Source organism: Actinomadura opuntiae (genome assembly GCF_030283205.1).
Lineage (GTDB): Bacteria > Actinomycetota > Actinomycetes > Streptosporangiales > Streptosporangiaceae > Spirillospora.
In genome coordinates, this window is sequence record NZ_JASNWF010000008.1 from 55,839 (window position 1) to 166,188 (window position 110,350).

At 72.9% G+C, this 110,350-nt stretch carries 111 protein-coding genes and 3 pseudogenes (2 of these 114 only partly in view); 49 read left to right on the forward strand and 65 right to left on the reverse strand.

Annotated features, from left to right (window positions below):
* From QP089_RS18395 to QP089_RS18405, 3 genes are all read right to left on the reverse strand, one after another.
* Positions 1–565, reverse strand: the 5' portion of a protein-coding gene (locus QP089_RS18395) for a bifunctional glycosyltransferase/CDP-glycerol:glycerophosphate glycerophosphotransferase (protein WP_285913252.1). It extends 2,189 nt beyond the left edge of the window; the window shows 565 of its 2,754 coding nt (coding positions 1–565); its start codon is at positions 563–565; the stop codon falls past the left edge of the window.
* A gap of 162 nt (positions 566–727) precedes the next feature.
* Positions 728–1,102: a BlaI/MecI/CopY family transcriptional regulator gene (locus QP089_RS18400; protein WP_285912876.1), complete on the reverse strand. Its 375-nt coding sequence runs from the start codon at positions 1,100–1,102 to the stop codon at positions 728–730.
* Positions 1,103–1,176: 74 nt separating this feature from the next.
* Entirely contained in the window at positions 1,177–2,091 is a 915-nt protein-coding gene (locus QP089_RS18405) for a LysR family transcriptional regulator (protein ID WP_285912877.1), read from the reverse strand.
* Between the two features lie 104 nt (positions 2,092–2,195).
* On the opposite strand from QP089_RS18405, the gene QP089_RS18410 reads away from it, so the two are divergent.
* Genes QP089_RS18410 through QP089_RS18440 form a run of 7 tightly spaced genes read left to right on the forward strand, consistent with a single transcriptional unit; the run spans position 2,196 to position 8,928 of the window.
* Positions 2,196–3,197, forward strand: coding sequence for a fumarylacetoacetate hydrolase family protein (locus QP089_RS18410; protein WP_285912879.1), 1,002 nt, complete (start codon positions 2,196–2,198; stop codon positions 3,195–3,197).
* Positions 3,197–4,156, forward strand: a complete 960-nt coding sequence (locus QP089_RS18415) for a cyclase family protein (RefSeq protein ID WP_285912880.1) — start codon at positions 3,197–3,199, stop codon at positions 4,154–4,156. The genes QP089_RS18410 and QP089_RS18415 overlap by 1 nt, the downstream gene beginning before the upstream one ends.
* 7 nt (positions 4,157–4,163) lie before the next feature.
* Positions 4,164–5,291, forward strand: a complete 1,128-nt coding sequence (locus QP089_RS18420; RefSeq protein ID WP_285912881.1) for an FAD-dependent oxidoreductase — start codon at positions 4,164–4,166, stop codon at positions 5,289–5,291.
* Complete coding sequence (locus tag QP089_RS18425) at positions 5,288–6,289, forward strand: amidohydrolase family protein (RefSeq protein WP_285912882.1); 1,002 nt, start codon at positions 5,288–5,290, stop codon at positions 6,287–6,289. Before QP089_RS18420 ends, QP089_RS18425 begins: the two co-directional genes overlap by 4 nt.
* A complete protein-coding gene (locus QP089_RS18430; RefSeq protein WP_285912883.1) occupies positions 6,289–7,227 on the forward strand; it encodes a VOC family protein in 939 nt (312 codons plus the stop codon). Before QP089_RS18425 ends, QP089_RS18430 begins: the two co-directional genes overlap by 1 nt.
* A gap of 16 nt (positions 7,228–7,243) precedes the next feature.
* Positions 7,244–8,182: a fumarylacetoacetate hydrolase family protein gene (locus QP089_RS18435; RefSeq protein WP_285912884.1), complete on the forward strand. Its 939-nt coding sequence runs from the start codon at positions 7,244–7,246 to the stop codon at positions 8,180–8,182.
* The gene (locus tag QP089_RS18440) at positions 8,179–8,928 is read left to right on the forward strand and encodes an SDR family NAD(P)-dependent oxidoreductase (RefSeq protein ID WP_285912885.1); all 750 of its coding nucleotides are present in this window, start codon (positions 8,179–8,181) and stop codon (positions 8,926–8,928) included. The genes QP089_RS18435 and QP089_RS18440 overlap by 4 nt, the downstream gene beginning before the upstream one ends.
* Before the next feature lie 52 nt (positions 8,929–8,980).
* On the opposite strand, the gene QP089_RS18445 is transcribed toward QP089_RS18440, so the two are convergent.
* The 4 genes from QP089_RS18445 to QP089_RS18460 form a co-directional block, all read right to left on the reverse strand.
* A complete protein-coding gene (locus QP089_RS18445; protein WP_285912886.1) occupies positions 8,981–10,507 on the reverse strand; it encodes an acyl-CoA synthetase in 1,527 nt (508 codons plus the stop codon).
* A gap of 75 nt (positions 10,508–10,582) precedes the next feature.
* Positions 10,583–11,038, reverse strand: a complete 456-nt coding sequence (locus tag QP089_RS18450) for a MaoC family dehydratase (RefSeq protein WP_285912887.1) — start codon at positions 11,036–11,038, stop codon at positions 10,583–10,585.
* Positions 11,035–11,931 (reverse strand): amidohydrolase family protein, encoded by an 897-nt coding sequence (locus QP089_RS18455; protein ID WP_285912888.1) that lies wholly within the window; start codon positions 11,929–11,931, stop codon positions 11,035–11,037. The genes QP089_RS18450 and QP089_RS18455 overlap by 4 nt, the downstream gene beginning before the upstream one ends.
* A gap of 1 nt (position 11,932) precedes the next feature.
* Entirely contained in the window at positions 11,933–12,844 is a 912-nt protein-coding gene (locus QP089_RS18460) for an SDR family oxidoreductase (protein ID WP_285912889.1), read from the reverse strand.
* 83 nt (positions 12,845–12,927) lie between these two features.
* Here QP089_RS18460 and QP089_RS18465 point away from each other — a divergent pair, with 83 nt between their 5' ends.
* Positions 12,928–13,401: a MarR family winged helix-turn-helix transcriptional regulator gene (locus QP089_RS18465; RefSeq protein ID WP_285912890.1), complete on the forward strand. Its 474-nt coding sequence runs from the start codon at positions 12,928–12,930 to the stop codon at positions 13,399–13,401.
* 119 nt (positions 13,402–13,520) lie between these two features.
* Positions 13,521–14,117, forward strand: coding sequence for a hypothetical protein (locus QP089_RS18470; RefSeq protein ID WP_285912891.1), 597 nt, complete (start codon positions 13,521–13,523; stop codon positions 14,115–14,117).
* A 19-nt stretch (positions 14,118–14,136) separates the two neighbouring features.
* Here QP089_RS18470 and QP089_RS18475 read toward each other — a convergent pair whose 3' ends face one another.
* From QP089_RS18475 to QP089_RS18495, 5 genes are all read right to left on the reverse strand, one after another.
* Positions 14,137–14,700, reverse strand: a complete 564-nt coding sequence (locus tag QP089_RS18475) for a Uma2 family endonuclease (protein ID WP_285912892.1) — start codon at positions 14,698–14,700, stop codon at positions 14,137–14,139.
* 73 nt (positions 14,701–14,773) lie between these two features.
* A complete protein-coding gene (locus QP089_RS18480; RefSeq protein ID WP_285912893.1) occupies positions 14,774–15,952 on the reverse strand; it encodes a ferritin-like domain-containing protein in 1,179 nt (392 codons plus the stop codon).
* Positions 15,949–16,785, reverse strand: coding sequence for a phosphate/phosphite/phosphonate ABC transporter substrate-binding protein (locus QP089_RS18485; protein WP_285912894.1), 837 nt, complete (start codon positions 16,783–16,785; stop codon positions 15,949–15,951). Before QP089_RS18485 ends, QP089_RS18480 begins: the two co-directional genes overlap by 4 nt.
* Positions 16,786–16,795: 10 nt before the next feature.
* On the reverse strand, positions 16,796–17,920 hold the full coding sequence (locus tag QP089_RS18490) for an acyl-CoA dehydrogenase family protein (RefSeq protein ID WP_285912895.1): 1,125 nt from the start codon (positions 17,918–17,920) through the stop codon (positions 16,796–16,798).
* Positions 17,921–17,994: 74 nt separating this feature from the next.
* Positions 17,995–18,183 carry a hypothetical protein gene (locus QP089_RS18495; protein ID WP_285912896.1) on the reverse strand — a complete coding sequence of 63 codons (189 nt, stop codon included), beginning with the start codon at positions 18,181–18,183 and terminating at the stop codon, positions 17,995–17,997.
* A 138-nt stretch (positions 18,184–18,321) separates the two neighbouring features.
* Here QP089_RS18495 and QP089_RS18500 point away from each other — a divergent pair, with 138 nt between their 5' ends.
* Positions 18,322–18,609, forward strand: coding sequence for a Fe-S cluster assembly protein HesB (locus QP089_RS18500; protein ID WP_285912897.1), 288 nt, complete (start codon positions 18,322–18,324; stop codon positions 18,607–18,609).
* A gap of 9 nt (positions 18,610–18,618) precedes the next feature.
* On the opposite strand, the gene nadE is transcribed toward QP089_RS18500, so the two are convergent.
* On the reverse strand, positions 18,619–19,458 hold the full coding sequence (gene nadE / locus QP089_RS18505) for an NAD(+) synthase (protein WP_285912898.1): 840 nt from the start codon (positions 19,456–19,458) through the stop codon (positions 18,619–18,621).
* Positions 19,459–19,592: 134 nt separating this feature from the next.
* Here nadE and QP089_RS18510 point away from each other — a divergent pair, with 134 nt between their 5' ends.
* Positions 19,593–20,003: an effector-associated constant component EACC1 gene (locus tag QP089_RS18510; protein ID WP_285912899.1), complete on the forward strand. Its 411-nt coding sequence runs from the start codon at positions 19,593–19,595 to the stop codon at positions 20,001–20,003.
* Positions 19,958–21,511, forward strand: a complete 1,554-nt coding sequence (locus QP089_RS18515) for a caspase, EACC1-associated type (RefSeq protein WP_285912900.1) — start codon at positions 19,958–19,960, stop codon at positions 21,509–21,511. The genes QP089_RS18510 and QP089_RS18515 overlap by 46 nt, the downstream gene beginning before the upstream one ends.
* A 159-nt stretch (positions 21,512–21,670) precedes the next feature.
* Here QP089_RS18515 and QP089_RS48810 read toward each other — a convergent pair.
* A pseudogene (locus QP089_RS48810) lies at positions 21,671–21,826 on the reverse strand (hypothetical protein); the annotation flags it as partial.
* Positions 21,827–21,869: 43 nt separating this feature from the next.
* A complete protein-coding gene (locus tag QP089_RS18525) occupies positions 21,870–22,739 on the reverse strand; it encodes a PhzF family protein (RefSeq protein WP_285912902.1) in 870 nt (289 codons plus the stop codon).
* Between the two features lie 147 nt (positions 22,740–22,886).
* Here QP089_RS18525 and QP089_RS18530 point away from each other — a divergent pair, with 147 nt between their 5' ends.
* Together QP089_RS18530 and QP089_RS18535 are read left to right on the forward strand one after the other, a co-directional pair.
* On the forward strand, positions 22,887–23,432 hold the full coding sequence (locus QP089_RS18530) for a hypothetical protein (protein WP_285912903.1): 546 nt from the start codon (positions 22,887–22,889) through the stop codon (positions 23,430–23,432).
* A gap of 71 nt (positions 23,433–23,503) precedes the next feature.
* Complete coding sequence (locus QP089_RS18535) at positions 23,504–24,583, forward strand: hypothetical protein (RefSeq protein WP_285912904.1); 1,080 nt, start codon at positions 23,504–23,506, stop codon at positions 24,581–24,583.
* Between the two features lie 12 nt (positions 24,584–24,595).
* Here the strand turns inward: QP089_RS18535 and QP089_RS18540 are convergent, their stop codons facing one another.
* Positions 24,596–24,955 carry a DUF397 domain-containing protein gene (locus tag QP089_RS18540; RefSeq protein ID WP_285912905.1) on the reverse strand — a complete coding sequence of 120 codons (360 nt, stop codon included), beginning with the start codon at positions 24,953–24,955 and terminating at the stop codon, positions 24,596–24,598.
* The gene (locus QP089_RS18545; RefSeq protein WP_285912906.1) at positions 24,952–25,776 is read right to left on the reverse strand and encodes a helix-turn-helix domain-containing protein; all 825 of its coding nucleotides are present in this window, start codon (positions 25,774–25,776) and stop codon (positions 24,952–24,954) included. The genes QP089_RS18540 and QP089_RS18545 overlap by 4 nt, the downstream gene beginning before the upstream one ends.
* A gap of 152 nt (positions 25,777–25,928) precedes the next feature.
* On the opposite strand from QP089_RS18545, the gene QP089_RS18550 reads away from it, so the two are divergent.
* Both QP089_RS18550 and QP089_RS18555 read left to right on the forward strand, forming a co-directional pair.
* Positions 25,929–26,186: a hypothetical protein gene (locus tag QP089_RS18550; RefSeq protein WP_285912907.1), complete on the forward strand. Its 258-nt coding sequence runs from the start codon at positions 25,929–25,931 to the stop codon at positions 26,184–26,186.
* Complete coding sequence (locus tag QP089_RS18555; RefSeq protein WP_285912908.1) at positions 26,186–26,749, forward strand: hypothetical protein; 564 nt, start codon at positions 26,186–26,188, stop codon at positions 26,747–26,749. Before QP089_RS18550 ends, QP089_RS18555 begins: the two co-directional genes overlap by 1 nt.
* Before the next feature lie 74 nt (positions 26,750–26,823).
* On the opposite strand, the gene QP089_RS18560 is transcribed toward QP089_RS18555, so the two are convergent.
* Positions 26,824–27,009, reverse strand: a complete 186-nt coding sequence (locus QP089_RS18560; RefSeq protein WP_285912909.1) for a hypothetical protein — start codon at positions 27,007–27,009, stop codon at positions 26,824–26,826.
* 93 nt (positions 27,010–27,102) lie between these two features.
* Positions 27,103–28,551 carry an MFS transporter gene (locus QP089_RS18565; RefSeq protein WP_285912910.1) on the reverse strand — a complete coding sequence of 483 codons (1,449 nt, stop codon included), beginning with the start codon at positions 28,549–28,551 and terminating at the stop codon, positions 27,103–27,105.
* Positions 28,552–28,657: 106 nt separating this feature from the next.
* Between QP089_RS18565 and QP089_RS18570 the strand changes: the two genes are divergently transcribed.
* From QP089_RS18570 to QP089_RS18595, 6 genes are all read left to right on the forward strand, one after another.
* On the forward strand, positions 28,658–29,152 hold the full coding sequence (locus tag QP089_RS18570; RefSeq protein ID WP_285912911.1) for a winged helix-turn-helix transcriptional regulator: 495 nt from the start codon (positions 28,658–28,660) through the stop codon (positions 29,150–29,152).
* 113 nt (positions 29,153–29,265) lie between these two features.
* Positions 29,266–29,775, forward strand: a complete 510-nt coding sequence (locus QP089_RS18575) for a hypothetical protein (protein ID WP_285912912.1) — start codon at positions 29,266–29,268, stop codon at positions 29,773–29,775.
* Positions 29,772–30,908 (forward strand): sensor histidine kinase, encoded by a 1,137-nt coding sequence (locus QP089_RS18580; protein ID WP_285912913.1) that lies wholly within the window; start codon positions 29,772–29,774, stop codon positions 30,906–30,908. Before QP089_RS18575 ends, QP089_RS18580 begins: the two co-directional genes overlap by 4 nt.
* Positions 30,905–31,561, forward strand: a complete 657-nt coding sequence (locus QP089_RS18585) for a response regulator (RefSeq protein ID WP_285912914.1) — start codon at positions 30,905–30,907, stop codon at positions 31,559–31,561. The genes QP089_RS18580 and QP089_RS18585 overlap by 4 nt, the downstream gene beginning before the upstream one ends.
* 100 nt (positions 31,562–31,661) lie before the next feature.
* Positions 31,662–32,552: an ABC transporter ATP-binding protein gene (locus QP089_RS18590; RefSeq protein ID WP_285912915.1), complete on the forward strand. Its 891-nt coding sequence runs from the start codon at positions 31,662–31,664 to the stop codon at positions 32,550–32,552.
* On the forward strand, positions 32,549–33,577 hold the full coding sequence (locus tag QP089_RS18595) for an ABC-2 membrane transporter-related protein (protein WP_285912916.1): 1,029 nt from the start codon (positions 32,549–32,551) through the stop codon (positions 33,575–33,577). The genes QP089_RS18590 and QP089_RS18595 overlap by 4 nt, the downstream gene beginning before the upstream one ends.
* Positions 33,578–33,580: 3 nt before the next feature.
* Here QP089_RS18595 and QP089_RS18600 read toward each other — a convergent pair whose 3' ends face one another.
* Positions 33,581–35,071, reverse strand: a complete 1,491-nt coding sequence (locus tag QP089_RS18600; protein ID WP_285912917.1) for an FAD-dependent oxidoreductase — start codon at positions 35,069–35,071, stop codon at positions 33,581–33,583.
* A gap of 36 nt (positions 35,072–35,107) precedes the next feature.
* The gene (locus tag QP089_RS18605; RefSeq protein WP_285912918.1) at positions 35,108–36,070 is read right to left on the reverse strand and encodes an AurF N-oxygenase family protein; all 963 of its coding nucleotides are present in this window, start codon (positions 36,068–36,070) and stop codon (positions 35,108–35,110) included.
* Between the two features lie 104 nt (positions 36,071–36,174).
* Between QP089_RS18605 and QP089_RS18610 the strand changes: the two genes are divergently transcribed.
* The gene (locus QP089_RS18610; RefSeq protein WP_285912919.1) at positions 36,175–36,801 is read left to right on the forward strand and encodes a TetR/AcrR family transcriptional regulator; all 627 of its coding nucleotides are present in this window, start codon (positions 36,175–36,177) and stop codon (positions 36,799–36,801) included.
* Here QP089_RS18610 and QP089_RS18615 read toward each other — a convergent pair.
* Complete coding sequence (locus QP089_RS18615; protein WP_285912920.1) at positions 36,720–37,775, reverse strand: LysR family transcriptional regulator; 1,056 nt, start codon at positions 37,773–37,775, stop codon at positions 36,720–36,722. The genes QP089_RS18610 and QP089_RS18615 overlap by 82 nt on opposite strands.
* Positions 37,776–37,892: 117 nt before the next feature.
* Between QP089_RS18615 and QP089_RS18620 the strand changes: the two genes are divergently transcribed.
* Positions 37,893–38,771, forward strand: coding sequence for an NmrA family NAD(P)-binding protein (locus QP089_RS18620; RefSeq protein WP_285912921.1), 879 nt, complete (start codon positions 37,893–37,895; stop codon positions 38,769–38,771).
* Positions 38,772–38,806: 35 nt separating this feature from the next.
* Here QP089_RS18620 and QP089_RS18625 read toward each other — a convergent pair whose 3' ends face one another.
* Entirely contained in the window at positions 38,807–39,751 is a 945-nt protein-coding gene (locus tag QP089_RS18625; protein WP_285912922.1) for a Rieske (2Fe-2S) protein, read from the reverse strand.
* A gap of 143 nt (positions 39,752–39,894) precedes the next feature.
* Positions 39,895–41,544, reverse strand: a complete 1,650-nt coding sequence (locus tag QP089_RS18630; protein ID WP_285912923.1) for a hypothetical protein — start codon at positions 41,542–41,544, stop codon at positions 39,895–39,897.
* A gap of 237 nt (positions 41,545–41,781) precedes the next feature.
* Between QP089_RS18630 and QP089_RS18635 the strand changes: the two genes are divergently transcribed.
* The 3 genes from QP089_RS18635 to QP089_RS18645 are packed head-to-tail and all read left to right on the forward strand — an operon-like array spanning position 41,782 to position 44,839.
* The gene (locus QP089_RS18635) at positions 41,782–43,053 is read left to right on the forward strand and encodes an ABC transporter substrate-binding protein (protein WP_285912924.1); all 1,272 of its coding nucleotides are present in this window, start codon (positions 41,782–41,784) and stop codon (positions 43,051–43,053) included.
* Positions 43,053–43,991, forward strand: coding sequence for a carbohydrate ABC transporter permease (locus QP089_RS18640; RefSeq protein ID WP_285912925.1), 939 nt, complete (start codon positions 43,053–43,055; stop codon positions 43,989–43,991). Before QP089_RS18635 ends, QP089_RS18640 begins: the two co-directional genes overlap by 1 nt.
* Positions 43,988–44,839: a carbohydrate ABC transporter permease gene (locus tag QP089_RS18645; RefSeq protein WP_285912926.1), complete on the forward strand. Its 852-nt coding sequence runs from the start codon at positions 43,988–43,990 to the stop codon at positions 44,837–44,839. Before QP089_RS18640 ends, QP089_RS18645 begins: the two co-directional genes overlap by 4 nt.
* 32 nt (positions 44,840–44,871) lie before the next feature.
* Here the strand turns inward: QP089_RS18645 and QP089_RS18650 are convergent, their stop codons facing one another.
* Genes QP089_RS18650 through QP089_RS18675 form a run of 6 tightly spaced genes read right to left on the reverse strand, consistent with a single transcriptional unit; the run spans position 44,872 to position 50,485 of the window.
* A complete protein-coding gene (locus tag QP089_RS18650) occupies positions 44,872–45,633 on the reverse strand; it encodes a DeoR/GlpR family DNA-binding transcription regulator (RefSeq protein WP_285912927.1) in 762 nt (253 codons plus the stop codon).
* Positions 45,634–45,689: 56 nt separating this feature from the next.
* Complete coding sequence (locus QP089_RS18655; RefSeq protein ID WP_285912928.1) at positions 45,690–46,598, reverse strand: carbohydrate kinase family protein; 909 nt, start codon at positions 46,596–46,598, stop codon at positions 45,690–45,692.
* Positions 46,598–47,902 (reverse strand): alpha-glucosidase/alpha-galactosidase, encoded by a 1,305-nt coding sequence (locus tag QP089_RS18660; RefSeq protein WP_285912929.1) that lies wholly within the window; start codon positions 47,900–47,902, stop codon positions 46,598–46,600. Before QP089_RS18660 ends, QP089_RS18655 begins: the two co-directional genes overlap by 1 nt.
* Positions 47,896–48,744, reverse strand: coding sequence for a class II fructose-bisphosphate aldolase (locus QP089_RS18665; RefSeq protein WP_285912930.1), 849 nt, complete (start codon positions 48,742–48,744; stop codon positions 47,896–47,898). Before QP089_RS18665 ends, QP089_RS18660 begins: the two co-directional genes overlap by 7 nt.
* Positions 48,732–49,616, reverse strand: coding sequence for a 1-phosphofructokinase family hexose kinase (locus QP089_RS18670; RefSeq protein WP_285912931.1), 885 nt, complete (start codon positions 49,614–49,616; stop codon positions 48,732–48,734). Before QP089_RS18670 ends, QP089_RS18665 begins: the two co-directional genes overlap by 13 nt.
* The gene (locus tag QP089_RS18675; protein WP_285912932.1) at positions 49,616–50,485 is read right to left on the reverse strand and encodes an SIS domain-containing protein; all 870 of its coding nucleotides are present in this window, start codon (positions 50,483–50,485) and stop codon (positions 49,616–49,618) included. The genes QP089_RS18670 and QP089_RS18675 overlap by 1 nt, the downstream gene beginning before the upstream one ends.
* A 194-nt stretch (positions 50,486–50,679) precedes the next feature.
* Between QP089_RS18675 and QP089_RS18680 the strand changes: the two genes are divergently transcribed.
* Positions 50,680–51,078, forward strand: a complete 399-nt coding sequence (locus QP089_RS18680; RefSeq protein ID WP_285912933.1) for a VOC family protein — start codon at positions 50,680–50,682, stop codon at positions 51,076–51,078.
* 55 nt (positions 51,079–51,133) lie between these two features.
* On the opposite strand, the gene QP089_RS18685 is transcribed toward QP089_RS18680, so the two are convergent.
* Positions 51,134–53,218 (reverse strand): phosphocholine-specific phospholipase C, encoded by a 2,085-nt coding sequence (locus QP089_RS18685; RefSeq protein ID WP_285912934.1) that lies wholly within the window; start codon positions 53,216–53,218, stop codon positions 51,134–51,136.
* Between the two features lie 186 nt (positions 53,219–53,404).
* Between QP089_RS18685 and QP089_RS18690 the strand changes: the two genes are divergently transcribed.
* Complete coding sequence (locus tag QP089_RS18690; RefSeq protein ID WP_285912935.1) at positions 53,405–54,829, forward strand: aldehyde dehydrogenase family protein; 1,425 nt, start codon at positions 53,405–53,407, stop codon at positions 54,827–54,829.
* A gap of 48 nt (positions 54,830–54,877) precedes the next feature.
* Here the strand turns inward: QP089_RS18690 and QP089_RS18695 are convergent, their stop codons facing one another.
* The 8 genes from QP089_RS18695 to QP089_RS18730 form a co-directional block, all read right to left on the reverse strand.
* Positions 54,878–55,498 carry a TetR/AcrR family transcriptional regulator gene (locus tag QP089_RS18695; RefSeq protein ID WP_285912936.1) on the reverse strand — a complete coding sequence of 207 codons (621 nt, stop codon included), beginning with the start codon at positions 55,496–55,498 and terminating at the stop codon, positions 54,878–54,880.
* Positions 55,499–55,508: 10 nt separating this feature from the next.
* Positions 55,509–56,381, reverse strand: a complete 873-nt coding sequence (locus QP089_RS18700; RefSeq protein ID WP_285912937.1) for an oxygenase MpaB family protein — start codon at positions 56,379–56,381, stop codon at positions 55,509–55,511.
* Positions 56,382–56,472: 91 nt separating this feature from the next.
* Positions 56,473–58,626, reverse strand: a complete 2,154-nt coding sequence (locus QP089_RS18705; protein ID WP_285912938.1) for an MMPL family transporter — start codon at positions 58,624–58,626, stop codon at positions 56,473–56,475.
* 67 nt (positions 58,627–58,693) lie between these two features.
* On the reverse strand, positions 58,694–59,254 hold the full coding sequence (locus QP089_RS18710; RefSeq protein WP_285912939.1) for a TetR/AcrR family transcriptional regulator: 561 nt from the start codon (positions 59,252–59,254) through the stop codon (positions 58,694–58,696).
* A gap of 26 nt (positions 59,255–59,280) precedes the next feature.
* On the reverse strand, positions 59,281–60,663 hold the full coding sequence (locus QP089_RS18715) for a flavin monoamine oxidase family protein (protein WP_285912940.1): 1,383 nt from the start codon (positions 60,661–60,663) through the stop codon (positions 59,281–59,283).
* 98 nt (positions 60,664–60,761) lie between these two features.
* Positions 60,762–60,983 carry a ferredoxin gene (locus QP089_RS18720; protein WP_285912941.1) on the reverse strand — a complete coding sequence of 74 codons (222 nt, stop codon included), beginning with the start codon at positions 60,981–60,983 and terminating at the stop codon, positions 60,762–60,764.
* The gene (locus tag QP089_RS18725; protein ID WP_285912942.1) at positions 60,980–62,206 is read right to left on the reverse strand and encodes a cytochrome P450; all 1,227 of its coding nucleotides are present in this window, start codon (positions 62,204–62,206) and stop codon (positions 60,980–60,982) included. The genes QP089_RS18720 and QP089_RS18725 overlap by 4 nt, the downstream gene beginning before the upstream one ends.
* Before the next feature lie 248 nt (positions 62,207–62,454).
* Positions 62,455–63,105: a TetR/AcrR family transcriptional regulator gene (locus QP089_RS18730; RefSeq protein ID WP_285912943.1), complete on the reverse strand. Its 651-nt coding sequence runs from the start codon at positions 63,103–63,105 to the stop codon at positions 62,455–62,457.
* Between the two features lie 153 nt (positions 63,106–63,258).
* On the opposite strand from QP089_RS18730, the gene QP089_RS18735 reads away from it, so the two are divergent.
* Positions 63,259–64,440, forward strand: a complete 1,182-nt coding sequence (locus tag QP089_RS18735; RefSeq protein WP_285912944.1) for an MFS transporter — start codon at positions 63,259–63,261, stop codon at positions 64,438–64,440.
* 403 nt (positions 64,441–64,843) lie between these two features.
* Here the strand turns inward: QP089_RS18735 and QP089_RS18740 are convergent, their stop codons facing one another.
* A complete protein-coding gene (locus QP089_RS18740) occupies positions 64,844–68,422 on the reverse strand; it encodes an alpha-N-acetylglucosaminidase TIM-barrel domain-containing protein (protein WP_285912945.1) in 3,579 nt (1,192 codons plus the stop codon).
* Positions 68,423–68,539: 117 nt separating this feature from the next.
* Here QP089_RS18740 and QP089_RS18745 point away from each other — a divergent pair, with 117 nt between their 5' ends.
* Entirely contained in the window at positions 68,540–69,727 is a 1,188-nt protein-coding gene (locus QP089_RS18745) for an ROK family transcriptional regulator (RefSeq protein ID WP_285912946.1), read from the forward strand.
* Positions 69,728–69,753: 26 nt separating this feature from the next.
* Here QP089_RS18745 and QP089_RS18750 read toward each other — a convergent pair whose 3' ends face one another.
* A complete protein-coding gene (locus QP089_RS18750) occupies positions 69,754–71,508 on the reverse strand; it encodes a GMC oxidoreductase (RefSeq protein WP_285912947.1) in 1,755 nt (584 codons plus the stop codon).
* Positions 71,505–72,287: a hypothetical protein gene (locus QP089_RS18755; RefSeq protein WP_285912948.1), complete on the reverse strand. Its 783-nt coding sequence runs from the start codon at positions 72,285–72,287 to the stop codon at positions 71,505–71,507. Before QP089_RS18755 ends, QP089_RS18750 begins: the two co-directional genes overlap by 4 nt.
* A gap of 277 nt (positions 72,288–72,564) precedes the next feature.
* On the opposite strand from QP089_RS18755, the gene QP089_RS18760 reads away from it, so the two are divergent.
* Together QP089_RS18760 and QP089_RS18765 are read left to right on the forward strand one after the other, a co-directional pair.
* Positions 72,565–72,966 carry a hypothetical protein gene (locus QP089_RS18760; RefSeq protein WP_285912949.1) on the forward strand — a complete coding sequence of 134 codons (402 nt, stop codon included), beginning with the start codon at positions 72,565–72,567 and terminating at the stop codon, positions 72,964–72,966.
* A 41-nt stretch (positions 72,967–73,007) separates the two neighbouring features.
* Positions 73,008–73,643, forward strand: a complete 636-nt coding sequence (locus QP089_RS18765; RefSeq protein WP_285912950.1) for a pyridoxamine 5'-phosphate oxidase family protein — start codon at positions 73,008–73,010, stop codon at positions 73,641–73,643.
* 63 nt (positions 73,644–73,706) lie between these two features.
* On the opposite strand, the gene QP089_RS18770 is transcribed toward QP089_RS18765, so the two are convergent.
* From QP089_RS18770 to QP089_RS18780, 3 genes are read right to left on the reverse strand one after another with little or no spacing between them, the layout of a single operon-like run.
* Entirely contained in the window at positions 73,707–74,333 is a 627-nt protein-coding gene (locus QP089_RS18770; RefSeq protein ID WP_285912951.1) for a TetR/AcrR family transcriptional regulator, read from the reverse strand.
* Between the two features lie 4 nt (positions 74,334–74,337).
* On the reverse strand, positions 74,338–75,498 hold the full coding sequence (locus tag QP089_RS18775) for a hypothetical protein (RefSeq protein WP_285912952.1): 1,161 nt from the start codon (positions 75,496–75,498) through the stop codon (positions 74,338–74,340).
* A gap of 15 nt (positions 75,499–75,513) precedes the next feature.
* Complete coding sequence (locus QP089_RS18780; RefSeq protein WP_285912953.1) at positions 75,514–77,028, reverse strand: FAD-dependent oxidoreductase; 1,515 nt, start codon at positions 77,026–77,028, stop codon at positions 75,514–75,516.
* A gap of 149 nt (positions 77,029–77,177) precedes the next feature.
* On the opposite strand from QP089_RS18780, the gene QP089_RS18785 reads away from it, so the two are divergent.
* On the forward strand, positions 77,178–77,609 hold the full coding sequence (locus QP089_RS18785) for an SMI1/KNR4 family protein (RefSeq protein WP_285912954.1): 432 nt from the start codon (positions 77,178–77,180) through the stop codon (positions 77,607–77,609).
* Between the two features lie 2 nt (positions 77,610–77,611).
* Here the strand turns inward: QP089_RS18785 and QP089_RS18790 are convergent, their stop codons facing one another.
* The 5 genes and pseudogenes from QP089_RS18790 to QP089_RS18805 form a co-directional block, all read right to left on the reverse strand.
* The gene (locus QP089_RS18790) at positions 77,612–78,529 is read right to left on the reverse strand and encodes a TIGR03564 family F420-dependent LLM class oxidoreductase (protein ID WP_285912955.1); all 918 of its coding nucleotides are present in this window, start codon (positions 78,527–78,529) and stop codon (positions 77,612–77,614) included.
* Positions 78,530–78,563: 34 nt separating this feature from the next.
* Entirely contained in the window at positions 78,564–78,728 is a 165-nt protein-coding gene (locus QP089_RS18795; RefSeq protein ID WP_285912956.1) for a hypothetical protein, read from the reverse strand.
* A gap of 75 nt (positions 78,729–78,803) precedes the next feature.
* Positions 78,804–78,989 (reverse strand): annotated as a pseudogene (locus QP089_RS48815) (nuclear transport factor 2 family protein); the annotation flags it as partial.
* 11 nt (positions 78,990–79,000) lie between these two features.
* Positions 79,001–79,552: pseudogene (locus QP089_RS48820) on the reverse strand (CoA transferase); the annotation flags it as partial.
* A gap of 37 nt (positions 79,553–79,589) precedes the next feature.
* Positions 79,590–80,549 (reverse strand): TIGR03621 family F420-dependent LLM class oxidoreductase, encoded by a 960-nt coding sequence (locus QP089_RS18805; protein ID WP_285912958.1) that lies wholly within the window; start codon positions 80,547–80,549, stop codon positions 79,590–79,592.
* Positions 80,550–80,606: 57 nt separating this feature from the next.
* Here QP089_RS18805 and QP089_RS18810 point away from each other — a divergent pair, with 57 nt between their 5' ends.
* The 9 genes from QP089_RS18810 to QP089_RS18850 all read left to right on the forward strand — a co-directional run bounded on the left by QP089_RS18810 (position 80,607) and on the right by QP089_RS18850 (position 89,975).
* Entirely contained in the window at positions 80,607–81,461 is an 855-nt protein-coding gene (locus tag QP089_RS18810; protein ID WP_285912959.1) for an enoyl-CoA hydratase/isomerase family protein, read from the forward strand.
* Between the two features lie 79 nt (positions 81,462–81,540).
* On the forward strand, positions 81,541–82,842 hold the full coding sequence (locus QP089_RS18815; protein ID WP_285912960.1) for an aromatic ring-hydroxylating oxygenase subunit alpha: 1,302 nt from the start codon (positions 81,541–81,543) through the stop codon (positions 82,840–82,842).
* A complete protein-coding gene (locus tag QP089_RS18820; protein ID WP_285912961.1) occupies positions 82,842–83,183 on the forward strand; it encodes a hypothetical protein in 342 nt (113 codons plus the stop codon). The genes QP089_RS18815 and QP089_RS18820 overlap by 1 nt, the downstream gene beginning before the upstream one ends.
* A gap of 58 nt (positions 83,184–83,241) precedes the next feature.
* Entirely contained in the window at positions 83,242–84,159 is a 918-nt protein-coding gene (locus QP089_RS18825) for a PaaX family transcriptional regulator (RefSeq protein WP_285913254.1), read from the forward strand.
* An 11-nt stretch (positions 84,160–84,170) separates the two neighbouring features.
* On the forward strand, positions 84,171–84,929 hold the full coding sequence (locus QP089_RS18830; protein ID WP_285912962.1) for an SDR family NAD(P)-dependent oxidoreductase: 759 nt from the start codon (positions 84,171–84,173) through the stop codon (positions 84,927–84,929).
* A gap of 23 nt (positions 84,930–84,952) precedes the next feature.
* Entirely contained in the window at positions 84,953–85,573 is a 621-nt protein-coding gene (locus QP089_RS18835) for a TetR/AcrR family transcriptional regulator (protein WP_285912963.1), read from the forward strand.
* A 136-nt stretch (positions 85,574–85,709) separates the two neighbouring features.
* Positions 85,710–87,335 (forward strand): glycoside hydrolase family protein, encoded by a 1,626-nt coding sequence (locus QP089_RS18840; RefSeq protein ID WP_285912964.1) that lies wholly within the window; start codon positions 85,710–85,712, stop codon positions 87,333–87,335.
* A gap of 10 nt (positions 87,336–87,345) precedes the next feature.
* Positions 87,346–88,572: a CoA transferase gene (locus tag QP089_RS18845; RefSeq protein WP_285912965.1), complete on the forward strand. Its 1,227-nt coding sequence runs from the start codon at positions 87,346–87,348 to the stop codon at positions 88,570–88,572.
* Positions 88,569–89,975: an amidohydrolase family protein gene (locus QP089_RS18850; protein WP_285912966.1), complete on the forward strand. Its 1,407-nt coding sequence runs from the start codon at positions 88,569–88,571 to the stop codon at positions 89,973–89,975. Before QP089_RS18845 ends, QP089_RS18850 begins: the two co-directional genes overlap by 4 nt.
* Here the strand turns inward: QP089_RS18850 and QP089_RS18855 are convergent.
* The 3 genes from QP089_RS18855 to QP089_RS18865 all read right to left on the reverse strand — a co-directional run bounded on the left by QP089_RS18855 (position 89,951) and on the right by QP089_RS18865 (position 92,784).
* Positions 89,951–90,661, reverse strand: coding sequence for an SDR family oxidoreductase (locus QP089_RS18855; protein ID WP_285912967.1), 711 nt, complete (start codon positions 90,659–90,661; stop codon positions 89,951–89,953). The genes QP089_RS18850 and QP089_RS18855 overlap by 25 nt on opposite strands.
* Before the next feature lie 31 nt (positions 90,662–90,692).
* Positions 90,693–91,226 (reverse strand): DoxX family protein, encoded by a 534-nt coding sequence (locus tag QP089_RS18860; protein WP_285912968.1) that lies wholly within the window; start codon positions 91,224–91,226, stop codon positions 90,693–90,695.
* A 70-nt stretch (positions 91,227–91,296) separates the two neighbouring features.
* A complete protein-coding gene (locus QP089_RS18865; protein ID WP_285912969.1) occupies positions 91,297–92,784 on the reverse strand; it encodes an aldehyde dehydrogenase family protein in 1,488 nt (495 codons plus the stop codon).
* Positions 92,785–92,950: 166 nt separating this feature from the next.
* On the opposite strand from QP089_RS18865, the gene QP089_RS18870 reads away from it, so the two are divergent.
* On the forward strand, positions 92,951–94,309 hold the full coding sequence (locus QP089_RS18870) for a cytochrome P450 (protein ID WP_285912970.1): 1,359 nt from the start codon (positions 92,951–92,953) through the stop codon (positions 94,307–94,309).
* Between the two features lie 70 nt (positions 94,310–94,379).
* Here QP089_RS18870 and QP089_RS18875 read toward each other — a convergent pair whose 3' ends face one another.
* Positions 94,380–95,864, reverse strand: a complete 1,485-nt coding sequence (locus QP089_RS18875) for an aldehyde dehydrogenase family protein (protein WP_285912971.1) — start codon at positions 95,862–95,864, stop codon at positions 94,380–94,382.
* A gap of 147 nt (positions 95,865–96,011) precedes the next feature.
* Here QP089_RS18875 and QP089_RS18880 point away from each other — a divergent pair, with 147 nt between their 5' ends.
* The 3 genes from QP089_RS18880 to QP089_RS18890 all read left to right on the forward strand — a co-directional run bounded on the left by QP089_RS18880 (position 96,012) and on the right by QP089_RS18890 (position 98,364).
* Complete coding sequence (locus QP089_RS18880) at positions 96,012–96,782, forward strand: SDR family NAD(P)-dependent oxidoreductase (protein ID WP_285912972.1); 771 nt, start codon at positions 96,012–96,014, stop codon at positions 96,780–96,782.
* Positions 96,783–96,883: 101 nt separating this feature from the next.
* Positions 96,884–98,179 (forward strand): cytochrome P450, encoded by a 1,296-nt coding sequence (locus tag QP089_RS18885; RefSeq protein ID WP_285912973.1) that lies wholly within the window; start codon positions 96,884–96,886, stop codon positions 98,177–98,179.
* The gene (locus QP089_RS18890) at positions 98,176–98,364 is read left to right on the forward strand and encodes a ferredoxin (RefSeq protein WP_285912974.1); all 189 of its coding nucleotides are present in this window, start codon (positions 98,176–98,178) and stop codon (positions 98,362–98,364) included. Before QP089_RS18885 ends, QP089_RS18890 begins: the two co-directional genes overlap by 4 nt.
* 50 nt (positions 98,365–98,414) lie before the next feature.
* Here the strand turns inward: QP089_RS18890 and QP089_RS18895 are convergent, their stop codons facing one another.
* Positions 98,415–99,302, reverse strand: coding sequence for an NAD(P)-dependent oxidoreductase (locus QP089_RS18895; protein WP_285913255.1), 888 nt, complete (start codon positions 99,300–99,302; stop codon positions 98,415–98,417).
* A gap of 26 nt (positions 99,303–99,328) precedes the next feature.
* Between QP089_RS18895 and QP089_RS18900 the strand changes: the two genes are divergently transcribed.
* On the forward strand, positions 99,329–100,357 hold the full coding sequence (locus QP089_RS18900; protein WP_285912975.1) for an NAD(P)H-dependent amine dehydrogenase family protein: 1,029 nt from the start codon (positions 99,329–99,331) through the stop codon (positions 100,355–100,357).
* Positions 100,358–100,397: 40 nt separating this feature from the next.
* Here QP089_RS18900 and QP089_RS18905 read toward each other — a convergent pair whose 3' ends face one another.
* From QP089_RS18905 to QP089_RS18945, 9 genes are all read right to left on the reverse strand, one after another.
* A complete protein-coding gene (locus QP089_RS18905; protein ID WP_285912976.1) occupies positions 100,398–100,856 on the reverse strand; it encodes a hypothetical protein in 459 nt (152 codons plus the stop codon).
* 29 nt (positions 100,857–100,885) lie between these two features.
* Positions 100,886–101,497 (reverse strand): TetR/AcrR family transcriptional regulator, encoded by a 612-nt coding sequence (locus tag QP089_RS18910; RefSeq protein ID WP_285912977.1) that lies wholly within the window; start codon positions 101,495–101,497, stop codon positions 100,886–100,888.
* A 144-nt stretch (positions 101,498–101,641) separates the two neighbouring features.
* Positions 101,642–102,937 (reverse strand): amidohydrolase family protein, encoded by a 1,296-nt coding sequence (locus QP089_RS18915; protein WP_285912978.1) that lies wholly within the window; start codon positions 102,935–102,937, stop codon positions 101,642–101,644.
* A 28-nt stretch (positions 102,938–102,965) separates the two neighbouring features.
* Positions 102,966–103,283: a hypothetical protein gene (locus tag QP089_RS18920; RefSeq protein ID WP_285912979.1), complete on the reverse strand. Its 318-nt coding sequence runs from the start codon at positions 103,281–103,283 to the stop codon at positions 102,966–102,968.
* Positions 103,280–103,771, reverse strand: coding sequence for a hypothetical protein (locus QP089_RS18925; RefSeq protein WP_285912980.1), 492 nt, complete (start codon positions 103,769–103,771; stop codon positions 103,280–103,282). Before QP089_RS18925 ends, QP089_RS18920 begins: the two co-directional genes overlap by 4 nt.
* Entirely contained in the window at positions 103,768–104,475 is a 708-nt protein-coding gene (locus tag QP089_RS18930) for an ABC transporter ATP-binding protein (RefSeq protein ID WP_285912981.1), read from the reverse strand. The genes QP089_RS18925 and QP089_RS18930 overlap by 4 nt, the downstream gene beginning before the upstream one ends.
* Positions 104,472–105,182, reverse strand: a complete 711-nt coding sequence (locus tag QP089_RS18935; RefSeq protein WP_285912983.1) for an ABC transporter ATP-binding protein — start codon at positions 105,180–105,182, stop codon at positions 104,472–104,474. The genes QP089_RS18930 and QP089_RS18935 overlap by 4 nt, the downstream gene beginning before the upstream one ends.
* Positions 105,163–107,274: an ABC transporter permease subunit gene (locus QP089_RS18940; protein ID WP_285912984.1), complete on the reverse strand. Its 2,112-nt coding sequence runs from the start codon at positions 107,272–107,274 to the stop codon at positions 105,163–105,165. The genes QP089_RS18935 and QP089_RS18940 overlap by 20 nt, the downstream gene beginning before the upstream one ends.
* Entirely contained in the window at positions 107,274–108,647 is a 1,374-nt protein-coding gene (locus QP089_RS18945) for an ABC transporter substrate-binding protein (protein ID WP_285912985.1), read from the reverse strand. Before QP089_RS18945 ends, QP089_RS18940 begins: the two co-directional genes overlap by 1 nt.
* A gap of 300 nt (positions 108,648–108,947) precedes the next feature.
* Here QP089_RS18945 and QP089_RS18950 point away from each other — a divergent pair, with 300 nt between their 5' ends.
* Entirely contained in the window at positions 108,948–109,487 is a 540-nt protein-coding gene (locus QP089_RS18950) for a carboxymuconolactone decarboxylase family protein (RefSeq protein ID WP_285912986.1), read from the forward strand.
* Between the two features lie 12 nt (positions 109,488–109,499).
* On the opposite strand, the gene QP089_RS18955 is transcribed toward QP089_RS18950, so the two are convergent.
* Positions 109,500–110,350: the 3' portion of an NADPH:quinone oxidoreductase family protein gene (locus QP089_RS18955; protein ID WP_285912987.1), read on the reverse strand. The gene runs 136 nt beyond the window's last position; the window shows 851 of its 987 coding nt (coding positions 137–987); its start codon lies off the right edge, out of view — the gene reads right to left on this strand; the stop codon is at positions 109,500–109,502.

Consider the following 110,350-nt stretch of genomic DNA (forward strand, 5'->3'; position numbering starts at 1 on the left):
ACAGCAGGTCCTCGTAGTGCAGCCGGTCGGCGAACCGGAGCCCGGCGCGGTCGAGGAACGCGCGCCGGTAGCACTTGTTGGTCGCCAGCGTGTCGTAGAGCAGTCCGGGGTTCTCCAGGATCCCGTCGTAGACGGCGCTCTCCCGGTACAGCCGGGGGTACCAGACGTGCTCGCGGTCGGGCAGGACGCGGACGCAGCGGCCCGCCACCAGGTCGGCGCCGGTGTCCTCGGCGGCGGCGACGAGGTTGCGGCAGGCGTTCGGGGCGAGGGTGTCGTCGCTGTCGAGGAACATCACGTACCGGCCCCGGGCGTGCCGGAGGCCGATGTTGCGCGGCCGTCCGCAGCCGCCGGAGTTCACCGGGAGGGTGAAGGCCCGCACCCGGCCGGAGTCGCGGGCCGCCAGCCGCGCGGCGACCTCGGGCGTCGCGTCGGTGCTCGCGTCGTCGACGATCACGACCTCCGCGCGGGGCGGCGACTGCCCCAGCGCGGAGCGGACCGCGCGGCCCAGCCGGGCCGCGTCGTTGAAGGCGATCACCACGACGGTCACGTCGGGTCCGGGTGGCATCGGCTGCACCGCCCTCGCTCCTCGACTCCACTACGATCGCGATAGTAGGAGTCCGAGGGTAATCGGAACGTAAGCGCCGGGCTCCCTGCGCCCGGCCCGGGGATATACCCCCGGACCGGCCGAAAACCCCACTTCAGAGGCGTGGGGCCGAAGGGGCGCCGCTCAGCCCGCGCGGCCCTCCCGCAGCAGCCGCTGCAGCAGTTCCTCGTCCTCGGGCGCCAGCTCGGACACGAACCGGGCCAGCACCGCCGCGCGGTCGCGGCGGCGACGCAGCAGCTCGTTCATCGCGGCGGCGGTGTGGCCCGCCTCGTCCACGGCCGCGCGGTACACGAACCCCCGTCCCGCGCGCTCGCGCGTCGCCAGGCCCTTGCGGGCCAGCCGCGCCAGCGTCGTCATCACCGTCGTGTAGGCGGGGTCGCCGGGCAGCACGGCCTGCACGTCGGCGGGGCTCATCGGGCGCCCGCCCTCCCACAGGACGGCCAGCACGGCGTCCTCCAGCATCCCGGCCGGGCGCCGCTCCCGCTCGTCCCCGCTCACCCTGCCCCCATCCGCACCGGTTTACGACACTGATAGTAGAAAGGCCCGACCGGCCCGTCCACCGGGGCATGGTGTCACGGAGCCAGGGCGTCGATGCCGGCGGCGACGCGGGCGGCGGTCTCGCGGAGCCAGATGTGGGCGGCGTCCTGGGTGTGGACGGGGTGCCACCACAGCGCCTCCTGCACGGGCACCACCTCGAACGGGCACGGCAGCACGCGGACCTTCGCGATCGGGGCGATCAGTTCGGCGAGGCGGCGCTGGATCAGCGCGACGCGGCGGGTCCCGGCGACCAGGCTCGGCAGCAGCTGGAAGCTCTGCACCGACACCTCCACGTGCGGCTCCAGCCCGAGCATGCTGAGCTGGCGGGCGGCCGGCGCGTCGTAGACGCTCTGGTAGACGGCCCAGGGCAGGCGGGCCAGGTCGTCCATGGTGATGCGGTCGCCGACCTCCGGATGGTCGTCGGCGACCACGCAGACCCACTCGTCGCGGTACAGCTCGACGGTGGGGAACCCGCTGACGACGCCGTGCGGCATGAGCAGCCCGTCCACGGCGCTCAGCGTCGCGTCGATGTTCTCGGTGATCTCCGGGCCGACCTGCTGGAACACCAGGCTGGAGGCGGGCGCGGCGGCGTGCAGCGCGCGGGCGAGCGCGGCCCCGAACGCGGCGACGGCGTAGTCGGAGGCGATGATCGTGAACTCGCGCCGCTCGGTGGCCGGGTCGAACTCGGCCCGGCTGGTGAACAGCCGCTCCAGCAGCCCGCAGGCGGTCGCGCAGGGCACCAGCAGGGCCGTGCCGAGCGGGGTCAGCTCGTAGTTGTTGCCGCTGCGCACCAGCAGGTCGTCGGCGAAGTGGTGGCGCAGCCGGGCGAGCGCGGCGCTGGTGGCGGGCTGGCTGAGGCCGATGCGCCGCCCGGCCCTGGTCACGTTGCGCTCCTCCAGCAGCGCGCGCAGCGCGACCAGGAGGTTGAGGTCGAGGCTCGCCAGGTTCACGGCGTCCACCTATCAGCGTGGTCGATGGTCACCATCCGAGGAATCTATTTCCCAGATCGCCTTCCGGTGTCCCAAGGTTAGGGCAGATATCGAGAGGAAACCTCGTGGAAGCACACGCGCAACCGTCCGGCCCGTTCGCGGTCGGCACCTTCTCCAGCGGGGACGGCCCGCGGTTCGCCGGCCTGGTCGCCGGCGGCCGGGTCCTGGACCTGCGCACCGTCCCGGCGCTGGGCGAGGCCGCCGCGTCGACGCGCGCCCTGCTGGAGCGCTGGGACGACGTCCTGCCGCTGCTGCACGCCGCCGCCGGGGCCGGGGGCGGCGGCGAGTGGCTCCCCCTGGACGGGCTCGCCGTGCACGCGCCCGTCGAGCCGCGGCAGATCCTGCAGTCGGGCGCCAACTACCGCACGCACGTCATCGACCTCGCGGTGGCGCACGAGCCGGAGGACGGGCGCCCCGCCGAGCAGGTGCGCGAGGAGACGGCCGCGATGATGGACCGCCGCGCGGCCGAGGACCAGCCGTACATGTTCATCGGCCTGCCGTCCTCGGTGACGGGCCCGTACGACGACGTGGTGATCCCGAGCTGGTGCAGGAAGCCGGACTGGGAGCTGGAGCTGGCCGCGGTGATCGGCCGTCCGGCGTACCGGGTGTCCGCGGACGAGGCGCCGGAGCACGTCGCCGCCTACACGATCGCCAACGACCTGACGGCGCGCGAGGCGGTGTTCCGCCGGGACATGCCGGAGATCGGCACCGACTGGCTGCGCGCGAAGAACCCGCCGACGTTCACCCCGCTCGGCCCGTACCTGGTGCCGTCGGCGTTCGTCGGCGACCCCGGCGACCTGCGGGTCACGCTGAAGCTCAACGGCGACGTCATGCAGGACGAGTCCACCAAGGACATGATCTTCGGCGTGGCGCGGCTGGTGGCGTACGCGTCGCAGACCGTGCGGCTGCTGCCCGGCGACCTGGTCCTGACCGGCAGCCCGGCCGGCAACGGCATGCACTGGGGACGGCTGCTGCGGGACGGCGACGTCATGGACGGCTCGATCACGGGCCTCGGCGCGCAGCGCAACCGATGTGTCGCTGAATCCACTGACGCCGGGGAGGCGTGATGCTCGACCGCACCGATCCCGAGGGCGCGATCGCCGAGGCCGCCGCCAAGTACTCCAACTGGGGACGCTGGGGCGACGACGACGTCCTCGGCACCGTGAACTTCATCGACGAGGCGAAGCGCCGCGAGGGCGCGGCGCTGGTCCGGCGGGGCGCGTCGTTCTCGCTGTCGCAGCGCTTCGACATGAACGGGCCGCAGAAGGGCTGGCGGCGCCGCACCAACCCCGTCCACACGATGCTGGACACCGGGACGGACGCCGCGCTCGGCAACCAGGGCTTCCCGCACGGCATCGGCGGCGCGGACGACGTCATCGCGATGCCGTTGCAGTGCTCCACCCAGTGGGACGGCCTCGGCCACATCTTCGACCACGGCAAGGCGTGGAACGGGCGCCCGGCGGAGAAGGTCGTCACGTCCGACGGCGACCTGGTCACCGGCATCGAGCACATGGCCGCGCCGGTCGCCGGACGCGGCGTCCTGCTGGACGTGGGACGCGTCGCAGGCGAGAACGGCGAGCTGCCCGACGGCTTCGCCATCACCGAGGAGCACCTCCAGGCCGCGATCGACGCCCACGGCGTGACGGTCGGGCGGGGCGACATCGTGTGCGTCCGCACCGGCCAGCTCACCCGCGCGCGCCGCGACGGCTGGGGCGACTACGCGGGCGGTCCCGCGCCGGGCCTGTCGTTCACCACGGCCGGATGGCTGCACCGCACGGAGATCGCCGCGATCGCCACCGACACGTGGGGGTTCGAGGTGCGGCCCAACGAGTTCGACGACGCCTTCCAGCCCCTGCACCAGGTCGCGATCCCGAACATGGGCCTGCTGATCGGCGAGCTGTGGGACCTGGACGCCCTGGCCGCAGACTGCGCGGCCGACGGCGTGCACGAGTTCTGGCTGACCGCCGGGCCTGTCCCGGTGACCGGTGCGGTCGGCTCCCCCGTCAACCCCATCGCGGTGAAGTGAGGTCGGCATGGCAGCAGTAGGGAACGTCCTGATCGTCGGGGGCGGCACGGCCGGGTCGGCCCTGGCGGTCCTGCTGGCGCGCGGCGGCGTCGCGGTGGACATCGCGGAGATCCAGCCGGACATCACGGCGCTCGGCTCCGGGATCACGTTGCAGGGCAACGCGCTTCGCGTGCTGCGCGACCTCGGCGTGTGGAAGCGGCTCAGCGCGTCCGGGTACGCGTTCGACGTGCTCGGCCTGCGGGCCCCGGACGGGAGCCTGATCGCGGAGATCCCGGACGCCCGCACCGGCGGCCCGGACCTGCCCGCGACGCTCGGCATGAACCGTCCCGAGCTGGCGGCGGTGCTCGCGGACGCGGTGCGGGACGCAGGCGCGACCACCCGGTTCGGCCTGACGGTCACCGCGCTGGACGACTCCGGCGACCAGGTCACCGCAGGCTTCTCCGACGGCACGTCCGGCACCTACGACCTGGTCGTGGGCGCGGACGGCATCCGCTCCGCGGTGCGGGGCCTGCTCGGCATCGACGTGGCGCCGAAGCCGACCGGCATGGGGATCTGGCGGATCCACACCCGCCGCCCCAAGGACGTCGAGCGCACCGACCTGATTTACGGCGGGCCCTGCTTCATCGCCGGGTACTGCCCGACCGGGCCCGACACCATGTACGCCTACCTGGTGGAGAAGGCGCGGCCCCGCGAGTCGATCGCGGACGCCGACAAGCCGTCCCACATGCGGGCGCTCGCCGAGGGCTACGGCGGCGCCTGGGACGAGATCCGCGCCGACATCACCGACCCGGACCGCATCAACTACACCTGGTTCGAGTCGCTGCTGGTCGAGCGCCCGTGGAACCGGGGACGCACCGTGCTGATCGGCGACGCCGCGCACGCGTGCCCGCCCACGCTGGCGCAGGGCGCGGCGCAGTGCCTGGAGGACGCCGCCGTCCTCGCCGAGCTGCTGCTGGGCGCCGACCGTCTCGACCAGGCGCTGTTCGACGCGTTCATGGACCGGCGGTACGAGCGCGCCAAGGCGGTCGTCGAGGCGTCGGTGCAGCTGGGGGAATGGCAGCTCAACCCGTCCCCCGATGCCGACGTCCCCGGCCTGATGGGACGCATCAGCGCGATCGTTTCGGAGCGGCCGTGAACATCCCCACCATCGACGTGCACGCGCACGTCCTGCTGCCGCAGATCGAGGAGGCCGTGGCCGGGGCGCCCGGCCACGCCGAGCACCGGGCGCTGGACGCCCGCCGCAACGGCCCGGAGTCGTTGCAGGCCAGCGCCAAGATGATCGGCGAGCGGATCCAGCGGCTGACGCGGATCGAGGCGCGGCTGGCCGACATGGACGCCGCCGGGGTGGACGTGCAGATCGTCAGCCCGTCGCCGTCGCACTACCACTACTGGGCCGCGCCCGACCTGGCGCGGACCGTGTACCGGATGGCGAACGAGGCCACCGCCGCTCACTGCGCGCAGGCGCCCGGCCGGCTGCACGGCCTCGGGCTCGTCCCGCTCCAGCATCCGGACCTGGCCGTCGAGGCGCTCGACCACGCGCTGTCGCTCGGGTTGAAGGGCGTCGAGATCTCCTCGCACGCCCCCGGCCGCGAGCTGTCCGACCCGGAGCTGGAGCCGCTGTGGGCGCGGGCCGCCGAGGCCGGCGCGGTCGTGTTCCTGCATCCGTTCGGCTGCACGCTGGACGAGCGGCTCGACCGGTTCTACCTGTCCAACATCGTCGGGCAGCCGACCGAGAACGCCGTCGCGCTCTCGCATCTGATCTTCTCCGGCGTGCTCGACCGGCACCCCGGCCTGAAGATCGTCGCGGCGCACGGCGGCGGCTACCTGCCGACCTACCTCGGCCGCGCCGACCACGGCTGGCGGGTGCGTCCCGAGTCCCGCACCTGTGCCGAGCCGCCGAGCGGCTATCTGCGGCGGGTCTGGTTCGACTCGCTCGTCTACGAACCGGCGGCGCTGCGCGCGCTGATCGAGGCGGCGGGCGCGTCCCAGGTCGTCATGGGGTCGGACCACCCCTTCGACATGGGCGTGGATGACCCGCTCGACCGGCTGCGCGCCGCCCTGCCACCCGGCGACGAGCTGGACGCCGTGCGCGGCGGCAACGCCGTCGCCCTCTTCGACCTCAAGGAGCACTGATGCCCGAAAGGCTCATCACCCATCTGCGCCACGTGGACCTCGCCGTCCCCGACTACGACCGGCAGCGCGAGTTCTACTCCGGCGTCTGGGGCCTGACCGAGGTCGCGAGCGACACCGGCATCTCGTTCCTGGCGGCGGAGGGCTCACCGGAGCAGTACATCGTCCGGCTCCGCAAGGCCGACGACAAGCGGCTCGACCTGGTGTCGTTCGGAGCCGCCTCCCCCGCCGACGTCGACGCGCTCGCCGAGCGGCTCGGCGCGGCCGGGGTGACGATCGTCGCCCAGCCCGGGAAGCTCGCCACGCCCGGCGGCGGCTACGGGTTCCGGTTCTTCGACATCGACGGCCGGACCGTCGAGGTGTCGGCGGACGTCGCCGTCCGCGAGCACCGGAAGCTGGAGGAGCGCGAGGCCGTCCCGGTGCGGCTGTCGCACGTCGTGCTGAACGCCCCCGACCTGGACGCCACCCGCGCCTGGTACGAGACGCACCTGGACTTCGCGCTCAGCGACACGCTGACCTCCCCGCACATGGGCAAGGTCATGCACTTCATGCGCTGCAACCCGCAGCACCACAGCATGGCGATCGCGAAGGGCCCGCACACGTCGCTGCACCACGTGTCGTTCGAGATGCGCGGCCTGGACGAGTACATGTTCGGCACCGGACGGCTGCTGCGCGCGGGAGTGCGGATGATCTGGGGGCCGGGGCGGCACAAGGCGGGCGACAACACCTTCTCCTACTTCCTCGACCCGCACGGCAACACCATCGAGTACACGACCGAGCTGGAGACCCTCGACGAGGACGCCTGGCACCCGCACCTGTACGACTTCTCCGACCCCGACGTCACCGACCAGTGGGGCACCGCCAACCCGATGAACGAACTGATCGCCAAGGAGTCGTTCAACGACCCCGACCGCGGCGTGTTCGTCGCCCCGCCGGTCTGATCGGGAGGGAGAGGCCATGCGACTCGCCACCTACCTGCATCAGGGCGTCCGCCGGTGCGGCGCCGTCGAAGACGACCGGGTGCTGCCGTTCCCGGACGGCACCGACCTGCTCGACGTCATCGCCTCCGGCTCGGTCCCGGAGCCGGCGGGCGCGGCCGTGCCGCTCGCGGACGTCCGGCTGCTGCCGCCGATCGAGCCGCCGTCCGTCCGGGACTTCGTCGCGTTCGAGGAGCACGTCGAGGGCGTCCGGAAGGCCGTCGACGGCGTGTCCGGCGTCCCGGACGCCTGGTACGACGCCCCGACGTTCTACTTCTCCAACCCGCACGCCATGGTCGGCGCGCACGACGACGTCCCGCTGCCGCCCGGCTGCCAGGCCCTCGACTTCGAGCTGGAGGTCGCGGCCGTCATCGGATGCGCTGGCGCCGACCTGTCGCCCGAGCGGGCGCGCGACCACGTCTTCGGTTACACGATCTTCAACGACTGGTCGGCGCGGGACCTGCAGTCCCGCGAGATGCAGGTCGGCCTCGGCCCCTGCAAGGGCAAGGACTTCGCCACCACGCTCGGCCCGTGGATCGTCACCGCCGACGAACTGGAGCCCTACCGCGACGCCGACGGGTTCCTGCGCCTCGGCCTGACCGCCGAGGTCAACGGCGAGGTCGTCGGCCACGACCTGCTGTCCAACATGGGCTGGCCGTTCGACGACCTCGTCGCCTACGCCTCGCGCGGCGCGCGGCTGAGTCCCGGCGACGTCCTCGGCTCGGGCACCTGCGGCAACGGCGGCTGCCTCGCCGAACTGTGGGGACGGCGCGGCGAGCAGACCCCGCCGCCCCTCAAGCCCGGCGACACCGTCACGCTCACCGTCGAAGGCATCGGCACGGTGTCCAACACGATCGTGCCGGGGGCCGAGCCCGTCCCGATCCCGCGGGCCCGCAAGCGGACGCGGGAACGCCCGTGAGCCGGGTCGCCGGGAAGGTCGTCGTGGTCACCGGCGCCGCGCAGGGCCAGGGGGCGGCGGAGGCCGCCGCCCTGGCCCGCGAGGGCGCCGCGGTCATCGCCACCGACCTCGCCGGCGACGCACCGGCCGGCCTTCCGGACGGCGTCGCCTACCGGCGGCTCGACGTCACGTCCGAGAACGACTGGGCCGGTCTCGCCGCCTGGCTCCGCGAGACGCACGGCCGCGTGGACGGCCTGGTCAACAACGCGGGCGTGACCTGGCGGGCCCGGCTCGGCGAGGTCACCGCCGACGACTGGGAGCGCGTGCACCGCGTCAACGTCACCGGTGCGCTGCTGGGCGTGCAGCACCTCGCGCCGCTGATGCCGCCGGGGGCGTCGATCGTCAACGTCGGGTCCGCCGCCGGGCTGACCGGCCATTACCCGGTCGCCTACACCGCCAGCAAGTGGGCGCTGCGCGGGCTGTCGGCGACGGCGTGCACGGAGCTGGGACGCGCCGGGATCCGCGTCAACACCGTCCACCCCGGGTTCATCGAGACGCCGATGACCGCGTCCGCCCCGGAGTCGTTCCGCGAGGCGAACAACGCGCAGACGCCGCTCGGACGGCCCGGCACCGTCGACGAGGTCGCTCCGCTCGTGGTGTTCCTCATCTCCGACGAGGCGTCCTACATCAGCGGCGCCGAGATCCCGGTCGACGGCGGCTACACCGCCCACGGCGGCGCCAAGCCCATCTCCGACGCCCTTCGTTGAGTTGCGGCGAGTCGTCGTTATGGGCGGCCCCATAACGACGACCCGCCGCAAGTCAACGGTCGGCGGGTGGGAGGGGGAGGTCGCGGAGGCGGCCCTTCTGGACCTTGTTGGAGCCGGTGCGGGGCAGGTCGTCGACCACGTCCAGGTACACGGGGATCTTGTACTTGGCGAGCCGGCCGGCCAGGAACGCCCGCAGATCGTCGAGGTCCAGGGCGGCGCCGGGGGCGGTGACGACGAAGGCCCGGCCCACCTCGCCCCATCTACGGTCCGGGACGCCGATCACCGCCGCCTCGGCGACCGCCGGGTGCTCGAAGATCGCCGCCTCCACCTCGGCCGGGTACACGTTCTCCCCGCCGGAGATGAACATGTCCTTCACCCGGTCGACGATGTAGTAGTAGCCCTCGGGGTCGACGTGGGCGATGTCGCCGGAGCGGAACCAGCCGTCCTCGGTGAACGCGGACGCGGTGGCGTCCGGGGCGTTCCAGTAGCCCGGCGTGACGTTCGGCCCCTTGATGATGACCTCGCCGGGCTCGCCGGGCTGCACGTCCGTCAGGTCGGGGCGGACGCACCGGACGCCGGTGAAGAACACCGGGACCCCCGCCGACCCGGCCTTGCGCTCGCTCTCGGCGGCTTCGAGGAACGTCGCGCCCGGCGCCGTCTCGGTGAGGCCGTAGCCCTGGCAGAAGACGAGGCCGCGTTCCTGGTAGGTGTGGATGAGCGCGGGCGGCACCGGCGCCCCGCCGGACATCAGGCTGCGGACCGACGACAGGTCCGCGCCGTCCCAGCGCGGCGACTGCGCGAGCGCCGCGAACATGGCGGTGACGCCGAACATCCAGGTGACGCGGTGCCGCGCGATGAGGTCGAAGCACGCGTCGACGTCCCACGACGGCATGATGACCGAGCATCCGCCCTTGAGGAACGTGGGCAGCAGGCACTGGTTGAGCGCCGCCACGTGGAACAGCGGCGCGCTGACCAGCGTCACCTCGTCGCCGGCGACGTCCACGCCGACGAGGAGGTTGTAGCAGTTCCACACCAGGTTCCCGTGGGTGAGCATCGCGCCCTTGGGACGTCCGGTGGTGCCGGAGGTGTAGAGGATGCACGCCACGTCGTCGAGCCCGACCTCGGTGTCGATCGGGGCCGGATCGCCGGACGCGAGCCAGTCCTCGTAGCCGAGTTCGCCCTCGGCCGGGCCGCCGACCGCCGCGACGGTCCCCGGCGTCCGCTCGCAGGCGCGCACGACCGGCTCGCACTCGGGCGCGTAGACCAGCACGGACGCGCCGCTGTGCGCGAGCATGTAGTCGATCTCCGGCGCGGCGAGCCGGAAGTTCAGCGGGACGAAGACGGCGCCGAGGACGTGCGCGGCGAACATCGTCTCGACGAACGCCGGATGGTTCGGCCCGAGGTAGGCGACCCGGTCGCCCCTGCCGACGCCGGCGGCGCGCAGCCGGTCCGCGAGCCGCGACGTCCGGTCGTGCACCTCCCCGTACGTCGTCGGGCGGTCCCGGTGGACGAACGCGGTGCGGCCGGGCGACATCAGGGCCCGCCTGGCCGGCCATCCCCCGAGTCCTGCGTTGAGCACGGTGTCTCACTCCTCTTGCTGAGCAGCGTTGCGGACGGCCGGCCGTGCGGCCCGATCAGGGCAGGCCGGGCGGGGTCAGGCGTAGTGGCGGTAGACGGCCCGGGCGACGCAGGCGGGCTTGGCCTCGCCGTCGATCTCGACGGTGAAGTCGCACACCATCTGCACGCCGTCGCCCGGGACGTCGGTCACCTCGGCGACCTTGCCGGCGAGCCGGATCCGGGCGCCGACCTTGACGGGGCTGGGGAAGCGGACCTTCTCCAGACCGTAGTTGATGCTCATCTTCGTGCCCTGGATGCCGAGCAGGTCGTTGAACAGCGGGATGACCAGCGACAGCGTCAGGTAGCCGTGCGCGATGGCGGCGCCGAACGGGCCGTCCTTGGCCTTCTCGGGGTCGGTGTGGATCCACTGGTGGTCGTCGGTGGCGTCGGCGAAGGTGTTCACCCGGTCCTGGGTGATGTCGAGCCATGCGCTGTGGCCGAGGTCCTTGCCGGCCAGGGCCCTGATCTCGTCGAGCCCGTTGGCGGTGATCATGCGTTCTCCTTGCCGGTGAGCCCGAGCAGCCGGGCGGCGTTGTCCTTGAGGATCTTGGGGCGGACCTCGGGCTTGATCTCCAGCTTCGCGAAGTCGGTGAGCCAGCGGTCCGGGGTGATGACGGGGTAGTCCGAGCCGAACAGCACCTTGTCCTTGAGCAGGCTGTTGGCGTACCGGACGAGCTGCGGCGGGAAGTACTTCGGCGACCATCCGGACAGGTCGATGTACACGTACGGCTTGTGGTTGGCGACCGCGAGGGCCTCGTCCTGCCAGGGGAAGGACGGGTGCGCCAGGATGATCCGCAGCTCGGGGAAGTCGACCGCGACGTCGTCCACCAGCATCGGGTTGGAGTACTTCAGCCGGATGCCGCCGCCGCCAGGGACGCCCGCGCCGATGCCGGTCTGCCCGGTGTGGAACAGCGCCGGAACGCCCAGCTCCTCGATCGCCTCGTACAGCGGGTAGGCGAGCGGGTCGTTGGGGGCGAAGCCCTGGATGCTCGGGTGGAACTTGAACCCGCGCACCCCGTACTGCTCGACGAGCCGCCGCGCCTCGCGCACGCCCGCCTTCCCCTTGTACGGGTCGATGCTGGCGAACGGGATCAGCACGTCCGGGTGCTCGGCGCAGCTCTCGGCGACCTCCTCGTTGGCGATGCGCGGCCAACCGGTGGCGTGCTCGGCGTCCACGGTGAACACGACCGCCGCCATCTGCCGCTCGCGGTAGTAGGCGGCCATCTCCTCGATGGTCGGCTGCCGGTGCCCGTGCGCCTTGAAGTACTCCTCGGACGCGCCGAACAGCTCCGGGCTCAGCGACCCGTGGCCGTCCTTGCTGATCTCGGCGTGGGTGTGGACGTCGATCGCGGTCAGCGCGTCGACGTCGATCGTCAGGTCGGCCATCTCAGCCCTCCGGTGCCTTGGGGGCGGGGATGCCGTAGGTCTCGGGCTCGGCGCCCACGCCCGTGCTCCACTGCTCGGCGATCGCCTCGGCGCTCCAGCCGCCGTCGGCGAACGCCACCGCCTTCTCCTTCGGGTGCGCCCACAGCGCCAGCCGGTCGCCGCCGATGCCGATCGCCTGCCCGGTGACGTCCTTGGAGGCGTCCGAGGCCAGGAAGGTGATCAGGCCGGTGACGTCCTCGACGGTGCCGAGGCCCTCGTCCTTGCGCAGCCAGTCCGGGAACGGCTTCCCGGTGCGCTCGGACTCCTCGATGACCGGCGCGAACGCGGGGATCGTCTTGGTCATCTCGGTCGCCGCGACCGGCACGACCGCGTTCACGGTGATACCCGCCCTGGCCAGTTCCATCGCCCACGTCCGGGCCATCGCCGCGATGCCGGCCTTGGCCGCCGCGTAGTTGGTCTGGCCGAAGTTGCCGCGCTGCCCGGCCGGCGAGGAGATCAGGATGATCCGCCCGCCCGTGCCCTGCTCGCGCATCCGCGCAGCGGCGGCGCGGGCGCAGGTGAAGGTGCCGCGCAGGTGGACGCGGACGACGTCGTCGAAGTCCTCGTCGGTCATCTTCCACAGCACCCGGTCGCGCAGGATGCCCGCGTTGGTGACCATCACGTCCAGCCGGCCGAATTCCCGGACGGCCGTGCCGACCAGCTCGTCGGCGGTCTCGGTGCCGCCGACCGCGGCGGCCACCCCGGTCGCCGTGCCGCCCGCCGCGGTGATCTTCGCGACCGCCGCGTCGACCGCGTCCCGGTCCACGTCGTTGACGACCACCGAGGCGCCGGCGGCGGCCAGGGCCTCGGCGTAGGCGAGGCCGAGGCCGCGCCCGCTCCCGGTGACGACGACGACCTTCCCGTCCAGTTCCATGAGCTCCCCAAATCGACAGGAATCCTGTTGATGGCCAGTGTTCACATTCAACAGGTTTCCTGTCAATGCCCTACCCTGGACCCGTGCACCGCGACGAGGGAGAGCAGATGACCGCCGGCCCGCCGGAGCCGCCCGAGGGCAAGGCGCCGCCGTCGCTGCTCTACCTGGTCAAGCGGCTGGAGCTGCTGGTCCGGTCACGGCTGGAGGAGCTGGTGAAGCCGGTCGGCATCACCGCGCTGCAGTACACGGCGCTCACCGTGCTGGAGCGGCACGACGGCCTGTCGGCGGCCCAGCTCGCCCGCGACTCGTTCGTCACCGCGCAGTCGATGGCCGACATGGTCCGCGCCCTGGAGACCCGCGGCCTCGTCCGCCGCGAGCGCAACCCCGCCAACCGGCGCGAGCTGCTGATCCTGCTCACCGGCGCCGGACGCGCCCTGCTGGACGACCTCGCCGGACCCGTCCGCGAGCTGGAGGAGCACATGATCCGCGACCTGACGTCCCGGCAGGTCGGCCAGTTCCGCCACACCCTCACCGAGACCTGGCGCGCCCTCTCCTGACCGCGCCGCCGTGGCCGCGCCGCCGTGGCCGCGGTCGGCCGCCGCACCCGAACCGCATCCCCGGACCCGCCGCGGCATGGCAAGATCAGCCGACCACCTGAAGAGCGGAGGCGGCGGCCGTGCAGCCACCATCGAACCCATCACCGTACGGATACGGTGAAGCCCCCCACCAGGCGCCCTACAGCGGCCAGCCGTACGCGGGCCAGCCGTACGCGGGCCAGCAGCCGGGCCCCTACGGGCCGCCTCCCCACCAGGCGCAGTACGGCGCCCCACCTGCGCAGCCGATGCCGTACGGCGCGCAGCAGATCCCGGTCCACGGTCCGCAGTGCCGTTTCTGCGGCTGCGTGCCCGCCGTCGAGACGACCTTCCGCGGCCACCGCGGCATGATCCTGGTCATGTCGTTCCTGCACACCAAGGGCCCGTTCTGCCGGGACTGCGGCCTCGCGGTGTTCCGGGACATGACCGCCAAGACCCTGATCGGCGGCTGGTGGGGCTACATCTCCTTCATCGCGACGCCGATCACCGTACTGATCAACCTCACCCGGCGCGGCAAGGTCGCCTCCCTGGCACCGCCGATGCCGCCGCCCGACGGCACCCCGCACCGCCGCCCCGCCGACCCGGGCCCTCCCCTGATGTCCCGCCCGATCGCCGTCATCGGCGCCCTGATCCCGGTCCTGCTGATCGCCCTGATCATCCTGATCAACCTCGCCGCCTGACCGACCGCGCCCTGCCGACTCAGAAGTCGCGGGTGGGAAGGACGCCTTCGAGCGGCGCGGGGACGGGCAGGTCCTCGCCCAGAGTGACGGCGACGCTGTGGGTGTAGTCGTCGCCGCGCGGCTCGGAGAAGATCGTCGCCTTGCCGTCCAGCCGGTCGATCAGCAGGTACAGCGGGATGCCGGCGGCCGCGTACCCGCGCCGCTTGGGGCCGCGGTCGCGCTCGGCGCCCTTGCGGTCGCGCTGCCCGCCGGAGGTCACCTCCAGGACCATGACGACCCCGTCCGGCTTGGTGTGCCATTCGCGCCCGGCAAAGGCCCCCTTGGGAGCGGCGATCCCGTCGGGCACGTACTCGCCCTCTGGGCTGATCAGCGTCAGATTGCGATGCAAGCGCAGGCCGTGGACGTCGCGTACCCAGTCGTCGACGGCCACGACGATGGTCTCGTGCTGGCCGTCAGGGGTCGGCGACACGATGATCTCTCCATCCACAAGCTCGGCGCGGAAGCCTGGCATCACGTCCAGCGCAGCGAACGCCTGGCGCAGGTCATCACGGACGAACGGCGGCTCATCGGGCATCGCCGTCATCGGGTTCTCCTCATGAGCTCATGGTGTTGGCGCCGTGCTCACCAACGTAGCATCGCGGCCGGGAACCGAAGGATCACATGAAGTTGCGGGTGTGGAGGGCGGAGAGGGCGGCGGCCTCGTCGTCGGGGAAGCCGAGGTGGACGAGGCGGCGCCGGCGTCCTTCGTCCATCTCCCGGCGGAGGCGGAGGACCGCGTCGTGGCCGCGCCGGATCGCCTGCGGCGACCAGCCGCCGGCGGCGAGCAGGATCAGCGCGTCGAAGACGTCCTGGTTGAGGCCGGCGGACGCGGCGAGGGCGTCGTGGCGGCGTTCGACGGCGGCGCGCAGCCGCGATCTGAGGTGCGGGTCGATCTCGGAGCGGTGCCGGAGGTGCGCGACGCCGAACGCGACGTGGCGGGCCTCGTCCTGCCGGGCGAGGCGGACGGCCCGCCGGGTGACGGGGTCGGGGGCGTGCCGGTCGAGGAAGGCGAGCAGGTTCAGGAAACTGCCCTCGCCCAGCACCGACAGCAGGAACGACGCCAGGGAGAAGTCGGGCTCGGTGAGCAGGGTGGCGAGGGATTCGCGGCCTCCGGCGGCGGACGTGCCGAGCGGGCCGCCGGTGAGGGCCGCGCGGCGGGCGAACACCTCGACGTGCCGGGCCTCGTCCGCGGCCTGGACCGCCAGGAGCTGCACGACCTCGCGGAAGTGCGGGTGGACGCGGACGAGCAGCCGGGCCGGGACGACCAGCGCGGCCTGCTCGTTCTCGACCAGGTACGTCATGACCTGGACGACGGCCCGTTCGATGTCGGGCGGCAGGGTGAACACGGCGTCCCAGGGGACGGCGGTCGCAGGGTCCCACTGCGCGGACGCGGCGTGCGCGTAGAGGGCGGGGGCAATGTCGGCCCAGACCAGGTCGCGTTCGGCGAGGTCGAACGGCGGTTCCGGGCCGCCCGGCTCGACGAGCGCGCCGCGCGCGGCCAGGCCCCAGTGCGCGGGCGGCGCGGCGACGACGTCGCGGGGCCCTCCGGCGCGCTCGGCGCTCGTCCAGCGGTCGGGGCCGCCGGGGGCGATCCAGGCGAGCACGGGGCCGTCGCCTGCGGTCACGGTGTGGCCGTGCGACCGGCACCAGGCGCGCAGGTGCAGGTCGAGGAGCGGGTCGCGGCCCGTGATCCCGAGCCGGGCGCCCGGCGGCAGGTCGCCGAGCGCCCGTTGCACGAGCAGGTGCCCGCCGGTCTCGATGCCCAGGTCTTCGAGGTCGAGGACGGGGTCGGTCAAGGCCGGTAGCCGGGCGCCGTGATCGCGCCCGCCGCGTCGTAGAAGGCGTCCTCGTCGACGGCTTGCTCCAGCGCCGCGTAGCCATCCGTCCGGCCGGGTCGCCAGGCGGTGAGCCCTTCGAGGTCGAAGAGGCGCCGGACGCCGGGGTCGGCGACCGGCATCGACAGCAGCAGGTCGCGGAACCGTTCCTTGTCGGGGTCCATGCGGGCGGCGGTCATGTTGCAGTGGTCATAGGGACGGGTCCGGCCGATCACGCGGGTGCCGCCCGGCGGCAGCACGCCCTCCTGGACGAACAGCAGGTGGTTCGCGTCGACCATGCAGGCCGCCGCGACGTCGCCGGACATCATCGCGCGGGCCGCGTCGCGTTCCCCGCCGATGTGGTCGCCGTGCAGGCCGACGCCGGCGTCGAACCGCCGGATCGTCACGTCGTCGCCCGGCCGGAGCCCGCGCTCGCGGATCAGGGAGCGCGGGATGAGCGTGGCCTGCGGCGAGTCGATCGCGCCGGTCGCGACCGTCTCGCCCTTGAGGTCGGCGATGTCCTTGTACGGGGAGTCGTCGCGGACGACGACGACCGAGGTCAGATCCTGGTCGGTATCCCGCATGACGAGCGGGACGACGCCGCCCCCGGTGAGGCGGTGGGCGCGGACCCAGGCCAGCGGCGAGTTCCACGCGGCGTCGATGCGGCCGGCCGCGAGGTCGTCCACCTGCCGTTCGTAGTTGGAGTACAGGACGAAGTCGAAACCGAAGCCCTGCCGGGCGAACCAGGCCCGGAAGCCCTCCCAGATCGTGACGACCTTGGGGTCGTAGGCGACGGCGCCCATCACCAGCGTCATCGGAGACCCCTTAGAAGAGCGGCATGCCGAGGCTCGCCCGGCCGACGAAGTCGTGCAGCGCCTGCGTGGTCGGCGCCATGACCCGCGCCGCCAGTGCGTCGCGGAACAGCCGCTCGACGCCGGACTCCTTGCGGAACGCCGCGCCGCCGCACAGCCGCATCGTCGCGTCCGCGACCTCGGACGCGGCCTCCGCGGCGACGGCCTTGACCTCCAGCACGCGCAGCGTCGCGTCGTCCCGGCCTCCCGCCAGCGCGTCGAGCGTGGCCCGCAGGAACGCCCGGACCTGGTCGGTGCGGATCCGTAGTTCGGCGAACTGCGCGCGCTGCATCGGCTGGTCCGCCAGCGTCTGTCCGAGATGCTCCAGTCTCGTCCCGGTCAGGTGCGCGGCGGCCCTGGCGGTGAGGGCCTCCATCAGCCCGAGCGAGAAGGCCGCGTTCAGGACCAGGAAGTGGGGCAGGGCCGCCTGGAGGGCGATGTTCAGCCCTTCGCCGTCCGGCCCCAGCATGTCCTCGCGGTCGGCGAGGACGCCGTCGGCCCGCATCGGGCTGGACGCGTTGCCGCGCAGCCCGAGACCGTCGAACCCGCCGCGGACGCTCAGCCCCTCCCGGTCGCGCGGCACCAGCCAGAGCGTCATCGGGCCGTCCTCCGCGAGGGGACGGCTCGACCAGACGTAGCTGTCGGCCTCCCCCGCCGAGGTGACCCAGCTCTTGTCGGCCTCCAGCCGGATGCCGCCCCCGCCGTCCGGCATCGCGGTGCCGAGCGGTGCCCAGAAGTGGCTGCGCGATCCGGCCTCGGAGAACGCGAGCGTGCTGAGGTGCGCGTCCGCCGCGACGGCCTCGCGGACGTCCTTGGGCCCGTGGGCCTCGATCACCGCCGTGGCGGCGTAGTGCATGAGCAGGACCATCGCGGTGGAGCCGCAGACGCCGCCGAGCCTTTCGACGACGTACGCGGCGGCGGCGAGCCCTTCGCCGCGTCCGCCGACGTCCTCGGCGCTGATGAGCCCGAGCAGGCCGGCGGCGGCCAACGCGTCGATGTTCGCGCGGGGAAAGACCCCGTCGCGGTCGACCTCCGCCGCCCGCGGCGCGATGGTCTCCTCGATGACCTCCTGAATGGCGCGCGCGTAGTCGTCAGCCACCCGGCCGCCCCTTTCCACGTCGCTTTCCCGGAATGCGGGCCTCGTGCCCGGAAGCTCCGGACGGGAGGCGCCCGTCATTCGAAATCGTCGGGGCTGAGATCCTCGGGGCGCCCGCCGCGCCCCTCGGTCGAGTCGGGCGCGAACTCGTCGGGGGCCTGGTGCGGGCGGCGGCCGCGCGGGGCCGCCTCCTCGTCGGGCCGCGCGCTCTCGGGTTCCTCGCCCCCGCCTCCCGCGAATCCGCCCTCCGGTGTCGACTCCGACATTCTCTCCCCCAATTTCCGCAGGTCCGGCCCTTCCCTTACCCGTGGCGCGCGTCACGGATTCGGTACGGAGATCATCGGGTAGACAAAATGCGGCAGTCACGACCACCGGTTGGTTCAAGCGACGCTCAGGAGTTCGTTGTGCTCATCGTCACGGGAACGGCCGCCAGCGCCATCCGCACCCTCTCCGGCGGGCCGGGCCTGCCCGACAGCGCCGGCATGCGCATCGCGCCGCTCGACGACGACGCCTCCCTCCTCGCCGTGACGACCGCGGAGCGTCCCGCGTCCACCGACGAGGTCGTGGAAGCGGAGGGGGCGCGCCTGTTCGTCGACTCCGCGGCCGCCGCCTGCCTGCACGGCAAGGTCCTCGACGCCCGCCTCGACGAACGGGGCGCGGTCTCCTTCCTCATCAACGCCCCGACGCGCTGAGCGCGGGCCTCAGCGCCACCAGTCGTCGAGCGGGGTGGCCGGGACGGTCCGCTTGTGCCGGGTCGCGCGGTACACCGACTCCACCTTCGCGGCCACGTCCGGCGTGACGTCGGCGCCCTCCAGGTAGTCGTCGATCTCGGCGTACTTCAGGCCGAGCGCCTCCTCGTCGGGCAGCGCGGGCCGGTCGTCCTCGAGGTCGGCGGTCGGCACCTTCTTCCAGACGCTCTCCGGCGCGCCCATCTCCCGCAGCAGGGCCGCGCCCTGGCGCTTGGTCAGCCCGGTCAGCGGGGTGAGGTCGACCCCGCCGTCGCCGTACTTGGTGAAGAAGCCGGTCACCGCCTCGGCCGCGTGGTCGGTGCCGACCACCAGCAGGCCCAGTTGCCCGGCGATCGCGTACTGGATCACCATGCGCTCGCGGGCCTTGATGTTGCCGCGCACGAAGTCCCGCAGCCGGGGCTCGCCGTCCAGCAGCTCCCGCAGGCCGGCGGCCGCCTCGCCGGCGACGGCGTCCGCGCTCGGCTTGACGTTCACCGCGATCGACCGGTCGGGCCGGATGAACTCCAGCGCGACCTTCGCGTCCTCCTCGTCGGCCTGCACGCCGTAGGGCAGCCGCACCGCGACGAACGTGGCCTCGTGCCCCTCGGCGCGCAGCTCCTCGGCGGCGAGCTGGCACAGCCGTCCGGTCAGCGTGCTGTCCTGCCCGCCGCTGATCCCGAGCACGTACCCGTTGGCGTGGGTCGACCGCAGGTAGTCCTTGAGGAACCCGACCCGCCGCCGGATCTCGTCCCCCGGCACAATGGCCGCCTTGACCCCGAGCTCCGCGATTATCCGCTCACGTAGGTTCGTCACCTGGACACCCTAGCCGAAACCGGCTCAATGTCCAAATAACCGGGAATGCGCCTATTACGCGCCGGTGTTCACCGGATCGATACACCGCACCGTGCTCCGTTCTCCGCGCCGCCGCGTCCCATGAAGGAGCGACCATGACGACGGCCGACCATGAGATGGGGACGATGCCCGGAATCGCGATCACGGAAATCCAGGAAAGGCACGCCGACGCCGCCCGTACCGACGAGATATGCCGCGGACTTCGCCGGGAGCTTTCCGAGAGAGGGGTGCCGGTCATGCCGCTCGAGGCGATTCCGCCGCCGGGCGCCAAGTCGGGCGCCGCGACCTCGATCGGCACGATCGCGACCGTGCTGGCGTCGAGTTCGGTGACGACCGCCTTCGTCAAGGGGGTGTTCGCCTGGCTCGGCGCGCGTGAGGGTCGGACCGTCAAGATCACCGTCGAGGACCGCAGCCTGGAACTCTCCCACCCCACTCGCGAACAGGAACACCGGCTGATCGAATGGCTGACGCGCGCGCAGAACACCGGCCCCGAAGGGCGCTCCTGATCACCGCCGACCGCTACGCCGATCCGAAACTGCACCGTCTCCGGTCTCCCGCGCAGGACGCCGCGGGCCTTTCCGCCGTCCTTTCCGATCCGGCCGTCGGCGATTTCTCTGTGGCGACGGTCTGCAACAGGCCCGCGCACGAGATCATGGGCGCATTGGAGGACCTTTTCGCCGACGCGCGCCCCGCCGACGTCCTGCTCGTGCATTTCTCGTGCCACGGCTGGAAGGACGAAAGCGGCCGGCTGTTCTTCGCCACCACGCCGACGCGCCTGGATCGGCCGAACTCCACCGCCGTGCCCGCCTCCTACCTCAGCGAGCAGATCGCGCAGTGCCGCTCGCGCAACATCGTCGTGCTGCTCGACTGCTGCTACAGCGGGGCGTTCAGCCGCGGCCTGCTGCACCGGGGCGGCGGTGCGGTCGACGTGACCGGGCCGCTCGGCGGCTCCGGCCGCGCGGTGATCTGCTCGTCGTCGGCGCTGGAGTACTCGTTCGAGGTGACGGACGGGCTCCTGTCGCAGGCGCCCGCCTCCGCGGACGCGGCGCCGTCGTCGATCTTCACCGGCGCCGTCGTCCGCGGGCTGCGGACGGGCGACGCCGACCTGAACGGCGACGGCCTCGTCTCCATCGACGAGCTCTACGAGTACGCCTACGACGCGACCGTCGCCGCGACCCCGCACCAGACCCCGACCAAGTACCTGGACGTGCAGGGCGAGCTGATGATCGCCAGGAGCCCGCGCGGCCCGCGGCCGGCGACCCTGCCGCCGGACCTGCTGGCGGCGGCCACCAGCCCGCTGGCCGACGTGCGGGGAGTCGCCGTCGAGGCGCTGCGGCGGCTGGCGCGGGCGGGCGGCGCCCTGGGGCGGCCGGCCTACGAGCGCCTGGTGGCGATGGCGGACGACGACAGCCGCGAGGTCTCGTCCCGGGCGCAGGCCGCGATCCGTGACGTCGACCTCCACCTCGGCCGGAGCGACGCGTTCCCTGTCCCGGGCGCTTCCCGCGGCCCGAGCACGCTCCCCGCCTCGGGCGTGGCCGACACCTCGGGTGCGGGCTCGCCGCCGTTCGCATCGCCCGCACCCCCCGCACCGCCGCCCCCGCGCCGGCCCTCGACCGCCGAAAGCCCCCTCTCCCCCGCCCCAAGGCTCGGCGTGGCCGCCGCCTGCTATTTCATGCCGTTCTTCAGCAGCCTGTTCCTGCTGCTGGTCCGCGACAGGGAGGCGCGGTACCACGCGTGGCAGTGCGCCCTCATCGACGCCTTCGACATGGTGTTCCTCCTCGTCGGCTCGATCATCGGCGCGGCCTACTCCGGCGTCCGCTACGGCGCCGACCCCATTCCGCAGAGCGATCCCGGCCTCACCGGATTCACTCTGGTGTTCCTGCTCCTGCCGCCCGTCCTGCGCGCCTTCTGCCTGGTCTCGCTCGCGCGCCGGCGCAGGCCCCGGATCACGGGGCTCGGGCGCGTGGCGGAAAGGCTGGTCTATCGGCGGGGGTTGGGTCAGGTGGGGGTGTAGGCGGTGGCACGCTGGTCCGGCCGTGCCGATGGCGTCGCAGGGAGGCATGGACGGCGTGCTCGGCCTCGGCGTCCAGGCCCGAACTCGGCCCGTCCAGCAGGACGGCGGCTCCAGCACGACGACGTCCCCGCGGCGCACCCGGTCGAGGGGCCGCCGCCGGGCGAGCACGCGGTCGCCGTCGCTCAACGTGGGCAGCATGCTCGTCCCGTCGACAGTGACGACGACCAGGCGGCCGCGCGCCCAGCCGAGCACGGCCAGCGCGGCCGCCGCCGCGAGGGCCGTCACGCCCAGTAGTCGTTTCCGCGAATTCGACATTCGACTGATGGCCTACCGATCGTAGCCCCGGTCCCGGAGGCGCTCATGCGCGCGGCAGCGCGGTGGTCCGGGCGATCGTGGCGGTGCCGCCGACGCGGACCACCGGCCCCGACGCGTCCGGCCGGGTGGTGGCGGTGATGGTGGACGGCGCGCCGAGGGCGTCGCCCATGTCGACGCTGATGTCGGTGACGCCCTGTCCGGCCAGGTGGGCGGCGAGGCAGGCGGTGCTGTTGGCGTTGGCGATGTCCTCGGGGACGCCGATGGACGGGGCGAACAGGCGGGCGGCGAGACGGCCCTCGCCGGACGGCGGGGTGTGGACGTAGGCGCCGAGAAGCCCGAGTTCGTCGCAGGCGGCGCGAAGCCGGTCCTGGTCGGGGTCGAGGGCGGCGAGGACGGACCGGGTGGTGACGGGGACGAGCATCCGGGGCCGTCCGACCGACGCGACGCGCAGGCCCGGGCCGAGGGCGCCGGGGTCAATGCCCAGCGCGGGGACGACGAGGGCGCGTTCGCGCGCGGTGGGCTCGCGGAGGTCCACGGGGCCGGGGTCGAAGACGACCGTGAAGGCTGAGGTGTTCCGGACGCAGCGTCCCGTGAACGTCCGGCGCGAGGTGCGCAAGACGGCCCGGTAGTCATCGTCACCGGCGCGTTCGGCCAGGACGGCCAGGGCCGCGACCGTCCCATGACCGCAGGCGGGCAGCTCACCTTCGCTGGTGAAGAAGCGCAGCGCAACGGCGGACCCGTCATTCGCCGGAGAGACGAACACGGCGTGCGAGGTCCCCATCAGCGTGGGGACGGCGCGGCGCTCGGCGTCGGTCAGGGGCCCGTCGTCCAGGACGGCGGTGGGGCTGCCGCCCTGCCCGTCACGCAGGCAGGCGTGCACGATCGTGACGGAGATCGCCTGCGCCACGTCCATCCGCCCAACCTCCCACGTGCCCTTCGAGTGCACCCTACGCGCTGCTCCGGAGCCCCCAGCGGCCGCACTCGTCCCGGGTAGCGGGAGCGGCGGACCTCACAACGCGCCCATCTACCGGACGCGCCCGCGACCGGCCACCCTGAACCGATGGAGGTTCGCTTCACCGAGGACCACATCCGTTTCCTCGGCTACGACTTTCGCGGCGCCACCGTCCATCCCATGGGAATGGTCACGCCTGCCCATATCCGCGATGCCGACTGGAAGGCCATCAGACCCGAGATACGGACCGTGCGCGGCGAGACCCTTTTCGTTCCGCACGACAGGAAGGCCGATCTGGAAGGGTTCTGCCATCGCCACGGGATCGCCGGGGTGTCCCGCCCCGACACGTGGGGTGATCTGCTCGAACCGTTCCTCGACACCCAGATCGACGCCGACCAGGAAAAGGCCACTATCGACCGGCTGCACCGGGCCGGATTCGCGCGGGAAGCGGTCACGAGCATCCGGCGGCGGCTCGCACCGCTCATGCTCGCCTACAATTTTGGCGCCATGGTCTGGGAATGGGTCCATCTCGGCCTCTACGACCTCCTCACCGCGGCCAACGCCCCCGTCATCGACCCCGCCCTGCAAGCCGAACTCGGCGCCCCCGAGGCGTTCTACGAGTGGACGATGGCAGTAGCCGAACGCCACCACTGACCAGCCCGGACACCGTACCGGCCGCTGGCAGGAAGATCGTTCCCGGCCGGTTCGCGTGAGAGCATGGAGGCGTGCCGATCGACGCCGTACACGGGGATGACGCCGACTTCGCCGCCCACCTCCTGGCCACCGCCGCCGGGCCACTCGCCCTCGCGTCGGCGGACGCTCCGCAGGTGCTGCACTGGCCCGGACGCAGGTTGCTGGTGCAGCGCGGAGACACCGAGTTGGCCATGCGTGACCTGGACGGCGAGGTGCCGGAGGTCCGGTTCCCCGCCCCCTGGCCTCGCCAGTACGGCGAGGTGGCCGTCTCCCCCGCCGGGGACGTCGCGGTGTTCGCCGGCGTGCACGCGCTGCGAGCCGTGGATCCGACCGGCGCCGTCCTGTGGGAGATCCGCCACGGCTGCTGGTCCGCCGCCGTGTGCACCGAGGCGCACGCCTCGTTCTCCGAATACGCCGACGACCACCACCACAGCCACGCGGACCACGGCTCGGCGGCCTTCTCCCCGGACGGCAAGCTCCTCTGGGCCCACGTCCGCGCCCGCGCGGCGGATGACGTCGAGGAGGAGTGGCTGATCATCGATCCCGCCGACGGCACCGTGCTGGCCAGGGCCGACACGATGACCGTCGGGTCAGGCTCCTACCACTTCCCGCATCCCGACCCGGCGCGCATGGGGCTCACCATCGCCCAGGGCGAGGAGGACTCCCCCGTCTTGTGGGGGCACTGGGACGGCGCGAACCTCACTGTCCACCGGTTCGTCGACGAAGTCCTCCTCGCCGTGAGCCCGTCCGGCGAGCACTTCCTCACCACGGACACCGGGCAGTGGAGCCTCTACCTGCATCGAGCGTCGGACGGCGCGGAACTGCGGCAACTCGACGCCGACAGGGCCGTTCCGCCTCTGGTCGAAGACCGCGTCGCCTGGGACTTCGAGGCGGCCTTCCCCTATGACGACATCGCCGTGGCGGGCACCGAGTACTACGCGGAGGAACCTCGCCACTGGGTCATCGACCCGCGCACGATGACTCCGCGCGGACGGATCGTCTACCCCTTCGCCGTCTCAGGCTCCGCCCGTTCCGCCGGGGACGGAGCCTGGTACACGCTCTCCAAGGACCAGACGTCCGTCTACCTGTGGACTCTGCCGTCCCCGGAATGACCCGCCCGACCGTCAGGACAGGTCTAGGTGGCCGGCCTTGGCGCGGGTCGCGAACGTGGCCCAGGCGGACGCACCGAACACCAGCTTCGGCCCGTCCGGGTCCTTCGAGTCCCGCACCGCCACCGCCGAAGTCAGGTCCGCCACCTCGACGCACTGACCCCCGGTGTTGTCACTGTGGCTGCTCTTCCGCCACTCAGACCTGACGGAGTTCACGAACGCAACCTCCACGCACTCTGCGCCCGATGAGTCGCTGTAGGTGCTCTTCTTCCACTGCACAGCAGCCAGGAAGCCGACCTCGACACAGGACCCTCCGGAGGAGTCGCTGTGGCTGCTCTTACGCCAGATGCAGGACGACGGGCTCACCATGCTCATAGACCCTCCATCACCGCGCGAGCAACGCGCACGGAGTCGCCGGCTGGTAGTGCAGCAGACCGCACTTGATCGAAGGCTACGGCACGCTCGTTCACGTCGCGAGGGGTCTCCAACAGCGGACCGTAACCACCCGCGCTGTCCATGTAACACATATTGGGTCGCTCAGGGAACTCCAGTAGCACGAACCCGCTTGCCTGGTAGACAGGCGCATCGTCCCGGATGACCTGGAAAGTGATATGCGGTTCGGTTGCCAAGCTCAAGAGCCGCTCAAGTTGACCGCGCATGACCTCGCGATCCCCCACGACCCGCCGGAGGGCGTACTCGCTCAGCACGAAAAGGAAGAAGGGCGATTCGTCCCTGGTCAGCAGGTCCTGTCGTTCCATCCGCGCCGTAAGCAACTCCTCCAGCTTCTCGGCCCGTTGCCCCACCTCCAGCACGGCCCGCGCGTATTCGGGCGTCTGCAAAAGCCCAGGCATCAGCAGCGGGGCGAATGCCTTGACATACGACGCGTCGCGCTCCGCCTCCGCATAGGGCCGGAAGCCGGGCGGGAGGACGGCTAGGCGGCCGAAGCGCTGCATCCACTCCCAGATGCGGTGGAAGGTGCCGTTGGTGGCGAAGCAGGTGTCGCAGTCCTTGGCGAAGTCCTCGGAGGGTCCGTTCTGACCTGACTCGACCTGGCCGATCCGTTGCGGGGTGTATCCGAGCTTTTCGGCGAGTTCGGGGCGGGAGAGGCCGGCCGCTTCGCGATAGGCCCGCAACTCGGTGCCGAAGTATTCGGTCGGGGACGAGGGGACGCCGGGGTCGCGGGGGCGGCGAGGCATGGCACACTCCAAGATCCGAAAAGGCGGCGGTTTTCCGACCGTCCGCCGGGGGTTTTCTGGCTTTGGGTCTCTCGCTCTTCCCGACCATAACCCGGTCACAGCAAGATGGGGAGCGGTTACGGAGAGAAATCGGAGCAGAAAGTCAGACGATCATGGATACGCCCGTCGACCCCGCCGACCAGGCATTGGCGCGGCTGCGCGAGGACTATCAGGGACACCGGATCTGGCGTGCGACGCGCCATGACGGCCTACTGGGCGACTGGGTGGCGACGCTACACGACCCTGGATCCGGCATATACCCGACCGTTGTCCGCAACAGCGCGGAGGAACTTCGTAAGGCGTTGGACATCGAGCGCGCTAGGGCGTCCAACAAAACGACGCCCGAGCCCAACAGTGCGGTGCAGTGGTAATGGCAGCGGACGAAAACGAGTCCAGCAATGGCGCCGTTCCCGATTCACCCAAAACGGACGCGCTCGATCGTCTCGCTAGGGAACTCGTCCGTGAGGGATGGACGGCCATACCGATCTACAAGGGGCAGCAGCCGGTTCTGCACGTCTTCGATAAGGACGTCCCGCACCTCGGGGAGAGCGTCGCGCTCGTGGCCGAGGCCGACACGTGGTGGTACCGCTCCAGCCTGGGCGAGAACCTGGCCCCGCACACCAAGCCCTTCCAGGCGGCGGAGAAGATCGCCCGGATCCTCGTCCCGTACGTGACGGCCATCCAGGCGGCCCGGACGCAGCAGAGGCGGTTAGCGCAGGCGCCCCGGTCCGGTCTTCACCCGCCGATGCGGCCGGAGCACGCGGCGATCATCACCGACCTGCAGCGGCGCTTCCCGGACGTCGTCTGCTGGTGGGGCGCCCACACGGGCGAATGGTGGGCGCTGCTCCCCGGCGGCACCCGCTGGCGCCTGGCCAGCGCGTCCGACCCGGCCGGCCTCGTCCAGATCATCGCCGAGGCGCGGCCCCGCCGGTGAACAGGCCGCCGCGCGGCCGGGAGAGCCCCCCGTACTCCCGGCCGCGCGGTTCTCCGCTCGGATGATGGTGGGGGTCAGCGGCCGCGCCGCATGCGGGCGGCCTCCATGTGGATGCGCTCCTCGGTCGCGAGGAGGTCGGCCTCGGCCTTCTCGGTGCGCATCTGCGCGCGCATCTCGCGGAAGCTCGGGGTGCGGCGCCGCTCGGCGGCCCTGGTCCGGCGTCCCGCCCGGGCCCGTGAGAACCGCTGCAAGAGACTCATGTCCGTCACTCCTCATCGCCATCGGCCCGGCTCGGTCCCGAACCGTTGTCCTGCGGCAACAGATGCCCCATTAATCCCACTTCATTCCTCGGCTCAGGCGACGGTCGCGATGCGATCGGTCACGGCGGCCGGGACCGTCACGTCCGGCGGCGTGCCGTCCCGCCCGGTGCGCGTGCGGAGGCCGGACGCGATGACGGCCGCGCCGAGCGCCGCCGCCGCGACGGGGACGATCAGCGCGGCGCGCAGGCCGCCCAGGCCCCCGCCCGCGGCGACGTCCACTGCGGTGACGGCCGACAGCCCGAGCGCCGTGCCGAACTGCATGGCGGTGTAGAGCAGTCCGCCCGCCAGGCCGTGCTCGTCCTCGGCGACGCCGTCGGTCGCAGCCATGGTCAGCGGCCCGTACGCCAGCGAGAACGACAGCCCGAGCAGGCCCAGCGCCGGGAGCATGGCGACATAGGTCCAGTCCATCCCGACGGGCAGGAACAGCGCGTACGCGACCGCCGCGAGCACGATGCCGGCGAGCAGCACGCGGGCGTTGCCGAACCGGTTCACCAGGCGCGGTGTCAGGACGGGCGCGAGGACGGTGTCCGTCCCGATCACCAGCATGGCCAGGCCGGTCTGCATCGTGCTCCAGCCGCGCAGCTCCTGGAAGTACAGGGTGGCCAGGAACTGGAAGCCCGCGAACGCGGCCAGGAACAGAAGCGCCGCGGCGTTCACCCGCAGGAGCGGTGCCTTCCGCAGGATGCCCGGACGCACCAGCGGGGACGGGGAGCGGCGTTCGACGGCGGCGAACAGCCGCAGCAGCACCAGCGCGGCGGCGAACACACCGGCGGTCAGGAACGGGCCGTCGCCGGCGCGCTCCAGCCGGACGACCCCGTACACCAGCAGCAGCATCGCTCCGGTCAGCGTGAACGCCCCCGCCAGGTCGAAGCCGTCCGAGGAGCGCTCGCGGCCCGCGTCGCGGACGAGGGCCAGCGCCGCCACCAGGATCAGCGCCGAGAGGACGACCGGGGCGAAGAACACCCAGCGCCAGCCGATCGAGGTGAGCGCGCCGCCCGCGACGACGCCGAGCGAGAAGCCGCCCGCCGCCGTCCCCGCGTACACGCCGAGCGCCTTGGTGCGCGCCGGGCCCTCCGGGAACGCGGACGTGACGAGCGCCAGCCCGGCGGGCGCCATGAACGCGGCCGCGACGCCCGTGACGAACCGGGCGACCAGCAGCGTCCAGCCCTCGGTGGCGAGACCGCCGAGCCCGGAGAAGACCAGGAAGACCGCCAGCCACAGCACGAACATCCGGCGGTGGCCCAGCAGGTCGGCGGCGCGGCCGCCCAGCAGCATGAACCCGCCGTAGCCCAGCACGTAGGCGCTGACGACGCCGCTGAGCATCCCGGTGGACAGCTCCAGGTCGGCCCGGATCGACGGCAGCGCCACGTTCAGCATCGCCACGTCGATCCCCTCCAGGAAGATCGCGCCGCACAGCACCAGGAGCACGCCCCACGAGCGGCCGGTCAGGCGCCCGCCGGGTCCGGTGACGGAATTGGACATCGGTGCTCGACTCCCTCTCGCCGGGAACCGCGCCCCGGGGTGGTTCCCCGAGTGCCCGCCGGTTCCCTCTTGTTACCGGAAGAATCGTCGGGCACCATCGATGAGCATGGAAGACGGCACTCCCAAGTCCCTCGGTTACTGCGCGGATACCGGCGCCGACGACGACGTTCTCCAGTGGGACCAGCGCGCGGACTGCGAGGTGCGGCAGATCCTCGACCGCATCGCCGACAAGTGGTCGCTCCTGGTGATCGCGCTGCTGGACAAGCGGAGCCTGCGCTTCACCGAGCTGCGGCGCGCGATCGACGGGGTCAGCCAGCGGATGCTGACCCGCACGCTGCGGCATCTGGAACGCGACGGGCTGGTGAGCCGGACGGTGCATCCGACCGTCCCGCCGCGGGTGGACTACGCGCTGACGCCGATGGGCGCGACCCTGCACAGCACCATCCGCGCCCTGGTCGGCTGGACGGAAGAGCACCAGAACGCCATCGCGGCGGCGCGCGCCGCCTACGACCGGCGCGTGGCCGCCGAACAGGAGGCCGCCGAACGCGAGGCGGCGGAACGCGACGCCATCGCCCGCGCCGTCCTCCCGACCCGAGGCTGACCGCACTCCCCGGGTCGCTGGCGGACGGAACCGGCCGTGAGCATGATCCGGTGAGGCCCCTTCCGTACTTTCGGCCGGTGCGGTGAGCGGTGCGGCTTCCTAGCGTCATCGGCATGAACGCAGCGGATCGACCGCAGCTGACCGGGTCCGTCCTGGTCGACGCCGGGCTGGGCATCGTCTTCGCCGCGGGGATCGCCTTCACCACGTACATGCTCATGGACAGCTGGGGCGGGACGTCGTGGGTCTTCGACCTCGCCATCGCCGTCATGGTGTGCGCGCTCGCGGTGGTGCGCCGATGGCGGCCCGCGGCCACGGCGGCCGCGGCGCTGATCGCTTCGGCCGTCGCGATCGCCGTGGCCGGGGCTGCGGAGCTGCCGCAAGAGCCCGGCCCCGTCACGGCGCTGGGCTTGGCGGTGCTCGTCGGTTCCGCACTGCGCAGGTCGCCCGGACCGGTGGCGGCCGCCATCGGTGCCGGCGGGGCCGCGGTGGTCGCGGGGGCCTGGGCCTCCGGGCACGGCGGCGTCACCGTCCTGGCCACCCTCATGATGACCGGTGCCCTGGTGACGGGCCCGGGGCTGCGCCTGTTCGACAGCGCGCGGCCGGACCGGGCGCGGCCGAGGTGACCGGTCCGAACCGGTGGACCGGGATCGTCTCCACCGCCGGGCTCGGGGTCCTGTTCGCCGCGGCGATCGCCGACCAGGCGGTCGCGCTCGCCGGCAGCTGGGGCGTGGCGAGCTGGCGGCTCGGCGGGCCGGCCGCGGTGGTCGTGTGCGTGCTCGCGCTGCTGCGGCACCGGCATCCGGCCTGGACGGCCGCCGGCGGCCTCGCCGTCGCCGCGGTCGCGATCGTCGTGGCGCGCCTGGCCGGGCTGCCCGCCGAGCCGGGTCCGCCGATGACGCTCGGGCTGATGGTGCTGACCGGCACCGCCGTGAGGGTTCTGCCCGCGGCGCAGGCCGGTGCCATCGCCGCGGCGGGTCTGGCCCTGGTCACCGGCCGCTTGGTGGTCGATCCCCCGGACGGCACGGGCGGCGTGTCGGCCGTGGCGGTGCTGAGCGCCGCGGCTTTGGCGGCGGCGGTCGTGGTGGGCCGGTCGCTGCGGACGCTCGACGCCAGGGCCGCGACCACCGCCGAGAGGGTACGCCGCGAGGAACGTCTCGAACTGGCCCGCGAACTGCACGACATCGTGGCCCACCACATCACGGGCATGGTGATCCAGGCTCAGGCGGCCCAGATCGTCGCCCGCAGGGACCCGGCGGACGCGGCGGAACCGCTCGCCGGGATCGAGGCCGCCGGGACCGAGGCCCTCGCCGCCATGCGCCGCGTCGTCGGCCTGCTGCGCGACACCGGCGACGCCCCTCCCGTCTCCCCTGGGCCCGAACGGCTCGACGAGCTGGTCAAACGCTTCGGCACGCGGGGCCCGAAGGCGAGGCTGCACGCGGCCGGCGGCGAGGACTGGCCGCCGGAGGTGACCAGCACGGTGTACCGGATCGTCCGGGAGGCGCTGACGAACGTCCGGCGGCACGCGCCGCAGGCGGGCTCGGTCACCGTCACCGTCGCCGAGGAGGCCGGTGAGGTCACCGTCCAGGTCGACGACGACGCCCCGCCGGGTCCCGCCCGGCCGCACCACCGCGCCGGGTACGGGCTGGTCGGCATGCGCGAGCGCGTCGAGACGCTCGGCGGCGCGCTGACCGCCGGTCCACGGCCGGGCGGCGGCTGGACGGTGCGCGCGGTACTGCCCCTCACGGAGTCCCGATGACGATCACGGTGCTGATCGCCGACGACCAGACGATGATCCGCAGCGGGCTGCGGCTGATCCTGGAGGACCAGCCCGACATCACCGTGGTCGGCGAGGCCGCGGACGGGGCGGAGGCGGTGGAGTTGGCGCGCCGGTTGCGCCCGGACGTGTGCTTGGTCGACATCCGGATGCCCCGCCTCGACGGCATCGAGGTCACCCGCGCGCTGGCCGGGCCCGGCGTGCGCGATCCGCTGCGGGTCGTCGTGGTCACCACGTTCGACCTGGACGAGTACGTGTACGGCGCACTGCGCGGCGGGGCGGCGGGGTTCGTGCTGAAGGACGCCGGTCCCGGCCTGCTCGTCGAGGCCGTCCGCGCCGCCGCCAACGGCGAGGCGCTCGTGTCCCCGTCGGTGACCGTGCGGCTGCTGCGGCACCTGACGGCGGACGGCGCGCCGGACGCCCGCGCCAAGGACGTCCCGCTGTCCGACCGGCAGCTCGAAGTCGTGCGGGCCGTGGCGCGCGGCCGCACCAACCAGGAGATCGCCGCCGAGCTGTTCATCTCCCTCAGCACGGTCAAGAGCCACGTCGCCGGCATCCAGGGCCGGCTCGGGTTCCGCAACCGGATCGAGATCGCCGCCTGGGCGTGGGAGAACCGCCTCATCGACGGCGGCTGACCGGCAGCCGCGGCGAACCGGCCGAAAGTACGGCCCCGGCCGGGCCGACCGTACTGCGGGCCGATGAGCCGGCGGGCGGCGGGCTTCGAGGATGAGCGGCATGCCGAACGAGCAACCACCCCCGGTGCTGCACGCCGAGGGCCTGACGAAGAAGTACGGCCGCCATGCGGCGCTCAGCGATGTCGACCTCACCGTCCCGCCGGGACGCGTCATCGGCCTGGTCGGGCCGAACGGCGCCGGGAAGTCCACCCTGCTGCACCTCACGTGCGGCCTGACCGAGCCGACCTCGGGTTCGCTGCGCGTGCTGGGGTCCACCCCGGCGGCGGGGTCGGCGCACCTGGCGCGCGTCGGGTTCGTCGCGCAGGACACGCCCGTGTACGGGTCGTTCAGCGTCGCCGACCACCTGCGGATGGGCGCGAAACTGAACCCGACGTGGGACGGCGCGCTCGCCCGGCGGCGCATCGCGCAGGCCGGGCTGCGCCCGGACCAGAAGGCCGGCGGCCTGTCCGGCGGGCAGCGTGCGCAGTTGGCCCTGACCATCGCCGCCGCCAAACGCCCCGACCTGCTCATCTTCGACGAACCGGCCGCCGCGCTGGACCCGCTCGCGCGCACCGGGTTCCTGCGGAACCTGCTGGAGTTCGTCGCCGAGCTGGGCGCCGCCGCCGTGCTGTCGTCGCACCTGCTCGGCGACATCGAGCGGGTCTGCGACCACGTGATCGTCCTGTGCGCGTCCCGGGTGCGGGTCGCCGGGGACGTCCAGGACGTGCTGGCCTCGCACCGCCGCCTCATCGCGCCGCGCGGCGGGCTCGCCCGGCCGCCCGCCGGCATCGAGATCATCCGCGCCGAGCGCGCCGGCGAGCACGACACCGCGGTGGTGCGGGGAGACGCGGTGCCGCCGGCGCCGTACCGGATCGAGCCCGTCTCGCTGGAGGACGTCGTCCTCGCCTACATGACCAGGGCGTCCGGCGACGCCGGGGAGGGCCTGCGATGATCTGGCTGACCTGGCGGCAGTTCCGCGTCCAGGCGCTCGTCGCCGCCGCCGCGCTGGCGGTGATCGCCGCGTACCTGGTGTATCTCGGCACCGACATCCGGGACGCCCACGACGCCTACCGGGCCCGCTGCGCGGGCAGGGCCGCCGACTGCCCGGCGGCGCTGGCGCAGTTCCGCAGCGACTACGAGAACACCCTGCTGTTCCTCGCCGCCGGGCTCCAGCTGATCCCCGTCGTCATCGGCACGTTCTGGGGCGCGCCGCTGATCGCGCGGGAGCTGGAGACCGGCACGCACCGCCTCGTGTGGAACCAGAGCGTGACCCGGCGCCGCTGGCTCGCCGTCAAGCTCGCGTTCGTGGCGCTGGCCGGTGCCGTGCTCACCGGCTCGGCCGCCGCGCTGCTCACCTGGGCGGCCCGCCCGTTCGACGAGGCGACCGAGGACCGCTTCTCCACGGTCGTGTTCGGTGCCCGCGACATCGCGCCGATCGGCTACGCCGTCCTGGCGTTCGCGCTCGGCACTGTCGTCGGCCTCCTCGCGCGCCGGACGCTGCCCGCGATGGCCGTCACCGGCGTCGCCTTCGTAGTGCTCCAGTTCACGTTCCCGAACCTGGTCCGGCCGCACCTCCTGCCCCCGGAGAGGACCACGTTGCCGATGACCGCGCAGGCCATCAACGGAGCGCAGAACATCGGCAGCATCACCGGCGGCGCCGTCGTCCACGGGCTGACGATCCCCGGCGCCCCCGGCGCCTGGGTCAGCGACATCAGCCCGTTCCGCACGGCCGACGGCCGGACGCTCGGCGGCGCGGAGTTCGACGCGTGCCTCGACGGCCCGCCGCGGACCGGCGCCGGCGGGCGGTTCGGCGACACCGCCGTCTGCCTCGGCCGGCTGAATCTCCATGTCGACATCGCCTACCAGCCGAAAGGCCGCTACTGGGCCTTCCAGGGGCTGGAGACCGCCGTCTATCTCGCCCTCGGCGGTCTCCTCGCGGGGTTCGGGCTCTGGCGCATCCGGCACCGGGTGGGGTGAGGGTCAGACGAGGGTCGCGCGGGGTGCGCTCAGGCGGCCCTGCGCGTAGTCCTCCACGAGGTGGCGGACGGTCTCCATGGCGTCCTGCTTGTTGGTGCCGATGAAGCCGGTCGGGCCGCGCTTGATCCAGCCCGTCGCGTACACGCCGGGCAGGACAGCGCCGCCCGGCTCGGCGAGGACGCGGCCGCCGGCGTTCGGCATGACGCCGCGGGCCTCGTCGAACGGGACGCCGGGGACGGCGGTGCCGCGGTACCCGATCGAGCTGAGCACCAGGCCGGCGTCCAGGGTCTCGCGCTCGCCCGTGGGCTCGACCCGGTCGCCGGAACCGGCGACGTAGGCGTTGCGGACCAGCTCCACGCCCCGCACGCGGTCGTCGCCGGTGATGGCGAGCGGCGACGCGAGGTACCGCAGGACGATCCGCTTCCCCTGCCCCGCCGTGGACCGTTCCGCCAGCTTGCGGAGCAGCGCGACCTTCTGGGAGGCGGTGTGGTCGAGGGCGCCGGTGTCGAGGTCCAGGTCGGCGGAGTCGAGCACCAGGTCGATGCCCGGCGTCTGCATGAGGCCGACGAGTTCCGGCACCGTGAAGGCCGAGTGGGCGACGCCGCGGCGGGCGACGATGACGACCTCCTCGACCCCGCTGCGCCGCAGCGCGTCGAGGGCGTAAGGCGCGATGCTCGTGCCGGCCAGGCGCTCGGGATCGGCGGTCAGGATGCGGGCGACGTCGAGGGCGACGTTGCCGTTGCCGACGATGACGGCGCGCCCGTGCGACAGGTCGAACCGGCGGTCGGTGTAGTCCGGGTGGCCGTTGTACCAGGCGACGAACTCGGTGGCGGTCGCGGTGCCGGGCAGGTCGCGGCCCGGCACGTCCAGGCGCCGGTCGGCGGACGCCCCGACCGCGTAGAGCACCGCGTGGTGCCGGTCGAGGAGCTCCTCGTGCGTCACGTCCCGGCCGACCTGCGTGCCGTAGACGATCCGGACCCCGTCCTGCGCCGCGATCCGGTCGAACAGGTCGCCGACCTGGCGGGTCTTCACGTGGTCGGGGGCGACGCCGGTGCGCGCCAGCCCGTACGGGGTGGACAGCCGCTCGTACATCGTGACCCGCGCGCCGGGCACGGTGAGCAGCTCGTCCGCCGCGTACATCGCGGCCGGTCCCGTCCCGACGACCGCCACGTCCAGCGGCTCGCGCCCCTTCGGCACGGTGAGCGGCGGGACGTGCGGCGCCAGCAGCGGCCGCGGCCGGCCGTCCCGGTAGAACGCCTCGTTGATCGACACGAACGGCTCCTGCGCCGCCGGCAGCCGGTCGTGCGGGACGATCGCGTCGACCGGGCACGCGGTGACGCAGGCGCCGCAGTCGACGCAGGCGACCGGGTCGATGTAGAGCATGTCGGACGTGAGGAAGTCCGGCTCGTCCGGGGTGGGATGGATGCAGTTCACCGGGCAGGCGTAGACGCAGGACGCGTCGCCGCAGCACGACTGCGTGACCACGTGGGGCATGGCGGGGGCGTTCCTTACCGGGTCGGGCGGCGCGGGTCAGGCGGCGTGGGCCTGGCGGTGCGGCTCGCCGCGGTACCGCGAGGGCTTGCCGTCGATGCCGCACAGCTCCCAGACCTTGCGGGCGGCGGGGTTCATCAGGCCGAGCTCCTCCGCGAGCATCCGCACGTCGCCGAAGTAGCCGCGCAGGATCGCCTTGGACTCCTCGCGCCGCCAGAACGCCTCGCGCATCACCTTGCGGGGGATGTCGAACTCCTTGGCGAACTGCCGCGGCGGCGCCATGATCGCGCCGGCCAGCCAGCGCATGATCAGCGGGTAGGCGATCGAGGTGACGCCCTTGCCGACCTTGTTCTGCCGCGCCACGTGCTCGTTGAGGAAGCGGTGCGCGAACGAGATGTGCCGCGCCTCCTCGGCGATGTGGATCTCCATGGTGCGCAGCAGCGCGGGCGGGCGGGCGGCGCCGTCCCGGATGACGTCCTTCTGGAAGTGGTCGATGGGCTCCTCACCGGCGAGGATGCCGATGAAGAAGATGACCGGCGCGTAGGCGGCCAGGTGCCAGAGCGAGGAGGTCGCCCGGTAGGGCGCCCTCATGCCCGGGGCGTCCACGCCGGTGCGGTTGACCAGCTCCTGGAACATCTGGATGTGGTTGCACTCCTCCGACATCTCGTGGAGGCAGTACCGGAACTCCGGGGAGCCGTTCGGCAGCTTCATCGCGTACTGCATCATGCCGCGGATGAGGATGCTCTCGAAGCTCAGCCCGACCTTCTGCATGTTGGCGGTGCGCCACAGCCCGATCGCGATCCTCTTGTCCTCCGGCTGCGCCTTGTACCAGGGGTGCGCGCCGAGCGGGTCGCAGTCGGGCAGGATCCAGCGCGGGTCGGAGGCGTCGATCGCGAAGTCCTCGGAGTCCCAGTCGATGTCGAGGTACGGGTCGAACCGGCGGTGGACGGATCCGTTGGAGAGGGTCCGCAGGAACTCGCGGTACTCGGTCGCCTGCGTCATCGGGGACCTCCTAGATCGTTTACACTTCCTATAGGAACTGTAAACAGTGGTCGCTTACCGGGTCAATGGGCGGCGACTGTGGGCCCGGCCATAGAATCGGGTTCATGCCGAGGCAGGACGGGGACATGCACGCCCGCATCCTCGACGCCGCCGCCGCGTGCCTCACCGAGGGCGGGTTCAGCTCCAACCGGATGCTGTCGGCGATCGCGCGCCGCGCCGGGATCTCGCGGCCGACGCTGTACAAGTACGGCGGCACCCTCGACGAGATCAAGGAAGCGCTGATCGACCGCGAGCTCACCGCCTACCTCGCCGAGGCCGTGCCGATCATCGACGCCGCGCGCTGGGACGCCGACTACGTCTCCGACCTGCTGGCCTTCCTCATCGGACGGGCCCGCGCGCACCCGCTGCTGTCGGCGGCCGTCCGGGACGTCCCCGACATGGTGCTGCCGTGGTTCACCGTCCGCGCCGACATCACCGTCGCCCGGGTCACCGCCCTCGCCGCGCCGGTCGTCCAGGGCAAGATCGACCGGGGCGAGCTGCCGCCGGTCGACGTGCCGGTCCTCATCGACGTGCTGACCCGCATCGTGCTGTCGCTGGTGTTCGTGAACAGCGCCGGCGTCGACGCCGACGACCCGGAGGACCTCCGGCGCTACCTGCGTACCGTCACCGGGTTCGTCTCGCTCCTGGCCAGGCCCGGCGAAGGCGCCGCCCCGGCGGCGTCCGCCCACTGATCCGCCCGCTGACCGGCGTCCGGCGACCGGGCCAGGTCCAGCGGCTGCGCGGTGAGCGCGGGCTGCGCGGCGGCCGCGACGGCGGTGGCCGCCCGGACGAACGCGGCGACGGCCGGCGAGCGGCAGTCCTGGGGCCAGGCGATGCAGAACTCCGCCGGCGGAAGGTCGCGGACGGTCCGGTAGGCGATGCCGGGACGCGCGTGCCGCCGCGCGATCGACACCGGCACGAACCAGATGACGCCGCCCACCTCGACCACGCTGAACAGCTCCATCAGGTCCCGGACGGGCCGGCGGCTCTCGGCGAACGACCCGCGCGCGGCGGACTGCTGCACCCCGGCGTCCCGGTGCGAAGGGCCGGGCGGCAGGCCGCCGAGCTCCGCGGGCCTGCCGTCGGGCAGCACCCGGCCGGCGAGGTCGGACAGCGACAGCGAGGAGCGGGCGGCGAGCGGGTCGGACGCGGCCAGCGCGACCAGCCGGGGCTCGGTCAGCAGCGGCTCGACGTCCAGGCCGCGGCCGTCGGCCAGCTCGGGGACGACCGCGACGTCCGCGCGGCCGTCGCGCAGCGCGGCCTCCTGCTCGCCCCGGCCGCCGAGCACCAGCTCGACCGGGATCGCCTCCGGCTCGCGCCGGTACGCGGCGAGGAACTGCGGCAGCAGCCCGGCGTCGAAGTCGGCCTTGAGCGCGAGCCGCAGCTCGGGGGCGGGGCGTCCGGCGTTGCGGGTCCGCCGCGCGGCGGCGGTGATCGCCTCCAGCACGGTCCGCGCGTCGCGGAGCAGCACCTGCCCGGCGGCGGTGAGCTCGACCTGGCGGGTGCTGCGCTCGAACAGCCGAACGCCCAGGCCGCGCTCCAGCTCGCGGATCGCCCGGGACAGCGGCGGCTGCGCCATGCCCAGCCGCTCGGCGGCCCGCCGGAAGCTCAGCTCCTCGGCGACGGCCACGAAGTACCTGAGCTGCCGCGACTCCAGGTCATTCATATCCCCAGGGTATCAATGCGGACCGGATCGATCCTTCAGCTTCGCGGCGGCGGCGACTTGACTGGTCGACGCCGGCGCCGTTGCGGCGCCCCCCTTTCACCGCGTCTGGAGACTTCAATGATCGTCATCACCACACCCACCGGCAGGATCGGACGCCGGGTCGTCGACGGCGTGCTCGCCGCCGGGGCCCCGGCCCGCGTGATCGTCCGCGACGCGTCCCGGCTGCCCGCCGAGGTGCGCGACCGCGCCGAGGTCGTCGAGGGGTCGCACGGCGATCCCGACGTCGTGACCAAGGCGTTCGCCGGCGCCGACTCCGTCTTCTGGCTCGCGCCGCCGAACCACCAGGCCGAGCGCCTCGACGACGTCTACTCCCGCTTCGCCCGGCCGGCCTGCGAGGCTTTCCGGAGCCAGGGCGTCCAGCGGGTCGTCGGCGTCTCCGCCCTGGGCCGCGGAGTGCTCCCCGACGCCGGCCACGTGACGGCGACGCTGGCGATGGACGACCTCATCGCGAGCACCGGCGTGCACTACCGCGCGCTGACGCTGCCGACCTTCATGGACAACATGCTCGGCCAGGTGGAGAGCATCAAGAACGAGGGCGTGTTCTTCTCGGCGCTCTCCGGTGACCGCAAGCTGCCGACGTGCGCCTGCCGCGACATCGCCGACGCCGCCGTGAAGCTGCTGCTCGACCCGTCGTGGACGGGGCGCGGCGACGTCCCGGTGCTCGGCCCCGAGGACCTGTCGAACGACGACATGGCACGGATCATGTCCGAGGTGCTCGGACGGCCGGTCCGCCACCAGCAGATCTCCGTCGAGGCGTTCAGGGAGAGCCTGCTCGCGCGCGGGGTGTCCGAGGCGAACGCCCAGGGGCTGGTCGAGATGTTCGTGGCCAAGGAGAACGGCCTCGACGACGCCGAGCCGCGCACCCCCGAGTCCGCCTCGCCCACCACCTTCCGCGAGTGGTGCGAGGAGGAGCTGAAGCCGGCCGTCCTCGACTGACCCGGGTCACGCGCGGGGAAGCGCGGGACAGGCCGTCACGAGGTCCGCGCGAGCCTGCGCCGGGCCGCCCGGCCCATCCGCTCGGTCCCTCCGGCGTGCGCGCCCTCGCCCTTGCCGGACGGCGCGCCCGCCGGGGGAACGCGGACCTCGATGCGCCCGTCCCGGACCCGCGTCTCGAAGCAGGGCTCCGGCGTGCTCGCCGGGCCGCGGACGATCCCGCCGTCGGCGAACCGGAAGGTGCTGTCGTGCCACGGGCACGTGACGCAGCCGTCCGCGATCGTCCCCTCGTCCAGCGGCCCGCCCATGTGGGTGCACGTGGCCTCCAGCGCGAACACGCGCCGGTCCGACCGGTAGAGCATGATCCGCACGCCCTCCACTTCGACCGTGCGGTGCTCGCTGTCGGGCAGGTCGTCCTCCCCCAGGACCGGCGTCCAGTCCTGCGGGCCCTCCTGCCACGCGGTGCGGTTGACGTTCACGCCCCGCACGAAGGACAGGTGGCCGCCGAGATAGGCGCTGAACGCCATCACCCCGAACCCGGCGAGGCCCAGGGCCTTGCCGGTGCCGCGGCTCCCGCGGGCCCGCGCGGCGATCGACGCCCCGTACAGGCCGAGCGCCATGGTGTTGGCCGTGGCGTGGACCATGCCCACCCGCCGCTCCGCTCCGAGGGTGTCGGCCCAGTCGTTCAGCCCGGACAGCGCCGTCGGCACGGCCGCGACCACACCGGCCGTCACCAGCAGGTCGGCCGCGGACTCGGCGTCCCGCCCGCCGGCGGCGTCCAGCAGCGTGGACATGCTCCACGCCCCGACCACGATGTCGGTGAGCGGCGGGTGCAGCGGATGGCCCAGATTGGTCCCGCTGAGCAGATTGCGGACGATCCGCGGCCGTACCACGCGCTGGACCGCCGAGCTCAGCGGTCCGGCGACCCTGTCCAGCGCCTCCGCCTTCTCCAGCCGGCTCATCATCCTGTGCGGCATGCTCATCAGTGCCTCCCCAAGGCCCAAGAGAACGATCACGTTCCGCGACCCCGCGACGTCGCTCGTCCGCTCTCTATCCGCCCTGCGGGCCGCAAAACCGCCCGGACCGCGGCGTCGCGGCGCAGACGGCTCCGCGGAGCCGCCGGCGATCAGGGGCGGCGCTGCCGGACCACGCGGACGAAACGCACGTCCAGGTCGTCGCCCGCGCCGGTGGTGACGCGGAAGTCCGTGCCGCCGTTCAGGCCGTCGGCGAGCACGGGGCGCGGCAGCCGCACCGTCGCGGTCTTCCACGCGCCGTCGCCGGTGCGGCGTATGCGCGGTGAGCGGCCGCCCTCGTACTCGAGCCACCAGGAGCCGCGGCCCGCGTCGCGGTAGGTCACCTTGATCTCCACGGGCCCGCGGTCGCGGCGCGGGCGGAACCGCTCGTCCACGTCGAAGTACAGCGACGTCTGCCCGTGGGCGCGGTCGGTGCGCAGCCCCTCGTAGGCGGTGCCGTTCTCCTTGGAGAGGACGTTGCGGTGCACGTCGGCCGTCGCGCGTCGCGGAGTGCCGTCCGGCCGGACGTCGCGCTGGACGAGCCAGCGTTCGAGGTTGCGCACCCACGGCCGCGTCCGCCATGCGCGGTTCCCGGTGAAGGGGCCGGTCTCGTCCCGCCAGTAGGTGTCCTCGGCATCGCGCAGCGCGGCCCAGGCGTCGGGCGAGTCGGAGGCGGTCTTGCCGAGGCTCAGCCGCACCCACCGCCATTGGGCCGGGTACTGCTTCATGTACGACGGTCCCGGCACCACGTACAGCCAGTTGACGCGCAGTTGCAGCGCCTTGAGGTTGGCCTGGCGGACGGCGTAGTACGGGTCGTCGGTGGTGTAGTCGCAGTCGTTGAAGCACTCGTTCTCGGTGGCGACGACGTGCCGTCCGTCGTGGACGGGCATGCGTTCGTCGACCGTCATGTGCCCGTCCGGCCCGATGCGGCTTCCATAGGACGGGGCCTCGCTGAGGTGGTAATTGAACTCCTCGGTGATGCCGGTGCGGATGCCGAGGCCCGCGTCGACCGCCTGCCTGGCGAACAGGTCCGTCCTGTCGCCCCACGGTCCCCACGGGTAGTCCTCACCGGTGAACACCAGCTTGGTGCGGTACGCCCCGAACAGCGCGGCGAGGTCGCGCCAGGCGTGCGCGTACCAGGACCGGTACTCGTCGAAGGTCAGCCCTTCCTTGGCGGCGGCGCTGACGATGTCGTAGTCGAACTCCGCCCACGTGAACGCGCCGGGGACGTAGACGAACCGCAGCCGCGGGTCCGCGCGCAGGCCCGAGTCGACGAACAGCCTCTTGTAGAGGCCGAGGAGCCGGCTCCACACGCATTCGTTCCAGATCGGCAGGTGGTACTGGCCGTCATAGTCGGGGCCGATCGCCTTCACGTCGCACTCGTCGGCGACCCACTGCGGCGCCCACGTCGAGCCGCTGGCGAACACGCGCATCCAGAAGGGCCGTTCTTCCGCGAGTTGCTCGCGCAGCGGCCGGAACGTCAAGTCCTCGGCGGTGCCGGTGGTGTCGTCGCGGACCCGTCCCGGGCCGTCCGGCTGGAGCTGCCGCCAGGTGAGGTCGAGCCCGCGCAGGTCGACGTGCTGCTCCGGCGCCGCCTGCTCGGAGAAGAAGCCCGAGTTCGGTGAGGGGCGGACCCACGCGGGCAGCGTCCAGTCGTCCCCCGGCCCGATCCGGACGCTTCCGGAGACCGCGGTCATCGACGCGGCGCCCGCCGAGGCGAACAGGACCAGCAGCGCGGACAGGACGGCGGTCAGCGTCCTCACGACGGGTCCGCCTCGCCCGCCGGTCCCGGCACCCCGCCGGCTTCCGCCATCTCCGCCTCCCGCTGCCGCCCGCTTGACGATCGAAATCTTTCACACATGATGCATCGTTGTGATCGATTGTCTCAGTTATCGTCCAGCAAGCCGCGCTCCAGGCGGAGGATCCCTTGCTCACTGAGCGATTGTGTTCTAAAGTGCCGCGCATCCTGCACAATCGAGCACGAGTACCTGGAGGCGATCATGAGGCAGCCGAGCGGTCGCCGCATCACCGCGCTGGTCACCGGGGTCGCCCTGGTGGCCGGACTGTCCTCGGGCTGCGGTTCGGACGGCGGCGGCGCGGCCAAGAAGATCACCTTCTGGCACGGCTACACCGACGTCCAGGCCGACACGATCACCAAGCTGGCCGGCGAGTGGAACGGCGCGCACCCCGACCAGAAGGTGGAGCCGGTCTTCAGCAACAACGACAACACGCTGCAGAAGACCCTCGCGTCCTTCGTGTCCGGCAAGCCGCCGTCCGTCGCCTACCAGTTCGGCTCCTCGATCACCGCGCTGACGGGGCGGCACCAGACCCAGGATCTCACGTCGCTGGTCAAGGGCAGCCCCGACCTGAACTGGGACGACTTCTACCCGGCGGCCCGGCAGGGCGCGACCGTGGACGGCAAGATCTACGGCGTGCCCGCCCTGGTCGACAACCTCGGGCTCGTCTACAACAAGAAGCTCTTCGACGCCGCCGGCCTGGACTACCCGACGCCGGACTGGACGTGGGACGACTTCCGCGACGCCGCCAGGAAGCTGTCGGGCAACGGCAAGTACGGATGGTCGTACGTCAACGACGGCACCGAGGACACCGTCTGGCGCTTCCTCGCCCTGCTCTGGCAGGCGGGGGGCGACCTGCTCGACTCCGGGAACAAGAAGGCCGCCTTCAACTCCCCCGCCGGGCAGCAGGCCATGCAGCTGCTGCGCGACATGGCCGTCACCGACAAGTCGGTCTACCTCGACACCGGCGACCAGCAGTACCTCAACCTGTTCAACTCCGGCCGGATCGGCATGCTGTGGACCGGCCCCTGGGACCTGGGCCAGATCAACAAGGACGTCTCCTACGGCGTGCAGTACCTGCCCGGCAAGGCCACCCACGCCACGATCTCCGGCCCCGACTACTACATGCTCTTCGACAAGAAGGCGCGGAAGACCGCGTGGGCGTTCCTGAAGTGGCTGACCTCGCCGCAGATCCACCTGCGGTACGCCGTGCAGACCGGTGACCTGCCGCTGCGGACCTCCGAGGAGAAACTGCCCGGCTACAAGGACTACTTGGCCAAGTATCCCGGCAACAAGGTCTTCATCGACAACCTGAGCAAGAACGTCACCAAGTCCCGGCCGAACATCAAGCAGTACCCGCAGATCTCGAAGGTGCTCGGCACCGCCGTGCAGGGCGTGCTGCTGGGCAAGACGCAGCCGCAGGCCGCGCTGGACGAGGCCGCCAAGGAGATCGACGGCATCCTGGCGGGCGCCTGATGGCGTCCACCGCACTGACCGCGCGCACCGCCCGCGGCGGCCGCCGGCCGCGCCGGTCGCGGCGGCGGCTGGGCGAGCACCTGGCCGGCTGGGGCTTCGTCTCCCCGGCCGTCCTGCTGATCGGGATCTTCGGCATGCTGCCGGTGCTGTGGTCGTTCTGGCTGTCGTTCCAGGACACCGACCTCACCTCGCCCGGCACGTTCGCGGGCGGCGCCAAGTACGCCGAGCTGGTCAAGGACCCGCTGATGTGGGATGCGGCGAAGCGGTCGGCGATCTACACGGTGCTCTTCGTCCCGCTGACGATGGTGCTGGCGCTGCCGATCGCGGTGCTGCTCAACCAGAAGATCCGCGGGATCACGCTGTACCGGATGGCGGTGTTCGTCCCGCTGGTCACCTCCACGGTCGCGACCGGCATCATCTTCAACTGGCTGCTCAACCCGCAGTTCGGCCCGGTCAACGCGGCGCTGGCCAAGGCGGGGCTGCCCCAGCAGGGCTTCTTCCAGGACCCGAACCAGGCGCTGTTCGCGCTGGTCGCCATGACGGTGTGGGGCTGGCTCGGCTTCGCGGTCATCATCTACCTGTCGGCGCTGCAGAGCGTCCCGAACGACCTGATGGAGGCGGCGGCGCTGGACGGCTGCGGCCGCCTCAAGGCGTTCCGGCACGTGGAGCTGCCGCTGCTGGCGCCCGCGTCCGGCTTCCTGCTGGTGTGGCTGACGATCAACTCGCTGCAGCTGTTCGACGAGGTGTACGTGACGACCAAGGGCGGGCCGCTGCGCGCCACGACCGTCGTCGTCTACCACCTGTACAACAAGGCGTTCGTGGACTTCGACGGCGGCTACGCCGCCGCGGTCGGCTGCGCGCTGTTCCTGGTGATCCTGCTGGTGACCGTGGTGCAGCTCGCGATCACCCGCCGCACCTCCTTCTACGAGGGCCGATGAGCATGTCGACGATGAACGCCCCGGCCGCGCGCCGGTTCCGGTTCCGGCGGCCGAGCCCGCTGCACCTGATCCTGCTGCCCATCGCGCTGGTGATGACCGCGCCGCTGCTGTGGATGGTGCTGCTGTCGATCTCCACCGAGGCCGAGACGCGGCGGTTCCCGCCCGGCCTGCCGTCGGGGATCGAGTGGCACAACTACACCGACGCGCTGCGGGACGCGCCGCTCGGGCACTGGCTCGGCAACAGCGCACTGGTGTCGGTCAGCTGCGTGGTCGGCAACCTGGTGTTCTGCTCGCTGGCCGGGTACGCCTTCGCCCGCATCCGGTTCCTCGGCAGCAGGGCGCTGTTCGTCGCGGTGCTGGCCACGCTGATGGTGCCGTTCCAGATCGTCATGCTGCCGACGCTGATCATGGTGCGGGCCGTCGGGCTGACCGACACGCTCGGCGCGCTGATCGTGCCGAACCTGGCGACCGCGTTCGGGATCTTCCTGCTGCGGCAGTTCTTCATGACGGTGCCGCGCGAGCTGGAGGAGGCCGCGCGGATCGACGGCGCGAGCCGGCTGCGGATCCTGTTCCAGGTGATGCTGCCGCTGATGCGCCCGACGCTGGCGACCCTGGCGGTGCTGACGTTCCTGCAGACCTGGAACGACTTCCTGTGGCCGCTGATCGCGGTGCAGAGCCCCGAGCACATGACCGTCCAGCTGGGGCTGCAGACCTTCCAGGGCGCGCACACCACCAACTGGCCGCGGCTGATGGCCGGCACGGTGATCAGCCAGCTGCCGGTGTTCGTGCTGTTCTTCGTCGCGCAGCGGTTCTTCGTCCGGTCGGTGGCGACGGCGGGCCTGAAGTAGCGGGCGCGCGGGCGGGCGGGGCGGCCGGGGCCTCAGGCCACGGTCACCTCGACGCCCGCCGCCTGGATCCGGTCCAGCTCGGCGCGGTCGGCGCCGGCGTCGGTGATCAGCATGTCGATCTCGCCGATCGGCGCGATCCGGGAGAAGGCGCGGTGCCCGATCTTGGACCCGTCGGCGAGCACCACCACCCGGCGCGTGGCGCGCATCAGGCAGTGGTCGGTGCGCGCCTCGATCTCGTCGTGGGTGCTGATGCCGGCCTCGGCGTCGATCCCGTCCACGCCGAGGAAGACCAGGTCGAGGCTGATGTCGGAGAGCGTGCGGTCGGCGATCGGCCCGACCAGCTCGTAGGACTCGGGGCGGACGCCGCCGCCGGTGACGACCAGGTCGATCGCCGGCCGCACCGACAGGTCGGCGGCGATGTTCAGGGCGTTGGTGACGACCTTGAGCGCGCGGCCGGTGGACAGCAGCCGGGCCAGCTCGGTGATGGTGGTGCCGCCGTTGAAGCCGACCGAGTGCACCGAGCCGTCGACCAGCCGCACCGCGGCCTGCGCGATGCGGCGCTTCTCCTCCTGGCGGCGGCCGCCGCGGTAGCGCATCGGCAGCTCGTAGATGACCTCGGCCGCCATCGCGCCGCCGTGCGTGCGCTTGAGGAGCTGCTGCTCCTCGAGCACCTGGAGGTCGCGGCGGATCGAGGCGGCCGAGGCCCGAAGCTCGGCCGACAGGTCGACCACGCTCACCGAGCCGTGCTGGGCGAGCCGTTCGAGGATGAGGGGAAGGCGGTCCTGCTGACGCATCCGATCATTATAGACGGGCTGCGGTGCGCGAACGTACGCGTTTCAGCGGGAAATAGTCACGCAATTTGCGCGAGTGCTTCGGCGAGCGCGGGCTGGCCGGCCGTGCCGCCGGTCGCGCGGGTGGACAGCGCGCCGCACACCGCACCGAGCCTCATCGCGTGGGCGAGGTCGCCGCGGTCGAGCCAGCCCGCCAGGAAGCCGGCGTCGAAGCTGTCGCCCGCGCCGACGGTGTCGACGGGGTCGGCGTGCGGCGCGTCCACGTGCACGGTCGCGCCGTCCTGCAGGGCGACGGCGCCCCGCCCGCCGCGCTTGACGACCGGGACGCAGCCGGCACCGACCAGCGCGGCCAGCGCCTCGGGCAGGTCCGCGCGGCCGCTCAGCGCCAGCGCCTCGGCCTCGTTGGGCAGCAGGAACGTGCACTCGGCGAGCAGCCCGGGGGCCAGTTCCCACCGTCCGGACGGGTCGTCGTTGGTGTCCAGCGAGGTCGTCGCGCCGGACGCCCGGTGCTTGCGCAGCAGCGCGGGCAACGCCTCGGCGAGGCGCGGCTGGAGGAAGTAGGACGCGGCGTGCACGTGCCGCGCCGCGACGTCGGGAACGTGCTCGGGCCCGAACCCGGCCAGGCAGCCGGACGCGGTGAGGATCGCCCGGTCGCCGCCGGGCCGGTTCAGGCACACCGTCAGCGCGGTCGGCAGCGTCTCGTGCCGGACGACCCGGGACACGTCGACGCCCGCGCCGCTCAGCGCGTCCAGCACGAAGTCGCCGGCGGCGTCCCGGCCGACCAATCCCGCGAACGCGGTGGCCAGGCCGAGCCGGGCGGCGCCGTGCGCGGCGATCGCCGCGGACCCGCCGAGCGCGAGCACGCCGCCCCCGACCAGCGTCTCCGCCTGGCCGTAGGGCGGGACGTCGGGGGCGCCGTGCACGAGGACGTCCGGGTTGGCGTCCCCGACGACCAGCAGGTCGAGCATCACTTCCCCCGCAGCGCGGCGGGCAGCGCGTCGCCGTGCGCGGCCGTGAGCGCGTCGCACAACTCGGCGATGCGCTCGACGGGTAGCGCGGCGGCGGTCGCCGGGTCGCACATCGCGGCGTGCCGGACGTGCGCCGGGTCGCCCTCGACGGCGGCGGCGACGGTCAGCTCCACCACGTTGAGGAAGGAGCGGTTCAGCGCGGCGAGCTGCGGCGGCAGGGCGCCGACATGGTGCGGGTGCACGCCCATCCGGTCGAGCGTGGCCGGGACCTCGACGCCCGCGCCCATCGGCAGGTTGGTGATGAGGCCGGTGTTGGCGGTGGTCACCTGGATGGTGCGGCGCTCCCCCGTGGCGAGGCTGTGGATGACCTGCGGCGCGTACTCGGTGGCGTCCTCGTCCTCGCGTGGCGCCGGGTGCTCGCCGCGGGCCAGGCAGTCGCGGACCCGCGCGTACTCGGCCAGGTTCCCCTCGCTGATCTTCACGTAGTCGCCGACCGGGATGCGCAGCCGCTCGATCTCCGCCGCGTCCTTCAGGTACCAGGGGACGTACTCGGACGAATGCTCGCTGGTCTCGGTCGGGTAGCGGCCGAGGCGCCGGTACATGTCGACGCGCACCCGCCGCTTGAGCTCCGGGTCGGCCTCGATGGCGGCGTCCAGCGCCGGGTACAGGTCGCGGCCCCGGTGCTCCCACTTCAGCACCCACGCCTGGTGGTTGACGCCGGCCGAGTGGAAGTCGACCTCCTCGTACGGCACGCCGACCAGGTCCGACAGGTCCCGGACGGTCCAGTACACCGAGTGGCACAGCCCGGCGGCCTTCACCTTCGGCGCGACCGTCGCGAGGTACTGGAGGTTCATCGCCATCGGGTTGGTGTAGTTGAGCAGCCACGCGTCCGGGCAGACGGCCTGGATGTCGGCGGCGAGCCCCTCTAGCAGCGGGAACGTTCGCAGGGCGCGGAAGATCCCGCCGATGCCGAGGGTGTCGCCGATCGTCTGCCGGACGCCGAACTCCGCCGCGACCTCGAAGTCCTTCAGCGTCGCGGCGTGCCCGCCGACCGCGACCATGTTGACGACGACGTCGGCACCGTCCAGCGCGCGGCGGCGGTCCAGGGACGCGGTGATGGCGGGCGCGGCGCCGTGCTCCTTAGCGGTGAGCCCGGCCAGGCCCTCGGCGACCTCCAGCCGCTCGGGGTCGATGTCGTGCAGCGCGAGCCGGACGCCGCCGAGCTCGGGGTAGGAGAAGATGTCGCGCAGCAGCTGGCGGGTGAACTCGACCGAGCCGGCGCCGACGAAGGCGATGTTCAGCATGCAAGTCGTCCAATGCTCTCGGCGGAACGGGGCGCGATGACCTCCAGCAGGTGCGCGACCTGCTCCCGCATCGCGTCGCGGGCGGGCGCGAGGTAGCGGCGGGGGTCGACGCCCCGGTCCAGGTTCGCGCGGACCGCCCCGGTGAAGGCGATGTTGAGGGCCGTGCCGATGTTGATCTTTGTCATTCCCTGACCGACCGCGCGGCGCAGCTCGCCGTCGGGGACCCCGGACGAGCCGTGCAGCACCAGCGGGACCGGCACCGCGTCGCGCAGCCGCCCGATGAGGTCGTGGTCGAGGGCGGCGGTGCGCTCGGTCATGGCGTGCGAGCTGCCGACGGCGACCGCGAGGGCGTCCACGCCGGTCGCGGCCACGAACGCGGCGGCCTCGGCGGGGTCGGTCCGGACGCCGGGGGCGTGCGCGCCGTCCTTGCCGCCGACCTCGCCCAGCTCGGCCTCCAGCCAGAGGCCGTGCTCGTGGGCCCAGGCGGCGGCCGCCGCGGTGCGGGACACGTTCTCGGCGTAGTCGTGCTCGGAGCCGTCGTACATCACCGAGCCGAAGCCGTGGTCGGCGGCCAGGCGCATCAGGTCCTCGTCGGTGACGTGGTCCAGGTGCAGCGCGACGCGCGCGCCGGACTCCTCGGCGACCGCACGGGTGGCGGCGGCGACGGGGCCGAGCCGCCCGCCGTGGAAGCGGACCGCGTTCTGGCTGATCTGGCAGATGACCGGGCGGCCGGTCTCCTCGGCCGCCGCGACGATCGCCTCGGCGTGCTCCAGCGTGATCACGTTGAACGCGGCGACGCCTTCGCCGGGCCGCACCAGCTCGGCGGTGTTCACCAGGGGCATGATGTCTCCCTTGCCTTCGTGGCCCGGCGGTGCCGCCGGAGGACGTCGGGGTCGAACTCGCCGGCGGCGGGCGCGGCGACCGCGGCGGCCGACAGCGCGACGGCCTCGGCCAGCGCCCGCGGCCAGGGCGTCCGGTCGCGCAGCGCCACGGCCAGGGCCGCGGCGGCGGCGTCGCCGGCGCCCGTCGGGTTGCCGGCGACGACCTCGTGCGGGACGGCCTCGAAGCAGCCGTCGGGGGTGACGGCGAGCATCCCGTCCGCGCCGCGCGAGACGACCAGCGCGCCGCCCTCCCCCAGGGCCGCGCGGTCCAGTCCCGCCGCGGCCATCTCGGCCTCGTTGGGTTTGAGCAGGTCCGGACGGGCCTCGGCGGCGGCGCGCAGCACGGGCCCGCCCGCGTCGACCAGCACCCGGGCGCCCGCCTTGCGAGCCAGCCGGGTCAGGGTGGCGTAGGCGTCCTCGGGCAGGCCGGGCGGCAGGCTGCCGGACAGCACCACCACCGACGCCTCGGCGGCGCGCACCGCGAACGACTTCTGGAACGCCGCCCACTCGTCCGGGCGGACGTCCGGTCCCGGCTCGTTGAAGATCGTGGCGTCGGTGTCCACGACCGTGACGGTGCGCCGCGTCTCCCCCGCGATGGCGGCGAACGCGCACGGCACCTCCAGCGCGTCCCGCACCATGGCCCCGGTGGCGCCTCCCGCCAGCCCCGCCGCCAGCGTCTCCTCGCCGAGGGCGTGCAGGACGCGGGCGACGTTCAGCCCCTTGCCGCCGGGACGCTGCAGCATCGACGCGACGCGGTGCGAGCCGTGCGGGGTGAGCCTGGGGACCCGGTAGGTCACGTCCCAGGCGGGATTGAGGGTGACCGTGAGGATCATCAGGACAGGATGATCGAGCGGGTGAGGTTGCGCGGCCGGTCCGGGTCCAGGCCCTTGGCCTCGGCCAGCGCCACCGCGAGCCGCTGGGCCCGCACGAGGTCGGCCATCGGGTCCAGCCCGGACGCCTCGACCAGTGCTCCGGTGGCGGCGACCTGCTCGGGCAGGCCCTCCGGCGTCGGGCCGAAGAACCAGGTGAGGCTGCGGTCGTCGGTGACGCTGATCGGCCCGTGCCGGTACTCCATCGCCGGGTAGGACTCGGTCCACGCACCGGCGGCCTCGCGGACCTTCAGCGCCGCCTCGTTGGCGATCCCGTTCGTCCAGCCGGCGCCGAGGAAGGTGAACTGGCCGCGTTCCACGGCGCCCTCGGGCAGCGGCGCCTCGACGGCGGCGCGGCACTGCTCGACCAGGTCCGCGGGCAGCGGGCCGAGGTGCGCGCGCAGCAGCGCGAGCGCCGTCGTGGCGAACCGGGTCTGCACCACCGAGCGCTCGTCGGCGAAGTCGAGGACGACGAGGGAGCCGGCGACGTCCACGATGGGCGTCCGCGGGTCCCCGATGAGCGCGGTCGTGGGCAGCTCGGTCCTGCGCAGCAGGTCCAGGACCTCGGTCGTGGTGCCCGAGCGGCAGATCGCCACCACCCGGTCGTAGCGGCGTCCGTGCGGGAACTCCGACGCCGGGAACGCGTCGGTCTCCCCCGCCCCGGCCGCCTCCCGCAGGGACGCGTACGCCTGGGCGATGAACAGCGAGGTGCCGCACCCGACGACCGCGACGCGCTCCCCCCGCGCGGGCAGGCCGTCCGCGCCGTCCGCCATCGCCGCGGCGCGCTCCCAGCAGCCCGGCTGCGAGGCGATCTCCTCAAGAACGAACGACACCAAGGCTCCTAATTGCTCGTTTGTGCGCCTTATGCGCCAGTAACGTACAAGAGTGAGCACATGTCGGCAAGTGCGCTGCACCGGCCCGCAGCGGGACGGCCGCCGGCGGATCGGCTGCCAGGGGGCGATGAGTTCCGCGGGCTCGTCCGGTCTGCATCCATGACCGGACCGTCCGACGCAGAAGGAGACCCACCATGAGCGACACGACCGCCGCCGGAACCGTCCGCAGGGTCGCGAATGTGATCATCCCGGTGCGGGACCAGGACCGGGCGCTGGAGTTCTACTGCGGGACGCTCGGCCTCGACAAGCGCGCCGACCAGCCGTTCGGCGGCGGCTACCGCTGGATCGAGGTCGCCCCGCCCGGCGCCGAGACGCCGATCGCGCTCTGCCCGCCGCCCGAGGGCACCGACGCGGGCGGCCGGGAGACCGGCATCGCGCTGTCGACCGCCGACATCGACGCCTGCCACGCGCGGCTGAAGGCCGCCGGGGCGGACGTCGACGCCGAGGTGAGCCGCATGGGCGACCCGGTGCCGCCGATGTTCTGGTTCCGCGACCCCGAGGGCAACACCCTGATGTTCGTCGAGGAGACCTGAGCCGCCCCGCCCGGCGCCGCCTCATGGGTCGCTTGGAGGGGGCGCGGCCGGCAGGTCAGCCGGAGACGGACGGGCGGCCGTCCTCCAGGTGGCCCATGAGGCGGCGCCGGAACGCCGCGTCCTCGGCGGCGCGGATCTCCACGTCGTACCAGCCGTGTTCGGTGGCCCAGGAGACCGTCACGCTCTTCCCGGCGGCCACCGTCGCCTTGCGGGACGCCTTGCCGTAGGCGAGGGCCTTGAGGGTGAACGTGAGGGGTTGCGTGCCCCGGTTCCGCAGGGTGATCTCGATCCGGGCGGCACCGGCGGCGCGGGACGCCACGTCCGCGCGGGCCGCCGCACCCGAACGCGCGCCCGCGAACTCGCGCCGGAACCCGTTCGGGCCCGTCAGCGTGAGCCGGTACCGCCCGTCCTTCAGCGCCACCCGCTCGACCGCGCGTCCGGCCACGTCGTAGTGGCGCGGCGTGGCGAATTCCCCCGCGTACGGGTAGAGCGCGAGGTGCGAGGCGCGGGCGCCCCGCTCGGTCATGGTGACGACCAGGGCGTCGCCTTCGAGACGCGCCGACGCGTCGGTGCGGTACGGCAGCGGGCGGGCCGGGCGCCTCCCCGGCTCCGGCGCTGGGTCCTTCTGGACGACGGGCGGGAGCGCCGGCCAGCGCAGGTAGAACTTCGGCGGCGTCCCCGGCCGGGGCACCGGCGGCGGGCCGGCGGTGCGGCGGAAGTCGAACGCCGAGGTCAGATCGCCCGCGACGGTCCTGCGCCACGCGCCGATGTTCGGCTCGCGGACGCCGAGCCACCGCTCCAGGAACCGGATCGTCGAGGTGTGGTCGAACACCTCCGAGCACACGTACCCGCCGGCCGTCCACGGCGAGACGACGGTCATCGGCACGCGGAGGCCGAGCCCGATCGGCTTGCCGTCGTAATGCTCGTCCGCGGCGTCGGCGGGCGGCAGGGGCGGCGGCACGTGGTCGAAGTAGCCGTCGTTCTCGTCGAAGAGCAGGAACAGCGCGGTGGTCTCCCACGTCCGCCGGTCGGAGGCGATGGCGTCCAGCACCTGGTAGGTGATGCCGGCGCCCTGGATCGGGCTCCCGGAACCGGGATGCTCGGACTCGGCGGCCGACGCGACGATGTAGGACACCTCGGGGAGCCGTCCCGCCTCGACGTCGGCACGGAACGCCGCACCCAGCGTGCCGCCGTCACTGCGGCGCAGAGCGCGCTCGAACAGGTCGCGTTCGGGAGCCGGGAGCGCCGCGACGCCCTTGTCCAGGGCGGCGAGCATGCTCTTCCGCTCGTCCGCGCCGGCCTTGGCGACGGCGCCGTAGAACTCGGTGAGGCTCTTGTACGCGCCGGTCGGCGCGAGCGCCTTCCGCATCACCTGCTTGAACGTGGTGAGGAACTCCAGCGGGTTGTCGGTGAAGTTGTCCCACTCCTGGTACACCTTCCACGTCCGGCCGGCCTTCGACAGCCGCTCAACGTAGGACGTCAGGGCGTAGCCGGGGTGGTTCGCCTCGTCGTAGGCGTCGTTCTCGACCGCGCGGTGCCCGTTCTTCTCATAGCCGATCGTCCCGGTCCAGTGGTAGGTCCGGTTGGGGTTCGTGGGCCCGAACACCGAGCAGTGGTAGGCGTCGCAGACGGTGAACGTGTCGGCCAGCTCGTACTGGAACGGCAGGTCCCGGCGGTCGTAGTGGACCATCGTCGGCGTCTGCTTGGCCGCGATCCAGCCGTCGTGCCAGCCGTCGCCGCGCGCCTTCTGGCCGGTGTCCCAGCCGTGGTCGAGGCCGGCGATGTAGTTGACGTCCGTGAGCGGGCCGTGCCCGATCGCGTCGCGGGCCAGGAACGGTTTGACGCGCCGCAGCGGGCCGGGCTGCTCGAACACCGGGCGTCCGTCGCGCAGCTCGATCGCGTTGCGGTCGCCGTAGCCGCGCACGCCGCGCAGCGTCCCGAAGTAGTGGTCGAACCCGCGGTTCTCCTGCATCAGGAACACCACGTGCTCGATCGAGCGCAGGCCGCCGGGCTTCACCGGCTGCGCCAGCGCGGCGTGCACCGACGGCGGCAGCAGCGAGGCGACGGCCGCGCCGCCGGCGACGCCGGCGCCGGAGGCGAGGAACGAGCGGCGGGAGGGACCATCGCGGCGAGGGCTCATGACCGCACAGCGTGAGCCGCGCGGGTAACGGGACGACCGCGGTCACGCGTCCGCCCGGTAACGGACATGAAAGAGATTCATGTGACTCCGCCGGCGGCGCGCCGGGGCTGGCGTTTACCGGACCGAACGGGTTTCGTATGTTGAGCCTGCAACGAAGTACGGCCCGTTCCCTGCCGGAGGAAGCCCGTGGACCACGTCAAGCAGTTCTACATCGGCGGCCAGTGGGTCGCCCCCCGCACCGACACGACGCTCGAGGTCATCAACCCGGCCACGGAACAGCCGATCACCTCCATCGCCATGGGCGGCGCCGACGACGTCGACGCCGCCGTCGCCGCGGCGAAGGAGGCGTTCGAGACGTTCTCCCTCACCACCAAGCAGGAGCGCCTCGACCTGCTCGACGCGATCATCGCCGTCTACGGCCGGCGGATGGAGGAGCTGGCCGACGTCATCAGCCAGGAGATGGGCGCGCCGCTGTCGCTGGCCCGGGCCGCGCAGGCCGCCGCCGGCTTCGGCCACCTCGCCACCGCGCGGGCCGTCCTCGCCGACTTCGAGTTCGACCGCCCGATGGGCGCCACCCTGGTCACCCGCGAGCCCGTCGGCGTCTGCGGGCTGATCACGCCGTGGAACTGGCCGCTGAACCAGATCGCCTGCAAGGTCGCCCCGGCCCTCGCCGCCGGCTGCACGATGGTCCTCAAGCCGTCGGAGGTCGCGCCGCTGAACGCGATCCTGTTCACCGAGATCCTCGACGAGGCGGGCGTCCCGGCGGGCGTGTTCAACCTCGTCAACGGCGACGGCCTCGGCGTCGGTGCGCCGCTGTCGGCGCACCCGGACGTCGACATGATGTCGTTCACCGGGTCCACCCGCGCCGGCATCGAGGTCGCCCGCGCCGCGGCCCCGACCGTCAAGCGCGTCGCGCAGGAGCTCGGCGGCAAGTCCGCCAACATCATCCTGGACGACGCCGACCTCAAGGCCGTCATCACCCGCGACGTCGGCAACATGTGCACCAACTCGGGCCAGTCGTGCAACGCCCCGAGCCGGATGCTCGTCCCGGCCGCGCGCATGGACGAGGCCGCCGCCATCGCCGCGGAGGCGGCCCGCGACATCGTCGTCGGCGACCCGCGGGAGGAGACCACGCGGATCGGCCCGGTCGTGTCGGCCACGCAGTACGGCCGGATCCAGCAGCTCATCGAGAAGGGCATCGGCGAGGGCGCCAAGGTGGAGGTCGGCGGCCCCGGCAAGCCCGAGGGCCTGGAGACCGGCTACTACGTGCGCCCGACGGTGTTCTCCCACGTCACCAACGACATGACGATCGCCCGCGAGGAGATCTTCGGGCCGGTGCTGGTGCTGATCGGCTACGAGGACGACGACGACGCGGTCCGCATCGCCAACGACACCCTCTACGGCCTGTCGGGCTACGTCTCCGGCAGCGCCGACCGCGCGAAGGCGGTGGCCCGCCGGCTGCGCACCGGCAACGTCCACCTCAACGGCGCGGGCCCCGACTTCAACGCGCCGTTCGGCGGCTACCGCCAGTCCGGCAACGGCCGCGAGTGGGGCGCGCTCGGCTTCGAGGAGTTCCTGGAGACCAAGGCCATCATGGGCTACAACGACTGACGCCGGCACCGGATGCGCTGACCGGTGCCCGCCGGGTGCGGGTGCCGGTCAGCGGATCATCGGGGTGAGGTAGCGGCGGGCGAACGCGCGGGCGCCCTCGTCGTCCAGCGGGATGTGGCCCTCCGGAGTGAGGACGAGCGAGTGGGTGAGGCGGATCAGGATCTCCGCCACCACCTCCGGGTCGAACGCGCCGGCGTCGCCCTGCCGCTGCGCGGCGCGGAGCCGGCGGGCCAGGTAGCCGCGCGCGGCGGCGAGCAGCGGGCCGGCGCGTCCGGTGGCGTGCGGCAGCAGCAGCTCGGGCTCCAGCACGAGCAGCCGGTTCAGCAGCCGCTGCTCGCGGCTGATCCGCAGCGTGGCGACGAACCCCTCGACGAGCCGCTCCTCGACCGACGGGAAGGCGGCGACGGCGGCGTCCAGCTCGGCGAAGAAGCGCCGCGCCTCGCGCAGCAGCACGCCCGTGACCAGGTCGTTCTTGGTCGGGAAGCGGCGGTAGATGGTGGCGCGGCCGAGCCCGGACGCGCGGGCGACGTCCTCGATGGTGGTGCGGCGCAGGCCGAACGTCCCGTACAGCTCCAGGGCGGCGTCGAGGATCCGGTCGACCTGCGGGCCGGACGCGGCGGACTCGGCGAGCAGGTCGCCGAGCGGCGGCCGGTCCGTCGGCTCGGTCATGGGTCCGACCCTAGTGTCCGCGCCGGGCCCGGCGCATGGCGCGGGCCGCGATCGGCGAGTAGCGCAGCCGGTCGACCAGCACCCGGTCGCCGGCGCGCATCGCCTGCGCGAACAGCCGGAAGCGGCGCTCGTCGGCGGACGTCCAGCGCAGCCCGAACCGCTCCCGCAGGACCGGCGGGAGGCAGCCGACGCCCATCCGGCCCAGCATGAGGGTCGGCGGCCCCGAGATCCCCGACCAGGCGAACGCCGGCAGCGGCCAGCGCGGCGGGGGCGGCAGCGGCTTGCGGTCCAGCTCGATGAGCAGCCGGACCGTGGCGTTGTCCTCGAGCCGCTCGTTCACCATCGTGTCGAAGTAGTCGCGGAACGCGGCCGGGCTCTGCGGGATGTGGCGTTCGGTGATGCCGAGCGCGAGCGCCAGCCGCACCCACTCCTCGTGCAGATCGCGTTCCTGCCGGGGAGTGAGCGGCGTGCCGAACAGCTGCTGCGTCTGGACCATGCCGTGCAGCAGGGTGGCGTGCACCCAGAGGTACGCCTCCGGGTTGAGGGCGTGGTAGCGGCGGCCCTGCGCGTCGACGCCCTTGATGTCCTTGTGGATCTCGCGCAGCCGGGCCGCCTCCCGCCGGCCGCGCTCCTCGCCCCGGTAGCCGAGGAAGTTCATCGTCGACTCGACGGTGCGCAGCAGCCGCCCCCAGCGGTCCTCCAGGAACTCCGAGTGGTCGGCGACCCCGGCGCCGACGACGGGATGCGCGACCTGCAGCAGCAGGGTCGCCCGGCCGCTGAACGCGCCGCGCCAGTCGCCCGCGTACCGCCAGATGAGGGAGCCGGGCCCGGGGATGGCACCGGCCTCGGCGGCCCGGTCCGGTTTCACGTCGAGGTCGGTCATGCCGCATCACCCGCGCTCTGAGACATTGATACGTACTTTGTATCAAGCATTCAGCGCTGCGGCCAGCTCGCGGGACCTCGCGTCCTCGGTGTCAGGGGTTGCGCGTGGCCTGCGGGGCGGGTTCGCCGGCCTCGCTCGCCGGGCCGTGCGCGGGCGCGTCGGCGTGGCCGGGCCACCAGGCGGCGTGCCCGATGAGCGCGGTGACGGCGGGCGTGAAGAACAGGGCCATGACGAACGCCGCGATCGCGATGCCCGCCGAGATGGCGAAGCCCATCTGCAGCAGGGTGGAGCCGCCGGCCAGCATCAGCGAGGCGAAGGTGCCGGCGAGGATGACCCCCGCCGCGGCGACGGTCGGCCCGGCGTACCGCACCGAGAGCGCGGCCGCCTCGCGCGGGGACCGCCCCTCGCGCGCCTCCTCGCGCAACCGGGCGATCATGAGGATGTTGTAGTCGGTGCCGAGCGCCACGACGAACAGGTACATGATCACCGGCAGCATGAAGATCAGCCCGGGTTCGCCGCGGAGCTGCTGGAAGACCAGCACGCTGGCGCCGAGCGTCGCGGCGAACCCCAGGCCGACCGAGGCCATCAGGTACCAGGGGGCGACCACGCTGCGCAGCAGCAGCCCGAGGATCACCATGATCAGGACGGCGGCGACCGGGAACACGACGGCGTAGTCGTGCTCGACCGCGGCCTGGATGTCGACGAACACCGAGGTGATGCCGCCGACCACGGCGGTCGTCCCGGGCGGCGCGGCGTCATGCGCGGTGTCGCGCAGCGGCCCCTTCACGGTCTTGATGGCCGCGGACGACTCCGGCTTCTCGGCGAGCGTGACGCGGAAGTCGGCGACGCTCCAGTCCTTGGACAGCACCGGGTCGGCGACGTTGCCGACACCGTCCACCCCGGCCAGCTTCGCCTTGTACGCGGCGAGGTCCGCCTGCGCGAGCCGGGCGCCGGCCTTGGCGCGCAGGTAGACGTCGGACGGCTCGGTGGCGCCGGCGGGCAGGCCCTTGAGCAGCTCCTTCTGCCACACCGTGGACTCGGCGCCCTTCGGGATGGAGCCGCCGGACAGGTCGAAGTTGGAGTGGAAGCCGAGCGAGAAGACCGCCAGCACCACCAGCAGCAGGCCGGAGACCGCGGCGAACCGGCCGGGGCGGCGGCCCATCGACGCGCCGATCGCCGCGAACCGCGCGCCCCTCGGCTCGTGCCGCCAGGCCTTGGACGGCCAGAACACCCGCGTGCCCAGCAGCGACACCACCGCGGGGATCAGCGTCAGCCCGGCCAGCAGCGTCGTCGCCACCGCGATCGCCAGCGCCGGGCCGAGCGAGCGGAACAGCGACAGCGTGGACAGCAGCAGGGCCAGGAAGGCGATGATCACGGCGCCGGCGGCCGAGGAGATCGCCTCGCCCACCCGGGTGATCGCCGACACCATCGCGGTCTTGGAGTCCTCGCCCGCGCGCAGCCGCTCGCGGTACCGGAACATCAGGAACAGGATGTAGTCGGTGCCGACGCCGAACAGCACCACGATGAGCATCGAGCTGACCGAGCTGTCGGTCTTGAGGTCGAAGGCGTCGTTGGCCCAGCCGATCAGCCCGGTCGCGATCTGCGACACCGCGCCGATGGTGATCACCGGGAGCAGCGCGATGATCGGGCTGCGGAAGATCACCAGCAGCAGCACGAGGATCAGCCCGATGGTGGCCGCGCCGGTGATCGCCTCGGCCTTGGCCCCGGCCTCCTGCCCGTCCAGGTTCTGCGCGGCGGTGCCGGTGATGCCGCCCTTGAGGTCGGTGCCGTCCAGGCGGTCCCGCAGGGCCGGGCGCAGGTCCTTGACCGCGTCGGTCTGGTTCTTGCCCTGCGCGCCCTCCGGCTTCGGCATCTGCACCGAGATGATCTGGATCTTCCTGTTCGCCGGGGGCGGCGCGACCTGCACGGCGGTGACGTTCTCGATGTGCTCGCCCGCGAGCGCCCGCCCCACCGACGCCACCGTGCGCGAGTCGGCCGCGGTCAGCGGCGCCCCGTCCCGCCGTTCCAGCACGATGATCGCCGCGGGCGTGGCGGCCTGCGGGAACGCCTTCTGCTGGACGTCCAGCGCCTGGATGGACTCGTAGTGGCTCGGCAGGAACGACGCCTCGTCGGTGGTGGCGGTCAGTTTCGGCGCCAGCGCGACCACGGCGACCGCGGCCGCCAGCCACACCGCGATCACCCGCCACGGGTGATGCACGACGACGCGTCCGATGCGAGCGAACACAGCCGATTCCTTCCTCATGTCTACGATGCGGGCCCCGGCCCCGGCGTGCGGTCACGTCCGGAGCGGGTCACGGGTCCCGGTCTTCCCCCGAGGCGCGGCCCAACGCGCGCAGGGCGGTCCGGGCCATGGCCCCGCGCAGCACCTCGTCGCTCACCGCCAGGTCGGCGGCGCCGGTCACGAACATCCCGCCGAGGGACATCCACGCGGCCACCCGGTCCGCCGGGTCGGGCGAGCGGCCCGCCAGCGCGTCCACCAGCCGCTCGCCGAGGCCGTCGAGCGCCGGGTCGTCCAACACGGTCCGCTCCGGCAGGGTCTCCAGCAGCACCTTCATCTCGCGCCGGAACCGCACCGTGAGATCGGCGAAGCCGCCGACCGCGGCCACCGCGGCCTCCTGCCCCTCCAGGCCGGCCAGCCGGGCGTCCAGCGCGATGGCCTCGCGTTCCACGGGCACCAGCAGCTCGGCGAGGATCGCCTCCTTGTTGCTGAAGTGGTAGAGCAGCGACGCCTTCGAGCAACCGGCCTCCGAGGCGATCTGCTGCAGGGACGTCCCGCGAAAGCCGTGCCGGGCGAACGCCCGCAGCGCCGACTCCAGGATCTGCCCGCGCAGCGCGGGCGAGGTGCGCGCCATGGACGCCACCGTAACTGTCCGATCGGTCAGGGTCTGACCGATCGGACAGGAAATCCGCTGTGATGTTCGCCACCCGGCGCCGCGCCGGCGAGGATCTCGGCCGCCGCGCGGCGGCCGGACCGCACGGCCCCGTCGAAGTAGCCGTTCCAGCGCGTCGCGGTCTCGGTGCCGGCCCAGTGCAGGACGCCGACGGGCGCGCGGAGGGCCGGGCCGAACCCCGTCCAGGCGCCGGGCGCGAGGTGCCCCGAGAAGCAGCCGCGCGTCCACGGCTCGGCACACCAGTCGAACTCCACGAAGGCGGTCGGGTCGCGCGCCTCGTCGCCGAAGAGTCCGGCCAGCCGGTCCAGGACGGCGCGGCGGCGGTCCCGAGGGGTGCACGAACGCAGGCGCTGCGCGTCGGCGCCGTAGGCGAAGGAGGTCAGGACCGCGCTCGGCCCACCGGGCGGGGTGTTGTCGACGGTCTCGGTGAGCGGCCCGTCGCTGCTGAAACTAATGCCCGACAGGCCGCGCGCCCGCCAGAACGGCTCCCGGTACACCGCGTGCGTCTTCAGCGCGTAACCGGCCGCCATGCGCTGGGTGAGGCCGTCGCGCTGGACGGGGAGCGGCGGGTCGTACTCGATGCGTCCGGCCAGGACCGGTGGGATCGCGATGACGACGTGCGCCGCCTCCAGCCGCATGCCGCCGGCGAGCACGACCGCTCCCCCGGCACCGTGCTCGATGCGCCGGACGGGAGCGTTGCGGTAGATCGTGCCCGCGGGCAACGCGTCGGCCATGCGCACGGCGAGTTCCTGCGGCCCGCCGACGAGACGATGGGACTGCGCGCCGCCCGCGAAACCGACCAGGACATCGAGCCCGTCCCCGCTGGCCAGATAGAACAGCGTTTCCAGCAGCGAAGCGTCGGCCGCGTCGAGTGACAGCAGCGCCCCTGCGGTCTGCCGCGCGACGGCCCGCGCGACGGCCGGATCGCCGGTGCGGCCGACCAGCCAGGAGGCGAGCGTCATCCCGTCCCACGTCCGGGCCTGCGGATGCGTCCACGGCTCGTCTGCTGGCAGCTCCCGGCTGAGCCGGTCGAGCTCGCCGAGCAACGCCGTGACCTGCGGGGGCAGCGCGTCGAGCAGGGCGCCCTCGTAATCCACGACCGCCCGTCCGCGCTCCGGCGTGGGATAGGTCCGCATCCCGTACCGGGCGATCAGCTCCCGCATCTCGTACTGGGTCGGCCCGACCCACTGGCCGCCGAGATCCAGCTGCGTCCCGTCGGGCAGCAGCCGGGTGAGCACCCGGCCGCCGACCCGGCCGCCGACCTCGGCGAGCGCCACGCGGGCGCCCGCGGCGGCCAGTTCGTGAGCCGCCGCGAGCCCGGCGAAACCGGCGCCGACGACCACGACGTCGGCGCTGCGTCCATCCTGCACTCGCCCCTCCGGATGTCGGGAACCTCCGCATGATTCCGCTCCGGCGGACAAGCCAAATCCAGCTGGAGGTAGAGCTTCCGAGACGTTGCGCCGGTGCGTCAGTCCTCGGGAGCCAGCACCTCCCCGGTCTCCTTGGCCCGGATGGTGATCGCCTCGACCGGGCACGACTCGGCGGCGTCGAGCGCCCGGTCGGACGGTTCGGTCTCCGGACGGGTGGGACGGGAGGTGCCGTCGACGACGGCGAAGTGGTCCGGGGCGGTCCCGGCGCAGATGCCGGAGCCGATGCAGGTCCGTCCGTCCACCTCGACCAGCCAGGTCATGCGCCCGTCCTTCCGGGGGTGCGGGGCCGGTCCCAGGCGATCGGCATTCGCTCGGGCGCCCGGGTGGCCGTTCCGGACTTCCAGACGATGTCCTGATCCGGTCCCGCGAGCCGCAGGCCCGGGAACCTCCGCAGCAGGGTGCCGAGTGCGACCTGGAGCTCCATGCGCGCCAGCTGCGCGCCGAGGCAGTGGTGCGGGCCGTGCCCGAAACCGATGTGGGACGTCTCGCGGCGCCGCGGGTCGAAGGTGTCGGGGTCGGAGTAGACGGACTCGTCCCGGTTCGCCGATTGCAGGGCGACCACCACGGGTTCACCGGCCCGTACCGTCAAGCCGCCCAGCTCGACGTCCTCGGTCGCGTAGCGCGCGCTCCCGGCTGCGCCGCCCAGCGGGACGTAGCGCATGAGTTCCTCCACCGCCTGCGGGATCAGGTTCGGGTCGGCGCGCAGGGCCGCGAGCTGATCGGGATGCGTCAGCAGCACGTAGACGAAGTTCGGAATCTGCGAGGCCGTCGTCTCATGCCCGGCGACCAGGATCCCCTCCGCCATCGCGAGCAGCTCCTCCTCCGAGAGCCGGTCGTGCCGGTCGCGCGCCTCGATGAGCGCGCTGATCAGGTCGTCGCGCGGCGTCTCGCGATGCTCGGCGACCAGGCCCGCCATGTACGCGCGCATCCGTCCGACGTACTCGGTGACCTCCTCGGCGGTGAACCGGGTGGTGGACAGGAACGCGTCCGACCACAGCCGGAAGTCGGCCCGGTCCCCGGCCGGGACGCCGAGCAGCTCGCAGATGACGGTGATCGGCAGTGGCAGCGCGAATTCCTCGACGAGGTCGGCGGGCGGCCCCTGCGCCAGCATCCGGCCGGCGAGCGCGTCGGCGATCTCCTGGGTCCGGGGACGCAGCCGCTCGACGCGCCGGGCGGTGAACGCCTTGGCCACCAGCCGGCGCAGCCGGCTGTGCTCCGGCGGGTCCTGGCGCAGCAGCGAGCCGGGCGACCCGATGTGCAGGCGTGCGCGCGGCTCGTCGCGGCCGGTGGCGGCGGCGCGGCTGAACCGCGGGTCGCCGAGGACGACCTTGACGTCCTCGTAACGGGTGGCCAGCCAGGCGGGCTCGCCATAGGGCAGCCGGATCCGGCACAGGGGCCGCTTGCGCAGGTCGCCGAACGCCGGATCGACCTCGAGGCGGTCATGCGCGCCGAACAGTTCGGACCAGGGTTGCGTGGTGGTCATCACCCACTCCTTCGCGGGGTTCGTGTTCACCATTTGGCGGGTACGCGCCGGCACGGCCGGGACGGGGCCTCGGCGATGCGGCGGCATGGTGACGGCGTCGCGCGGCACGGTTCCGGGCGGCGAGGGTGGGAGCCTGCGCGGCTGCTGGGAGCCTGGCGCGCCGCCGGTCCGGGGTCCGCGACGTGGCGCGGCGCCTGGCGGCCCGCGCGCCGCCGCGATGCCGGACACCTCCTGCACGCTCATCTCCGTCAGGCGGCCGGATCGGTCATCGCGGGCGCCAGGAGATGGGAGACGGCGTCGGCGAGCAGGTCGATCGGGTCGTCGGTCTCCACCGGCCAGCCCCCGGCCAGCCACATCGACAGGAACGACTCGACCTGGAGCACCATCATCAGGGCCCGCTGGCGGGCCTCCCCCGCCGAGGTCCCGCGCCAGTGCCGGGACGCGTCCGTCAGCAGCGCGACGTAGTGCTCGTGCGCGGCGAGGGAGCGGTCGCGGGCACTGTCCGCGTCGCCGAGCGCCGTGGCCCCGGCCGCGGTCAGCACCCGGATCACCGGCGCCATCGGACGCCAGCGCGCCACGGCCTCCTCCAGCCACGCGCGGACGCCGTCGCGGGTCCACACCGGGAGTGCGGCCAGTTCGGCGTAGACCTCGTCGGCGAGGTCGTACACGCGCGCCAGCAGGGCCTGGAGGATCTCCCTCTTGCCGGGGAAGTACGCGTAGACGGTCGCCCGGGTGATGCCCGCGGCCCTGGCGATGTCCCCCATCGTCACGTCGACGAGCGGTTTCCCGCCGAACACCGCCACGGCGCCTTCGAGCACGCGTGCGCGCGTGAGCCGCTTGTGCTCCTCCCGGAGGCTCGGACGGCCGTCCCGTTCCCGAAGCGGTGCGTGATGCGTCACACACCGACCGTACGATTCGACTAACGCCTATACAAGATGTCAAAGCGGAGTGAGGACCGAGGAGTAAGCGAACGCTTGCTCGGACGCCATAGAGTCGCCGTGGCGCCGGTGTGCGGTTTGGGGCCTTCGCGGCTTTCTGGTGTGCTCTCTTCTGTGATCGACGCTCCGCCCGCCTCCGCCCGGCCCGCCGCGGACCCGTCCGGGCGCGGGGTGGTCGGGACGGTCGTCGCGATCCAGCTCACCTGCTGTCTGGGCTTCTTCGCGGTGATGGCGCATCTCGTCGCGCACCTGCGGCACGACCTGGGGCTGATGGCGGGCACGGTCGGGCTGATCGCCGGAGTGCGCGTCGGGCTGCAGTACGCGCTGCTGCTCCCGGTCGGCGCGGTCACCGACCTGATCGGCGCGCGCCGCACCGGGGCGATCGCGTGCGCGCTGCGCGCCCTCGGCTTCGCGCTGCTCGGGACGGCCGACGGCGCCGGCCCGCTGCTGTGCGCGGCGGTCGTGCTGGCCGCGGGCGGCGCCCTCTACAACCCGGCGGCCCAGTGCCTGCTCGCCGGCGTCGACGCCGCCCGCCGGTCCGGCGGCTTCGCCGCCTATGCCGCGGCCCAGCACATCGCGACGGTGGCGGGACCGCCCGCCGGGCTCGTCCTCCTCCGCCTGGACACCGGGTTCGCGCTGGTCGCGGGCACGGCCGCCGCGCTGTGGGCGGTCGCCGGGCTGCTGTTCCTGCGGCTGCCCGGCGACGCCGCGCGGCCGGCGTCCGGCGGGTTCCGCGACCTCGCCGCCGGAGTGCGGACGGTGCTCGGCGACCGCGCGTTCCTGTTCTTCACACTGGTGGCCGCGCCCACGACCCTGCTCGCCGACCACATCATGACCGCCGTCCCGCTGCTCGGCTTCTCCGCCGGCGCCGCGACCCTGTGCTTCAGTGTCCTGGCCGCCGTCGCCGCGTCCGCCCAGCCCTTCGTCGCGGTGCGCCGCCGCGGGGAGCGGCCTTGGGTGCTGCGCGCCGGCCTGCTGTGCGCGGCGGCTACGTTCTTCATGCTGGCGCCGCTGGACGGCACGGGGACGGGCCCGCTGATGGTCGCGGCCGTCCTCAACGGCGTGGCGAACGGGCTGATCCAGCCGGCGGTGTTCCAGCGGACCGTCCGGCACGCGCCGCCCGGACGGTTCGGCTCCTACTACGGCGTCCTGCAAGGCGTCGCCGGCGTGTTCGCTTTCGCTGGCGACCTGCTGGTCGGGCGGCTCTTCGACCTCGGTCCGGCGGGCGCGACGTGGGCCCTGCTCGGCGTCGGCGGGTTCGCGCTGGTGGCCGCGCTCGGCGCGCGCGGCCGCTGATCCGCCGCGGGGCGTCCTCCAGGGAAAGCCGGGTGGTGCGGCGCCGCCCGCGTCGAGGATCATGCGGGGATGGAGCGGATCGGCCGGCCGCGGCGGCCCTCGCTGCCGACGACGCGGACAGCCCGTCCACGGTCGTCTCCTCGAAGGTCAGGCCGGACGGAAAGGTCCGGACCCCGAGCAGCCGCGCCCGCTCACGCGGCGAGGCGTCCGCCGCGGCGGTGCCCGCCACGAGCTTGACCGCCGCGATCCCGGCGGCGAGGAACATGCGAGGAGTCATGGCGGGATCGCAACCGCCGCCGCGCCCTGCCGGCACCGCCCTCCCGGTGTCCGGGAAACCGCTCCCGGCCATGCCGGACGCCCCCGGCAGGCCCGCGGCGGCGGAGCGCCGCGGGCCTGCCCCGCGTCAGGTCGCCGGGGTGCCGTAGACGCTGACTTCGGTGAGGTGGAAGGTGAAGTTGGCGGTGTTGCCGAGGCCGACGACGCGGATATAGCGGGCCTTGGCCTCGGTGTTCATGGTGTCGCCGGTGTCGTTGGCCGGACGCGGCCCGTTGCGGCCGCCGAGCGTGAACCAGTGGGCTCCGTCGAGACTGCCCTCCAGGCGGTAGGTGTAGTAGCGGGTGCCGTCGACGTAGTTGCGGACGTTGACGCGCGACACCTCGTTGACGGCGCCGAGGTCGACGCGCCACCAGTTCTCCCCGTAGGTCAGCTGGCCGCCCCAGTAGGGCGAGTTGGCGCGGCTGCCGTCGTTGGCGGCCTCCGGCGGCCGTCCGGGCTCCGACGACAGCGCCGTCACCGGCTTGCGCAGGCTCTGCAGGACGTCGCCGGAGCCGTCGCGCGCGGTGCCCGGCGAGGCGGTGATGCCGCCGCCGAAGAAGGCGATCGCCTCCTGCGCGGTGTGCCGGTTGACCGCGCTGACGAACATGCCGACGTCCTGGGCGTCCGACGCGCCGGGGACGGTCCCGGAGCCGACCACGTTCCAGTTCTCGCCGTCGGAGCTGCACGAGCCGCTCATGCGGTCGCCGTCCCTGCGCAGCCGGACGCGGACGTCGCCCGCGGTGAAGCCGCCGACCTCGCTGACCTGGTCGAGGCGTCCGTCGCCGTCGGAGTCGTAGGAGAAGACGCAGCCGTGGTCGGGCGTCACGGCGATGTTGGCGTATCCGCCGGTCCCGCTCTTGGCCAGGTCGTTGGCGGCGACGAGGCCGGCGCGCGACCAGGGGGACGCGCCGTCCAGCTCGGTCACCTTCGTGGACACCGCGTGCCCCGAGGTCAGGGCGCCGTCGCTGTAGACGGTGGCGAACTCGTTGGTGTCGCCCCAGAGGTCCTCGCCACCGGCGGCGAGGCCGATCGCGTCGCCCTTCTGCGCGTACGCGGCCGTCGTGGACGCGGCCGTCTTGTAAGGCGCTCCAATCGCGCTACCGCCGATCATCAGCAGGGAGTGCGCGCTCGCCTGCTCGGACTCGCCCTTGCCGGTGCGCCAGGAGACGGTGCCGTCCAGGCTGGGCAGATCACCGGGTGCGGCTCCGGCGGGCACCGTCACCGTCCAGGTCGCGGTCGCGGTCCCGCCGGGGGCGACATCGCTCTTGGCATCGGCCGCCGGACGCACGGTGTACCCGCGCGGCGCCGTCAGCGCGAAACGCACGCCACGCGCGGTGCTCAGCGTCGACTCGTTGGTGAAGGTGGCGGTGACGCGGACGGTGCCGCCCGGGGCGACGCCCTTGCGGTCGGAGGTGAGGGCCAGCGCGCCGGCCGGTTCCTCGGCCACCCGCGCCGCCAGCCGGTAGGCGTCGCCGTGGGGACGGTCGGCGTAGCGGGTCCCGGCGTGCGCCCAGCTCTCGGCGACGGCGCGCCAATCGATCTGCTTGGGTTCGGCGCCGGTCCTCATGGCGCGCTTCAGCTCGTCGAAGAACATCGTCCAGCGCTTGCCGTAGTAGCCGCCGACCAGGCCGTTGTACTCACGGCGCGCGTAGTCCTGCAGGCCGGGGCTCTCGGTCTGCCACAGCGTGACGAGCGACTTGAGGTCGTAGTCGAGGGCCGCGGCCTCGGTGCGGTTCCCGGCCTGGCGGGCGGCCTCGCGCTGCCACGCGCCGAGCAGGAAGTTCGGGTCGGTGCCGAGGACGTCGTCCATCAGCCCGATCTCGGCGGTCCAGCGGTCGGTGAGCCGCTCGAACGCGGTCCGGTCGCCGTCCTGGTAGGCGGTGCGGATCTTCGGCAGCAGCGTCCTGCTGCGGTTGGCGAGGACCTGGCGGGCGACGTCGACGAGGTCGTAGCGGTAGGCGTCCGATTGCCGCAGCCGCGGGTCGACCTGGAGCAGCTCGCGCAACGCCTGCTCGAACTCGGCCGGGTCGTACTGCAGCGGCGTCCCGGTGTCGGTGAGGCTCGGCTGGTCGTCGAACAGGGCGGTGACGTGCCGGGTGTCCTTGCCCGCCGGCCACGCGTAGGCGGTGCGGCCGATGATCTTCCAGGCGGCCACGGCGTGCGGGTCGGCGGCGCCGTAGCGGGAGGCGGCGTACCCGGCGAACCAGGCGTCCATGTCGACGGGCCCGTCCTCCCAGGGCATGTCGGTGAAGAACGCCAGCGCGGCCGGGTTGTTGTCGATGGCCTCGGGCATGAGCGCGATGCCGTTCAGCGCGCTGCCCGGTTTGGTGCGCATGGCGTGGAACTTCTCGTTCCACACGGTGAGCCCGGCGCCGAAGTTCTGGTGGCCGCCGAAGTTCCAGATCGTGCCGAAGGCGTACTGGGTGCCGAGGAAGTCCTTCTCGCGGTCGGTGACGCTCGGCTGCTCGGTGATGCCGTCCACGATGAACATCCGCGACCGGTCGACGGCCTCCAGGGTCTCCTTGCGCGGGTTGCTCTGCCAGCCGAGGATGTTCCAGATCGCACCGGGGTGGGCGGCTTCGAGCGCGTCCTGGACGGCCTTGGACGCCGGCCCCACCGGCACCGATCCGGCCCGGCCGCCCTCGTGCAGCAGGTCCATCTTGTACATGGTGGACGTGCCGTACAGCTCGGTCTGCGCCTTGTAGAACGCCGCCGCGACCTTGCCGAACTGCGGCCCGGTCGGGTCGAGCCAGTCGGGGCGCTCCAGACCGTTCCACGTGCCCTGCGGGACGGTGTTGGCGCCGGGGTTGCGGGTCTCGAAGTCCGTCGGGACCGTTCCGTAGTAGCCGGGCAGGACGGGCGTGATGCCCAGTTCGCGGAGCCGGTCGACGATGCGCCGGGCGAGCGCCGTGCGGCGGTCGATCAGCCGCTGGGAGATCGGCGAGCCGGTGCAGCACATGTTCTGCAGCAGCCACCACGCCTGGTGGGCCGGTTGCGGGATCCACCTGCGCATGTCCTCGGCGCTGTAGCCGAACTGCTGGAAGGCCCGCTGGTAGACCGCCTCCTGGCCCTCGTACACCAGCACCTCGTTGACGCCGTGCAGGGCGAGGGCGTCGATGCGGCGCTGCCATTCGTCCCAGCTCAGGTAGGCGCCCGCGTATCCCTCGTTGGTGTCGTTGAGCGCGAACCGGTGCGCGACCGAGGCCTTCTCCTCGATCGGCGCGGACGGCAGCGGCAGCCGCGCGGGCAGGTCCAGCTGCGACCCGCCGATCGCGTAGTCAGCGTGCGCGACCTTGCGCAGGTACCAGCCGAACCCGGTGAGCTGGACGGCCGGGGACGTCCCCGCGATGACCAGGCGTCCGCCGGAGGCGGAGATGCGGAACCGGTCGGCGCCGGTGCCTTTGTCGATGGTCTGCAGCGTGACCTGGGCGGCCTTGCGCTCACCGAGGATCCGTTCCAGCGCCTGTCCGGCCGGCCCGGCCGGGCGGGTCGTGACCGTCGCGGTCTCGGCGGCCGTCCGCGCGGACGCGGGCGGCATCGCCGCGGTGAGCGGCAGGGCCAGCGCCGCGGCCGCCGCGATGGCGAGCGCCCGGGAGCGGCTCCCGGCGCGCCGTCGTCTTCCCGATGGTCGTGTCCGTCGCTTTTCCGGTCGTGGGCTCGACACCATGGTGGAACCTCCACCCGCGCGGGGGTTTGTTAAAGTCCTTGCAATACCAGGACGGGTTCATGATCGGTGCGGAAGATCGTCCGGTCAAGGGGTCCGCGCGATCTTCCGGAGGGGGCGATGGACGAGGAGCGCACGGTCGGCACCCCGGTACTGCGCCGCCTCAACACCGCCGCCGTGCTGCGCGCGGTGCGCGAGTGCGCGCCCGAGCCGGTGCGGCTCGCCCAGCTCGTCCGGCTGACCGGGCTCACCCGGCCGACGGTGGGCCAGGCGGTGGACGACCTGGTCGAGGCCGGCTGGCTCCGTCAGCACGACCGGGCCGCGGCTTCCCCCCAGGGCGGCCGTCCCGCGGTGCGGGTCTCGCTGCGCGGCCGCGCCGCGCCCGTGCTCGGCCTGGACGTCGGCCCGCACACCGTCAGCGCCGGGATCGACGACCTGGCCGCCGACCGCCTGGCCGCGGTGCGGCTGCCCGCAGGCCGCACCGGTGCCGGCCGGCTGCTGGGCGTCGTCGACGAGGCGATCGGGCGGGTGCTCGCCGAGGCGGGCCTCGGCGCGGACGAGATCGCCGCGGTCGTGGTCGCCACGCCCGGGATCGTCGACGCCGGCTCCGGCCGGATCCTGCTCGCGCCGAGCGTGCCGGGCTGGACCTCGGTCGACCTGTCGGCGCACCTGCGCGACCGCTTCGGCTGCTCCGTCCAGGTGGAGAACGACGCGAACCTCGCGGCCCTCGCCGTCGCCGGGGAGCGCAGCGGGCCGGGCACCCTGCTGGCGGTGCAGTGGGGCGAGCGGCTCGGCGCCGGGGTCGTGATCGACGGGCGGCTGCACCGCGGCACCGGGGCCGCCGGCGAGATCGGCTTCATCCGGCCCTCCGGCGACGTCCCCGACACCGGCGACGGGCGCGGCCCCCTCGAACGGGCCATCGGCGCCGAGGCCATCACCGAGCGGGCCCGGCGGGCGGCGCGCGGCCGCACCGGAACCGTCCTGCGCGGCGACGGGCTCGACGCCGCCGCCGTCTTCGCCGCCGCGGCCGGCGGCGACGCGGTCGCCACCGAGGTCGTCGACGACGTGGCCGCGGCGTTCGCGCACGCCATCGCCCCGGCCGTGCTGGTCCTGGCCCCCGACGCCGTCGTGATCGGCGGCGGGGTGGCGCGCGCCGGGTCCGTCCTGCTCACGGCCATCACCCGGCATCTCGCCGAACTGACGCTCACGCCGCCGGCCGTGGAGTTCTCCGGCCTCGCCGAGGACACCGTCCTCACCGGCGCGCTGCGGCTGGCGCTGGACGAGGTGTGGCGCCGTCTCCCGGGCTGACCGGACGGGCCCGCGCCCGGCGAGGGTCAGGCGCAGCGCGGGTCGGTGGAGACGACGGGGTCCTCGTGGCCGACCCAGCGGTGGCCGCCGAAGTGCCGGACGAAGATCGTCTCGGCGGTGCGGGTCGCGAGCGCCTGCGTGGTGAGGGTCGGGTTGGGGCCGCCGAGGCTGTTGGCGAGCGCGGAGTTGTCGGCGATGTAGAGGCGGTCCACCCAGCGGCTGCGGGCGTCGGCGTCCAGCACGGAATCGTCCGCCGACATGCCCATCCGCATCGACGAATGGACGTGCAGGAGCAGCGGCGCCCAGTCGAACCGGTAGACGCGTTTCGCCCCGGCCTTGCGGAGCAGTTCCGTCGCCTTGCGCGCAAGGAATTCCCGGGAGGCGAGTGTGTGCCGGGTCCGCTGCCGGGAACGGAACTCCACTTTCGGGATCGGGCCCTGCTCGTCCGGCGGGAAGGCCGACAGCGTGACGCGATTGTGCGCCTCGACGCTGTCGCCGGTGAGGACGAGGATGTTCAGCAGGCGGTCCACGCCGTTGGCGAGGGCCTCTTTCAGTTCGGGGCCGATGACGCGTCCGGTGCGCCCGTCCCAGGGGCCGGTGAAACCGCGGCCGTTGCGGTACTGGCCGCGGATCCCACTGTCGGACAGCGCCATGGTGAACGCCTGCATCGCCGGTGGCAGGCCGATGTTCTCCAGCGCGCCGTATCCCGGGAAATCGCAGCGGGCGGCGGAACTCGGGCCGCGCGAGGAACCGGTGTCGTGGTCGAACAGTCCGGTGACGCCGTCGAGGAAATGGTCGGTGTAGCCGCGCCCGACCCAGCCGTTGGGATTCGGCAGGTCGCTGTTCAGCCAGAGCCGCGGCGTCTCGGTGGTGCCTCCGGCGAGGACGACCACGGCCGCGTCCTCGCGGTGGACCTCGCCGGTCCGCGTGTTCCGCCAGGTCACGCCCGTTGCGGCGAGCTCACCGTTCTTCGGGGCGGTGTGCACCTTGACGGCGTAGGAGTCGGCCAGGAGGGTGACGGCGCGCCCGTGCGGCGACCACGCATGGGCGGTGAGGGCCATGGGGACGTAACTGTTGTCCGTGGAGCGTTTCGCGGCCTGGTTGCGCGGGGCCCCCGCCGGTTCCATGCACCCTTCCAGGCAATAGCCGCAGTAAGTGCATCCGGTCGCCTGCGGATAGTGGAGTTTCGCCGGATCCCCCGTCTTCCCGGCGGTCCCGCCGGGTTGCAGGATGGCGTTCTCCTGGGGCCGGTACGACCACTGCTTGGTGTCCTTGGTCGTCTGGACGGGGATGCCGAGTTTCTCCGCGCCCCGGAAGAACACCGTCTCCTTGACGCCCATCGCCGCCGTCTGGACGGGAAGGGTCGCCTCCACCCACTCGTAGTACGGGACGAGTTCCTCATAAGTCAGCGGGAACGCGTGGGCAGTGTCGTAATTGCCGCTGTCCGGCCCGTCGTATCCCTTGAACACGCCGCGGTAGGCGCGCGGCGAGTTGCCGTAGTAGTGCAGGGTCGTCCCGCCGACGCCCGCCACCTGGAGGAGGAAGGAGTTCTGCGGCTCCTCGCGGAGCCATTCCGGCTTGCCGCGGTCCGAAGGCCCCGCCCGCAGGAAACCCGTGATGGGGTTGTTGGCGTCGTTCTCGAAGTGCGTCCATTCCTTGCGCGGGTCGGCGTAGCGGGCACCCGCTTCGAGGAGCAGCACGTCGAGGCCGCGCGCGGCGAGCTCCTTGGCGACCACGGGGCCGCCCCCTCCGGCGCCCACGACGATGACGTCCCGGCTCATCCGGTCACCTTCCTGCGTCCCTGGTAGTAGCCGCGGAACTCGGGCCGTCCCTCCGAGGCCGGGGTGTAGCCGCTGTCCTGCCAGCCGACCGGGCGGCCTCGCAGCCGCCTGGTGGCCGGGTCGAGCACGCCCCATTCGGAGTAGCCGCCGAGCGCCGACAGCTCCAGCAGCGCCCCGGCGGCGTACTTCAGCAGCCCGGACGCCGAGCGCTTCAGCGGTTCGGGCAACTGGGCGTCCAGCGCCTCGACCAGGGCCGCATCGGGTCCTTCCAGCAGCTCGAACACCTTCGCCTTCCCGCGATAGGCCAGGCGGGAGAACGGTGCCAGGAAGGCGCCGCCGAGCGTGCGGGGATCGACGCGGACGGCCTCGGCGTTCAGGATCAGCGCGACGATCGGCGCCAGCGGGATCTCGGCGTCGTTCTGGAGCGGCGCCGGTTTCGCGCCGCGCAGCAGCGGCGCCAGCGCGCCGACGAGCCCTCCGACGGGCAGGTCGGGGAAGGGAATGTAGCGGTTGAGGTTCTGGACGAGGAACTCCGGCAGCTTCGCCTCGATCCCGCCGGGTTCCTTGCGGGGCGTGCCCTGGGCGCGCGAGTAGGCGTCCGGGCCCGGCATGACGAAGACGGCGAGGCCCTTCATGGTGTCGAGCGTCCACTGGCCGAGCGCGTCGCGTTCGGCCTGCGCGGTCGCGGGTCCGGTGATGTCGGGGAGCGAGGCCGCGGCCGCGAGAAGTCCCGCGGTGCCCAGCAGCCTCCGCCGATCGGTGCGTGGTTCGTCCGGCACGTTGTCATCCTCCGGCCGCCCAAGCTAGTTGGGCGACCGGCGCCGTTCTCTGAAGGTGAGTGACAGGCTCGGGCGCCCGATTCCGCGCCGAACCCACAACTCCGGCGCCGCCGGGGCGGGGACTTGGCCGCCCACCAGCGGAGGGTTTGGGTTGTTTTGAGGTGTAAGGGCAGGTCCGCGGGTACGACGGCGGGACGTTCGCAGACGCATGACAGAGGAGTCACAGACGGACCGGCGGCCTTCGTTCCGCCGGTCACGGCAGCAAAGGACGCTTTCCATGCTCTCCTGCCTGCGCATCCTCGCGGCCGGCTCGCTCGCCGCCGCGACCACCGCGACGATCACCGTGCCGGCCACCGCATCGGCCACGGCGTCGGCCACCGCGTCGGCCACGGCGTCGGCCACGGCGTCGGCCGCCGACCCGACGAGGCGCCCCGACGCCGACTACGTCTGCACCGACCTGGTGCTGTCCCCGAGCGGGTTCGCCAGGGGGACGAGCGCCTGCAAGGAGCAGAGGGACAAGGCCTCCGCCTCGGGCGACATCCACGGCACCTTCACCATCCACGGCGTGGTCCGCGAAAGGGCGAAGCGCGTCACCGTCACCTGCAAGCCGGACCCCGACCTGCCCAGGGACCCCTCGGGCGCCTACGTCCAGGAGGTCTTCGGCTTCCACTGCTCCTGACGGGACCTCCACGCCTATGGTCAGGGTTACCTTATATTCGGATGATGGACCCTTCCGAGATCCGCACGGTGACGACCGAGGCCGAGCTCCGCGCGATCGTCCCCGAGCCGCCGCGGGCCCTGTGGGACAAGGACATCGCCCGGATCGACGAGCACGCGCGCACGATCATCGCGCACTCTCCGTTCGTCCTGCTGGCGACCTCGAGCCCCGAGGGCGCCTGCGACGTCTCGCCCCGCGGCGACCCCGCGGGGTCGGTGCTGGTCCTCGACGACCACCGGTTGGCGCTCGCCGACCGTCCAGGCAACCACCGGATCGACAGCTTCCGCAACGTGCTGCACAACCCGCACGTCGGCCTGCTGTTCCTCGTGCCGGGAATGAACGAGACGCTCCGCGTGAACGGCCGCGCGGCGCTGGTGTCGGACGCCCCGTTCTTCGACGACCTGGCCGTCCGGGGGAAGCGGCCGCGGCTCGCGCTCCTCGTCGAGGTCGAGGAGCTGTACATGCACTGCGCGAAGGCGTTCCTGCGCTCGTCGCTGTGGGATTCCGCGACCTGGCCGGACCGGGGGTCCCTGCCCACGCTCGGGCGGATCGCCAAGGACCACCTCGGTCTCAAGGAGGTGTCAGCCGAGGCGATCGACGCCGACCTCGCCGTGGACGCCGAAACGAACCGCTACTGACCCCGCCCCGCTACCGACCCCGCCCCGCTACCGACCCCGCTCCGCTACCGACCCGGCTCGCCGCTACCGGCCGGCGCCGTGCACGGCCACGGACGGCCGGCGCAGCGCGGGGGCCAGCCAGCGGTCGAGGAGGGCGCGCAGCTCGGCGTCCTCGTGCGGCGGCTCGCTCGGGTGCTGCAGCAGCGACGTCAGCAGCCGCATGATCATCTCGGCGAGGCCGTTGAGGTCGTCCGCGCCGATCCCGGCGTCCCGCCAGTCGACGGGGAAGCGCTGCAGCATCTGGGCGCCGTAGGCGATGGCGTCCGCGGTGGTGGCCCCGCGGCCGAAGGCGCTGGAGTCCTCGAGCTGGAGCAGCAGGCTCAGGCGCGGCTCGGTCGGGATGGTCCGCACGCAGAACATCATGCCCTCGACCACGGCCTCGGCCGGGTCGGTGATCCCCTGGAGGTGGGCGACCAGCCGGTCGACGAACGACTCCGCGCCCTGCGCCGCCACCTCGCCGACGATGTCGCTGATCCGGGCGAAGTGGCGGTAGACGGTCTGGCGCGTGACGCCGAGCTCGTTCGCGACGTCGGAGAGGGTCGTCTTCCTGACGCCGTGCCGGTCGACGCACCGCGCGGTCGCGTCGACGATGCGCTGCCTGGCCTCGGCATCCGATGCGGGGGGACGGCCTCCCCAGCCGTGGTGCGCCATGGCCCTAGGATCGCACAGGCTCCGCGGCCGGCCGTGACGCGCGCACGCGCAGGACGGCCGCGATGAGACCCGCCGCGGCGACCGTGCACAGCGCGGCGTACCACAGGCTGCCGATCGGCGTTCCCTGCTCGGTGACGCCGCCGGTCGAGGCGAAGTAGGCGGGCAGCGCGGTCAGCCACAGCACGACGAGGACGCCGAGGTACGTCGCCGGGTAGGTCCGCACGAACAGCGGCGATTCCACCGGTGCGATCTTGTCGGCGCGTGCCGCCCGCCATGCGTCCGCGAACAGGTAGAGCCCGGCGATCCAGACGGCGGCGAGCTCGACGGAGAGGACGGCCCGCTGGATGCCGACTTGGTCGTCGCCGCGGAACGCGCCGCTGGGCGCGCTCGCGACGATCATCGCGAGCGGCGTCACGGCCCCGGCGACGACGGTGCGCCAGGCGACGGTGCGCAAGGCGACGGTGCGCAAGGTGACGGTCCGGCCGGCGGGCGCGCCGCGGCCGGGCCGGTCGCCGACGAGCCGGACCACGAGGTAGGTCATCGCGCCGAAGGACACCGAGGCGAACAGCAGCATGCTGTTCATCGGCACCGACGCGAGCGCCGGCTGGTTGATCATCTCGTTGGCGGGGTTCCACGCCCACCACTTCAGCTGCGGGCCGAGCTGGTCGAAGACCTCGTAGAAGACCTGGCAGGCGAACGCCACCGCCACCGAGCCGGCCAGCGGCCCGCGCCGCGCGAAGACCCCCAGCGCCCGGACCAGCTCGTAGGCGAGCTGCGAGATCGCGGGATAGAACGCCACGATGTAGAGCGGCAGCCGGTCGTACATGAACTGCACGGTGAACACGTTGTGGGAGAAGATGAACCCGACCTGCTTCTCCAGGCCGAACCAGCCGGGGAAGTAGAGCGGCGGTTCGATCACCGACAGGTAGACCACCGACGCGAACCACAGCGAGATGTTGACCGGGTCGCCGTCGCGCCGCCAGCGCCGCCACGCGTGGACGAGGGCGAACACCGCACCGCCGATGACGACCAGTTCGAGGACGGGCATGGTGCCGTTCGCCAGGTCGAACGGGTTGCGGAAGGTCACCAGAGGATCGGTGTGGTGGCAGGAGAAGCCGAGCTTCTCGGCGACGCGCTCGGCCGCCGGGTCGCAGGTGTACCCCATGTCTCGCTCCTCCGCTCAGGCGCCGACGAGGTCGTCGCCGCGCTGCGCCGTCCGGGTGGACGCGGCGCCGGTGTAGCCGGTGAAGTCGGTGCCGGGCGGCTCCTGCCGGTCGTCGAACCCGCCGGGGACGACCGTCCGGCCGAGCCGCTGCCGCAGCTTGTACCGGGCGATACCGAACCAGAACCGCGGATCCTTCGCCATCTCCTTGAGCGACTTGTCGAGGTTGAACACCTTGGCGAACGTCTGCTCGACGTAGGCGTCCTCGCGGCTCGCGGCGTTGATGGCGTTGAAGATCGGCCAGCTGAGGCGGGCGGCGAGCCGGCGGCGCCAGGCCGCGACGACCTCGGTCCCGGTCGCGAAGTCGTAGGCCTGGTCCCGGGCCATCGCGAGCATCCACGGAACGTCCAGCGACTTCTTCTGCCGCGCGAGGAACTCGCGGAAGAAGGCGAGGTCGAGGGCGTCGCGCTCGCGCAGCATCGCGTCGAGGATGAGTGCCGAACGGGAGGCCGAGCTCATCCCCTGCGCGTAGAACGGGTTGAACGCGCAGATCGCGTCGCCGATGCACACCAGCCCGACCGGAGGCACGTCGAGGAGGTCGAAGCGCCGCCACTTGTTGCCCGTCGAACGGGTCAGATGCACCTCGGAGGTCGGGGTGCACGCGCGGGCGGCCCGGCCGAAGAGGGGGGCCCGCACCCGGTCGGCCGCGGCCTCGAACGCCTCGACCTTGCGCGGCATCTCGATCCCCCACGACCCCATGCACACGATGACGCGGTCGCCCTCGATGGGGAAGATGTTGCTGAGGAACTCATGCTCGGCGGGATGGTCGCCGGTGTCCTGGGCCGGGGTGACGACCAGGTGCTTCCACCACCACGTCTCGGGACGCCGGTCGGCGGGCGGCAGGTCGTACCAGCGCGAGGTGTAGGTGACCTTGGCGTCGAGGGTCCGTTCGGGCGGCGCCGTCCAGCCGTCCGCGCGCAGCCAGTCGACGACCGAGGAGCCGCGGCCCAGCGCGTCGACGACCAGGTCGGCCGGCAGGTGACCGTCGCCGTCGGCGGTGCGGAACTCCACCCCCTCGACGCGTCCGCGCGCCGTCCCTCCCCCGGTGGACCGCAGGCCGGTGACGGTCACGCCCTCGCGGATCTCGATGGCGGGCACCTCGCGGACCTTGTCGCGCAGGATCCGCTCGATGAGCACCCGCGAGCTGTAGACCATCGTCATCGACCCGGACTTGCGCGGGGCCCAGCCGTCGTTCTCGCAGTAGGCCGCGTCCATGGACGGCATCAGGTGCATCCCGCCCGCGGCGATCAGCGCCTCCTCGAAGCCGGGGAAGATCTCGCCGATCGCGCGGCGGCCGGAGTTGAGGAGGAAGTGCGGGTGCTTGCTCTGCGGGACGCCACGACGGTGCTGCGCGTCCGCGGGAAGCCGGTCCCGCTCCAGCACGATCACCTCGTCGAAGTGCCGCGCGAGCACGCCCGCGGCGCACAGCCCCGCCACGCTGCCGCCGAGCACCACGGCCGTGTTCCGTCGCATCCCTGGCCTCCATTCATACATTTAGTGAGTGAATGTATGATTGAGGCCGCACCGCGTCAAGGGTCCGGGCGCGGCCGGTCATGACACGAGATTCCGGGACGGAGCCGGGCAACTGGACGGCACGGGCTCCCCTTCGCGATGATGCGCCAATGTGGCGTGAGCTGATCGAACAACACACCCGCCAGGCCCGCTTCGCCTCGCCGGCCACGGAGGAGATGCTGTACCGGGCCGAGGAGAGCCTGGGCCATCTCCTGCCCGACGACCTGCTCAAACTCCTGGGGGAGACCGACGGCGTGATCGACGCCAACGGCTACAACCTGGTGTTCTCCGCCGAGCAGCTCATCCAGGGCAACCTGGAGATGCGCACCTACCCGGCACTGAAGCGGCTGTACATGGCGTTCGACCAGCTGCTGTTCTTCTCCGACGCCCCCGGCGACGGCAACCTGTTCGCCTACGCCCTCGTCCCCGAGGGACGGCCCGACATCTTCGTCTGGGACCACCGCACCGACAACCGGCGCTGCGTCGCGCCGTCGCTGGAGCACTTCATCGAGGACTGGCTCACCGGCCGCATCCGGCTGTGACGTCAGGCGGAGGCGAGTTCGCGGAGCAGGTCGCGGGTGCGCCGGCGGGACGCGGCCCGGTCCGGCCCGACGGGGACGATGTTGGCCCAGATGTCGGTCGCCCCGGCGTCCAGCAGCGCCTGGAGCTGCCCGCGCACCGACTTCTCGTCGCCGACGAGCGCGGCCTCGGCCGGTGACCCGGCACCGCCGATGTCCATGATGCGCCGGTAACTCGGCATCCCCGCGTACGCTCCGGCGGTCGCGGCGACCGCCTCCCGCGCCTGCGCCGTATCGTCGTGGACGGCGACGGGCAGCCCGGCGACGATGCGGGGCGCCGGACGCCCCGCCGCGGTGGCGGCGGCGTGGATCCGGGGCGCGATGTGGCCGTCGATCGCCTTGGCCGGCGCCATCCAGAGGACGGTGCCGTCGGCGTACTGGCCGGCGACGCGCAGCAGGCGCGGCGACAGGGCCGACAGCAGCACCGGCACGGGACGACCGGCGCTCGCCATCCGGCCCGCGCTGCGGACCGACCAGTCCTCGCCCTGGAAGTCCACGGTCTCGCCACGCAGGAGGCCGGTGAGGATCCGGATGTACTCCTCCGTGCTGCGGCCGGGATGGTCGTAGGACATGCCGTACACGTCCCGGACCATCGCTTCATGGGACGGGCCGATGCCGATGGTGAGGCCGGGGCGGCCCATGGTGTCGGCGGCGGACACGGCCCGGTTGGCCTGCAGGAGCGGATGGCACGGGTAGGTCTGCAGCACGGCGGTGCCGAGCTCGATCGCCGAGGTCTCCCGTCCGGCCAGCGCCATCGGGGTGAGCGGGTCACCGGTGACGAGGCTGGCGTACCACAGCGAGCTGAACCCGTCCGCCTCCGCCTGCCGCGCCTGCTCGACGATCGCGTCGGGTGTCGAAGCGCCCCCGGTCAGGCCGATGCGCATGCGGCCTCCCGCCGGGCTCGGGGCCAGGCCGCCGTCATCGGGCGCCCTCCCGCGTCTCGGACGACCAGCGGGCGGGCGCGGGCGTCTCCAGGAGCAGCGGCCGCCGGTAGGACAGGTCGTCCCTGTCCCGCGTCCCTTTCAGGTAGCCCTGGTCGGTGAAGAACGGGGACCGCAGCACGGAGGCGTCGGCGGTGAACATGGCCTCGACGGTGCAGCGGCGCAGCGCGATGCGCCACCGGCCGTCGCGCCGTTCGAGGCGGTCGAGGTAGCGCCCGTTGATGACCTGCGCGGTCCGTCCGTCCCTGCCGACCAGCACGACGAGGGAGTAGCTCTCGCAGTGCGCGACGTCGCCGTCGATCTCGCAGGAGTGGGTGGTGATGTTGTGCAGGTGGGTCTGCGAGGTGGCGGCGTGCGCCGGGTTGACCCAGGCGGCGTACTCGGCGCCGGAGTTGGTGGCCAGGCCGCGGCGACGCCGTCGGCCAGCATGAACGGCGGGAGGGTCGGCGGCCCGTCCGCCTCGCCGGTGACCTGGGCGAAGCCGCTCATCGCCTCGGCGAGCGTCCCGTAGCCGGGCCGGTCGCTCTTGGGGCCGCCGTGCCCGTAGCCGGTGATGTGCGCGACGACGACGTGCGGGTGCGCGGCGTGCACCGAGTCGAAGTCGAGGCCCCACCGCGCCAGGGCGCTCGGCCGGTTGCCGACGACGAGCACGTCGGCGACGTCCAGCAGCCGGTGGAGCACCCGCCGGCCGGCGGGCTCGCGCAGGTCGAGGGTCACGCTCCTCTTGTTGCGGCCGATGCTCTTCCAGACCAGGCCGATGCCGTCGCGGCGGTCGCCCCAGGTGCGCATCGGGTCCCCGGCGCCCGGCGGCTCCACCTTGATCACCTCGGCGCCGAACTCGCCGAGCGCGGTGGCGACCGTCGGGCCCGCCGCGAGGGTGGCCGCCTCGATCACGCGCAGCCCGTGCAGCGGCCCACGTGCCCCAGACGGCTCCTCGCCGGTGACCGGCCTTTCCTGCTCGACCACGCTGTGTCCTCCGTGAACGCCGGCCGCGGCCGATCCGCTACCGTCCCGCGAGCCGGGCGACGACGGGCGCGAAGCGCTCCATCTCCCGCTGCTGGACGCTGATGTAGTTCGCGCCGAACACCTCGCGGCGCTGCTGGAGCCGGTCGGCCACCTCGCCGGCGGAACCGGCCAGCACGTTGGGGTGGTCGAGGAGCCCGTCCGGCGGCACGCCCATGAGCTTCGCGACGCGCACGACGGCACCGGCCGGGTCGTCGGTGATCTCGGTGAAGAAGGGCGAGCTCTCGATCTCCAGGCCGGCGAGGCGCTCCCCCGCCGCGTCCCGGACGACGGCGAAGCGGTGCGCCGCCTCCTGCGCGGGCGTGCGGCCGGCCTCGTTCACCGGGTCGAACGGCACGTTGTTGATGCTGACGACGTCGGCCTCGCGGGCGGCGAGGGTCAGCACGCGCCTGCGCGCGCCGCCGATCATGATCGGCGGGTGGGGGCGCTGGACGGGCAGCGGCAGACCCGCGTACCCGGCGGCGGTCGCGAACCCGCCGCGGTGGTCGAGCGGTTCGCCGCTCCAGTGCGCCTTGAGCAGGGCGACGACGTCCGCCAGCTTGTCGACGCGGCGGGCGGGCGGCGCGAAGTCCAGGCCCATCGCCCGGTACTCGGGCTCGCTCCATCCGGCGCCGATCCCGAACTCGAGCCTCCCGTCGGACAGCAGGTCGAGCGTCGCGGCCTCCTTCGCCAGGACGGCCGGGACATGGTAGTCGACGCAGAACACGCGGCAGCCGACCCGGAGCGTCCCGGTCACCGCGGCGGCCGTCGCCATCGCGGCGACCGGCGCGAGGTGCTGCGGCGGCAGCCGCGACTCGCGGGCCGCCGGGCCCGGCCCGAGGTAGTGGTCCGCGACGAACAGCGTGGCGTAGCCCAGGTCCTCGACCTTGCGGGCGAGGTCGCGCCACTGCGCCCCCGCGGTCGCCTTGGTCGCCTGGACGGCGAACCGGAAAGGATGCATATTTAGAACCGTACGCCAAAACTCTGCCGTACAACAGGGCGAGCCGAGGGGACGCCGATGGTCAGGCGCACGCGATACGAGGACTACAGGGACCGCTACCCCAACTACCGGTTCGAGCTGACCGAGGACGGCATCCTGCTCATGCAGTGCCACACCGGCGGCGGGAGCCTGGTGTGGGACTGGAAGTCACACGACGACATGGCCGACGCGTTCGCCGACGTCGCCGGCGACCGCGAGATCAAGGTGCTCATCCACACCGGCTCCGGCGAGAACTACAACGCCGACTGGGGCCTGATGCCCGACGGCACCCTTCCCGACCCGCCGATGTACGACGCCATGCCCGGCGTCCGGGGGCTGCACAAGCTGGACGAGAAGGCCTGGTACAACCGGCAGCTCCAGCAGAACGTCCTCGAGGTGGACGTGCCGATGATCAGCGTGGTCAACGGCCCGTGCAACATCCACTCCGAGGTGCCGCTGATGGGCGACATCGTCCTGGCCTCCGAGGACGCCTACTTCCAGGACGTGTCGCACTTCCCGCGCGGCCAGGTCCCCGGCGACGGCCAGCACGTGATCTGGAGCTTCCTCGTCGGCCACAACCGCGCCCGCTACTTCCTGCTGACCGGCAAGAAGCTGCCGGCGCAGGAGGCGCGCGAGTGGGGCGCGGTCAACGAGGTCCTGCCGAAGGACCAGGTGCTCGACCGGGCATGGGAACTGGCCCGCGAGCTGGTCAAGCGGCCGCCGATGGTGCTGCGTTACACGCGGCAGCTGTTCACCCAGAACCTCAAGCGCGCCTACCTGGAGGAACTCGGCCACGGCCTGGCGCGCGAGACGTACGCGCAGCAGGAGTTCTTCCCCTTCGGCGGCGGCATGGAGCCCCTGGACCGCGCATGGAACGACAAGCCGTGGTCATGACCACAAGCAAGACATCAATCTACCGTTCGATAAGGAAACTGATGAGCGTCAGCGTGAGGCGACAGCAAGGAGACGGGGCATGACAGAGCTGCGGCAGCGCCTGGCCACGGGACGGGGCAAGTTCACCCCGGACTACCCCGACCTCGGCACCGGGCCCGTGGACCAGGAGGACTCCATCTCCCCGGAGTTCTTCGCCGCGGAACGGGAGGCGGTGTTCAAGCGCTCCTGGCTGTACGTCGGCCGATCCGAGCGCCTGCCGCGGCCGGGGACGTTCTTCACCCGCGAACTGCCCGGCCTGGCGTCCATCGTCATCGCGCGGCGGCGGGACGGGACGGTCAACGCCTTCCACAACGTGTGCGCGCACCGCGGCAACAAGGTCGTCTGGCAGGAGCACCCGCAGGAGGAGTCCAGGGGCTCGTGCCGCGAGTTCACCTGCAAGTACCACGGCTGGCGGTACGGGCTGGACGGCCGCGTCACCCACGTCACCAACGAGGAGGAGTTCTTCGGCCTCGACAAGGACTCGCTGCGGATGCCGCCGGTGCACTGCGAGGAGTTCGCCGGGTTCGTCTTCGTCAACCTCGCCGACGACCCCGTCCCGCTGCGCGCCTACCTGGGCGACCGCCTCCTCGAACTGGAGGCGTACCCGTTCGGCGAGATGACGCAGCACTACGGGTTCTCGGCGCCGATCCGCGGCAACTGGAAGCTCGCCGTCGACTCGGTCTGCGAGTGGTACCACCCGCCGTACGTCCACGCCCGCTTCATCGCCAAGGACATCGCGAAGGCCGAGAAGCTCGTCCCGCCGGTCGACTCCTACCACTACGACCTGTTCACCCCGCACATGCTCACCTCGGTGCCCGGGCCGCCGCCGCTGCCGCCGCGCGAGCCCGGCACCGCCGGCCCCGCCGAGCGCGACCAGATCTGGGTGTACAAGCTGTTCCGGGCCGGGCTGTTCGGTCCCGACGACGTCCCCGACCTCGGCCCGCTCCCCGAGTTCCTCAACAAGGGAAAGATCAAGTCCTGGGGCAACGACCAGTTCTGGCTGTTCCCGAACCTGTCGGTCCAGATCTGGGCGCGCGGCTTCTACATCACCTACACCTACTGGCCCGAGTCGGTGGACAAGCACACCTACGACATCGACCTGTACTTCGTCCCGCCGAAGAACGCCCGGGAACGCCTGGCGCAGGAGCTCGTCGTCGACAGCACCATCGAGTTCGCGATGCAGGACGTCAACACCATCGAAGCGACGCAGATGGGCCTGTCGACGCGCGCCAACCAGCGGTTCCACCTGTCCGACCAGGAACTGCTCATCCGCAAGTTCCACAGGACCGTCCGCGACACCGTGGCCGCGCACCAGGCCCGCGACACCGAGAAGGAGGGCTGATGCCGACCACCGCGACCGGCCTGCCCGCCCAGTTCGCCGAGTTGGAGCCGTGGGTCGCCGACTGGGCGCGCCCGACCCGGCAGGAACGCTACGACATGCGCCTGTCGAAGACGTTCGACCAGCTGGCCGCCTTCTACGACGCCATCGCCCCGCGCGCGGAGGAGGCCGTCGAGTACCTCAACACGCTCGACCTCGGCGACCTGCCCGAGGACGCGACGCGGCTGCTGCGGCTGCTGTACTCGATGATCCTCGTCTCGTACGCGGTCAACGTCTTCCACCAGCCCCGCATCCCCGACTCCGGCGCCGCCTTCTTCGACACGACCGCCGAACCGGCCGTGTGAGCGGGGACGTGCGACGGGCGCGCCCCGCCGGCGGCCCCGCGGATAGCCTTCCGGCGTGATGGAAGCCCACGTGGAGACCGACGTCGACTTCCCGCGCGTCCAGGTCGGGCCGAACCCGCAGCATCTGGTCCTCGGGCTGTTCACCGACTACTGGTTCGGCACCGAGGAGTACCTGCCGTCCGCCGCGCTGGTCGAGCTGCTCACCGAGTTCGCCAACTCGCAGGCCAGCGCCCGCGCCGCGATCGCCCGGCTCGCCCGGCGCGACCTCCTCCAGGCGGCGAAGGCGGGCCGGCGGACGTTCTACCGGATGACGCCGGCCGCGGCCCGCGCGCTGGAGCTGACCCAGCGGCGCATCGTGGAGTTCCGCGCCGGGGACCGGGCGTGGGACGGCGCGTGGACGACCGTCCTGTTCTCGGTCCCCGACGAGCAGCGCGACCTGCGGTACGTCATCCGGACGCGGCTGCGCTGGCTCGGCTACGCCCCGCTGTACGACAGCGTGTGGGTGTCGCCCCATGCGGACCGCGACCAGACCGTCGAGCTGCTCGAAAGCCTGGCGGTGGAGCACGCGACCGTCCTGCGCGCCGAGGTGACGTACGCCGCCGGCCCCGGCGACCCGCTGTCGGCATGGGACGTCGGCGCGATCGCCGCGCGCTACGAGGCGTTCATCGCCGAGCACGAACCGCTGCTCCACCGCGTCGAGCACGGGCAGGTCGGCACGGCGGAGGCGCTCGTCACCCGGACCGACGTCAAGGACGCCTGGCGGGAGCTGGTGAGCCTCGACCCCGAACTGCCGGAGCGGCTGCTGCCCGCCCCGTGGCCCGGCCGGCGGGCGCGCGCCCTCTTCGCCGGGATCTACGACGGTCTCGGGCCGCTGGCGGAGGCGCGCGTCCGCCAGATCATCGCCAGGCACGACGCGGCGCTCGCCGGGCTGGCGCGGCACCGCACCACGACCGGCACGCCGCCGTCCGAACCGTGAGGAACCAGAGCATGGCAGTCAGCGGAGAACGGCTCGCCGGCAAGGTCGCCGTCATCACCGGCGCGGGCTCGGGCATCGGCCGGTCCATCGCCGTCCTGTTCGCCGAGCACGGCGCGAAGGTGGTCTGCGCCGACCGCAGCGGGGAGCAGGAGGGCACGGCCGCGGACATCGGCGGCGCGGCCGTCGCGGTGCACGCGGACGTCTCCGTCGCGGCCGACGTCCGCAGCATGATCGAGACGGCCGGACGGCGCTTCGGGCGGCTCGACGTCCTGTGCAACAACGCGGGCTTCGGCGGCCCCCGCAAACCCATCGCCGAGCAGGACGAGAGCACCTTCGACGACGTCATAGCGGTGAACCTCAAGGGCGTCTTCCTAGGCATGAAGTACGGGATCGCCGCCATGCTGCGCACCGGCGGCGGTTCCGTCGTCAACACCGCGTCCTCCGCCGGTCTCGTCGGCTGGAAGGGGCACTCGGTGTACGCCGCGGCGAAGGGCGGCGTCGTGCAGATGACCAAGAGCGCGGCGCTCGACTACGCCGAGCAGGGCGTGCGGGTCAACGCCATCTGCCCGGGCATGACGTGGACCGGCCTCGCCGGCGCCTCGGCGGAGAACCCGTCGCCGCCGCCGGACATGCCGATGCGGATCCAGCCGATGAACCGCTGGGGGCTGCCGTCGGAGCTGGCCGCCGCCGCGCTCTTCCTCGCCGGTGACGAGGCGTCCTTCGTCACCGGCGCGGCCCTTCCCGTGGACGGCGGCTACGTCGCCCGCTGAGGTCGGACAGGAGAGGAGGCCGCATGGGCTCTCGGGCGGGTCGCGGCCCGTACGCGAAGTCGGCGACCGTGCGGCGCCGGGTCGTGGAGGCGTGTGTGGAGGCCTTCGCCCGCACCGGCTTCTACGGCGTGACGATGAAGGACGTCGCCAAGCGGGCCGGGATCAGCTACACCGGCCTGCTGCACCACTTCCCTGCCAAGGAGGATCTGCTGCTCGCGGTGCTGGAGTTCCGCACCGAGCAGAGCACTCGCCTGCTGGAGGCGGCCGGTGGACGCGACCCCGCCGGACGGCCGCTGGAGGCGCTGCGCGGCATGCTCGCGGTCACGGCCGACAACGCGCTGAACCCGGGCCTGCTGGAGTTGCACTGCGTCATCGCCGGTGAGGCGACCTCACCGGACCATCCCGCGCACGCCTACTACACCGACCGCTACCGCAGCCTCCGCGCGTTCTACACGACCGTCTTCACCGCCTTGGCCGAGCGCGGGGAGCTGCGTTCGCCGCTCGCGCCGGCGACCCTCGCGACCATGACGATCGCCCTGCGCAACGGCCTGCAGAACCAGTGGCTCCACGACCGCGACGGCGTCGACGTCGAGGGCTCGCTGCGCGCCTTCCTCACCTCGGTGGTGCCCGCCCTCGCGGAGTGAGCCGCGCCCGGCCGCCCCTCGGAGTATGACTGTCGTCTGAGGAGAATGAGCTTCTTGACAAACGAAATTCGTATTGCAACTCTAATTTCGGCCGCCATGACGCCCGTCACCGGAGCGGCCGGAGGAGGTGCAGTGCATGGGGAACCTGACAGTGCCGCAGCGAGCGCCCGGCGGACCGCGCGCCGGGCGGCGCCTCGCGGGAACGCTGCTGCTCGGCGTCCTGGCGGCGGGCACCGCGCTGGTGGGCGCCGAGCCGCCCGCCAGCGCCCACGCGTCCGCCCCGGCGCCCGCCGCAGCGCCCGCCGCAGCGCCCGCGACGTCGCCCGCCACGGTGTCGGTCGACTTCGGGCACGAGCAGGGCAGCCTGCCGCGCCCGGAGAGGTACAACAACTTCGGCAACGTCACCGCATGGCCCCAGCAACGCGGCGATGACGTCGCGTTCCTCAACGAGCAGGGCCTTCACGGCGACATCTACCGCGTGTGGCTCAGCAGTTCAAACGCGTCCCCGCAGAACGACGTCTTCAACCAGTGCGACCTGGCGACCCGCAAGTGCGACTTCTCCCCGCTCGACGCCTACCTCCGCCAGGCGAGCGCCGTGTCCGACTCGCTGCTGGTGAACATCAACCCGAGCGGCTTCGTCAAGGGCGAGAGGCCGTTCAAGGACCTCGAACCGATGCTCGAACTCGTCATCGGGAACCTGAAGAAGAAGTACCCCCACGTGAAGTACGTCGAGGTCTACAACGAGCCGGACTGGGAGTACTACGGGCAGACGCTCCACGACGGCCACCCGGCGGACCAGGCCACCCTGCAGCCCGGCGGGCTCTACCGCTTCTATCCGCCGTTCTACGAGGCCGTCGGCAAGGTCAACAAGGCGCTTCACCGTCCCGACCGGATCCGGGTCGGCGGTCCGGCGCTGAGCTGGCTGGACCCCAAATGGCTCCGGCCGTTCCTGGACGGCTACGCCGCCGACAGGAACCCCCGCAAGCGCCTCGACTTCATCTCGTACCACGCCTACCTGAAGTGGGACGACAAGTACCAGGTCCCCACGTTCTACAAGAACGATCTCGGTGTGGTGGCCTCGGACCGCGCCACGATCCTGGGGTGGCTGAAGGAGAGGCGGCTGTCCAGGCACATCCCGTCCTTCATCACCGAGACCGGCATCTATCCCGGCCCGTCGTTCGACGACCCCGATCCCAAGAACGACTACATCCGGCAGGCGGCCGGCATGGCCACCTACGGGTACCTGTACTCCAACCAGCCGGACACCCACGTGTTCAACTGGGTCGTCCGCCACCGGGTCGAGGAGCGCAAGGACCAGCTGGTGACCCGCACCCCCAACGGGCCGGTCCTCGACACCTTCACGCCCTACGGGAACATGATGCTGATGCAGTCGAAGATGAAGCGGACCCGGGTGTCCGCCGTCTCCGGCGGCCTCAAGGGCGACAACGGCGTGTACGCGATCGCGTCCAAGGACCGCTCGGGCGCGGCGCTGATGGTCTGGAACTGGCAGCACACCGGCACCGACGCCTACCGCGCGACCATCGACATGTCCCGGCTTCCGGCCGGCCTGCGGCACGGCAAGGTCCGCCAACGCACGTACCGGATCGACCAGAGCACCAGCAACTACTTCACCGACCCCGCGAAGGCCGGGCTCCAGATGGTCGACGAGAGGACCGTCACGCCCGGCAGGACCTACGCCCAGAGCATCGACCTCGGCCCCAACGCGATCTACCTCGTCATGCTGGAGCCCGCACGACCGTAATGTGAGCCTCATGCCACCGGACAGCGATGCGGCATCGGCGTGGGCGGCGAGCGGCGCGGTCCTCCTGTCGGGCCGTCCGGACGGCCCGCCGCTGCTGCCTCCCGGCCGCGCCGCCGCGATGGCCCGCGACCTGGCCGAACGGTTCGCCGGCAGCACGGGCGCGCCCCGCCTGGACGGGGCGCGCCTGCTGTCCGAGCGCGCCGCCTTCACCGGCCACCGCCAGCGCGGGCGGGTGTCGCCGGGCGGCGCCTGCCGGCTGCTGCCGACGGCGGACGGCTGGGCGGCGGTGTCCTGCGCCCGCCCGGACGACCCGGCGCTCCTCGGCGCGCTGGCCTGCGCGGACGTCGGCGGCGACCCGTGGCCGGCGGTCGCGTCCTGGCTGCGCGGCCACACCGGCGCCGAACTGGCCGAACGGGCGGCGCTCCTCGGCGTCGCCGCCGCGCCGGTGCGCGTGCCGGCGGACGGCTCCCGCGTCCCGGTGCCCGCGTCGCCCCGTCCGGTGAAGGGGGCGCTGGTGGTCGACTTCAGCGCGCTGTGGGCGGGGCCGCTGTGCGCGCACCTGCTCGGCCTGGCCGGGGCCCGCGTCGTCAAGGTCGAGACGCCGGCCCGCCCGGACGGCGCGCGCCGCGGCGACCCCGGCTTCTACCGGCTCCTGCACGCCGGGCACCGCTCCGTCGTGCTGGACCCGGCGGTTCCGGCGGGCCGCCGGGCGATGGCGGCGCTGGTGGAGGCGGCCGACATCGTCATCGAGGCGTCCCGCCCGCGCGCCCTCGCCCGCTTCGGGCTGGACGCGGGGGCCGCCGTCGCCGCCGGGACGACCTGGGTCTCGATCACCGCGGACGGCCGCGCGTCCGACCGCGTCGGCTTCGGTGATGACGTGGCGGCGGGCGCCGGGCTGGTCTGCCGCGACGCCGACCTGTCCCCGCTGTTCTGCGGCGACGCGATCGCCGATCCGCTGACCGGGCTCACCGCCGCGGTGCTGGCCGCGACCGCGCCGCCGGGACGCGGCGTGCTCTGGGAGGTGCCGATGTCCGGTGTCGTCGCGGCGACCCTCGATACGGGCCCGCCGTCCCCCAGTCTCCCGGCAATCCCGCGCGGCGACGGCTGGGCCGTCGACACCGGCTCCTGCGTCGTCCCCGTCGCCGTTCCCCGCCGGCGCGAGCCGGACGGCGACGCACCGGCCATGGGCGCCGACACCGAAGACGTCCTGCGCGAGCTGGGGATACCTCTCCCGTGAGCGCGCTGCTGTTCCGCGATGCCGAGATCGCCGGGCGGGAGCGGACGCACGTCCGCGTCGCTGGCGAGCTGATCGCGGAGGTCGGCCCGCACCTGACGCCCGGCCGCGGGGAAGAGGTGGTCGAGTGCCGGGGAGGCGCGCTGCTCCCCGGCCTGTGGGATCACCACGTGCATCTGCACGCCATGTGGGCGTCGAAGCGGTCCGTCCGTTGCGGGCCACCGGAGGTCGAGGGACGTGACGCCCTAGCAGCGGCGCTGCGCGCGGCGGTGCCCGACGAGCACGGATGGGTGCGCGGCGTCGGCTACGCCGAGAGCGTCGCGGGTGACCTGGACGCGGCCCGGCTCGACGCGCTGCGCGCCGATCTGCCCGTGCGGATCCAGCACCGCAGCGGCGCGCTCTGGATGCTCAACTCCGCGGCGATGCGCGAGGCGGACCTGGCCTCGGCCGGGCATCCCGGCATCGAGCGCGGCGCGGACGGCTCCCCCACCGGACGGCTGTGGCGGGCCGACGACTGGCTCCGGACCCGGCTCCCGCCCGCGCGCCCGCCGGACCTGGGCCTCGTCGGACGCGACCTGGCGCGATACGGGATCACCGGGGTCACCGACGCCACTCCCGACCTCACCGGCGGCGCGCTCGCCGCGTTCGAGCAGGGAGCGCTTCCCCAGCGCGTCCACCTTCTGGGCGTGCCCTTGGACACGCGGGGCCCCCTCCATCCGAGGGTGAGCACCGGCCCCTACAAGATCGTCCTCGCCGACTCGGGGCTGCCGTCGCTGGACGACCTGACCGGCCGCGTCCGGCTGGCCCACGAGCGGGGGCGCGCCGTGGCCGTGCACTGCGTCACCCGCGAGTCGCTGCTGCTCCTCCTCGCCGCGCTCGACGCGGCCGGGGTCCGCGACGGCGACCGGATCGAGCACGCCGCGCTCGTCCCCGCCGAGACGATCGGCGAGCTGGCCCGGCTCGGCCTGCGGGTGGTGACGCAGCCCGGTTTCCTCGCCGACCGCGGCGACGACTACCTGCGCGACGTCCCGGCAGACGACCACGGCGACCTGTACCGCTGCCGGAGCCTGGCCGACGCGGGCGTGCCGGTGGGGCTGTCGAGCGACGCGCCCTACGGCCCGCTCGATCCCTGGACGGTCATCGCCGCCGCCGCGCACCGCCGCACCCGGTCCGGCGCGGTCGTCGGAGCGGGCGAGGCCATCCCGGCGCGCGCCGCGCTGCGGTCCTACCTGTCGGAGCCCGGCGATCCGGGCGGGCGCGTCCGGCGCGTCCGTCCCGGAGCGGCCGCTGATCTCGTCCTGCTCCACGTGCCGCTCGCCGAGGCGCTGCGCGCCCCGGACGCGCGCGCCGTCCGCCGCACCGTCATCGCCGCCGACGGGAGTCAGGGCAGCGGGGCCGGCACGTAGCGGGCGGTCGGCCGACCGGGGCGCAGGACCAGTTCGGTGCCGGGCTCGCCGTCGCGGAGGACGTCGGCGACTGCGGCGGCGACCTCGTCGGCGGAGAGCAGCGGAATGCCCGCCGCCTGGAACCGGTCGCGGGCTCCCGCGACGAGCGGGGTGTCGACGAGGCCCGGGCACACGGCGCTGAGGCGGATCCCCTCCTTCGACAGCGGGCCGGACATCGCGCGGACCAGCCCGATGACGGCGTGCTTGGTCATGGTGTAGATCGGGTCCTGCTCGGTGCCCTGGAGCGCGGCGAGCGAGGCGGTGACCACGATGGACCCGCCGCCGTTCTCGCGCATGACGGGGAGCGCGGCGCGCAGCCCGTAGACGACGGAGTGCTGGTTGACGCCGACGACCGCCTGGTACCGGCCGAGGTCCAGGGTGGCCGGGTCCTTGTCCGCGGAGTTGGTGCCCGCGTTGAGGACCAGCAGGTCCACCCGGTCGCCCGCGGCCCGCACCGCCCGCGCGGACAGCTCGGGATCGGTCAGGTCGCCGACCACCGCGCTCCCGCCGACCGAGGCGGCCACGTCCTCCACCGCGGGGTTGCGGTCCACCAGCACGCAGCGCGCCCCGGACGCGGCGAGCCGCCGGGCGACCGCCGCGCCGATCCCGCCCGCCGCGCCGGTGATGACCGCGGTCTCGCCCGTCATGTCGCTCCTTGTTCGCATGGTCGGGAACGCCCTAGCCGCGCTGCTCCTCCGGCGTGCGGGCGGGACGCCAGAAGGCGGCCAGCAGGAGCGCGGCGCCGAGGCCGCCCGCGAGCGCGGCGACGGCGAGGCCCGTCCAGCCGGACAGGTCGTCGGCGATCCCGAGCGCGCGGTCGAGCGACACCGTCCCGCCGCCCAGGGCGCCGAGCCCGCACGCCACCATGATGATCATGACGACGTACTCGTAGCCCTGGCCGGGCCGGAAGATGAAGAAGCCGTTGCGCAGGTGGGCGGTGACGAGGGCGACCGCCATCGTGCCGACCGCCCCGGCGGCGGCGAGCGGGGTGAGCAGCCCGAGCAGCAGCAGGACGCCGGCGCCGAGTTCGGTGCCGGTCGCCATCAGGGCGTGCAGCCGTCCCGGGCGCAGGCCCATGGAGTCGAACCAGCCCGCCGTGCCCGCGATCCTGCCGCCGCCGAACGCGTGGTTCCAGCCGTGCGCGATCAGCGTGCCGCCGATGGAGACGCGGAGGACGAGTGAGGCGATGTCGACGGCGGTGCCGGTTGCCATGCGGGGTTCCCTTCGCTCGGCGCCGGCACGGCGATGCGCGGCCGGCTGTTGGACACGTCACACTTCCCGGTCAGGAGACCACGCTCGCGAAGGCCTTGCTCTCCAGGAACTCCTCCAGGCCGGCGACGCCCATCTCGCGGCCGATGCCCGACTGCTTGTAGCCGCCGAACGGGACGTCCGGGGCGAAGTAGTTGCCGCCGTTGATGCTGAGCGTGCCGGTGCGGATGCGCCTGGCGACCGCGATCGCCCGCTCCTCGCTGGCGCTGTGCACAGCGCCGGACAGGCCGTAGGCGGAGTTGTTGGCGATGCGGACGGCGTCGTCATCGCCGTCGTAGGGGATCACCACCAGGACGGGCCCGAAGACCTCCTCCTGCGCGATCTCGCTGTCAGGGTCGACGCCGCTCAGCAGCGTCGGGGTGTAGAAGAAGCCGGGATCGACCTTCTCGCCACCGGTCACCAGCTTGGCCCCCGCATCGACCGCACGGCGCACCATCCCGTCGACCTTCTCCCGCTGCCGCTCGCTGATCAGCGGCCCCATGTAGGTCTGCGGGTCGGCCGGGTCGCCGTAGGGGACGCCGGCGAGCTGCGCGGCGACGCGCTCGACGATCGTGTCGTGCTGGGCGCGCGGCACCAGCAGGCGCGAGGTGATCGCGCATCCTTGTCCGGCGTGCGAGCAGATGGTGAACGCCGCGGCCATCGCGGTCAGGTCGGGGTCGGCGTCGTCCAGAACGACCATCGCGGACTTGCCGCCGAGTTCGAGGAAGACCCGCTTCACGGTGCCGGCCGCCGCCGCCATGATCTTGCGGCCGGTGGCGGTGGAGCCGGTGAAGGTGACCACGTCCACGTCGGGGTGCGTGGTCATGACCTCGCCGACCGCCGCCTCCGAGGAGGTCAGGACGTTCACCACGCCGGCCGGGATGTCGGTGTGCTCGGCGATCAGCTCCGCCAGCGCGAGCGTGACCAGCGGGGTGTCCGGCGCGCCCTTCAGCACGACCGTGCAGCCGGCTGCCAGCGCGGGCGCGAGCTTGGCCAGCGCGAGCTGGTTGGGGTAGTTGTACGCGGTGATCGCGGCGACGACGCCCGCCGCCTCCTTCTCGACCCAGCGGCGGTGCCGCCGCCCGCGGGCCTCGATCTCGCCGAGCTCCTCGGTGAAGGAGTACCCGCGCAGCAGGTCTGCGTAGTAGAGGACGATCCCCAGCGGCTCGTCCAGCCCGGCGCCGTAGGTGACCACGCGCGGCGCGCCGGTGTCGGCGATCGTCAGTTCGCGCAGCTCCTCCTTGTGCTCGGTCAGCGCCTCGTGGAGCTGCTCCAGGCACCGGACGCGCAGGGCGGTGTCGGTCGGCCAGGCGGTGCTGTCGAACGCGCGGCGGGCCGCGGCGACGGCGGCCTCGGCCTGGGCGGGCGCGGCGTCCGGGGCGTGGCCGAGGACCCCGCCGGTGGCCGGGGCGATCGACGGGTAGGTCCGCTCCCCGTCCACCAGGCGCCCGCCGATCAGCAGGCGGCGCGCCCCGCCGCCCGGCCGCCCGGCCTCCGGTCCGCCGTGTCGCTGAGATCCCATCCCCGCCTCCTCGCTGTGGAAATCTGATTCTCCTGTAGGAGAACAGGAACTTCAAGGCGTCGCCTGCCGGGCTTCCGGGGCGGCCACCGAGGAGAGTATTGTTCTCGTAATTGATAAGAAAGTTCTACCCCCGTGGATCGCCCGCCGCCTCAGAGAGGACGACGTCGTGAGCGTGGACGACGAGGCTCGCAAGAAGAACCGCTACCAGTTCGACCGGCACACCCCCGAGTACCGCCGGCAGTTCACGTCGATCACCCATGAGATGCACCAGAAGTGCCCGATCGCCTGGTCGGACACCTACGACGGGCACTGGGTCGCCGCCGGCGCCGCCGAGGTGTTCGAGCTCGCCCGGTCCGCCGACAAGCTGTCGAACGACCACGACGTGAAGGGCGAGCGCCGCGGCTACAAGGGCATCACCATCCCGACCCTCGATCCGCCGCCCCCGGTCCGGGGCGGCTTCCTGGAGATGGACCCGCCCGAGCAGCGCCACTACCGCCAGGCGCTGAACCCGTACCTGTCCCCCGCCGCCGTGCAGCGCTGGATCCCGTTCGTCGACGAGGTCGTGCGCGCCTGCCTGGACGAGAAGGCCGAGAGCGGGAGGATCGACTTCGTCGACGACCTGGCCAACGTCGTGCCCGCCGTGCTCACGCTGGCGATGCTCGGCGTGCCGGTGAAGAAGTGGGCGGTCTACAGCGAGCCGACGCACGCCTCGGTGTACACGCCGCACAACTCGCCGGAGCTGCCGCGGGTCCGCGAGCAGCAGCTGGCCCTGTACCGGGACCTGGCCGGCCAGGTGGCCGCGATCCGCGAGAACCCGCGTCCCGGCATGATCGACGCGCTGGTGCGCGCCGAGATCAACGGCGCGCGCCCGGACGACCTGGAGCTGCTCGGGGTGCTCGGGCTGATCATCGGCGGCGGCTTCGACACCACGACGGCGCTGACCGCGCACGCGCTGGAGTGGCTGTCGGAGCACCCGGACGAGCGGGCGCGGCTGTCGCGCGAGCGCGACGCGCTCCTGGACCCGGCCACCGAGGAGTTCCTGCGCTACTTCACCCCCGCCCCCGGGGACGCGCGGACCTTCTCCGAGGACTGCGAGATCGCCGGTACCCGGTTCAGGGAGGGCGAGCGCGTCTGGCTGTCCTGGGCGATGGCCAACCGCGACCCGTCGGTGTTCAGCGACCCGGACCGGATCGACCTCGAGCGGTCGGGCAACCGGCACCACTCCTTCGGCCTCGGCATCCACCGCTGCATCGGCTCCAACGTCGCGCGCACCGTCTTCAAGCGCATGCTCGTCCAGGTGCTGGACCGCATGCCCGGCTACCACTGCGACCCGGAGGGCGCCGTCCACTACGAGACCATCGGCGTCATCCAGGGCATGCGCCACCTGCCGGCGACGTTCGACCCGCACCCGCCGCTCGGCCCCGGCCTCGACGAGACCCTCGACATCCTGCAGAAGGCGTGCGACGAGCAGCGGCTCGCCGAACCCGTCACGCGGCGCAAGGCCGCCGCGAAGATCACCCGCTGACCGCGACGACGAACGGAGGGGCCCGGCCTGATCTGGCCGGGCCCCTCCGTTCGCGGCGGCGCCCTCTCCGCTAGGCCCGGGAGGCGGCGGGCCCGGCGGCGGGCGCCACCATTCCGAAGGTCTTGGTCTCCAGGAACTCCTCCAGGCCGGGCACGCCCTTCTCGCGGCCGATGCCGGACTGCTTGAAGCCGCCGAACGGGGTGTCGGGGAAGAAGTAGTTGCCGCCGTTGACGCTGTAGGTCCCGGTGCGGATGCGTCGCGCGATGGCGAGGCACCGTTCGTCGTCGGTGCCGTGCACGGCGCCGGACAGGCCGTAGGCGGAGTTGTTGGCGATGCGGACCGCGTCGTCATCGCCGTCATAGGGGATCACCACCAGGACGGGCCCGAAGACCTCCTCCTGCGCGATCTCGCTGTCAGGGTCGACGCCGCTCAGCAGCGTCGGAGTGTAGCAGAACCCCGGGTCGACCTTCTCCCCACCGGTCACCAGCTTGGCCCCCGCATCGACCGCACGACGCACCATCCCGTCGACCTTCTCCCGCTGCCGCTCGCTGATCAACGGCCCCATGTAGGTCTTGGGGTCGCGGGGGTCGCCGCAGGCCACCTTGCCGAGGTAGCGCGCGACCCGCTCGACGACCTCGTCGTGCAGCGGGCGCGGCACCAGCAGCCGGGAGTTCAGCGCGCAGGCCTGGCCGGCGTGCAGGCAGATCCCGAACGCCGCGTTCATCGCCACCGTCCGGACGTCGGCGTCGTCCAGCATGATCAGCGCGGACTTGCCGCCCAGCTCCAGGCGCACCCGCTTGATCGTGTCGCCGGCGGCGGCGAGGATCCGGCGGCCGGTCGCCGACGAGCCGGTGAAGCTGACCACGTCCACCTCGGGGTGCGTGGTCAGCGCCGCGCCGACCTCGACCGCGGAGGAGGTGAGGACGTTCACCACGCCGGCCGGGACGTCGGTGTGCTCGGCGAGCAGCCGGCCGAGCGCCAGCGTCACCAGCGGCGTGTCCGGCGCGCCCTTCAGCACCACCGTGCAGCCCGCCGCCAGCGCGGGCGCGAGCTTCACCAGCGCGAGCTGGACGGGGAAGTTGTACGGGGTGATGGCGGCGACGACCCCGGCCGCCTCCTTCTCGACCCAGCGGCGGTGCTGCCGCCCCAGGTACTCGGCCTCGCCGAGGTCCTCGGTGAAGGAGTACTCGCGCAGCAGGGCCGCGTAGTAGCGGACGAGGTCGAGGGGCTCGTCGAGCTGGGCGCCGTGGGTGAGCATGCGGGGCGCCCCCGCCTCGGCGATGAGCAGCTCGCGCAGCTCCTCCTGGTGCTCGGCGAGCGCCTGGTGGAACTGCTCGAGGCAGCGGACGCGCAGCGCCCGGTCGGTCGCCCAGCCCGTCTCCTCGAAGGCCCGGCGGGCCGCCGCGACGGCGCGCCCGGCGTCCGCGACCGTGGCGTCCGGGGCCTCGCCGATCGCCTCGCCCGTCGCGGGGTCGGACGAGGTGAAGGTCCGCCCGGACGTCACGAGCCGCCCGTCGATGAGCAGCCGGGCCCCGGCGTCGTCCCCGATCGGCATCCGCGTCCTCCCACCAGCCGGAAATATCATTCTCAAAAAACGATATCTTATGTACCGTGCCATGAGAAGCTGATGATGCTCCCCGCGCGCGGCAGGCTCCGGCCGCCGCCCGCGGCAGGCGAGCGGAAGGGCAGGAGTGACGCAGGCATGAGCGAGCAGAACGCGAGCGCGCGGCGGACGGCGATCGTCACCGGCGGCGGCTCGGGCATCGGCCGGGCGATCGTCCACCGGCTGGCCGAGGACGGGTTCGCCACCGCGGTCCTGGACCTGGACGCCGGCGCGGCCGAGCGGGTGGCCGGGGAGGCGTGCGAGAAGGGGCACGAGGCGGCCGCCGTCGGGGGCGTCGACGTGTCCGACCGCGCCGCGGTGCAGGAGGCGGCGCGGCGCGTCCGCGACACGTTCGGCCCGGTCACCGTGCTGGTCAACAACGCCGGGCTGACGGGCTTCAAGAAGTTCCTGCACATCACCGACGAGGTCTGGGACCGGATCATCGCGGTGAACCTCAGCGGCCCCTTCTACTGCGCCCAGGCCGTGGTGCCGGACATGGTCGAGGCCGGCTGGGGCCGGATCGTGAACATCTCCTCCTCCAGCGCGCAGTCGGGACAGCAGTTCATGACGCACTACGTGGCCTCGAAGGCGGGCCTCGTCGGCTTCACCAAGGCGCTCGCGCTGGAGCTCGGCCCGGACGGGATCACGGTGAACACCATCCCGCCCGGGTTCGTCGACACCCCGATGCTGCGCGCCTCCGAGGAGAAGGGGCTGCTCGGCGGCACCGTCGGCGACCACGCGGACCGCACCCCGGTGCGGCGCCCCGGCCGCCCCGAGGACATCGCCGCGGCCTGCGCGTTCCTCGTCTCGGAGGAGGCGGGTTACATCACCGGCCAGGTGATCGGCGTCAACGGCGGCCGCAACACCTGAGCACGCCGGGCCCGGCCGCGCCCGGACTCCGTTGATAATATCCTTCTCTTCATTGAGAATCGCTCTATCGGAAGCGCCAGGACGAAGGGACACCGGTACCGGTGAAGGATTTCGAGGCCCTTGACTTCTTCCGCGACGACGCGCTCGTCGCGGACCCCTACCCGTACTACGAGGCGCTGCGGAGCCGGTGCCCGGTGCACCGCGAGCCCCACCACGACGTGATGATGGTGACCGGCTACGACGAGGCGCTCCAGGTCTACAACGACACCGACACGTTCTCCTCGTGCGTCTCGGTGACCGGCCCGTTCCCCGGGTTCCCCGTCCCGCTCGAGGGCGACGACGTCAGCGAGCTGATCGAGCGGCACCGCGACGAGCTCCCGCTGAGCGACCAGCTCCCGACCCTCGACCCGCCGCTGCACACCGCGCACCGCGCACTGCTCATGCGGCTGATCACCCCGAAGCGGCTCAAGGAGAACGAGGCGTCCATGTGGCGGCTCGCCGACCGGGTGCTCGACGACTTCCTCGACGGCGGCGAGGGCGACGCGATCGACGACTTCGCGGCCCCGTTCACGCTGCTGGTCATCGCCGACCTGCTCGGCATGCCCGAGCAGGACCGCGACGAGTTCGCCCGGACGCTGCGGCAGGCCTCCGGCGGAGGCATCGGCGGCACCGGCGAGGAGACCCTCGCGCACAGCCCGCTGGAGTTCCTGTACGACCGGTTCGTCCCCTACATCGAGGACCGCCGCCGCGAGCCCCGCGACGACGTCCTCACCGGGCTGGCCACCGCGACGTTCCCGGACGGGTCGATGCCCGAGGTCGAGGACGTCGTCCGCGTCGCCTCCAACGTCTTCGCCGCGGGCCAGGAGACCACCGTCCGCCTGCTGGGCTCGGCGCTGAAGCTGATCGCCGAGGACCCGGAACTGCAGGACCTGATGCGCTCCGACCGGGACCGCATCTCCAACTTCGTGGAGGAGACCCTCCGCGTCGAGAGCCCCATCAAGGGCGACTTCCGGCTGTCCCGCGTCCCCACCACGGTGGGGGGCGTCGACATCCCCGCCGGCACGACGGTGATGCTGGTCAACGCGGCCGCCAACCGCGACCCGCGGCACTTCGACGACCCGGGGACGTTCGACCCGTCCCGCAAGAACGCCCGCCGGCACATCGCGTTCGGGCGCGGCCCCCACACCTGCCCCGGCGCGCCGCTCGCGCGGGCCGAGGCCCGGGTGGGCATCGAGCGGCTCCTCGACCGGACGACCGGCATCCGCATCTCCGAGCGCTGGCACGGCCCCGCCGGGAACCGCCGCTACAGCTACCTCCCGACGCACATCCTGCGCGGTCTGGCACACCTGAGCCTGGAGTTCACCGTCGCCGGCGACGCGGAGGGCACGGCCCGATGAAGGTCACGGTCGACGAGGACCGCTGCCGCGGCCACGGGATCTGCTGCACCGTCTGCCCGGAGGTGTTCGACCTCAACGACGACGGCTACTCCGAGGTGCTGACGCCGGAGGTCCCCGCCGGGTTCGAGACGGCGGTGCGCGCCGCCATCGCCCAGTGCCCCGAGCGGGCGATCGCCGAAGGCTGACGCGCGGGCCGGGCCGGATCCAGGCCCGGCCCGGCCTCAGTCGCGGGACCTCAGTGCCCGCCGGGCTTCAGCACCTCGTCCAGCGCGTCGATGGCGCCGTCCAGAACGCCCAGGTCGGCGCCCTGCGCGGCCGCGATCGTCCGGACGACGTCGACGTCCTTGCCGAGGAACCCGCTGACCGCCTGCGCGAACGCCGCGACCGACCCGCGCCCCGCCACCCCGGCCAGGGCGCGGCTGGCGCTGCTCGCGTGCGGCAGCGCGGCGAGCAGGGCGGCCTCGTCCACTCCCAGCTGCTCCGCGAGGCGGACGGCATGGGCGAGCAGCCCGATCTGCGCGGCGAACAGGGCGTTGTTGACCAGCTTGACGCGCTGCCCGGCGCCCAGTTCCCCGACGTGGACCAGCGGGTCGCCGTAGGCCTCCAGCGCGGGCCGCACCGTGGCGACGTCGGCGGTGGCGCCGCCGGCGAAGAGGGTGAGCCGGCCGGCCGCGATGTCGTGGGGCCCGCCGCTGACCGGGCAGTCGATCACGCCGACGCCGTGCGCGGCGGCCCGGTCGGCGACGGCCTTCGCCGTGTCCGGGCTTCCGGTGGTGTGGAGGACGACGACTGACCCGCTCGGCATCCCGGAGAGCAGGTCGCCGCCGAGGCAGACGTCCCGGACCTGCTCGTCGCTGAACACGCACACCAGCACCGCGTCCGCGCCCTCGGCGGCGTCGGCGGCGCGGGCGACGGCCCGCACCCCCAACTCTTCGAGCGACGCACGTGCCGCAGGCGACCGTCCCAGCACGAGGACGTCGTGCCCCGCCCCGGCGAGCCGTTCCACCATGGGCCGCCCCATACGCCCGGCGCCGACGAACCCGATGCGCATCGCTGCCTCCTCGCTGCCCGGCCGTCCCGGTCGCCGCTCTAGATTGACCGTCTCAATAAGGGAGATTAGCATTCTCACTACAGAGAATGGAGTGCTCAATGAATCATCGCGTCGTCCAGTGGGCCACCGGCAACATCGGCGCCCGCGCCCTCCGCGGCGTCATCGAGCACCCCGACATGACCCTGGCGGGCGTGTACGTCCACTCGCCGGACAAGGCCGGGATCGACGCCGGCGACCTGTGCGGCCTGGGCGCCACCGGGATCGCCGCGACGCGCGACGTCGACGAGATCCTCGGCTTGGGCGCCGACTGCGTCCTCTACATGCCGCGCGCCCTCGACGTCGGCGAGGTGTGCCGCTTGCTGGAGTCCGGCGCGAACGTCGTCACGACCCGCGGCGAGTTCCACCACCCGGCCGGCGTCCGCCCCGAGGTCCGCGCGCGGGTGGAGGCGGCCTGCGAGCGCGGCGGGACCTCCGTGCACAGCACCGGCAGCAGCCCCGGTTTCATCAGCGAGGCCGTCCCGCTGACGCTGGCGTCGATCCAGCGGCGGCTCGACCGCCTGGCCATCGGCGAGTTCGCGGACCTGTCGAAGCGCGACTCCCCCGGCCTGCTCTTCGACGTGATGGGCTTCGGCAAGGCCCCCGCGGCGTTCGACGAGCGGCGGCTCTCGCACGGGCGGGTCAGCTTCGGCCCGTCGCTGCGCCTGGTCGCCGAGGCCCTGTCGATGCCGCTCGACTCGGTGGAGGCCTCCGGGGAGGTCGCCACGGCGCGCCGCCCGGTCCGCATCGCCGCGGGCGAGCTGGAGGCGGGGACGGTGGCCGCCCAGCGGATCACGGTGTCCGGCATGCGCGGCGGCCGGGAGGTGCTGTCCTTCCGCGCCGTCTGGTACTGCACGGCCGACCTCGACCCCGAGTGGGACGTCCGCGCCACCGGCTGGCACATCGCGGTGGAGGGGGACGCGCCGCTCGACATCGACATGCGGTTCCCCGTGCCCATCGAACGGATGGCGGACGTGTCGCCGGCCTACACCGCCAACCGCGCGGTGAACGCGGTCGCGGCCGTGTGCGCGGCGGCACCGGGGATCCGGTCGACGACCGAGTTGCCCCACATCCTTGCCACGCTCGGCTGACCTGCACCGGGTGGCCGACCGGCACCGCGCGGGCCCGCCGTCACACCCCGGCCGGTTCGCCCCTGCGGAAGAACTCGGTGGTGCCGCCCGCGTCGGCGGGAACGGCGGCGGCCGCCAGGGCCTGGGCCTTGAAGGCGCGCGCGGCCGCGCTGAGCCGGTGCGGCAACCACGCCCCCTCCCCCGTGCGCTCCACCGCCCCCGCGTCCAGCGGGCGCATGCCGTCCCAGAGCGTGACCTCGACCGCGTCCTCGTCGAGCGCCCTCAGCACCATCCGCCGGACGCGGGGATCCGACCTGTACAGGCCGGCGCAGACCGCGATGGCCCGCGGGCGCGGGCCGCGGACGGGCGAGGCGAGCGCGCAGTCCAGGTCGGCGGGGCGGGCGCCGAGGATCCGCAGCGGCCGGGGATCGGCGCGGTCCGCGGTGAGGACGGTGGCGTCCCAGCCGGCCGTCACGCGGTCGAACAGCCAGCCCCCCGCGCAGCGGACGGCCTCGGCCATGCTCGGGGTGACGACCAGGAGCCGGTTCCTCAGGCACCGTCCGGCGGCGGGGCGAGCTGCCGGGAGAGCGATGCGGTGTACTCCTGGAAGACCTCGGTCAGCGGGATCGAAGGGTCGAGCAGCCATGATGCCTCTATCCCATTGAGAAAGGCGGCGATCTCCACGGCCTTGACGGCCGGATCCAGGTCGGTGCGGTACCGGCCCGAGCGCTGGCCCCGGCGGATGGTGCCGGCGATGGTGTCCAGCGCCGCCCGGTACCGGCTGAGGAAGCGGTCGTGCAGGGGCGCGTCGGGGTCCAGGTTCTCCATCTGGAGGACGGCGAACATGCCGATCAGGTCGGGGGTCTCCTGGAACCTGCGGGGGACCTGGGACAGTTGCGCGACGATGTCGTCGGAGGTCCGGTCCGCCCGGGCGTCGTCGTAGGCGTCCCGGACGTCGAGTGCGGAGTGGAGCAGCTGCTCCTTGGACTGGAAGTGGTGCAGCAGGCCGGCCGGGCTGACCCCGGCCTCCCGGGCGATCTGGCTCAGCGTGATGCCGCGCCACCCGTAGGTGCGCAGCAGCCGCTGCGCCGCCGTCAGGATGCGCTGCCGGCGGTCCTCGCCCTTCGCCAGGAGCGCGGCGTACGGCCGCTGATCGGTCACCGGGCCTCCCTCACCAACCTACTGAAAGTACATTAGGTTGGTTAGCCGCGTGTGACAAGGGTCACTCACCGGTAACCTGTGGCCGGCGGCGGGCTCAGGGGCGCGGCAGGCGCGCCCCCTCCCGCTCGGTCCGTGCCGGGTCGCTCACTCGGCCGCCGCCACCGCCGCACGGGCGCGGGACCGGTAGGCCTCCAGCTTCTCCTCGGGGGCGATCAGCCGGCTGCTGCGGGACTGGATGGACACGTCGTGCCCCTCCGCGGCCCTGCGCAGCGCGCCGACGGTGGCCTGCTCGCGCGGGACGTGCGCGAACGGGTCGAAGTTGTACCAGCGCATCGCGTTCTCGTGCGTCATCTTGTTGACCTCGTCGTCGGGCACTTCGCAGCGCTCCAGCACCGCGTGCAGCTCCTCGGGGGCGCCGGGCCACATGGAGTCGCTGTGGGGGTAGTCGGCCTCCCAGCAGATGTTGTCGATGCCGATGTCGTGCCGCAGCCGCACGCCGAGCGGGTCGCTGATGAAGCAGGTCAGGAAGTGCTCGCGGAACACCTCGCTGGGCAGCTTGCCGCCGAAGTCCTGCAGCGTCCAGGTGGCGTGCATCTCGAAGGTCCGGTCGACCCGCTCCATGAAGTAGGGGATCCAGCCGGTGCCGCCCTCCGACAGCGCGATCTTGATGCCGGGGTACTCCTTGATCACGCGCGACCACAGCAGGTCGGCCGCGGCCTGGACGATGTTCATCGGCTGCAGCGTGATCATCACGTCCGGCGGGGAGTCGACCGCCGGGATCGACAGCCGTCCCGACGAGCCGATGTGCACGTTCAGGATCGTGCCGGTGTCGACCAGCGCCTGCCACAGCGGGTCCCAGTGGTCGCTGTGGAAGCTGGGGTAGCCCATCGCGGCCGGGTTCTCGCTGAAGGTCAGCGAGTGGCAGCCCTTGGCGGCGACGCGGCGGACCTCGTCGGCGCACAGCTGCGGGTCCCAGATCACCGGCAGCGCCATCGGGATGAACCGGCCCGGATGCGCGGCGCACCACTCGTCGATGTGCCAGTCGTTGTAGGCCCGCACCAGCGCGAGCGAGAAGTCGGAGTCCTCGGTGGCGAACAGCCGCGCCGCGAACCCGGGGAAGGACGGGAAGTTCATCGACGCCAGGATCCCGCCGGCGTTCATGTCCTTGACCCGCTCGTTCACGTCGTAGCAGCCGGGCCGGATCTCGTCCAGGCCCTGCGGCTCCAGGCCGTACTCCTCCTTCGGCCGCCCCGCCACCGCGTTCAGCGCCGCGTTGGGGATGACGGTCTCGCGGAACTTCCAGACGTCGCTGCCGTCGTCGCGGTGGACGAGCTGCGGCGCGTCGTCCCGGTACTTCTTCGGCAGGTGGTTCACGAACATGTCGGGCGGTTCGATGATGTGGTCGTCGACGCTGATGAGGATCATGTCCTCGCGTTTCATGGCGTTCCTTTCGGCTGGGGCGGGCCGCTCAGTCGGAGGCGGGCAACGGCTTGGCCGTCTTGAGGGTCATCGGGACGCCGCCGCAGCTGAGCTCCCCCGAACCGGAGGCGGTGCAGAGCAGCTCGAGCGTTCCGGCGGCGTCGACGTAGCGCTTGCCGATGAGCGTCGCGGGCTCCCCGCCGGACGGCGGGGGCGGCGCGTCCGCCAGGGTGGAGGCGGGCACCATCGGGCTCCCGCCGCAGGCGATCTCCGGCACGCCCCCGGCGGGGGCGCGCACGATGATCACCCGGGTACTGCAGGTGGTGCTGGCGAGCTGGTCGCCGATGCGCGGTGCCGGTGCGGTCATGGGCGGACGTCCTCCTTGTCGGGCAGCCGGTCGGCGAGCCGGGCGAGGTCGTAGGACTGCCGGGCCATCCAGAAGCGCAGGAACCCGGTCAGCGAGTAGCGCAGGAACAGGGCGGACCCGGCGACGGCGGCGGTGACGCCGCCGAGGCCGAGCGTGATGGCGTCCCGCTGGACGAGCGGGTCGCGGGTGCCGTGCGAGAGCGCGTAGGCCGCCACGGCGAGCGCCGCGCCGGCCGCCATCAGCACCGCGCCGACGCGCAGCCACAGCGAGGGCCGTCCGGCGGCCGGGTCGGGGATCTTCAGCTCCGCCAGCTCGCGGACGAAGCGGTCCGCGCGCGTCTCCTCGCCGCGCGTCTCCTCGCCACGCGTCTCCTCGCCACGCGTCTTTTCGACGTTCGTCTCCTCGACGGGCGCGCCGTCCGGCGGGTTCTCCCCGGGCGGGTGCACGCCGCGGCTCGGCTCGGCGGAGGTCGTCTCGGTCGGGCTCATGTGGGACTCCCCAGGTAGAGGGCGGACAGTTCGGCGCGCAGCCCGTCGTCCGGGTGGCCCTGCCGTTCGATCCGGCCGCGCACCAGCACGGCCGCGCGGTCGGCGATGCCGAGGACGGCGGCGGCGAACTGCTCGACGACCAGCACGGCCACCCCCTGCCGGGCGATCTCGGCGACCTGCTCGTACAGCCGGCCGACGACCAGCGGCGCCAGCCCCATGGACAGCTCGTCGAGCAGCAGCACGGCGGGGTCGGTGGCAAGGCCCCGGGCGAGCGCGAGCATCTGCTGCTCGCCGCCCGACAGCGTCCCGGCCGTCTGCCCGGCGCGCCGGGCCAGGACGGGGAAGCGGGCGAAGGCGACCTCCTCGATCTCGGCGCGGGTGCGGCCGGTGAAGGTCATCATCAGCAGGTTGTCGCGCACCGACAGGTTGGGGAACACGCCGCGGCCCTCGGGGATCAGGCAGACCCCGGCGCGGGCCAGGTCGCGCGGGCGGGCGCCGGTCAGGTCGCGGCCGCCGAGCAGCAGCCGCCCCGACTCGGCCGGGTGCACGCCCGCGGCGACGTGCAGGGTCGTGGTCTTGCCGGCCCCGTTCGGGCCGAGCAGCGCCACCACCTCGCCCGCGGCCACGGCGAGGCTCACGCCGTGCAGGACGGTGATCCGCTCGTGGGCGGCGCGCACGTCGCGCAGCTCGAACAGGGCGCTCACGACTCCCCCAGGTAGGCGGCGAGGACGGTCGCGTCGGTGCGGATCACCTCGGGGGGCCCGGCGGCGATGACCTTGCCGAGGTCGAGCACGTGCACCTCATCGCACACGCCCATGACCAGGCCCATGTCGTGCTCCACCAGGACGACGGCGGTGCCGTCGCCGGCCAGCGAGCGCAGCAGCACCGCGAACCGCTCGGTCTCGGCGGCGTCCTGCCCGGCGGCGGGCTCGTCGAGGAGCAGCAGGGTCGGCCGCACGGCCAGCGCGCGGCCCACCTCGACCAGGCGGGCGGCGCCGGTGGGCAGCGCGTCGGCCAGGCCGTCCGCGACGGCGGAGAGCCCGAGCCGGGCGATGATGTCGTCGGCGATCCGGGCGGCGCGCCGCCGCTCGGGGCCGAGCTCCGCGGCGACGAGCAGGTTGTCGCGGACGCTCAGCCGCCCGAACAGCTCCAGCCGCTGGAACGTGCGCGCCAGCCCGCGCCGGGCGCGCCGCGCGGGGCCCATCCGGGTGACGTCCCGGCCGTCGAGCAGGACGCGGCCCGCCGAGGGGCGGCGCAGCCCGGACACGACGTCGAACAGGGTGCTCTTGCCCGCGCCGTTCGGCCCGATCAGGCCGGTGACGCGGCCAGGTTCGGCGGCGATGCCGACGCCGTCGAGGGCGAGGTTCCCGCCGTAGGCGACCGTCACGCCCTCAACCTCGAGCGATGCCACGGGCCAGCACCTCCCCGTCCTCGGTGCGCCAGGGGCGCCGCACGCCCCACCACTCGACCGGGACCTCCGGCTCGGCCGGCGCGTTCCGCCGCGCCGCCGCGTAGGCCCGCAGCGCCGACGCCGCGACCACCACGCCGGCGAGCAGCACCCAGCCGTTGACCACGTCCAGGACGCGCAGCAGCCATGCCAGCGCGAGGGTGCACAGCAGCGCGGGCAGGACGACCCGGTCCCGGGCGGCCGGCTCCCACTCGCGCCGCAGCCGCGGCACGATGCCGTCGGGGCTGTGGCCGAGGCCCATGCCGGCCAGGGCGGGCAGGATCGCGACGAGGTTCTGCGTCCAGGACGCCAGGCCGAGCAGGACGTTCGGCCCGACGAACGCGGTTCCCGCGAACAGCCCGTTCCCCACGCAGCCGAGACCGCCGATCACCGCGATCAGGAAGATGGGCAGCCCGGCGACGAGGTTGAACTGGTCGGCGGTGATCGTGCGCAGCTGCATGCCGTAGAGCGCGCCGCCGAGCCCGGCGATCCCGGCCGCCAGCGCGAAGACCGCCACCCGGGCGACGAGCAGGTTGCCGCCGAGGGTGGCGTAGGCGGCCTCGCTGTCGCGCAGCGCGATCAGCCGCCGCCCGAACCGGCCGCGGCGCAGCGCGGCCACGCCGAGCGAGACCAGTGCGAGGCAGACCGCGGAGAACACCATCAGCCCGCGCTCGCCGTCCACCCGGAGGCCGAACAGCGACGGGCCGGACACCTCCAGCGACCCCTGCTCGAACAGCGAGATCCGCACCCCCAGCACGTCGAAGGACGGCAGGGTGAAGATCCACCGGTCGAGGACGACCGTGAAGGCCGCCGTGCCGAGCGCCAGGTACACCCCCGACAGGCGCAGCGCCGGCAGCGCGACCAGCGCCCCCGCCAGCGCCGCGACCAGGACCGCGACCACCAGCGCCCACGGCTGCCCGTCCGCGCCGAGATGCGCCCACACGACCGCGCCGAGGCCCGCCATGCTGAGCTGGCACAGCGAGATCTGGCCCGCGTACCCGGTCAGCGGGACGTACGACAGCGCGACCATGCCGAGCGGCAGCAGCGGCCCGAGGGTGATGAGGTCCTTGCCCTGCAGGACGGTCGCCATCACCACGCCGACCACCACGACGGACGCGGCGAACACCAGCGCACCGCGCACCGACGGCAGCGGCACCGGGGCGAGGCGCCGGTCCCGGCCGCGCAGCCGGCGGTGCGGGAACAGCAGCAGCGCCGCGAACAGCAGCAGCGCCGGCGCGGCCAGCCGCAGCCCGGGAAGGTAGGCGTTCTGCGGCAGGTAGCCGGTCAGGTAGCTCTCCATGCAGCCGACGGCGACCGCGCCGAGGAACGTCAGCGGCAGGCTGCGCAGCCGCCCGAAGATCGCCGCGGTGTAGGCGCTGACGATCAGCAGCGAGAGCTGCTGCGCGTCCAGCGCGACCGCCGGCGCGATGAGGATGCCGCCGACCGCCGCGAGCTGCGTGCCGAGCACCCAGGCCACCCGGTTCGCGCGCAGCGGGTCGGCGCCGGTGAGCCCGGCCAGCGCCCGGTCGTCCACGGTGGCGCGCATCTCCGCGCCGGTCCGGGTCCGGTTCAGCAGCGCCCACAGGCCCACCGCGACCGCCACCGCGACGACCATGGTGATCGCCTGGTGCCAGGTGACCGTGACCGCCCCCCAGTGGAACGGGGCCCGGTCGGCGAAGAACGTCGGCAGCGGCCTGGCCACGTTCGGGTCCCAGATCCACCGGGCGGCGGCGATGAGGCCGCTCAGCAGCGCGACCATCATCACCATCCGCTCCGCCTCGCCCAGATGCTGGACGGGGCGCAGCAGCACGCGCTCGACGAGCAGCCCGAACGCGGGCGCCAGCACCAGCAGCACCACGGCCAGCGCGACCGGGACGGGCCATCCCCAGCCGGCGGACAGCTGCCAGTAGGCGAACGCCGCGAGCATGCCCGCCGCGCCGTGCGCGAAGTTGAACACGCCGGTGGTGACGTAGGTGAGCACCAGCCCGCTGCCGATGACCGCGTAGATCGCGGCGGTGCTCAGCCCGACGATTCCGAAGGCGAGGAACTGGTCCATTACTTGAGGTCGTTCATGCTCTTACCGACATCGGCGAGGGTCAGCGGCTTGCCATAGCTGCCGGTGTACTTGTATTTCGGCGCGCCGCAGCGGTAGGGCCCGTTGTCGGGCTTGAAATCGGCCGGCTTCCAGCCGTCGGGAGTGGCCTTCTCGACGTTGAAGCAGTCGAGCGGGACGTCCTTCTTGGAAAGGTCGACCGGGGCCTGCAACCCGCCGGCGGTCCACGCGGTCTCCTTGCGGGCGGCCTCGTAGACGCACTTGCGCGTCAGGTCGTCCCCGCAGGTGCCGGCCGCCTTCGCGAACAGCAGCCACGCCGAGAAGCTGCGCAGCGACACGCTCGTGACGTTCGCGCCGGAAGCGTACCGCTTGTACAGCTCCTGCACCTTCTTCGTCGCCGGGTTGTCCGAGGCGGTCTCCAGGGGGTGCAGCCCGCTGAGGTCGGCGAAGTTGTTCTGCGCCTTCAGGGACGGGCCCGCCAGCTTGATGAACTGGGGAAGGTAGGCGTTGTTGTTCGCGTCGATCCAGTCGAGCTTGTAGTTGATGCCGGTGAGGATCTGCTCGAGCTTGGCCAGGCTGGTGAAGTCCCCGTAGAAGATGAGGCCCTTGACGCCCTTGCTCTTGATGGACTGGGCGTAGGGGGTCCAGTCGGAGACGCCCTGCGCCGGGTAGAGGTCGCTGTAGGCGATGCTCCCGCCCATCGCCCGGAGCGACTCCTGCGCCTGGCCGCCGAGGACCTTGGTGACCGGCGAGTCGCCCGAGATGATGCCGAGCTTGCCCTTGGACCCGGGGTAGGCGTCCTTCACCAGCCACTCCCAGTAGCCCTGGTAGCGGTTGTAGGAGACGCCGCCCGTCTGGGCGAACTGCAGGTCCGAGCCGTTGTTCGGGACCATGCTCACCTGGGCCGGGAAGTCGGGCAGCAGGCAGGACAGCCGGTCCTTGGTGCCCATGCCGTCGAGCGCGGCGCCACCGCCGACGAGCGCGAAGTCCTGCTTGCAGGACTCGAGCATCCGCTGCCTGACCTCCATCATCTTGGTGTCCCGGACGTTGGCGACGAGCTTGCGGCCCTTGACGCCGCCCAGCTCGTTGCACCAGGACGTGAACACCTTCGCGGAGTCCAGCAGCTCGGGGTTCTTGGTGAACCCGACGTCGCTGAAGACGCCCACGTCGATCGCGTTCTTGGTGACGCCCTGCGCGGGCGCCTTCGCCGGGCTGCCCGGCCCGCACACGTCCTTCAGGTCGCCGAAGTCGGCCGAGACGGCCTGCTTCGGCGCCGCGCCCTGCGTCGGCTCCTCGTCGCCGCCGCCGCTGCGGCCGCACCCGGCGGCCAGCAGGGCGACCGCCGCGAGTGCGGCAATGGTCGTCGGCGTTTTCACGGGTCTCCTCCTCGGTGGCTCCCCCGAGCGGCTGGCGGAAAGGTGATCGCCGACCCTCTGGCGTCCTCTTGCTGCAAGGAAACTAGCTTCTCCTCTGACGAGAATCAAGGATCCGAACTCGCAGAACTCCTTGATCACTCAGGTCACGGGCGGCCGGCGCGGCGGGTGCCGGCCGGATCCGAAGGCGCCGTGGTCAGGCCCGCGGGCGGCCCGCCGGCGCCCCGCGTTGACGGCACAGCTCGGCTCGTGAGAATCTTCGAACCAGATTCCGAGAATCTAATTCTCACGAGAGGGGCGACCATGCGCCTGCCACCGCTGCCGGGCGAGCAGTGGACCGAGGAGGAGCGCGCCGCGCTGGCCGTGCTGCTGCCCGAGCACCTCATCAACCCGCGCGGGGCGGGCAACGCCCTGGCCACGCTGGTCCGCCATCCGCGCCTGACCAGGCGGTTCCTGCCCTTCAGCGGCTATGTGATGATGCGCTCGACCCTCCCGCCCCGACTGCGCGAACTGGCCGTCCTGCGGATCGCGCGGCTGCGCGGGTGCGCCTACGAGTGGACGGAGCACGTCAAGATCGCGGCGGACGCCGGCCTGTCGGCGGAGGAGATCGAGGCGGCGGGGCGCGGCGAGGCCGCCGGCGAACCGGAGAGCGCGGTGCTGCGCGCCGTCGCCGAGCTCGACGGCGACTCGACCCTCTCCGACGCAACCTGGGCCGCACTCGGCGAGCACCTCGACGAGCGGCAGCTCATCGACCTGGTCTTCACGGTCGGCACCTACGGGATGCTCGCGATGGCCTTCAACACCTTCGGCGTCGAGCCGGACGAGCCGGCCCAACCCGCCTAGCCCGCGTCCGGCTCAGCCCGCGTCCGGCACGTCCGCGTCCGCGGGGACGATCAGGACCTTGCCGGCCGAGCTGCGGCCGGCGACCGCGGCGAGCGCGCCGGCCGCGTCCTCCAGCGGGTAGACGGCGTGGATGTGGGGCCTCAGCTCGCCCGCCGCGAACAGCCGGGCCAGCTCGGCGCGGCCGCGCTCGAGGGCCTCGCGGCCGTGCCGCGCCCAGCCTCCGAACTCGAAGCCGCGCACGCTGATCCCCTTGAGCATGACGAGGTTGAGCGGGATGCGCGGAATCTCCCCCGCGGCGAAGCCGACGGACACGTAGCGCCCGCCCCAGCGCAGCGCGCGCAGGGCCGGTTCGGCGTGCGCGCCGCCGACAGGATCGAGCACCACGTCGGCGCCGCCCGCGTCGGCCAGGTTCCGCTTGAGGTCGTCGTACGGCAGGACGACGTTCGCCCCTTCGGCGCGGCAGAGGTCGCGCTTGGGTTCGGACGACGCGACGGCGATCACGCGCGCGCCGAGCAGCCGTCCGATCTGGACGGCGGCGAGGCCGACGCCGCCGGCCGCGCCGAGCACGGCCAGCGTCTCGCCCGCGCGCAGCTCCGCGACGAGCGTGAGCGCGTGGTGCGCCGTAGCGTAGGAGACCCCGGACGCGGCGGCGGCGCGCAGGTCGGCGTCCGGCGGCAGCGCGGTCAGGCTTTTCGCGGGCGCCACCACCCGCTGGGCGAAGGCGCCGACGAACACCGAGCCGGACACCGCGTCCCCGGCCGCGAACCCCTCGACGTCCGGCCCGACCTCGACGACGCGCCCGGCGAACTCGCTTCCCGGCGTGAACGGGACCGGGGCGGCGACCTGGTAGGCGCCCTGGACGA

Excerpts from the sequence above, each read along its gene's own strand:
- QP089_RS18845 (WP_285912965.1), top strand. The coding sequence starts at position 87,346 with ATGCCACCGGACAGCGATGCGGCATCGGCGTGGGCGGCGAGCGGCGCG.
- QP089_RS18685 (WP_285912934.1), bottom strand. The coding sequence starts at position 53,218 with ATGAGCCCTCGCCGCGATGGTCCCTCCCGCCGCTCGTTCCTCGCCTCC.
- QP089_RS18950 (WP_285912986.1), top strand. The coding sequence starts at position 108,948 with ATGCGCCTGCCACCGCTGCCGGGCGAGCAGTGGACCGAGGAGGAGCGC.
- QP089_RS18875 (WP_285912971.1), bottom strand. The coding sequence starts at position 95,864 with ATGCCGATCGGGGACGACGCCGGGGCCCGGCTGCTCATCGACGGGCGG.
- QP089_RS18770 (WP_285912951.1), bottom strand. The coding sequence starts at position 74,333 with ATGGCGCACCACGGCTGGGGAGGCCGTCCCCCCGCATCGGATGCCGAG.
- QP089_RS18435 (WP_285912884.1), top strand. The coding sequence starts at position 7,244 with ATGCGACTCGCCACCTACCTGCATCAGGGCGTCCGCCGGTGCGGCGCC.
- QP089_RS18655 (WP_285912928.1), bottom strand. The coding sequence starts at position 46,598 with ATGCTCGACCTGCTGGTCGTCGGGGACGCCAACCCGGACGTCCTCGTG.
- QP089_RS18645 (WP_285912926.1), top strand. The coding sequence starts at position 43,988 with ATGAGCATGTCGACGATGAACGCCCCGGCCGCGCGCCGGTTCCGGTTC.
- QP089_RS18585 (WP_285912914.1), top strand. The coding sequence starts at position 30,905 with ATGACGATCACGGTGCTGATCGCCGACGACCAGACGATGATCCGCAGC.
- QP089_RS18890 (WP_285912974.1), top strand. The coding sequence starts at position 98,176 with ATGAAGGTCACGGTCGACGAGGACCGCTGCCGCGGCCACGGGATCTGC.
- QP089_RS18785 (WP_285912954.1), top strand. The coding sequence starts at position 77,178 with ATGTGGCGTGAGCTGATCGAACAACACACCCGCCAGGCCCGCTTCGCC.
- QP089_RS18560 (WP_285912909.1), bottom strand. The coding sequence starts at position 27,009 with ATGAGTCTCTTGCAGCGGTTCTCACGGGCCCGGGCGGGACGCCGGACC.
- QP089_RS18615 (WP_285912920.1), bottom strand. The coding sequence starts at position 37,775 with ATGAATGACCTGGAGTCGCGGCAGCTCAGGTACTTCGTGGCCGTCGCC.
- QP089_RS18650 (WP_285912927.1), bottom strand. The coding sequence starts at position 45,633 with ATGCGTCAGCAGGACCGCCTTCCCCTCATCCTCGAACGGCTCGCCCAG.
- QP089_RS18620 (WP_285912921.1), top strand. The coding sequence starts at position 37,893 with ATGATCGTCATCACCACACCCACCGGCAGGATCGGACGCCGGGTCGTC.
- QP089_RS18915 (WP_285912978.1), bottom strand. The coding sequence starts at position 102,937 with ATGAAACGCGAGGACATGATCCTCATCAGCGTCGACGACCACATCATC.
- QP089_RS18780 (WP_285912953.1), bottom strand. The coding sequence starts at position 77,028 with ATGCGACGGAACACGGCCGTGGTGCTCGGCGGCAGCGTGGCGGGGCTG.
- QP089_RS18805 (WP_285912958.1), bottom strand. The coding sequence starts at position 80,549 with ATGCATCCTTTCCGGTTCGCCGTCCAGGCGACCAAGGCGACCGCGGGG.
- QP089_RS18745 (WP_285912946.1), top strand. The coding sequence starts at position 68,540 with ATGGACGAGGAGCGCACGGTCGGCACCCCGGTACTGCGCCGCCTCAAC.
- QP089_RS18920 (WP_285912979.1), bottom strand. The coding sequence starts at position 103,283 with ATGACCGCACCGGCACCGCGCATCGGCGACCAGCTCGCCAGCACCACC.
- QP089_RS18760 (WP_285912949.1), top strand. The coding sequence starts at position 72,565 with ATGCTCTCCTGCCTGCGCATCCTCGCGGCCGGCTCGCTCGCCGCCGCG.
- QP089_RS18865 (WP_285912969.1), bottom strand. The coding sequence starts at position 92,784 with ATGGGATCTCAGCGACACGGCGGACCGGAGGCCGGGCGGCCGGGCGGC.
- QP089_RS18590 (WP_285912915.1), top strand. The coding sequence starts at position 31,662 with ATGCCGAACGAGCAACCACCCCCGGTGCTGCACGCCGAGGGCCTGACG.
- QP089_RS18415 (WP_285912880.1), top strand. The coding sequence starts at position 3,197 with ATGCTCGACCGCACCGATCCCGAGGGCGCGATCGCCGAGGCCGCCGCC.
- QP089_RS18605 (WP_285912918.1), bottom strand. The coding sequence starts at position 36,070 with ATGACGCAGGCGACCGAGTACCGCGAGTTCCTGCGGACCCTCTCCAAC.
- QP089_RS18495 (WP_285912896.1), bottom strand. The coding sequence starts at position 18,183 with ATGTCGGAGTCGACACCGGAGGGCGGATTCGCGGGAGGCGGGGGCGAG.
- QP089_RS18670 (WP_285912931.1), bottom strand. The coding sequence starts at position 49,616 with ATGATCCTCACGGTCACCCTCAATCCCGCCTGGGACGTGACCTACCGG.
- QP089_RS18475 (WP_285912892.1), bottom strand. The coding sequence starts at position 14,700 with ATGACGGCGATGCCCGATGAGCCGCCGTTCGTCCGTGATGACCTGCGC.
- QP089_RS18720 (WP_285912941.1), bottom strand. The coding sequence starts at position 60,983 with ATGACCTGGCTGGTCGAGGTGGACGGACGGACCTGCATCGGCTCCGGC.
- QP089_RS18420 (WP_285912881.1), top strand. The coding sequence starts at position 4,164 with ATGGCAGCAGTAGGGAACGTCCTGATCGTCGGGGGCGGCACGGCCGGG.
- QP089_RS18900 (WP_285912975.1), top strand. The coding sequence starts at position 99,329 with ATGAATCATCGCGTCGTCCAGTGGGCCACCGGCAACATCGGCGCCCGC.
- QP089_RS18570 (WP_285912911.1), top strand. The coding sequence starts at position 28,658 with ATGGAAGACGGCACTCCCAAGTCCCTCGGTTACTGCGCGGATACCGGC.
- QP089_RS18700 (WP_285912937.1), bottom strand. The coding sequence starts at position 56,381 with ATGACCGACCTCGACGTGAAACCGGACCGGGCCGCCGAGGCCGGTGCC.
- QP089_RS18835 (WP_285912963.1), top strand. The coding sequence starts at position 84,953 with ATGGGCTCTCGGGCGGGTCGCGGCCCGTACGCGAAGTCGGCGACCGTG.
- QP089_RS18525 (WP_285912902.1), bottom strand. The coding sequence starts at position 22,739 with ATGGACGTGGCGCAGGCGATCTCCGTCACGATCGTGCACGCCTGCCTG.
- QP089_RS18660 (WP_285912929.1), bottom strand. The coding sequence starts at position 47,902 with ATGCTGAACATCGCCTTCGTCGGCGCCGGCTCGGTCGAGTTCACCCGC.
- QP089_RS18430 (WP_285912883.1), top strand. The coding sequence starts at position 6,289 with ATGCCCGAAAGGCTCATCACCCATCTGCGCCACGTGGACCTCGCCGTC.
- QP089_RS18450 (WP_285912887.1), bottom strand. The coding sequence starts at position 11,038 with ATGATCACCGCCAACGGGCTCGACGAGATCAGGGCCCTGGCCGGCAAG.
- QP089_RS18825 (WP_285913254.1), top strand. The coding sequence starts at position 83,242 with ATGGAAGCCCACGTGGAGACCGACGTCGACTTCCCGCGCGTCCAGGTC.
- QP089_RS18595 (WP_285912916.1), top strand. The coding sequence starts at position 32,549 with ATGATCTGGCTGACCTGGCGGCAGTTCCGCGTCCAGGCGCTCGTCGCC.
- QP089_RS18460 (WP_285912889.1), bottom strand. The coding sequence starts at position 12,844 with ATGGAACTGGACGGGAAGGTCGTCGTCGTCACCGGGAGCGGGCGCGGC.
- QP089_RS18895 (WP_285913255.1), bottom strand. The coding sequence starts at position 99,302 with ATGCTAATCTCCCTTATTGAGACGGTCAATCTAGAGCGGCGACCGGGA.
- QP089_RS18540 (WP_285912905.1), bottom strand. The coding sequence starts at position 24,955 with ATGAGCATGGTGAGCCCGTCGTCCTGCATCTGGCGTAAGAGCAGCCAC.
- QP089_RS18640 (WP_285912925.1), top strand. The coding sequence starts at position 43,053 with ATGGCGTCCACCGCACTGACCGCGCGCACCGCCCGCGGCGGCCGCCGG.
- QP089_RS18855 (WP_285912967.1), bottom strand. The coding sequence starts at position 90,661 with ATGACGGGCGAGACCGCGGTCATCACCGGCGCGGCGGGCGGGATCGGC.
- QP089_RS18530 (WP_285912903.1), top strand. The coding sequence starts at position 22,887 with ATGGAGGTTCGCTTCACCGAGGACCACATCCGTTTCCTCGGCTACGAC.
- QP089_RS18555 (WP_285912908.1), top strand. The coding sequence starts at position 26,186 with ATGGCAGCGGACGAAAACGAGTCCAGCAATGGCGCCGTTCCCGATTCA.
- QP089_RS18575 (WP_285912912.1), top strand. The coding sequence starts at position 29,266 with ATGAACGCAGCGGATCGACCGCAGCTGACCGGGTCCGTCCTGGTCGAC.
- QP089_RS18515 (WP_285912900.1), top strand. The coding sequence starts at position 19,958 with ATGGCTGACGCGCGCGCAGAACACCGGCCCCGAAGGGCGCTCCTGATC.
- QP089_RS18925 (WP_285912980.1), bottom strand. The coding sequence starts at position 103,771 with ATGAGCCCGACCGAGACGACCTCCGCCGAGCCGAGCCGCGGCGTGCAC.
- QP089_RS18600 (WP_285912917.1), bottom strand. The coding sequence starts at position 35,071 with ATGCCCCACGTGGTCACGCAGTCGTGCTGCGGCGACGCGTCCTGCGTC.
- QP089_RS18830 (WP_285912962.1), top strand. The coding sequence starts at position 84,171 with ATGGCAGTCAGCGGAGAACGGCTCGCCGGCAAGGTCGCCGTCATCACC.
- QP089_RS18860 (WP_285912968.1), bottom strand. The coding sequence starts at position 91,226 with ATGGCAACCGGCACCGCCGTCGACATCGCCTCACTCGTCCTCCGCGTC.
- QP089_RS18710 (WP_285912939.1), bottom strand. The coding sequence starts at position 59,254 with ATGGCGCGCACCTCGCCCGCGCTGCGCGGGCAGATCCTGGAGTCGGCG.
- QP089_RS18880 (WP_285912972.1), top strand. The coding sequence starts at position 96,012 with ATGAGCGAGCAGAACGCGAGCGCGCGGCGGACGGCGATCGTCACCGGC.
- QP089_RS18485 (WP_285912894.1), bottom strand. The coding sequence starts at position 16,785 with ATGACGCTGGTGATGGGCGCCGTCGCCTACGACCCCAAGGTCGTCACG.
- QP089_RS18635 (WP_285912924.1), top strand. The coding sequence starts at position 41,782 with ATGAGGCAGCCGAGCGGTCGCCGCATCACCGCGCTGGTCACCGGGGTC.
- QP089_RS18565 (WP_285912910.1), bottom strand. The coding sequence starts at position 28,551 with ATGTCCAATTCCGTCACCGGACCCGGCGGGCGCCTGACCGGCCGCTCG.
- QP089_RS18790 (WP_285912955.1), bottom strand. The coding sequence starts at position 78,529 with ATGCGCATCGGCCTGACCGGGGGCGCTTCGACACCCGACGCGATCGTC.
- QP089_RS18625 (WP_285912922.1), bottom strand. The coding sequence starts at position 39,751 with ATGAGCATGCCGCACAGGATGATGAGCCGGCTGGAGAAGGCGGAGGCG.
- QP089_RS18940 (WP_285912984.1), bottom strand. The coding sequence starts at position 107,274 with ATGGACCAGTTCCTCGCCTTCGGAATCGTCGGGCTGAGCACCGCCGCG.
- QP089_RS18765 (WP_285912950.1), top strand. The coding sequence starts at position 73,008 with ATGATGGACCCTTCCGAGATCCGCACGGTGACGACCGAGGCCGAGCTC.
- QP089_RS18840 (WP_285912964.1), top strand. The coding sequence starts at position 85,710 with ATGGGGAACCTGACAGTGCCGCAGCGAGCGCCCGGCGGACCGCGCGCC.
- QP089_RS18905 (WP_285912976.1), bottom strand. The coding sequence starts at position 100,856 with ATGGCCGAGGCCGTCCGCTGCGCGGGGGGCTGGCTGTTCGACCGCGTG.
- QP089_RS18750 (WP_285912947.1), bottom strand. The coding sequence starts at position 71,508 with ATGAGCCGGGACGTCATCGTCGTGGGCGCCGGAGGGGGCGGCCCCGTG.
- QP089_RS18455 (WP_285912888.1), bottom strand. The coding sequence starts at position 11,931 with ATGGCCGACCTGACGATCGACGTCGACGCGCTGACCGCGATCGACGTC.
- QP089_RS18550 (WP_285912907.1), top strand. The coding sequence starts at position 25,929 with ATGGATACGCCCGTCGACCCCGCCGACCAGGCATTGGCGCGGCTGCGC.
- QP089_RS18815 (WP_285912960.1), top strand. The coding sequence starts at position 81,541 with ATGACAGAGCTGCGGCAGCGCCTGGCCACGGGACGGGGCAAGTTCACC.
- QP089_RS18695 (WP_285912936.1), bottom strand. The coding sequence starts at position 55,498 with ATGACCGAGCCGACGGACCGGCCGCCGCTCGGCGACCTGCTCGCCGAG.
- QP089_RS18725 (WP_285912942.1), bottom strand. The coding sequence starts at position 62,206 with ATGACCACCACGCAACCCTGGTCCGAACTGTTCGGCGCGCATGACCGC.
- QP089_RS18545 (WP_285912906.1), bottom strand. The coding sequence starts at position 25,776 with ATGCCTCGCCGCCCCCGCGACCCCGGCGTCCCCTCGTCCCCGACCGAA.
- QP089_RS18775 (WP_285912952.1), bottom strand. The coding sequence starts at position 75,498 with ATGGGGTACACCTGCGACCCGGCGGCCGAGCGCGTCGCCGAGAAGCTC.
- QP089_RS18680 (WP_285912933.1), top strand. The coding sequence starts at position 50,680 with ATGAGCGACACGACCGCCGCCGGAACCGTCCGCAGGGTCGCGAATGTG.
- QP089_RS18740 (WP_285912945.1), bottom strand. The coding sequence starts at position 68,422 with ATGGTGTCGAGCCCACGACCGGAAAAGCGACGGACACGACCATCGGGA.
- QP089_RS18820 (WP_285912961.1), top strand. The coding sequence starts at position 82,842 with ATGCCGACCACCGCGACCGGCCTGCCCGCCCAGTTCGCCGAGTTGGAG.
- QP089_RS18810 (WP_285912959.1), top strand. The coding sequence starts at position 80,607 with ATGGTCAGGCGCACGCGATACGAGGACTACAGGGACCGCTACCCCAAC.
- QP089_RS18665 (WP_285912930.1), bottom strand. The coding sequence starts at position 48,744 with ATGCCCCTGGTGAACACCGCCGAGCTGGTGCGGCCCGGCGAAGGCGTC.
- QP089_RS18610 (WP_285912919.1), top strand. The coding sequence starts at position 36,175 with ATGCCGAGGCAGGACGGGGACATGCACGCCCGCATCCTCGACGCCGCC.
- QP089_RS18795 (WP_285912956.1), bottom strand. The coding sequence starts at position 78,728 with ATGTTCACCGCCGACGCCTCCGTGCTGCGGTCCCCGTTCTTCACCGAC.
- QP089_RS18510 (WP_285912899.1), top strand. The coding sequence starts at position 19,593 with ATGACGACGGCCGACCATGAGATGGGGACGATGCCCGGAATCGCGATC.